At 59.2% G+C, this 115,343-nt stretch carries 97 protein-coding genes (1 of these 97 only partly in view); 39 read left to right on the forward strand and 58 right to left on the reverse strand.

All coding sequences use genetic code 11. From position 1 onward, the window contains the following. Nucleotides 1-7, reverse strand: partial view of a hypothetical protein gene (locus tag M9Q49_RS11205; protein ID WP_254508831.1) — the 5' portion only. It extends 1,310 nt beyond the left edge of the window; 7 of the gene's 1,317 nt are visible here — the first part of the coding sequence; its start codon is at nucleotides 5-7; its stop codon lies beyond the left edge, outside the window. Nucleotides 8-301: 294 nt separating this feature from the next. Between M9Q49_RS11205 and M9Q49_RS11210 the strand changes: the two genes are divergently transcribed. Both M9Q49_RS11210 and M9Q49_RS11215 read left to right on the forward strand, forming a co-directional pair. Further along, the gene (locus M9Q49_RS11210) at nucleotides 302-1,237 is read left to right on the forward strand and encodes a DNA integrity scanning protein DisA nucleotide-binding domain protein (RefSeq protein ID WP_254508832.1); all 936 of its coding nucleotides are present in this window, start codon (nucleotides 302-304) and stop codon (nucleotides 1,235-1,237) included. Then, complete coding sequence (locus tag M9Q49_RS11215; protein WP_254508833.1) at nucleotides 1,237-1,710, forward strand: GNAT family N-acetyltransferase; 474 nt, start codon at nucleotides 1,237-1,239, stop codon at nucleotides 1,708-1,710. Before M9Q49_RS11210 ends, M9Q49_RS11215 begins: the two co-directional genes overlap by 1 nt. 28 nt (nucleotides 1,711-1,738) lie before the next feature. On the opposite strand, the gene M9Q49_RS11220 is transcribed toward M9Q49_RS11215, so the two are convergent. After that, nucleotides 1,739-3,019, reverse strand: a complete 1,281-nt coding sequence (locus M9Q49_RS11220; RefSeq protein ID WP_254508834.1) for a hypothetical protein — start codon at nucleotides 3,017-3,019, stop codon at nucleotides 1,739-1,741. A gap of 294 nt (nucleotides 3,020-3,313) precedes the next feature. Between M9Q49_RS11220 and M9Q49_RS11225 the strand changes: the two genes are divergently transcribed. Beyond that, complete coding sequence (locus M9Q49_RS11225; protein WP_254508835.1) at nucleotides 3,314-3,880, forward strand: hypothetical protein; 567 nt, start codon at nucleotides 3,314-3,316, stop codon at nucleotides 3,878-3,880. 15 nt (nucleotides 3,881-3,895) lie between these two features. Here the strand turns inward: M9Q49_RS11225 and M9Q49_RS11230 are convergent, their stop codons facing one another. The 3 genes from M9Q49_RS11230 to M9Q49_RS11240 form a co-directional block, all read right to left on the reverse strand. After that, the gene (locus M9Q49_RS11230; RefSeq protein ID WP_254508836.1) at nucleotides 3,896-4,144 is read right to left on the reverse strand and encodes a hypothetical protein; all 249 of its coding nucleotides are present in this window, start codon (nucleotides 4,142-4,144) and stop codon (nucleotides 3,896-3,898) included. An 83-nt stretch (nucleotides 4,145-4,227) separates the two neighbouring features. Further along, nucleotides 4,228-5,256 (reverse strand): Gfo/Idh/MocA family protein, encoded by a 1,029-nt coding sequence (locus M9Q49_RS11235; RefSeq protein WP_254508837.1) that lies wholly within the window; start codon nucleotides 5,254-5,256, stop codon nucleotides 4,228-4,230. A 20-nt stretch (nucleotides 5,257-5,276) separates the two neighbouring features. Next, nucleotides 5,277-5,543, reverse strand: a complete 267-nt coding sequence (locus M9Q49_RS11240) for a hypothetical protein (protein ID WP_254508838.1) — start codon at nucleotides 5,541-5,543, stop codon at nucleotides 5,277-5,279. A gap of 161 nt (nucleotides 5,544-5,704) precedes the next feature. On the opposite strand from M9Q49_RS11240, the gene M9Q49_RS11245 reads away from it, so the two are divergent. The 3 genes from M9Q49_RS11245 to M9Q49_RS11255 all read left to right on the forward strand — a co-directional run bounded on the left by M9Q49_RS11245 (nucleotide 5,705) and on the right by M9Q49_RS11255 (nucleotide 9,280). Next, nucleotides 5,705-6,541 carry a sigma-70 family RNA polymerase sigma factor gene (locus M9Q49_RS11245; protein ID WP_254508839.1) on the forward strand — a complete coding sequence of 279 codons (837 nt, stop codon included), beginning with the start codon at nucleotides 5,705-5,707 and terminating at the stop codon, nucleotides 6,539-6,541. A 156-nt stretch (nucleotides 6,542-6,697) separates the two neighbouring features. Further along, complete coding sequence (locus tag M9Q49_RS11250; protein WP_254508840.1) at nucleotides 6,698-8,164, forward strand: Gfo/Idh/MocA family protein; 1,467 nt, start codon at nucleotides 6,698-6,700, stop codon at nucleotides 8,162-8,164. 201 nt (nucleotides 8,165-8,365) lie between these two features. Next, the gene (locus M9Q49_RS11255) at nucleotides 8,366-9,280 is read left to right on the forward strand and encodes an ATP-binding response regulator (protein ID WP_254508841.1); all 915 of its coding nucleotides are present in this window, start codon (nucleotides 8,366-8,368) and stop codon (nucleotides 9,278-9,280) included. Between the two features lie 81 nt (nucleotides 9,281-9,361). On the opposite strand, the gene M9Q49_RS11260 is transcribed toward M9Q49_RS11255, so the two are convergent. Beyond that, on the reverse strand, nucleotides 9,362-15,088 hold the full coding sequence (locus M9Q49_RS11260) for a beta strand repeat-containing protein (protein WP_254508842.1): 5,727 nt from the start codon (nucleotides 15,086-15,088) through the stop codon (nucleotides 9,362-9,364). Nucleotides 15,089-15,445: 357 nt separating this feature from the next. Beyond that, a complete protein-coding gene (gene dgt, locus M9Q49_RS11265; RefSeq protein ID WP_254508843.1) occupies nucleotides 15,446-16,603 on the reverse strand; it encodes a dGTP triphosphohydrolase in 1,158 nt (385 codons plus the stop codon). 175 nt (nucleotides 16,604-16,778) lie between these two features. Here dgt and M9Q49_RS11270 point away from each other — a divergent pair, with 175 nt between their 5' ends. Both M9Q49_RS11270 and M9Q49_RS11275 read left to right on the forward strand, forming a co-directional pair. Continuing rightward, nucleotides 16,779-17,372, forward strand: coding sequence for a DUF4254 domain-containing protein (locus M9Q49_RS11270; protein WP_254508844.1), 594 nt, complete (start codon nucleotides 16,779-16,781; stop codon nucleotides 17,370-17,372). A gap of 339 nt (nucleotides 17,373-17,711) precedes the next feature. Continuing rightward, on the forward strand, nucleotides 17,712-18,752 hold the full coding sequence (locus M9Q49_RS11275) for a hypothetical protein (protein ID WP_254508845.1): 1,041 nt from the start codon (nucleotides 17,712-17,714) through the stop codon (nucleotides 18,750-18,752). A 7-nt stretch (nucleotides 18,753-18,759) separates the two neighbouring features. On the opposite strand, the gene M9Q49_RS11280 is transcribed toward M9Q49_RS11275, so the two are convergent. The 4 genes from M9Q49_RS11280 to M9Q49_RS11295 form a co-directional block, all read right to left on the reverse strand. After that, entirely contained in the window at nucleotides 18,760-21,138 is a 2,379-nt protein-coding gene (locus M9Q49_RS11280; protein WP_254508846.1) for an efflux RND transporter permease subunit, read from the reverse strand. A gap of 23 nt (nucleotides 21,139-21,161) precedes the next feature. Then, nucleotides 21,162-22,958: a S1C family serine protease gene (locus tag M9Q49_RS11285; RefSeq protein WP_254508847.1), complete on the reverse strand. Its 1,797-nt coding sequence runs from the start codon at nucleotides 22,956-22,958 to the stop codon at nucleotides 21,162-21,164. A 186-nt stretch (nucleotides 22,959-23,144) separates the two neighbouring features. Next, the gene (locus tag M9Q49_RS11290) at nucleotides 23,145-24,350 is read right to left on the reverse strand and encodes a glucuronyl esterase domain-containing protein (RefSeq protein ID WP_254508848.1); all 1,206 of its coding nucleotides are present in this window, start codon (nucleotides 24,348-24,350) and stop codon (nucleotides 23,145-23,147) included. Nucleotides 24,351-24,364: 14 nt separating this feature from the next. Beyond that, on the reverse strand, nucleotides 24,365-25,237 hold the full coding sequence (locus tag M9Q49_RS11295) for an MBL fold metallo-hydrolase (RefSeq protein WP_254508849.1): 873 nt from the start codon (nucleotides 25,235-25,237) through the stop codon (nucleotides 24,365-24,367). A 106-nt stretch (nucleotides 25,238-25,343) separates the two neighbouring features. Between M9Q49_RS11295 and M9Q49_RS11300 the strand changes: the two genes are divergently transcribed. The 4 genes from M9Q49_RS11300 (at nucleotide 25,344) to M9Q49_RS11315 (ending at nucleotide 28,151) form a co-directional block, all read left to right on the forward strand. After that, the gene (locus M9Q49_RS11300) at nucleotides 25,344-26,690 is read left to right on the forward strand and encodes an MFS transporter (RefSeq protein WP_254508850.1); all 1,347 of its coding nucleotides are present in this window, start codon (nucleotides 25,344-25,346) and stop codon (nucleotides 26,688-26,690) included. Nucleotides 26,691-26,776: 86 nt separating this feature from the next. Further along, on the forward strand, nucleotides 26,777-27,229 hold the full coding sequence (locus M9Q49_RS11305; protein WP_254508851.1) for a GNAT family N-acetyltransferase: 453 nt from the start codon (nucleotides 26,777-26,779) through the stop codon (nucleotides 27,227-27,229). A gap of 11 nt (nucleotides 27,230-27,240) precedes the next feature. Next, entirely contained in the window at nucleotides 27,241-27,651 is a 411-nt protein-coding gene (locus tag M9Q49_RS11310; protein WP_254508852.1) for a VOC family protein, read from the forward strand. A gap of 83 nt (nucleotides 27,652-27,734) precedes the next feature. Then, nucleotides 27,735-28,151, forward strand: a complete 417-nt coding sequence (locus tag M9Q49_RS11315; protein WP_254508853.1) for an organic hydroperoxide resistance protein — start codon at nucleotides 27,735-27,737, stop codon at nucleotides 28,149-28,151. A 33-nt stretch (nucleotides 28,152-28,184) separates the two neighbouring features. Here M9Q49_RS11315 and M9Q49_RS11320 read toward each other — a convergent pair whose 3' ends face one another. Genes M9Q49_RS11320 through M9Q49_RS11345 form a run of 6 tightly spaced genes read right to left on the reverse strand, consistent with a single transcriptional unit; the run spans nucleotide 28,185 to nucleotide 34,549 of the window. Continuing rightward, nucleotides 28,185-29,774, reverse strand: coding sequence for a sulfatase-like hydrolase/transferase (locus M9Q49_RS11320; protein ID WP_254508854.1), 1,590 nt, complete (start codon nucleotides 29,772-29,774; stop codon nucleotides 28,185-28,187). A 6-nt stretch (nucleotides 29,775-29,780) separates the two neighbouring features. Continuing rightward, nucleotides 29,781-30,617, reverse strand: coding sequence for a phosphoenolpyruvate hydrolase family protein (locus M9Q49_RS11325; RefSeq protein ID WP_254508855.1), 837 nt, complete (start codon nucleotides 30,615-30,617; stop codon nucleotides 29,781-29,783). A gap of 54 nt (nucleotides 30,618-30,671) precedes the next feature. Then, complete coding sequence (locus M9Q49_RS11330; protein WP_254508856.1) at nucleotides 30,672-31,646, reverse strand: hypothetical protein; 975 nt, start codon at nucleotides 31,644-31,646, stop codon at nucleotides 30,672-30,674. 8 nt (nucleotides 31,647-31,654) lie between these two features. Continuing rightward, nucleotides 31,655-33,049 carry an MFS transporter gene (locus tag M9Q49_RS11335; RefSeq protein WP_254508857.1) on the reverse strand — a complete coding sequence of 465 codons (1,395 nt, stop codon included), beginning with the start codon at nucleotides 33,047-33,049 and terminating at the stop codon, nucleotides 31,655-31,657. Between the two features lie 28 nt (nucleotides 33,050-33,077). Beyond that, nucleotides 33,078-33,680, reverse strand: a complete 603-nt coding sequence (locus tag M9Q49_RS11340) for a metallophosphoesterase family protein (RefSeq protein WP_254508858.1) — start codon at nucleotides 33,678-33,680, stop codon at nucleotides 33,078-33,080. Nucleotides 33,681-33,682: 2 nt separating this feature from the next. Next, nucleotides 33,683-34,549 (reverse strand): alpha/beta hydrolase, encoded by an 867-nt coding sequence (locus M9Q49_RS11345; protein WP_254508859.1) that lies wholly within the window; start codon nucleotides 34,547-34,549, stop codon nucleotides 33,683-33,685. A gap of 123 nt (nucleotides 34,550-34,672) precedes the next feature. On the opposite strand from M9Q49_RS11345, the gene M9Q49_RS11350 reads away from it, so the two are divergent. From M9Q49_RS11350 to ggt, 3 genes are all read left to right on the forward strand, one after another. Then, nucleotides 34,673-35,527, forward strand: a complete 855-nt coding sequence (locus M9Q49_RS11350) for a hypothetical protein (RefSeq protein ID WP_254508860.1) — start codon at nucleotides 34,673-34,675, stop codon at nucleotides 35,525-35,527. A 74-nt stretch (nucleotides 35,528-35,601) separates the two neighbouring features. Continuing rightward, nucleotides 35,602-35,919, forward strand: a complete 318-nt coding sequence (locus M9Q49_RS11355; RefSeq protein WP_254508861.1) for a metal-sulfur cluster assembly factor — start codon at nucleotides 35,602-35,604, stop codon at nucleotides 35,917-35,919. A 49-nt stretch (nucleotides 35,920-35,968) separates the two neighbouring features. Next, nucleotides 35,969-37,657: a gamma-glutamyltransferase gene (gene ggt, locus M9Q49_RS11360; protein ID WP_254508862.1), complete on the forward strand. Its 1,689-nt coding sequence runs from the start codon at nucleotides 35,969-35,971 to the stop codon at nucleotides 37,655-37,657. Nucleotides 37,658-37,664: 7 nt separating this feature from the next. Here the strand turns inward: ggt and M9Q49_RS11365 are convergent, their stop codons facing one another. Further along, complete coding sequence (locus tag M9Q49_RS11365; RefSeq protein WP_254508863.1) at nucleotides 37,665-40,523, reverse strand: serine/threonine-protein kinase; 2,859 nt, start codon at nucleotides 40,521-40,523, stop codon at nucleotides 37,665-37,667. 305 nt (nucleotides 40,524-40,828) lie between these two features. Then, a complete protein-coding gene (locus M9Q49_RS11370) occupies nucleotides 40,829-42,835 on the reverse strand; it encodes a caspase family protein (protein ID WP_254508864.1) in 2,007 nt (668 codons plus the stop codon). A 678-nt stretch (nucleotides 42,836-43,513) separates the two neighbouring features. Between M9Q49_RS11370 and M9Q49_RS11375 the strand changes: the two genes are divergently transcribed. The 4 genes from M9Q49_RS11375 (at nucleotide 43,514) to M9Q49_RS11395 (ending at nucleotide 48,997) form a co-directional block, all read left to right on the forward strand. Then, nucleotides 43,514-45,070, forward strand: coding sequence for a DUF4384 domain-containing protein (locus M9Q49_RS11375; RefSeq protein ID WP_254508865.1), 1,557 nt, complete (start codon nucleotides 43,514-43,516; stop codon nucleotides 45,068-45,070). Between the two features lie 69 nt (nucleotides 45,071-45,139). Further along, nucleotides 45,140-46,519, forward strand: coding sequence for a DUF4384 domain-containing protein (locus M9Q49_RS11380; protein ID WP_254508866.1), 1,380 nt, complete (start codon nucleotides 45,140-45,142; stop codon nucleotides 46,517-46,519). A 90-nt stretch (nucleotides 46,520-46,609) separates the two neighbouring features. Continuing rightward, on the forward strand, nucleotides 46,610-47,467 hold the full coding sequence (locus tag M9Q49_RS35425; protein ID WP_261365047.1) for a hypothetical protein: 858 nt from the start codon (nucleotides 46,610-46,612) through the stop codon (nucleotides 47,465-47,467). Between the two features lie 174 nt (nucleotides 47,468-47,641). Further along, nucleotides 47,642-48,997, forward strand: coding sequence for a CHAT domain-containing protein (locus M9Q49_RS11395; protein WP_254508867.1), 1,356 nt, complete (start codon nucleotides 47,642-47,644; stop codon nucleotides 48,995-48,997). Between the two features lie 13 nt (nucleotides 48,998-49,010). On the opposite strand, the gene M9Q49_RS11400 is transcribed toward M9Q49_RS11395, so the two are convergent. The 4 genes from M9Q49_RS11400 to M9Q49_RS11415 all read right to left on the reverse strand — a co-directional run bounded on the left by M9Q49_RS11400 (nucleotide 49,011) and on the right by M9Q49_RS11415 (nucleotide 51,999). Further along, nucleotides 49,011-49,688 (reverse strand): LutC/YkgG family protein, encoded by a 678-nt coding sequence (locus M9Q49_RS11400; protein WP_254508868.1) that lies wholly within the window; start codon nucleotides 49,686-49,688, stop codon nucleotides 49,011-49,013. After that, complete coding sequence (locus M9Q49_RS11405) at nucleotides 49,678-51,141, reverse strand: LutB/LldF family L-lactate oxidation iron-sulfur protein (RefSeq protein ID WP_254508869.1); 1,464 nt, start codon at nucleotides 51,139-51,141, stop codon at nucleotides 49,678-49,680. The genes M9Q49_RS11400 and M9Q49_RS11405 overlap by 11 nt, the downstream gene beginning before the upstream one ends. A 24-nt stretch (nucleotides 51,142-51,165) precedes the next feature. After that, nucleotides 51,166-51,447, reverse strand: a complete 282-nt coding sequence (locus tag M9Q49_RS11410; protein ID WP_254508870.1) for a hypothetical protein — start codon at nucleotides 51,445-51,447, stop codon at nucleotides 51,166-51,168. A gap of 129 nt (nucleotides 51,448-51,576) precedes the next feature. Then, on the reverse strand, nucleotides 51,577-51,999 hold the full coding sequence (locus tag M9Q49_RS11415) for a hypothetical protein (protein ID WP_254508871.1): 423 nt from the start codon (nucleotides 51,997-51,999) through the stop codon (nucleotides 51,577-51,579). 286 nt (nucleotides 52,000-52,285) lie between these two features. Between M9Q49_RS11415 and M9Q49_RS11420 the strand changes: the two genes are divergently transcribed. From M9Q49_RS11420 to M9Q49_RS11435, 4 genes are read left to right on the forward strand one after another with little or no spacing between them, the layout of a single operon-like run. Next, nucleotides 52,286-53,350: a hypothetical protein gene (locus M9Q49_RS11420; protein ID WP_254508872.1), complete on the forward strand. Its 1,065-nt coding sequence runs from the start codon at nucleotides 52,286-52,288 to the stop codon at nucleotides 53,348-53,350. A 37-nt stretch (nucleotides 53,351-53,387) separates the two neighbouring features. Continuing rightward, nucleotides 53,388-54,467 (forward strand): formylglycine-generating enzyme family protein, encoded by a 1,080-nt coding sequence (locus M9Q49_RS11425; protein WP_254508873.1) that lies wholly within the window; start codon nucleotides 53,388-53,390, stop codon nucleotides 54,465-54,467. After that, nucleotides 54,464-55,369 carry a TRAFAC clade GTPase domain-containing protein gene (locus M9Q49_RS11430; protein ID WP_254508874.1) on the forward strand — a complete coding sequence of 302 codons (906 nt, stop codon included), beginning with the start codon at nucleotides 54,464-54,466 and terminating at the stop codon, nucleotides 55,367-55,369. Before M9Q49_RS11425 ends, M9Q49_RS11430 begins: the two co-directional genes overlap by 4 nt. 50 nt (nucleotides 55,370-55,419) lie before the next feature. Beyond that, nucleotides 55,420-56,193, forward strand: coding sequence for a GAP1-N2 domain-containing protein (locus M9Q49_RS11435; protein WP_254508875.1), 774 nt, complete (start codon nucleotides 55,420-55,422; stop codon nucleotides 56,191-56,193). Here M9Q49_RS11435 and M9Q49_RS11440 read toward each other — a convergent pair. Continuing rightward, on the reverse strand, nucleotides 56,190-57,026 hold the full coding sequence (locus M9Q49_RS11440; protein WP_254508876.1) for a hypothetical protein: 837 nt from the start codon (nucleotides 57,024-57,026) through the stop codon (nucleotides 56,190-56,192). The two genes, M9Q49_RS11435 and M9Q49_RS11440, sit on opposite strands and share 4 nt — an antisense overlap. A gap of 206 nt (nucleotides 57,027-57,232) precedes the next feature. Then, nucleotides 57,233-58,579, reverse strand: coding sequence for an HD domain-containing protein (locus M9Q49_RS11445; protein WP_254508877.1), 1,347 nt, complete (start codon nucleotides 58,577-58,579; stop codon nucleotides 57,233-57,235). A gap of 125 nt (nucleotides 58,580-58,704) precedes the next feature. Here M9Q49_RS11445 and M9Q49_RS11450 point away from each other — a divergent pair, with 125 nt between their 5' ends. Continuing rightward, nucleotides 58,705-59,361 carry a hypothetical protein gene (locus M9Q49_RS11450; protein ID WP_254508878.1) on the forward strand — a complete coding sequence of 219 codons (657 nt, stop codon included), beginning with the start codon at nucleotides 58,705-58,707 and terminating at the stop codon, nucleotides 59,359-59,361. 14 nt (nucleotides 59,362-59,375) lie between these two features. Here the strand turns inward: M9Q49_RS11450 and M9Q49_RS35980 are convergent, their stop codons facing one another. The 9 genes from M9Q49_RS35980 to M9Q49_RS11490 all read right to left on the reverse strand — a co-directional run bounded on the left by M9Q49_RS35980 (nucleotide 59,376) and on the right by M9Q49_RS11490 (nucleotide 67,577). Next, nucleotides 59,376-59,573: a DNA gyrase inhibitor YacG gene (locus M9Q49_RS35980; protein WP_390843828.1), complete on the reverse strand. Its 198-nt coding sequence runs from the start codon at nucleotides 59,571-59,573 to the stop codon at nucleotides 59,376-59,378. Nucleotides 59,574-59,584: 11 nt separating this feature from the next. Continuing rightward, nucleotides 59,585-59,929 carry an FmdB family zinc ribbon protein gene (locus M9Q49_RS11455; RefSeq protein ID WP_254508879.1) on the reverse strand — a complete coding sequence of 115 codons (345 nt, stop codon included), beginning with the start codon at nucleotides 59,927-59,929 and terminating at the stop codon, nucleotides 59,585-59,587. A gap of 72 nt (nucleotides 59,930-60,001) precedes the next feature. Then, nucleotides 60,002-60,538: a nucleotide exchange factor GrpE gene (grpE, locus tag M9Q49_RS11460; RefSeq protein ID WP_254508880.1), complete on the reverse strand. Its 537-nt coding sequence runs from the start codon at nucleotides 60,536-60,538 to the stop codon at nucleotides 60,002-60,004. Nucleotides 60,539-60,540: 2 nt separating this feature from the next. Then, nucleotides 60,541-61,716 carry a molecular chaperone DnaJ gene (gene dnaJ / locus M9Q49_RS11465; protein ID WP_254508881.1) on the reverse strand — a complete coding sequence of 392 codons (1,176 nt, stop codon included), beginning with the start codon at nucleotides 61,714-61,716 and terminating at the stop codon, nucleotides 60,541-60,543. Nucleotides 61,717-61,912: 196 nt separating this feature from the next. Beyond that, complete coding sequence (gene groL, locus M9Q49_RS11470) at nucleotides 61,913-63,532, reverse strand: chaperonin GroEL (RefSeq protein ID WP_254508882.1); 1,620 nt, start codon at nucleotides 63,530-63,532, stop codon at nucleotides 61,913-61,915. Nucleotides 63,533-63,626: 94 nt separating this feature from the next. Continuing rightward, entirely contained in the window at nucleotides 63,627-63,929 is a 303-nt protein-coding gene (locus M9Q49_RS11475) for a co-chaperone GroES (protein WP_254508883.1), read from the reverse strand. A 112-nt stretch (nucleotides 63,930-64,041) separates the two neighbouring features. Then, the gene (groL, locus tag M9Q49_RS11480; RefSeq protein WP_315861169.1) at nucleotides 64,042-65,739 is read right to left on the reverse strand and encodes a chaperonin GroEL; all 1,698 of its coding nucleotides are present in this window, start codon (nucleotides 65,737-65,739) and stop codon (nucleotides 64,042-64,044) included. Between the two features lie 398 nt (nucleotides 65,740-66,137). Continuing rightward, nucleotides 66,138-66,587: a hypothetical protein gene (locus M9Q49_RS11485; RefSeq protein WP_254508884.1), complete on the reverse strand. Its 450-nt coding sequence runs from the start codon at nucleotides 66,585-66,587 to the stop codon at nucleotides 66,138-66,140. Between the two features lie 21 nt (nucleotides 66,588-66,608). Next, entirely contained in the window at nucleotides 66,609-67,577 is a 969-nt protein-coding gene (locus M9Q49_RS11490; RefSeq protein ID WP_254508885.1) for a UDP-glucuronic acid decarboxylase family protein, read from the reverse strand. Nucleotides 67,578-67,774: 197 nt separating this feature from the next. Here M9Q49_RS11490 and M9Q49_RS11495 point away from each other — a divergent pair, with 197 nt between their 5' ends. Continuing rightward, nucleotides 67,775-69,025 (forward strand): amidohydrolase family protein, encoded by a 1,251-nt coding sequence (locus M9Q49_RS11495; RefSeq protein WP_254508886.1) that lies wholly within the window; start codon nucleotides 67,775-67,777, stop codon nucleotides 69,023-69,025. On the opposite strand, the gene M9Q49_RS11500 is transcribed toward M9Q49_RS11495, so the two are convergent. Further along, complete coding sequence (locus tag M9Q49_RS11500) at nucleotides 68,962-69,336, reverse strand: FHA domain-containing protein (RefSeq protein WP_254508887.1); 375 nt, start codon at nucleotides 69,334-69,336, stop codon at nucleotides 68,962-68,964. The genes M9Q49_RS11495 and M9Q49_RS11500 overlap by 64 nt on opposite strands. A gap of 360 nt (nucleotides 69,337-69,696) precedes the next feature. On the opposite strand from M9Q49_RS11500, the gene M9Q49_RS11505 reads away from it, so the two are divergent. Then, complete coding sequence (locus M9Q49_RS11505; RefSeq protein WP_254508888.1) at nucleotides 69,697-70,848, forward strand: DUF1559 domain-containing protein; 1,152 nt, start codon at nucleotides 69,697-69,699, stop codon at nucleotides 70,846-70,848. A 46-nt stretch (nucleotides 70,849-70,894) separates the two neighbouring features. Here the strand turns inward: M9Q49_RS11505 and M9Q49_RS11510 are convergent, their stop codons facing one another. After that, nucleotides 70,895-72,046: a vWA domain-containing protein gene (locus tag M9Q49_RS11510; protein ID WP_254508889.1), complete on the reverse strand. Its 1,152-nt coding sequence runs from the start codon at nucleotides 72,044-72,046 to the stop codon at nucleotides 70,895-70,897. A 211-nt stretch (nucleotides 72,047-72,257) separates the two neighbouring features. Here M9Q49_RS11510 and M9Q49_RS11515 point away from each other — a divergent pair, with 211 nt between their 5' ends. Next, complete coding sequence (locus M9Q49_RS11515; protein ID WP_254508890.1) at nucleotides 72,258-73,118, forward strand: hypothetical protein; 861 nt, start codon at nucleotides 72,258-72,260, stop codon at nucleotides 73,116-73,118. 159 nt (nucleotides 73,119-73,277) lie between these two features. On the opposite strand, the gene eno is transcribed toward M9Q49_RS11515, so the two are convergent. Continuing rightward, complete coding sequence (eno, locus tag M9Q49_RS11520) at nucleotides 73,278-74,555, reverse strand: phosphopyruvate hydratase (RefSeq protein WP_254508891.1); 1,278 nt, start codon at nucleotides 74,553-74,555, stop codon at nucleotides 73,278-73,280. 1,003 nt (nucleotides 74,556-75,558) lie between these two features. Further along, entirely contained in the window at nucleotides 75,559-79,143 is a 3,585-nt protein-coding gene (locus tag M9Q49_RS11525; RefSeq protein WP_254508892.1) for an efflux RND transporter permease subunit, read from the reverse strand. A gap of 433 nt (nucleotides 79,144-79,576) precedes the next feature. On the opposite strand from M9Q49_RS11525, the gene M9Q49_RS11530 reads away from it, so the two are divergent. From M9Q49_RS11530 to pstB, 5 genes are all read left to right on the forward strand, one after another. Next, a complete protein-coding gene (locus M9Q49_RS11530; protein WP_254508893.1) occupies nucleotides 79,577-79,885 on the forward strand; it encodes a hypothetical protein in 309 nt (102 codons plus the stop codon). Nucleotides 79,886-80,143: 258 nt separating this feature from the next. After that, complete coding sequence (locus tag M9Q49_RS11535; RefSeq protein WP_254508894.1) at nucleotides 80,144-81,244, forward strand: PstS family phosphate ABC transporter substrate-binding protein; 1,101 nt, start codon at nucleotides 80,144-80,146, stop codon at nucleotides 81,242-81,244. A 30-nt stretch (nucleotides 81,245-81,274) separates the two neighbouring features. Further along, nucleotides 81,275-82,234, forward strand: coding sequence for a phosphate ABC transporter permease subunit PstC (pstC, locus tag M9Q49_RS11540; protein WP_254508895.1), 960 nt, complete (start codon nucleotides 81,275-81,277; stop codon nucleotides 82,232-82,234). Between the two features lie 2 nt (nucleotides 82,235-82,236). Continuing rightward, nucleotides 82,237-83,130: a phosphate ABC transporter permease PstA gene (pstA, locus tag M9Q49_RS11545; RefSeq protein ID WP_254508896.1), complete on the forward strand. Its 894-nt coding sequence runs from the start codon at nucleotides 82,237-82,239 to the stop codon at nucleotides 83,128-83,130. Between the two features lies 1 nt (nucleotide 83,131). Beyond that, on the forward strand, nucleotides 83,132-83,929 hold the full coding sequence (gene pstB / locus M9Q49_RS11550) for a phosphate ABC transporter ATP-binding protein PstB (RefSeq protein ID WP_254508897.1): 798 nt from the start codon (nucleotides 83,132-83,134) through the stop codon (nucleotides 83,927-83,929). Nucleotides 83,930-84,018: 89 nt separating this feature from the next. On the opposite strand, the gene M9Q49_RS11555 is transcribed toward pstB, so the two are convergent. Continuing rightward, a complete protein-coding gene (locus M9Q49_RS11555) occupies nucleotides 84,019-85,398 on the reverse strand; it encodes a glycerate kinase type-2 family protein (RefSeq protein WP_254508898.1) in 1,380 nt (459 codons plus the stop codon). 150 nt (nucleotides 85,399-85,548) lie between these two features. Here M9Q49_RS11555 and aroC point away from each other — a divergent pair, with 150 nt between their 5' ends. After that, nucleotides 85,549-86,691: a chorismate synthase gene (gene aroC, locus M9Q49_RS11560; protein ID WP_254508899.1), complete on the forward strand. Its 1,143-nt coding sequence runs from the start codon at nucleotides 85,549-85,551 to the stop codon at nucleotides 86,689-86,691. A 37-nt stretch (nucleotides 86,692-86,728) separates the two neighbouring features. Further along, entirely contained in the window at nucleotides 86,729-88,069 is a 1,341-nt protein-coding gene (locus M9Q49_RS11565; RefSeq protein ID WP_254508900.1) for a hypothetical protein, read from the forward strand. A gap of 9 nt (nucleotides 88,070-88,078) precedes the next feature. Here the strand turns inward: M9Q49_RS11565 and M9Q49_RS11570 are convergent, their stop codons facing one another. Together M9Q49_RS11570 and M9Q49_RS11575 are read right to left on the reverse strand one after the other, a co-directional pair. After that, nucleotides 88,079-88,336 (reverse strand): hypothetical protein, encoded by a 258-nt coding sequence (locus tag M9Q49_RS11570; protein ID WP_254508901.1) that lies wholly within the window; start codon nucleotides 88,334-88,336, stop codon nucleotides 88,079-88,081. Further along, complete coding sequence (locus M9Q49_RS11575) at nucleotides 88,333-89,085, reverse strand: tetratricopeptide repeat protein (protein ID WP_254508902.1); 753 nt, start codon at nucleotides 89,083-89,085, stop codon at nucleotides 88,333-88,335. The genes M9Q49_RS11570 and M9Q49_RS11575 overlap by 4 nt, the downstream gene beginning before the upstream one ends. A 201-nt stretch (nucleotides 89,086-89,286) precedes the next feature. On the opposite strand from M9Q49_RS11575, the gene M9Q49_RS11580 reads away from it, so the two are divergent. Further along, nucleotides 89,287-90,183 (forward strand): sugar phosphate isomerase/epimerase family protein, encoded by an 897-nt coding sequence (locus M9Q49_RS11580; RefSeq protein ID WP_254508903.1) that lies wholly within the window; start codon nucleotides 89,287-89,289, stop codon nucleotides 90,181-90,183. A gap of 23 nt (nucleotides 90,184-90,206) precedes the next feature. Next, on the forward strand, nucleotides 90,207-90,794 hold the full coding sequence (locus M9Q49_RS11585) for a hypothetical protein (protein ID WP_254508904.1): 588 nt from the start codon (nucleotides 90,207-90,209) through the stop codon (nucleotides 90,792-90,794). Here M9Q49_RS11585 and M9Q49_RS11590 read toward each other — a convergent pair. The 10 genes from M9Q49_RS11590 to M9Q49_RS11635 all read right to left on the reverse strand — a co-directional run bounded on the left by M9Q49_RS11590 (nucleotide 90,791) and on the right by M9Q49_RS11635 (nucleotide 98,946). Further along, nucleotides 90,791-91,822 (reverse strand): NINE protein, encoded by a 1,032-nt coding sequence (locus M9Q49_RS11590; RefSeq protein ID WP_254508905.1) that lies wholly within the window; start codon nucleotides 91,820-91,822, stop codon nucleotides 90,791-90,793. The two genes, M9Q49_RS11585 and M9Q49_RS11590, sit on opposite strands and share 4 nt — an antisense overlap. A gap of 110 nt (nucleotides 91,823-91,932) precedes the next feature. Beyond that, entirely contained in the window at nucleotides 91,933-92,439 is a 507-nt protein-coding gene (locus tag M9Q49_RS11595; protein WP_254508906.1) for a tetratricopeptide repeat protein, read from the reverse strand. A gap of 32 nt (nucleotides 92,440-92,471) precedes the next feature. Next, complete coding sequence (locus tag M9Q49_RS11600) at nucleotides 92,472-94,628, reverse strand: type II secretion system protein GspD (protein ID WP_254508907.1); 2,157 nt, start codon at nucleotides 94,626-94,628, stop codon at nucleotides 92,472-92,474. A gap of 27 nt (nucleotides 94,629-94,655) precedes the next feature. Beyond that, nucleotides 94,656-95,336 carry a hypothetical protein gene (locus M9Q49_RS11605; protein ID WP_254508908.1) on the reverse strand — a complete coding sequence of 227 codons (681 nt, stop codon included), beginning with the start codon at nucleotides 95,334-95,336 and terminating at the stop codon, nucleotides 94,656-94,658. 67 nt (nucleotides 95,337-95,403) lie between these two features. Beyond that, nucleotides 95,404-95,982 (reverse strand): type IV pilus inner membrane component PilO, encoded by a 579-nt coding sequence (gene pilO / locus M9Q49_RS11610; RefSeq protein WP_254508909.1) that lies wholly within the window; start codon nucleotides 95,980-95,982, stop codon nucleotides 95,404-95,406. Continuing rightward, a complete protein-coding gene (locus M9Q49_RS11615) occupies nucleotides 95,975-96,226 on the reverse strand; it encodes a hypothetical protein (protein ID WP_254508910.1) in 252 nt (83 codons plus the stop codon). Before M9Q49_RS11615 ends, pilO begins: the two co-directional genes overlap by 8 nt. Beyond that, on the reverse strand, nucleotides 96,223-96,984 hold the full coding sequence (locus M9Q49_RS11620) for a PilN domain-containing protein (protein WP_254508911.1): 762 nt from the start codon (nucleotides 96,982-96,984) through the stop codon (nucleotides 96,223-96,225). The genes M9Q49_RS11615 and M9Q49_RS11620 overlap by 4 nt, the downstream gene beginning before the upstream one ends. Nucleotides 96,985-97,017: 33 nt before the next feature. Continuing rightward, nucleotides 97,018-98,076: a pilus assembly protein PilM gene (gene pilM / locus M9Q49_RS11625; RefSeq protein WP_254508912.1), complete on the reverse strand. Its 1,059-nt coding sequence runs from the start codon at nucleotides 98,074-98,076 to the stop codon at nucleotides 97,018-97,020. 8 nt (nucleotides 98,077-98,084) lie between these two features. Then, nucleotides 98,085-98,726 (reverse strand): pilus assembly FimT family protein, encoded by a 642-nt coding sequence (locus tag M9Q49_RS11630; RefSeq protein ID WP_254508913.1) that lies wholly within the window; start codon nucleotides 98,724-98,726, stop codon nucleotides 98,085-98,087. Then, nucleotides 98,701-98,946: a hypothetical protein gene (locus M9Q49_RS11635; RefSeq protein ID WP_254508914.1), complete on the reverse strand. Its 246-nt coding sequence runs from the start codon at nucleotides 98,944-98,946 to the stop codon at nucleotides 98,701-98,703. Before M9Q49_RS11635 ends, M9Q49_RS11630 begins: the two co-directional genes overlap by 26 nt. Nucleotides 98,947-99,193: 247 nt before the next feature. Between M9Q49_RS11635 and M9Q49_RS11640 the strand changes: the two genes are divergently transcribed. From M9Q49_RS11640 to M9Q49_RS11650, 3 genes are read left to right on the forward strand one after another with little or no spacing between them, the layout of a single operon-like run. Then, nucleotides 99,194-100,792 carry an NAD(P)/FAD-dependent oxidoreductase gene (locus M9Q49_RS11640; protein ID WP_254508915.1) on the forward strand — a complete coding sequence of 533 codons (1,599 nt, stop codon included), beginning with the start codon at nucleotides 99,194-99,196 and terminating at the stop codon, nucleotides 100,790-100,792. Nucleotides 100,793-100,823: 31 nt separating this feature from the next. Further along, nucleotides 100,824-104,729 carry a PAS domain S-box protein gene (locus tag M9Q49_RS11645; protein WP_254508916.1) on the forward strand — a complete coding sequence of 1,302 codons (3,906 nt, stop codon included), beginning with the start codon at nucleotides 100,824-100,826 and terminating at the stop codon, nucleotides 104,727-104,729. Between the two features lie 4 nt (nucleotides 104,730-104,733). After that, on the forward strand, nucleotides 104,734-105,360 hold the full coding sequence (locus tag M9Q49_RS11650) for a response regulator transcription factor (RefSeq protein ID WP_254508917.1): 627 nt from the start codon (nucleotides 104,734-104,736) through the stop codon (nucleotides 105,358-105,360). A gap of 16 nt (nucleotides 105,361-105,376) precedes the next feature. On the opposite strand, the gene M9Q49_RS11655 is transcribed toward M9Q49_RS11650, so the two are convergent. The 7 genes from M9Q49_RS11655 to M9Q49_RS11685 all read right to left on the reverse strand — a co-directional run bounded on the left by M9Q49_RS11655 (nucleotide 105,377) and on the right by M9Q49_RS11685 (nucleotide 115,191). After that, entirely contained in the window at nucleotides 105,377-108,376 is a 3,000-nt protein-coding gene (locus tag M9Q49_RS11655; RefSeq protein WP_254508918.1) for a CHAT domain-containing protein, read from the reverse strand. A 220-nt stretch (nucleotides 108,377-108,596) separates the two neighbouring features. Next, a complete protein-coding gene (locus M9Q49_RS11660; protein WP_254508919.1) occupies nucleotides 108,597-109,091 on the reverse strand; it encodes a hypothetical protein in 495 nt (164 codons plus the stop codon). 44 nt (nucleotides 109,092-109,135) lie between these two features. Then, entirely contained in the window at nucleotides 109,136-112,270 is a 3,135-nt protein-coding gene (locus M9Q49_RS11665; protein WP_254508920.1) for an efflux RND transporter permease subunit, read from the reverse strand. Nucleotides 112,271-112,276: 6 nt separating this feature from the next. Further along, on the reverse strand, nucleotides 112,277-112,705 hold the full coding sequence (locus M9Q49_RS11670; RefSeq protein WP_254508921.1) for a hypothetical protein: 429 nt from the start codon (nucleotides 112,703-112,705) through the stop codon (nucleotides 112,277-112,279). A 44-nt stretch (nucleotides 112,706-112,749) separates the two neighbouring features. Further along, nucleotides 112,750-114,165, reverse strand: a complete 1,416-nt coding sequence (locus tag M9Q49_RS11675) for an efflux RND transporter periplasmic adaptor subunit (protein ID WP_254508922.1) — start codon at nucleotides 114,163-114,165, stop codon at nucleotides 112,750-112,752. Between the two features lie 113 nt (nucleotides 114,166-114,278). Continuing rightward, nucleotides 114,279-114,704 (reverse strand): hypothetical protein, encoded by a 426-nt coding sequence (locus tag M9Q49_RS11680; protein ID WP_254508923.1) that lies wholly within the window; start codon nucleotides 114,702-114,704, stop codon nucleotides 114,279-114,281. Between the two features lie 100 nt (nucleotides 114,705-114,804). Further along, nucleotides 114,805-115,191, reverse strand: a complete 387-nt coding sequence (locus M9Q49_RS11685) for a hypothetical protein (RefSeq protein WP_254508924.1) — start codon at nucleotides 115,189-115,191, stop codon at nucleotides 114,805-114,807. Between the last annotated feature and the right edge of the window lie 152 nt (nucleotides 115,192-115,343).

Genomic DNA, 115,343 nt, shown 5'->3' on the forward strand with positions numbered 1-115,343 from the left:
TAGGCATGGGTAGAACTCCAAGCGATCGTAGGCCGGCAACAAGCTGTACTCAGTGCAGTTCCGGCAGGGGCCGCTGTTGGATGATAGTGATTCGGTACTCTCGCTTCCACGCCGTGCCGGAACGCAGAGTAGCTTGTTCTGGCCCACACTCGTCGCCGACACGACAAATCACTGACAAAATCCCGCGAAACAGCGTCGCCGCGGTTGCTCTTTCCCGCAGGGTTGCTTAACATTCCGCCGTCCCTCCGACGTTTTGTCGCAAACCGCCGCTGCCAACCGCTCAAGATCACAATTTGCCTGCATGAAGCCCGTCAAATTCGACGATCAACTGGCCCACTTCCTGAAACTGGCGGCCCGACTCTGCCAGGAGCAGGAAGCCGTAGCCGTGCTGCTCCTCTTGCCAGGACCGACCGACTGGGACGCAGTCAAGCACGAGCTCGACGGGTTGAAGATCGTGATCACGGCGGACAAGGAAGAAGAAGTCGCCGGAGCCAAGGAAGCCGGCCTGGAGACCATCCTGCTCAACATGGAAGAGGCTCCGACCTTCGAGCGCCTCACGCAGGCGCTCCTCTCGGGCGTCGCTCGCGAAATCCTGGCGCCGGGGGCTGGTGTCGTCGTTGCTTACTCGGGCTTCGATGCCGAATCGATCGATTCGCTCAGCTTCATTCGCCTCGACGAACACCTGGGCAAGCTCACCGCCCGCGATCTTCGCCAGCTCGAAACCAGTGTGCCGCTTGATACGCTGAAGGTCGTCGTCGACCTCGCCGTCGAAATCGGCCGCGAAGGGCGCGAAGGAAAAGCAGTCGGCACGATGTTCGTCGTCGGCGACACTCGCAAGGTCCTCGCTCACAGTCAGCCGGCCGGTTTCGATCCGGTCCGGGGTTATCCCCGGGCTGAGCGCGACCTGCACGATGCCCGCGTCCGCGAAGCCATCAAAGAAGTCGCCGTGCTCGACGGCGCGTTCATCGTCAGCCCCGAAGGGCTCGTCGAAAAAGCGGCCCAGCTCGTCGATGCTCCTTACGCCGACCTCACCGTCTCGAAGGGCCTCGGTGCTCGTCACTGGGCCGGCGCGGCCATTAGCAAAGCGACCCACTCAATTGCCATCGTCGTCAGCCAGTCGAGCGGCACGGTCCGCATCTTCCAAGCCGGCGAGGTCGTCCTCCGCATCGAGCCCTTCCGCCAGGCCATGAAGTGGAAAGAGTTCGAATACGAACGGCCGCTTGATGGAGACGACTAATGGCCGTCCGCCTCGCCGACTTGCACGACGCCCAGGATGCTCGCTGGGTCGTCGATCTCCTCGATATGTACTGCCGCGACGAATTCGGCGACGGTGCGCCATTGTCCGCGAAGGCTCGTGAGAATCTCATTCCCGGCTTGATCAAACACGGCGGCGCGCGAGTCTATCTCGCCTTCGACGATGCCGGCGAAAACAAAGAGCCGCTCGGCGTCTCGATCTGCATGCTCGGCTTCTCGTCCTTCAAAGGCGCACCGCTCCTTAACATTCACGACATCGCCGTCTCGCCGCAGGCTCGCGGCAAAGGGATCGGCGCTGCTCTGCTCACGTTCCTCGAAGCCGATGCCAAGGCGCTCGGCTGTTGCAAGATCACGATGGAAGTCCGTAGCGACAACGCGCGAGCGCAGGCTCTCTATCAGCGGATTGGTTATCGCGGCAGCGAGCCAGAGTCGTGGTTCTGGTCGAAGGGGCTGTAGCCACGATCAGGTGTCGGCCCGCCGGACTTTATCGTCCAAACGTCTCAAACTCATACCACGAAATTCGTCCATCCTTGTTGGCATCCATGTCAGCAAACGTGATGAGTTCAAAAATCCCGGGCAGCCAATACGTCGCATAAAACGACCGACTTTGCGGCAGAATCTGCTTGCCGCTTTGGCCATCACGATATTCCTGCTCGACCGCATCCCATTCTGCGAGTGAGATGAAGTTGTCGCACTGCAGAAGATCGATCGCACCGAAGGCAACGCCGCGGCCAGTCGCGCTGCGGTATTCCTTCCACGTCACCCGCTGATCCTGATTGCGGTCGAGTCGGGCGAAGTGAGTTCGTTCCCGTTCGCTGCTTTTTTCACTCGTCGTCCAAATCGTGCCGGCAAAGTCTGCGAGTATCAGTTTGCCATCTTCATCTTTGTCGGTCCCAACGAATCCTCGCGCCAGATTTTCGCCGGTCTGGATGAATTCCAAAAACGACAGCGATTGGTTCCCATCGAGATCGCGCAGGCGAAAGACATTCTCTTCCATCGTGAGATAATTTTTGTCGAACCGCTGCGGATCGCGGGCATGCGCGAGAAACTCTTCGCGGGAAACGGCTCCGTCGAAATTCGCATCCACATTCAAAAACGCACCCAGCGCATTCATTCCTTCGTAAGTGAGCGGTGGCAGCATCTTTTCGAAGGCGACCTGCTCACTCCAAGTCAGCCGCTCGTCGCTGTTTTGATCGCGCAAGACAAACTCCAGCGCCAGTCGCCGGCGTTTGCGTTCTTCGGCTACAGGATCCACTGGCTCGGGGCGGGTGAAAGGATCTTGTTCGTATTCCGGCTTTTCCGGCGGCGCTGTCACAAACTCTTGCTGTGTGACCTGGCCATCGCCGTTTTGATCCCAGCCGCCAAAACGCGCAAACTCGTGCGACGAAAACCCCAGATACTCGTGATGGAACGAGATCAGACCATCGCCGTTGGTGTCGACCTGTGCGAACTCAGGAAATTTAGTCCGCGCGCGTTCATCCCACGCCAGCAGCTTTGAAACTGACGACGGCTGATAGCTGTGGGCTTTGATCAAACGCTCGGCTTCGTCGATCGCTGCTGGAATATTCTGTTCGAACTCGAGGCGCGAAATCTTGCCATCTCCGTTCGCGTCCAGCCGCGCGAATTCCGCTCGCAAATACTTCGCCGCTTCGCCATTTCTAGGCGCTGGACGTGGCGCGCTACAACAAGCCAACAGTTGCCCCGCGAGCCAGGGCAGAACGAGTGAAACAACCAATGCCGATCGGCGGATTAATTGCGCAGGCATCGTTTAGAGCTCCAGTCTGGCCGCGAGGGTCTACAGATTGAGACGATGCTGAGCGTCAAAGCGTTTTGTGTTGCCAGCGATGGCCCAGCGTTTTGGCGACAAGCAAGCCGAAGGCTAGCGGGCGTTTTTCGCGCGCGGATACAATGGTACGCATGATTCGCGAACCCGTCGTGCCACTCACGATCCAATCAAAAGCCAGCCAAGGTTTTGTGCCTCCAGCGCGAAGTGTTTGCTTTGAGACAGCACTTCGGCAGCAGGCTCTCGATCTGGGCAGTCCACGAACGATCGCAATCCGTGAGCTCTTTTTCACCCGTTTTCCCCGCGGGTCACCAGAAACAGGTTCGTGGAATTTTCGCGAAGGTGGTCTCAGTTTGTGAAGCTGTCTGGTGCCGCGAAGCGAAAGCGGAAGACCCGGTTCGGATGTATGTCGCCGTTCGTCTCGCGTCGGGCGAGTTACTGGAGTTAATCGAGTTGGCGACCGAACCAGGCGTCTGTCAGTTCTTCGATCGGGGCAGACGATTCGGTACAGCAATCAAACTCTCCTCGCCCACTAAAAAAGGTCTATGGTGGCAAGAGATCTTCACGCTGCAAGAACGACATACGTGGCTTGTTTCCCTGCACAATCAGTTGTACGGAGAGATTGGATTCAAGTATCCGGTAAGCAACCACTCGCGGCTCTGGATCGAATGGGATAAACATTCGCCGCTCCCCGTCAACCTAGGCAATGTTTTGTGCGATGACTGGCACAATCTCGTCGTTCCCCACGACTCGCCTGTCGTATGTGAGCCCGACCTGCTGCGTATGCACTTTCTCCTGAGTGTTTTCTTTCGCATGATGTTTAGTTTTGATTTTCGAAGTTGAGCCCGCGTCTCCAAATCATTCCCACGCGCCCGGCCTCAACTTTCGGTCGATCTTCTCGAGAGGCCAGTACACCCTGCTCAGAAGCGGATTTGCAAAGCGATAGTTAGTGTCATAGAAGCCTGGCGACGGAGTGAGAGAAACCGCATACGATCTGAAGTCGTCAGGGCCGGGTTTCACTAACGCCAAATAGCTCCCCAAGTACAGCACTGGCAAGAGCAGCAGAACGATGGCGACAATCAGCGGTACTCTGGATTCGCGTTTCATGGAGTTTCTCGTTGAGACAGTTCCCAAGTCACGTGTAAAACGACACGGCAATCATCATTGCGGTTCGTCGCACCGTCTGCCATCTACTTCACATCCGCAAGCTTGATTGCCTTCCCGCCGGCCGCTTTGCTTTCTTCCGCTGCTTTCAGCAGCGTGAAAATCTCCAGCGTTTCAGCCGCAGCCACTGGCGTGGGACCACCTTTGTAGAACTTCGCCATTTCGATCGCGATGCCTTTGTAGCCCATGTACTCATCGTTCGTCGGCACGACTCCCTTCACCGGCAAGCCGTGGCCGTAGACGCCCGCGGTCGAAACGCCTTTGTCGCCGAAGACCACCGCGCTGTACTTCACGGCTCCCTCTTTGATCCCGCGGTATGTGCCGATGCGGCCGTCGCTCCACACGCAGGTGAACTGCTCCGCCGTCGGTGACGATGTGCACGTGACGCTCACCACGCCGGAGCCCATGATCGCGTAGAGCGTTTCGATACTATGGAGCGAGCTCCAAATAAAGCCGGGCGTTTCGTCGCTCGGTTTGCCGCCGCCGTAGACATCGCAGCCGATGACTTTGCCCACTTCCGGAAAATTCTTCATGCCGCTGAAGCCCGGACTGAAGCGATGCTGCGAGCTCGACCAGCAGGGCGTCTTCGTTTCTTCGGCCAATTTGAAAATCGCTCGCGCATCCTCGAGCGAACCCGCCAATGGCCGCCCGATGTAGACGGGTTTCTTCGCCCGCAGCACCGGATCGACCTGCTTCAGGTGATCGCGGCCGTCGAGGCTCATAACCATCACGGCATCGCAGCGCTTCAGCAACTCATCGACCGAATCGACCAACTCCACGCCATACTTGGCGATCTGCTCTTTCCACTTTGGCAGGCTAGTCCGACTCTCGGCTAGCAACTCGGTGCCGATCGGCACTGCAGCGACCACTCGTACGCCGAGCAAATCGCCGGTCGCCTTGGGATCGTTGAACAGCTGGGCGTAAGCCACGGCCTGATAGTTATCGAGACCAAGCACGCCGATTTTCACGGGCGGTTTTTCGGTCTCCTGAGCCAATGTCAGGCCGCAACAAAAAAGCATCACGAGCGAGCCGAGCGGGAGAGACCAACGTCGCATGAGAATTCGCCTGATTGAAGTTACTTCGATATTTCCTGAGACACGAGATTCGACCATTCCCGCAGCCAGCCGACCACTGCCTCGGTGTTGATTTCGGTGCCGGCTTCGAGGCCGTTCGCCAGTTGAGCCCAGACGTATTGCGCCTCTTTCACCCGACCGTAGCCGATCCCTTCGAGCGCATCGACATAGCTCAGCAGTGAATCGCGAACTGCGGCGAGGTCCGCCTCACCGGCATCCAACTGATCGGCCAGCGTGCGGATTCGTTCGATAACGCTGGTGTTTGACATGGGTGCTTTGCGGCAGTTGGAGCGAGTGATCTTACGGCGAAGCCAGTTGCAGTTCAAACAATTGTTGAACGTGTGAGACGGTAGGGCAACGTAGTCTTTCTTTGCGTGTGAAACTCGACAAAAATTGACGCATACCTTTCACACCGCAGCGAGTGCAATCCATGGCAGGTTCGCAAGCAGACGGAAAACGCCCGAATGAGCAGCGCGCTGGTACAACGCCGGCAAACGACACGGCCTGCCGTTTGTCGGATGACTCGCTGGCGCAAATCGCTACGCAGTGGAGCCTGCTGCGACTCGCGCACGACTTGCAAACCACCAGCGCCGATGCTGCCAGGCAGGCGCTGCTGTTGCGCTATGGCCGTGCGGTGCGCCGGTTCGTCGGCGTGGTGGTGAAAGATCCCATCGCAGCCGACGACGTGGCGCAAGATGTGATGGTCCGCTTGATGCGCGGCGACTTTGCCGGGGCCGATGCAAATCGCGGCCGGTTTCGCGATTTGCTGAAACATGCGATTCGGAACATGGTGCGCAACTACTGGTCGCGCGAGAATCGCCGGACCGGTGTCGAGTTTGACGAACAGCAGTTCGGCCCGGTCGACGATACCCAATCGGATGCTTGGGAGCAGCAATGGACTAGCACGTTGCTCGAAAACACCTGGCGCTCGCTCGAAGAATTTCAACGCAAGACGCCGGGTAGCCTCGCGTATTCCGTGTTGCGAATGCGGACCGATGAACCTGATGCAGACTCTGAACAACTCGCGGCGCTAGTGAGTCGCGCTGTGAATAAGAAGCTCAACGCGGCAGCGTGTCGTCAGCAACTGCGGCGCGCTCGATTGCGTTTCGCGCAATTGATGGTGGAGGAAGTCGCGCGCGGCCTGCCCGATCCTGCGCCGGATGCGGTCGAGGAAGAACTCATCTCGCTGGGCGTGATGGAATATGTACGCGATTTTCTCCCCGACGATTGGCGCACGGTCGGGCAGTTGCGAGCGGAAGAAGAGTAAGAAGTGTTCCCGGCCGAGTCGTCGGATTCGCTGCTTTCCCCGCTATTTTCCTTCCGTTACACTGTTCTTCCGCCTGCGAAGTATTCCTGCCGATTTCGTTCTGACCATTTCTCTCCGCCCAAATTTTGGGGTCGTTCCTTCTGGAGTTTCACCGTCATGTCGAAGTACACGCGTCGCCAGTTTCTTGAAGATTCGATGTTCGCCGCCGCAGCCGCGGTCGCGGCTGGTTCCACCATGCCGGTGTTTGCCCAGGAAGAAAAGGGGAGTGCCAATGACGAGCTGAAGGTGTGCGTCGTCGGCGCCGGTGGCCGGGGTGGTTCGCACATTGGTGCGTGGACCGGGAAGCAAGGTCGCACGACGAAGATCACGCACATTTGCGATGTCGACAGCAAGCGCGCCGGCAGCAACGCCGAATCGATCGGCAAGAACCAAGGGGGCCTCGTGCCGAAGGTGATCGACGACGTCCGCCGCGTACTCGACGACAAGACGATCAACATCATCAGCATCGCCACGCCCAACCATCAGCACTCGATTCAAGCCATTTGGGCGATGCTCGCCGGTAAGGATGTGTACGTCGAAAAGCCGGTCAGCCATAACGTGAGCGAAGGCCGCCGCGCAGTGCAAGTCGCGCGCAAGCACAAGAAGATCTGCCAGACCGGCACGCAAAGCCGCAGCAATCCCGGCATGCGGGATGCCATCGCCTTCATTCACGCCGGCAAAATCGGCGATGTGAAGCTCGCTCGCGGTTTGTGCTACAAGCCGCGGGCGTCGATCGGCGCCAAGGGAACGTACGAAGTGCCGAAGGAAGTGAATTACGACCTGTGGTGCGGCCCCACGCAAATGCTGCCACTGACACGGCCGAAGTTCCACTACGACTGGCACTGGCAGTGGGAATGGGGCAACGGCGACCTCGGCAACCAAGGCATTCACCAAATGGACATCAGCCGTTGGGGGCTGGGTGTGAATCAGCTGAGCGACAAAGTCGTCAGCTACGGCGGCCGCGTCGGTTATGAAGATGCCGGCGAAACGGCCAACACGCAAGTCATCGTGCACGAGTTCGGCGACAAAACGCTGACCTTTGAAGTGCGCGGCTTAAAGACCGGCGACTACAAGGGAGCCAAGGTCGGCGTGATCTTTGAGGGATCCGAGGGTTATGTCGTGTTGCCGAGCTACAACGGCGGCGCAGCGTTCGACAAGGCGGGGAAGATGATTGCCGAGTTCAAGGGTGGCGACGACAGCCATCACTTCCAGAACTTCCTCAAAGCCGTTCGTTCGCGCGATCCGAAGGATCTCAACGCCGACATCGAAGAAGGTCACCTCTCCAGCGCGCTGTGCCACACCGGCAACATTTCGTACCGCCTGGGTGAAACGGCGACTCTCGCTGCGATGACGAGCAAGCTGGCCGACGTCAAGACGAACGACAACATGAAGGAAACCCTCGAGCGGACCGTCACGCACCTCAAGGAGAACGGCGTGGATCTGGAAAAGACGCCGCTGACCATCGGACCATTGCTGACGATGGATCCCAAGACCGAAACGTTCCCCGGCAACGACGCCGCCAACAAATGGCTGAGCCGCCAGGACCGCAAGCCCTACGTGATTCCCGCCGAAGCGGATATCTAATTGCAAATTTGCTAACGACTCCCCCGCCGCTGTAATTGATCATACAGGGCGGGGGACATCGGCTTTTGCACGACTCAGCGGCGGCACGCATCCGCCAGCTTCTCAATCGATAACCGCTGGCAGCGCCAGGTCCGCTAGCGGTATCGTATTCCCTGCCCAGCGATCGCTGGGTTTGCGCATTTCGCTGCGAAAGGGACAACGATGCCCACGGTGCTCGTGGTAGACGATTCTGCCGTCGATCGAAAGTTAGCCGGCGGGTTGCTTGCGCGCGGCAGTGACTGGAACGTCGTCTACGCCACCGATGGTCCAACGGCGCTCGCGCAGATCGCCGCCAGTCAGCCCGACATTGTCGTGACCGATCTGGTCATGCCGGGCATGAACGGGCTCGAACTGGTCGCAGCGATCGTGCAGCAATATCCGCAGCTCCCCGTGGTGCTGATGACTGGCAAGGGAACCGAAGAAACTTCGCTGCAAGCCCTGCAAGCCGGCGCGGCCAGCTACGTGCCGAAAGCAGCGCTCAATCATCTGCTCGCACAAACCGTGCGCGATGTGTTCGCGCTTCGCCTCGCCCAGCTCAACCAGCAAAAACTGATGGGCTGTATGCAGCAGGGGCAATTGCATTTTAGCCTGGGCAACGACGCCGATTTCATTCCGCCGTTTATCAACTACGTGCAGAATCTGCTCTGCAGCGTCGGCCTGTGTGACGAGTCGAGCGTCATCCGCGTGTGCATTGCGTTCGAGGAAGCGCTTCGCAACGCCCTTTTTCATGGTAACCTCGAGCTCACCAGCCAGCAGCGCGACGGCGATAGCGCTGTCTATCAGCAGTTAGTGAGTGAGCGCCGCACATCACCGCCTTACAGCCAGCGGCAACTGCATGTGAGCATCGAGGTGACGCCGCGCAGCGGCACGTTTGTCGTGCGCGACGAAGGGCCTGGTTTCGATCCGCATACGCTGCCTGATCCAACCGATCCCGAGAACATCGAACGCGTGAGTGGCCGCGGGCTGTTGCTGATGAAGACCTTCATGGACGAAGTTCGCTACAACGTGAGTGGCAACGAAGTGACGATGATCAAGCGCGCGCCAGCCGAGCAGCAGAGCCAGGAAATTCCCGCCTGAGCACCACGCGCTTCGACTGGCAACCCTCATGTAGGTCAGGCACTTCAGTGCCTGACCCACGCAGAGCAGAATAAGCTCGAGTTACGCAGTAAACAGCCGGTCCGTTCCCATATACGGCAGATTGAAGTCACTCAGCGCGTCGCCCGTATTGGCATAGAAGTCATCGTCGCCGGTGTAGCCCAGCAGGCTGTCGGCAGCGCCATCGTTGCCGGTCGTCAGCGACGAGGCCAGGCCGCTAGGATGGCTCGTCGTCCAACTGAGCAACATGCTGATCAGCGCCAGATCATTAGCATCGCCGGCAGTCGAGCTTGCGCTGTTGGTGGTATTTCCAGCAAACAGCAAGTCGCGACCGTCGTCGCCGTTGATGGTGTCGCCACCAGTGCCGCCGATCAGAATGTCGTCGCCGGTGCGGCCCACGAGTGTGTCAGCGCCAGCGCCGCCGCTGATAACGTCGTCGCCCTCGTCGCCGTACAACCCGTCGTTGCCGCCGTTGCCGAAGACCCGGTCGTTGCCAGCGCCCGCGCTGACCGTGTCGTCGCCCATGCCAGCATTGATGTAATCGTCGCCAGCGCCACTGAAGATCTGATCGTTCGCGCCGCCGCCATAGATAATGTCGTTACCGCCGAGGCTGCTGAGCACATCGGCGCCACCGGTTGGCAGGTCTTGTTCGCCCAGCGTATCGCCCCAGATGACATTGTTGCCGCCGCTGGCGTTGATTTTGTCGTTGCCAGCGCCGCCGATGATCAGATCATCTTGCATGCCGCTCGAGGCGTAGTCGTCCCCTTCGGCCAGATCGATGGTGGTCGGCACGAGCACGCCCGTGGCGATGACGTAATCGTTCCCTTCGCCCGAGTTGACGATCAACCGACCGGTGACCGGGTACAAGCCGCTGCCCGCGTCGGTGCGCACGAGCACGACGCCCGCCGACGCATAGCTGATGATGATCATGTCGGGATTTGGCGTGCCGATCACCAGCAAGTCGCCATTGCTGGGCGTGACGACGGGCTGCGCCCCTTGAATCGCGATGCGGACGATGCCGGTGTCACTCAGTTCGCCGTCGCTGACGCTGAACGTGAACAGATCAAGCCCGGTCGCGCCGGGGAGCGGAGTGTAAGTGAAGGCCCCGGTCGCCGCGTTGAACGACGTGATCGTGCCGAGGTTGGGATTCATCGAAATGCCGTAGATCAGCGTCGGGCTATCCGGATCGCTGGCCGTCAGGACGCCGCTAACCGGCGTATTCAACACTGCCGGCAACGTTTGATCGTTGGCTACTGGCGGATCGTTGACGGCGACGACAGTGACCGTAAACGGTTCCGTCGTGGTCTTGTCGTCGGCAGTATTCAAAATGCCGTCGAAGCCGGCGTCGCGAACGGTGATGGTGATCGTGGCGGAACCTGTCTGCCCCGGAGTCGACGAATAAACCAGCGTGCCGGTTGACGACGGCGAGGTGTACGAGATCGAGGGATTGGCAATCAGCGCCGGATTGCTGCTGACAGCGGTCACGCTGATGGCTTGGATTTCGCCGCCGGCGGTGATGCCAGTGAGGCTGACCATTTGCGGCCCGGCGTTTTCATTCACACTCACGTCGTTGACCGGATTGATCGTCGGCGGGTTGTCGTTCTGCACCGTAATGGTGAATGTCTGCGGAATGCTCAGCTCGACGCCGCCGTTCGCCGTGCCGCCGTTGTCTTGTGCGACGATGGTGATGGTGGAAGTGCCCGACGCGCCTGGCGCTGGCGTGAACGTCAGCGTGCCGTTGGCGGCGATGCTCGGCGCAACCGAGAAGATCGCCGGATTCGAATTGCCCGTAACGCTCAGCGTCACGGCCTGGCCCGCTTCATTGGCCGGACCAGCCACAATCGTGGTGGCTTGGCCAGCGAAGGTTTGCGGACCCGCAGTATTCGGCACGGTGCGGTTCGGGCCGATGGCGAATGTCGGCGCGTCGTTGACAGGCGCGACAGTAATGGTGAACGTCTGCGCCGCGCTCGTATCGACACCGCCGTTTGCCAAACCACCGTTATCTTGCACAACGACGGTGATGGTCGCACTGCCGAAGGCATTTGGTGCTGCGGTGTACGTCAGCGTGCCGGTCGGCGAAATTGCGGGTGCCACGGCAAACAGCGACGGGTTGCTGTTGGTGAGCACGTTGAAGGTCAGCGTTTGTGCGGATTCATTCGCAGGCCCGGTCGACAAGTTGGTCGCGAAACCGGCGGCAGTCTGGGCGCCGGCGTCTTCGTTGCTGGTGTGCGTCGACGTGATCGTGAACGACGGAACATCGTTGACGGCATTGACGGTCACCACGAACGTGGTCGTCACGCTGCTGTCGTCGCTGTTGCCCGGAATCAGATCGAGGCCGGAGTCGCGCACAACCACGCTGATGGTGGCGGTGCCGTTGGCATTGGCGACCGGCGTGAAGGTCAAGCTGCCGCTCGCTGCGCCGGTGGTGTAGTTGACGGTTGGGTTCGGAATGACAGCGGTGTTGTCACTGGTCGCCGTGACCGTCACGTTCTGCGCGGGGACATCGGCTCCACCGCTCACACCGCTGAACGACACGGTTTGCAACGTGGCGTCTTCGTTGATGGTGAGCGGGTTGACTGGATTGATGGTCGGCGGCAAATTGGGCGACGGCGGGCTAACGGTGATCGTGAACGAAACGAGATCGCTCGTATCGAAGCCGCCATTGTTCACGCCGCCGTTATCGCGGCCCGATATCATGATGGTGGCCGTCCCTTGCTGTCCGGTAGCCGGCGTGTAAGTCAATCGGCCCGTCGCGTCGATGCTGGGCGGTACCGAAAACAAGCCGAAGTTGCTGTTGCTGTTGACGATGTAATTCAGAATTGCCTGGCCGGCTTCGTCGGGCGGACCAAACGAAACAACACTGGCGAAACCAGCCACCGATTGAGCGCCGGAATTGAACGCAACGGTTTGATTCCCCAGCGTGGTGATGGTCGGCCTGTCGTTGACCGGCGTGACATTGATCGTTTGCGTCGTCGACGTGGTGGCGTCGTCGGCAGTATTCAACACGCCGTCGAAACCGGCATCGCGAACCGTAACCGTGATGATTGCCGTGCCAGAAAGGTTCGGCGCGAGCGTAACGGCGACACCGGCCGTCGTGGAGGGTGAGGTGTAGGTCACTACGGGGCTGGCCAGCGTGGGATTGCTGCTCGTCGCCGTCACCTGCAGCGTTTGCGTTTCGCCCGGGCCTGCTGTGATGCCGGTAAACGTGAACGAGAGCGGCGGATCGTCTTCGATGGCGGGAAAAGGATTGACGTTGCCGTTGGTAATCGTCGGCGCGTCATTCACCGGGTTGACGGTCACCAGGAAACTCGTCGTCGTGGTCAAATCGTCGGGCGTACCGGGAATCAGGTCGATACCGGAGTCGACGAGCGTCACCGTGATCGTCGCCGTACCACTGGCATTGGCAACGGGCGTGAAGCTCAAGCTTCCCGTTGCAGCCGGCGAAGTGTAAGTCACCGTGGGATTCGGAATGAGCCCCGGATTGTTGCTGATGGCCGAAATGCTGATGGCCTGCTGCGCGCCATCGGCGCCATCCGTGACTCCGCTGAAATTGACCGTGGTCAAACCGGCGTCTTCGTTGATCGTGACGGGAGTGATCGCGTTGATCGTCGGCGCATTGCCAGCCGTGTTGATCGTGATCGTAAACGTGATCGGCGCGGTCTGATCAATGCCACCATTCGCCGTGCCGCCGTTGTCTTGCAGCACGACGGTCACTGTTGCGACGCCCGGAACGCCCGTCGGTGTGAAGGTCAGCACGCCAGTGCTCGAAATGGCGGGCTGCGTCGAAAAGATTGCGTTGTTGTTGTTGCTGACGTTGAAGGTCAACGTTTGCGTTTCGCCGCCGCCGGCTGAAATCGCGGTGGCCCACGGGTTCACCGATTGCGCGGTGTTTGTGCCAAACGGCCGCACCTGATTGGCGCCGGGCGTAAAGCTCGGCGCATCATTGACCGGATTGATCGTGAACGAAACGGTCCCCGTGCCCGATAAGGCATTCACAATTGCCGCGTTCGTGCCGTTGTCGGTGATCGTGTAACTGAACGACGCCGGGCCGTTGTAATTGGGCGTGGGAGTGAACTCCACATTGGAGCCCACCTGTTGCACCGAGCCACCGACAACGCCCGTGGTGATCAACGTAAACGTGAGCGTTTGGTTGACTTCATTCGCAGCTCCCTTGCTGTCGTTGGCCAGCAGGTTCGCGACGGGAATGACCACGACCGGCGAATCTTCATTAATGGCCGGGAGATTATCGGCGACGGCAACCGGCGGATCGTTGATTTCCAGAATATTGATGTTGAAGGTATCGGTGTCGGTAGCGATGCCATCGGTCGTCGAAACCGTCACGACAACCGGCGTAGCCGGTGGATCGATACTATTGCGATCGAGCGCCGGGGTGAACACCAGCGTCGCGAGTGCCGTATTCACTTGCGCCGGCGCACCGACGAACTGCGCGGTCCGCCCGCCGTTCAAAATCGTAACGACAGCAGTTCCCGCACCAGCATTTGCAGTGAAAGTACCATCGGCCGTCGCGCTGGGAACGGAGACCGTAGTCGTTACAACGGCCCCGACATCGGGATCGGCTACCGAGATCGGCGAGGGCATGTTGATGGCCAGCGGAGTGTCTTCGGTGGCGATCCGCGGCCCCGTCGCAGTGTTGACCGGCGCGGTGTTGGCGACGGCTGAAACCGGCGCGAGGGCGATGCCGCGAAACGCCGTGTTCGTCGGCGCCGACGCTAGTGTCGTGAAGGCGCCAGTCAAGGTCCCGTTATAGCCGCTGCTATCCACCAGCGAAGAAAAAGCTGCAGGGGTGGTCTGCATACTCGTGGGAATACGCGTCGCAAACAAAGTAACTGTGCTACCGCTGACGATGCCGGTAATTCCATAGAAATTCAGGGTGCCTGTAATGCCTCCGCTGAACGTCCAGTTGCCGTTGGAACCAAGAGTGTACTTCGAGACCCCGCTCAACGTTTCTTCGGCATAATACAACGTGTCTGGTCCGGGTATACTCGGATCCAAGTCGGCCATAAAAAACTGGTTGATTGCACCCGTCGCGGGCACGTTTGGCAGGGTCGTCGTCGTTTGACCAGAAGTCGTGGGTAATCCGACGCCGACGTTGCCAATTTTAAAAGCGCTACCGCTTCCGGTTGTGGCCATCAGTTGGCCATTGACTATTTGCACCGTACGTATGTTGTTCTGCGGCGAAACACTTACTACGGTTGAAGTCGTGGAGCCTAGCGTCGTGTACTGGACGCCGGTGTTGCTTCCACCAGTCCATATGTCGATTCCATTCGTGCTGGTTACAGAACGAATGTTATTCGTAATCGTTGTCAGTCCCGTGCTGGTGTCCATGACGCCAGCCGAATCGATGCGCCCCACGACGCGCTGCGTGACAGTCGGAAGTGACGCAGCCACCCCCCCCGTTCCCGCGACACTGTTGTACCCAGGAAACATGATGTACTGGCCGTCGGCCGATCGCGAGATCATGCCATCGTTCGTCGAACTCCCGCTGGCTAATGCAGCCAGTTGCGTGCCATTCGGCGCCGTCGGCAGAGCAATGGACTGAACCAGTGTGCCTGTCGGTGTGTACTCGTCTAAAAAAGCGGCCACGGCAGCGTTACTCAACGCGGCCACGCCATCGCCCGCACGGTAGATAACCAAATTCCCCGCCGTGAACGCCGCCATCAGGCTGCGGTCTTCCAGCTGTTCCAAACTTGCCCGAAAATGCCGCCGGCGCGATTGCCGGGTCAGGCTGCGGGATTGCGAACGGGCACGCTGGGGCTGGCGAAGTTTCATGAGCCAGAGACTCCAAAGCAAGGTGAGCTATCGACGGGGTGGAACGGCTGACGCAAGCGCTGGGGCAGGTCGCAGGCGCAGCGGGAACCGGCCAACTTGCGGTTGCAAATCAGCGATTCAGCCGGGCGAGAGGTATTTGGAGAGGATTAGGAAAAGGCGTTTGCGGACCAATTGCCGAGCTGCGAGCGGGGTCGTTCATCCGTAAAAATCGTCAAAATCCTAATAGCCACGAGCATACTGTCAGAAACCCATCCTTCAAGGTGGAAATTTAAGATTCCGCCTTTTTTCCTGAACATTGCGTGTAATGTTCTGAACTTTGCCTTAACCGAAGCTTAACAAGCGGACGGCCGCCCTTGCTTACGACCCGGCCGCGAAGTGCTGCTCAAACGTGGCCTCGAAGAAACGGTCGGTCATGCCCGCCAAGTAATCGCCCACTGCCCGCGGCAGACCGACGCGCGCGACCCGCCGAAAGTGATGCGCCGGCAGCAACTCAGGCCGATCGAGATAACCCTGAAAGGCCTGTTGCAATCGCGATTGCGCCTCGGTGCGCATGGCCACGAGCTTCGGATGGCGATACACGCGGGTGTAAAGAAACCGCTCTAGCTCGCGCTTGAGCTCGGCGAGTTCTGGCCCGACACCGACACGAAAATCAAGTCGCCGCGCCTCATCGCTCGTCAGGCCGCGGCACTCGGCCAGGCGTTCGCCGGAAACGCGGAGCACTTCGCTCACCTGCCGCTCGATCAAATGATGGACCACGGCTTTGCGGAGCAAATCGCCCGTGCAGTTGGCATAGCGCTGCTTCGACGCCGCCACGGCTTCGCGAACGAGCGTGTTCTGCTCCAGTTCAGCCATCGTCACCAGCCCCAGCTTCACGGCATCGTCGGAGTCATGCGCGTCATACGTCATGCTGTCGGCGGCTTCGACGACTTGCACTTCCAAGAGCGGCCCGGCACCACCCGTCGCGGCAAAGAGGGCTGCCTTCTCGGCGCGAGTCTGTTGTCCTTCGAGCAATTCGTAAGTCAGATTCAAACCCGAAAACTCGGCATACCGCTGCTCCAGATCCTCGGCAATCGTGAGGGCAAAGCGGTTGTGCGAAAAACCACCATAATCTTGCAGCACTTCGTTCAGCGCGTCTTCGCCCGCATGCCCAAACGGCGGATGGCCGATGTCGTGAAACAGCGCGAGGGCTTCGACGAGATCCTCATTCAAGCGCAGGCAACGACCAAGCGTGCGCGCCAGGCAAGAGACTTCATGCGTGTGCGTCAACCGCGTGCGATGATAATCGCCAAAGTCGCCGGTAAAGACCTGCATCTTTCCCGACAGCCGCCGAAATGCCGCCGAGTGAATGATCCGATCGCGATCGCGCTGAAACGGCCCTCGATAAGGATGCTCTGGCTGCGGATGCTTCCGCCCGCGCGACTGCCGGCTAAACATGGCGTAGCTGGCAAACAGCGCCTGCTCGCGCTCATCGACGGTGCTGATATTGGCAAATGATTCGTTCACTGCTGGTTTCATCGACTTATGGTAGGTTTTTCGGCTCCGCATGCAAAGTCCGCTCGCAGCTAGCACGCTACCGCGACGGCGAAAACTTTCGCGTTGTTTAGAAACCGCAGCTGGCATAAAATCCCCATCATAGCCAGCAAGATGTTGGCTCCCTCCCGCACGCGTACAAGACTTAGACGAGGCACGGATGCATCGCATTGCTGAAATCACCGAACTGCACGCCCATTTGATCGCTCGCTGGCATCAGCAACCCATCGAGAACCACTACACGGGCTTTCTGAACCTGGTGTGCCAGCAGCTGACCTTCAACTATCAGTTGTGGCACGAAGAAGACTTGGCCCGCAGCAAGGATGTGCCGGATTCGACGATCGCCCAGGTCAAACGGGCCATCGACCGCTTTAATCAACAGCGCAACGATTACATCGAGAAGCTCGACGATTGGCTGACGGAAGAACTCGCTCATCGTCAGATCACGCCGCAGCCCGCTGCCACGCAAAACACCGAAACCGTCGGCAGCTCGATCGATCGCCTCGCCATTCTCGCCCTGCGGATTTATCACCTGCAAGAACAAGTCGATCGCCGCGACGCCACGCACGAGCATCGCGCCGGCGTTGCTCGCAAGCTGGAAGTCGCTCACGCTCAGCATCACGACTTGTCGCAATCGGCGCAGGAGCTTCTCAGCGATATCTTTGCCGGCCGAAAGAAGCATAAGACTTACCGCCAGATGAAGATGTACAACGACCCGACGCTGAACCCTCATCTCTATCGCGCCGCTGGCTAGCAATTTCGGCTTTCACTGCGATGAAAGCACGCGCCCGTAGGACGGACCATTGGTCCGTCCTACGAACGAGCGAAGAATCGCCACAGCCAATTTATTTTTACTCGACTGGACAAATTTGACCCGGCGTACGTAATCCCTAGTATTGTGACGTTGCCCAGCAACTCTGCGGCGGAATTCGACCGTGATCTGGCGACGGCTTGTCTTCTCATTTGCCTGTCTGCTCCAGGAGGGAGCCCCGGCGCTCGTGGCTGCTGCGTGCGAATTTCACGCGCTGCCCCGACCGCGGATCGTTAGCCTAAGATCGGCCCAGGCACAGTCCTCCCGTAGGAGTGTGCAGCCATGGTTCGTGTGCAGCGGTCTCTTCTCTTCAGTGTCGCGTTCGTATTCGCGACTTCGGCCGCATCTGCCCTGCAGGCCCAAACCCCCAACGGCCCGCGCGTGCAGTTCGACGCGCCCTATCAAATTGCGATGCGCGAAATCATCGCGCCGGTGCAAACGCAGCCGGGCGAAAAAATCGTCGAAGCTCGCTTCGATATTTCTTCGATCGTCGTCGCCGGCAACGAGCGCGATGTTACGCAGTTCGTGTTTCAACTGCAAAGCCTGCAGCGAACGATGCAAGTTTACGACTATCAGCCGCGCTCGGCTCGCGATACCAGCATCACTGGCAATGTCGCCGTGAGCGAAGGACGCGAAAGCTCGAACACGTCGGGCTTCGATCTGACGGGCCGTTATCAGGAATGGACCAGCGCCAACCTGAACTTCGGCGAGTCGAACAAAGAAAACGGCAACCGCAAGTTCGATCGCCTGCCGCCACTCGAAACGGTCGTTGCCAGCGGCACGGTCTTTCGCGGCACGGGCGTTTATTTCAAGCTCCACACTACCGACCGCCAACTGCTGGAAGGTTCGACGACCGTTTGCGTTCTCTGGCGTGTGCCGAGCAACTGGCGGGCTGACTATGTTCACCTGCGCTGTGTCGCTGAGGGGCGCCTGCGCGGCCAAAACCAGCAACGGGCTGGCCAACGGGATTTTCTGATTCCGGTTTCGCTCGCCGGTGATACTGCTGCTCAACAAGCGGCCGCTCGGTTCGCTCGCTCCGAAGCCAACGTGCGAATGGTCGCTCGCCAGAGCGCGGAAGAAATCAACAATCGCCCGCCGAATCCTTTCCAGCGAGTCTTCGTCGGCAACAACGATCAAGACGTGCCGCACGATTGGCTCGAACGGTTGCTCTATCTCCCTGCCAATCCCAGCATCCCTTCGCGACTCCCGAGCAGCGTGCGAAATGCCGCCGGTGATTTTGTCGCCGCCCGCGAAGAACTCGGACTGCTGAACGGATATCAACCGGCCACGAACGCCCAAGCCGTGAATGTTTCGCAGCCCTAAAGCAGACCTAATCGCGTACGAACCAACCAAGCAACAGCGGCAGAATAATGAGATTACCGGCCAAACCGCCGATCATGGCGAGGCTGACGAGGGCGCCGAAATATACGGTTGGAATGAACTCGCTGGTGCAGAGCACGAGAAACCCGAGGTCAAGCGTGAGCGTGGTAAAGAGCATCGCGCGGCCGACGCTACTTTGCACTTCGGCAAGCGCGTCGGCGACGCTCTTCTTGCCGTGGCGACGAGCGTGCAAGAATGTGTCGAGATAGTGGATCGAACTATCGACCGACAAGCCCATCGAAACGGCAGCGATCATCGCAGCGCCCATGTTGATCCGCAGGCCGATCCAGCCGACCAGGCCCATCACCAGAAAAATCGGCACGACGTTCGGAACGATGCCGATCACGGCCAACTTAAAGCTGCGAAACAGCACGAGAATGATGAAGCCCATCGCGGCCGTCGCGACAGCAAACGTCATCCACTGATCGCGAAGCATGCTTTCGATCAAGCTCGTCAGGAGCACAAAGAAGCCAGTCACTTCGGCGCCGGCCCGCGGATCTTCAGAGCCTTTCGGCAGCGGAAATTCCTCGAGCGCGATCGTCCGGACTTGCTCAATCAGCCAGCGCTTCTGTTCCGCCGATTGCCGTTCGCGAGCACGGAGCATGATCCGCAGCCGGCTTGGTTCCTGCGGATCTTTCGGAACCGAGCGAAGAGCCGCCGTAAAGATCGGCAGCTCTTCCATCATTTTCTGAATCTTCATCTCCGTCGTGATCGGCACGAGCGACAGCAGGCCGTCGACTTTGATCACGTCAAGGGCATCGACCAGGCTGATGACTTTCGTCAGGCCGGGCCGTGCGGCATCTTTATCCGTTTTCGGAAACTCAATCGCCCGCAGCCGCTTCTCTAAACTGCGAACCTTGTCGAGGTAAGCATCGTCGAGCTTTCGCGGGGCGGGAATCATCACATCCCACACGCCAGCGCCACCGAGTTGCGTTTCGACAAACTCGTACGATTTCACAACCTGGCTGTCGGAGCGAAAGTTGCGCGTGAAGTCGGTTTCGACATCGAGTCGCAACGCGCCAAAGGCGATGAAAATAGCCACGAGCGAAATGACGATGCCCGCCGTGACCTGCCGAGCGCGGAGAAAGTTCAAGAGGCCGGTTAGTCCAGAGTGCAACTGATCATCGATCCACGAAGTATGAACCGCCGTCGGTTTGATTTCTTCTTTCGTTTCGCTCGTCGGTTTCTTCACGCCGAGCAGCGAGATGGCCGGCAGCAGCAACGAGATCGCGGGCACCACGACCAGCGAGCCGATGAACATCATCGTGCCGAAGTCTTGCACGGGGCCGACCTTGGCCGACCAGAGCGAACCAAAGCCGCCGACGTCGGTCGCGATCGCGCCGCCGATGGGAATTGCTAGCGCGAGAATCGACGTGCGAAACGCCGTGTATTGCGGAATGCCTTCGGCTTCGAGTTCTCGGCAGCGAACGATTAGATGCACAACGCTCGCGACGCCGACCACCGTGATGATCGCCGAGAGCATCGAGCTGACCATGGTCAACTCGAGTTGCAACCAAACGAGCGTCGCCTGCGTGAGGAGCAGCGCCCAGTTCACAACCGCGAGCGGTGCGATCAACCAGCGCACGCTGAAGAAGCACACGATCACCGTCAGCGCGAGCATGATCGTCGACCAGAGCCACAATCGTTTGCCGTCCTTATCGAGCATGTCGAAGCCTTCGACGACCATCACTGGTTCGCCAGCAAGGACGCCGCCTTTTAAACCATCGGGCAGATCCTGCACGATGGCCCGCAGCCCGGCGATTGTGTTGTTTCGCTGCTTGGCATCGAGCAGTTTTCCTGCCGGCGGCGGCTCGAGCATGCAGGCGAATGCAGCTACCTTGCGATCGGGGCCGTGCGTGTAGCCTTCAAAGAGCGCGAGAAAATTCTGCGCGGTCTGATTCTTCGCGTCGACCAGCGGCGGCCCTTTCCCCTTCGGCTTGGTGAGGTTGAAGGCTTCGATCTTTTCGACGAGACCATTGATCTCGGCCAGGCTGAGAACATCCTGCACGCCGGCGATCTTTTCCAACCGATCGCGAATCTTCGCCACGCGGGCCAGGCCGCTGCCGTCGGCGTTCAGCAGATTTTCGTCGCGATACACGGCGAGAACGACTTCGTTGCCGCCGAACTCGGCTTTCAGGCGGTTCCAAGGTGCGAGCAGCGGATCATCGGAGGCGAACATCCGCTCAACACTGCGATCGAACTTCACGCGCTGCGCCGCGGGCCAGGCGATGAAGGCGATGACGATGGCGATTCCCAGCCAGATCCACCGCCCCTGCAGGTATAGATCGACGAGTCGGCTGGAGAGGCTCGGGGCCGGAGGTAGGGTCATGCGTCCGTTATACCGGCCAGCGACTAAGGTGCCATCGGGGCGGGAACAGGGTTCGCTGGTTGTTTATCCTTCTGCTCCGATGCGGGCATCGGCTTTTCAGCAGGAGCTTTTTGCGGGGTCTTTCGTTCGTTTCGTTTCGCCTGCTGCACCAGCTTCGGTACGATTTTCTGCAGCTCTTCGGCAGGAATCGCGTACGTCGTGACACGTCCAGCGCGGGCGATGTTTACCCCCACGATTTTGCCGTCGAGATCGAGCACCGGACTGCCGCAGGCTTGCGGGATGATCGCGGTATCGTGGGCGAAAACGGCGGGAAAGCCTGCACGGCGTTCACTGAGGTGGCCGGAGTATTCTTCATCTTCGTCGACGAACAGAACCAGCTGCAACTTGACGTCGAGCTCCTTGTCGGCCCGCTTCACTTTCACGCCCACTTCCTGGCCGGGCTTGGTCTTCTCCATTTGTTTGAACAGGGCTTCGGCGTCGGCGAGCTTCTTGCCGTCGAATTCGATCAACGTATCGTCGACGCGAATGCCTGCCTTCGACGCTGGGCCGCCGAAGATCACGCGTTTGATATGCACGCCGCCATCGTCAGCATCGGCGACTTCGACCTTCATCGCGCCACGCGGCGGCGAGGTCGGTTCTACCTTGGTCACGGCATTGCTCACGATGCCCAGCGACAGCGGCGAGGCATCGATATCGGGAGTGACTAACCAGGCCCCCGGTTGCGGCGCCTTATCGGCAAAAGTCACCGGCTTCAAGCGCGGCGCGTCTTCAATCTGCAGCAGGGCCAGGTCGTGCGCTTCATTTTTGGCAACGATCTTGGCCGTCAATGGTTCATCGTCGACCAGGCAGTGCAGTTCGCCTTTCAACACGCTTAATTTCGTCAACACCTGGCCGCGACGACTCACCGCCAGTCCGACGGCAACCGCCTTTTCATCGGCCAGCACATCGACAATCGAGCGCTCCAGCGGCGTGGTGAGCGATTCGACACTCGCCAATGTTTCGGCGCTGTCTTTCGCCAGGCCGTAGTAATCCGGAGCATCGATAAACCAACTGGCGATCACGTCGTACAAGCCGTAGATCGAATCGGGAATGAGATCGAGCAAGCTCGACCATTCAAACGCATCGGGATCGTAGGGCTCGCCGAATTCTTTGCTGGCGACGAAGTCATCCCACTTCTTTTGATAGATCTCGACCGGCACGTGCTGGTTTTCGAGCACATCGAGTCCGATGTTCGAATGAATGCCGATTACTTCGCCTTTGAGATTGAAGAGCGGCCCGCCGGAATCGCCGGGATAGACGGTGGCGTCGGTTTGCAGCCCGGCGAGTGGATCGGTGCCGTCGCCGACGACAAGTATGCGGCCGAGTCGCAGCGGCGGTTTGCGATCTTTGAAAATGCCGCCAGGATGGCCCGTGGCGAGGCACCACTCACCGGCTTTCGGTTTCTCCTTCGACATTTTCACATGAGGCCATTTGTCGTCGACCTGAATCTTTGCCAGACCGGCATCCCACTCATGATCCATGCCGAGCGATTTGGCTTTCACGCGACGACCATCGCTCAGTTCGACATCGAAAATATCACCGGGAATCATGATGACGTGAGCCGCGGTCAGAATGTAACCATCTTCGCTCACGATTACGCCGCTGCCGGAAGAATCTTCCAAGTGAATGCCGACCGTCGCGGCAATCATTTTGTCGAGATGCTCGCGAGTTTGCTCCTGCGCCTTTTTCAGTTCGGCCAGTGTGGGACTTTCGGCCACGACCGGCGCGACCAAGATTAATACCAACAGCAGAGAGCAACTGTGAAAAATGCCGCGCTTCATAGTGACCAACTCTCCCGGGAATGCAGGCTTCCCTGAGGAAATGAGCTGCCTCCGATTCGTAGCTCCAAAACTCGCTCCGCCTCTGGCGTGGGAGAGCGGCGAGGGCTTGTGCGAAACAAACCCGCCAACACCAGTGAGTCCATTGTGATCGCCGACCGCAAATCTGCCAAGAAGGGCGATGATTACCTATTCCTTACTCTTCCGGTCAAAAACGCGATCGGCAAAGTCCCAATAATGCTTCCAATCTTCCAGAATCAGGTTGTGCTTGCCCGGCCGCAGATGATAGTGAGCCTGGTCGCCGTGAATCGCGTTGCCGATCGCTGGCAGGTCGGCTTTGCCGAGAGCCTTATGTCCAAATAGTTCGTACACGGACGCTGCGTGGATGACGCTGAGGTACTCGCCGCGCGGGTCGGCCCAGCGATCTTCGCTCGAGCTACCAACGGCGACAGCTCGCGGCGCGATGAGCGCGATTAACTCATGTTGATCGATCGGTAGCTCATCTTCGCGATCGGTGTAACTTTTGAAATTCGAGCAGAACCAATGCGGAAAGGCCGTGGTGATCCGTGCGACTTGTTCGCGCCCCGTGAATCGCCTCCGGCTGATTGCAGCACCGCCGCAGCCCGAGTCATTCGAAACCGCCAGGGCAAACCGCTGATCCTCGGCCGCTGCCCAGAGCGCCGTCTTGCCGCCGCGCGAATGGCCGATAACAGCAACTTTTTTCGCATCGATTTGCGGCACGGTTTGCAAATAATCGAGCACGCGGCTCGCTCCCCAAGCCCAGGCCGCGATCGTGCCCCAAGAATCGGCCTGACGCTCACCTTCGTCAAGCAAGCCATGCGCGCCATCTTTAAAACCGTCGTCCTTATCCGGATCGACATCTGCGTTCAGAAACGCAGCCATCGCATAGCTGCGGGCGATTCCTTCCTCGACGGGCCAGAATTCACTTTTCTTTTCGCGGGTGGGATCGATGTTCTCAGCGCCACGATTGCAGATCAATACGAACGCCGGTACTGGAGCATCCGATTTGTTGGGAAAAAATAGATTGACGCGAATCGTCAGCGACTTGCTTTCCCGCGCAATGCGGATCTCGACCTGCCTCAGCGTCGCCTTGCCGCCGAGCGTCTCTTTATCTTCATGCGTCACATGAAACGACTGCTCGTAGCGAGTCACCGGCATGCGGCCATAGACGTGCGTGCGAAAAAGTTCCAGCACTTCGCCGCGCCGAGTTTTCTGCCACTCCTCGGGCGTCGTCACGGATTTGCCCGACTGCAGCTTCAGCACTTCCGGCAATTGATACGCAGGCATCGCCGGATCCGGTGGATACGCTTCCTCTGCATAGCAAGCGAAGCCAGTCGCGAGCGCGATCACAACACAGAACGAATGTAGATGCATTCGGCAGTTCAGCATCACTGGGTTCTCTCTTTCATAGCTGCAATCAGTCGCGTCAGTTGCGCTCGCATCTCCGCCGCAGGGAGCAGCACCTTCTGACCATGCCCCGGCAGGATCCACTCGAAATCGTACTCGAGAAGTCGCTGCATCGACAGAATCTGTTCGCCCCAAGAGTGCCAGCAGTAATCGTGCGAAGCCGAGAGTTGCTGCCCGTCGCGATCCCAATCGAGATGATCGCCGGTGAAAAGAAAGCGTTGCTGAAACAGCAGCACACAATGTCCCTCAGTATGGCCGGGCGTGGCGATGGCGGTCAGATCGGGAGACAAATCCCACGGCCCATCGCCATCGAGAATCATTTCCGCGCCAGGTTGCGACGACAACTCCTCGCGATGAATGATCCGCTGACTGCCAAAGTGCGCGGCAAAACGCTCGGCATCGGCGACATCATCCGAATGTGTCAAAAAGATATGACTCACGCCGCCGAGATTTTCCAAGCGCTTCACCAGCGGCGCGATGAACTTCGGCGAGTCGACCAGCCAGTTCCCCGCCGCGCGGCGAATGAAGTAGCTATTTCCGCCGTATGATTTTGGGGAGTTGTAGCCGCAATAGTAGACAGGCTCTTCGATGAGGAGCGGAAAGTCATTCATTACGGACTTTACATCATCGTCGCCGAGACAACCGATGGAGCCGGTGGGGCAAGAGACGAGTGCGTGCAAAGCGCGGAGGCGATCCGAGTTGTTTTGTGGCTGATTCTTCACGTAAGAAGTCTGCGCCGCTTCGCCGAAGACGGCGGGAGCGATTTGCCGACAGGCATCGCAATCGATGCAGGTCGAATCGACGAAAAAGTCGCCGGGGAAATTTTCTGCCACACGTTTGCGTTGATCGGCCACGACTCACTCTCCACTTGTCTTACAATCATCGTAGCAAATGATTTTTCTCGGGCCGGCGCGCGGTTCGCAGCATTGCTCGAGGAAAATCAGCGACTGAGGAGCTTTCGTGGCAGACACTTCGCCGCCGAATGGTGGTTTTTCGCGACTTTCGGGGCTCGGCCGGGCCCTGAGCAATCGAAATTATCGGTTGTTCTTTGCCGGGCAAGGAACGTCGCTCATCGGCACCTGGATGTCTCGGCTGGCGACCAGCTGGCTCGTTTATCGCTGGAGCGGCGACAACGCCGCGTGGATGCTTGGCGTGGTGAGCTTCATCGGCCTGGCGCCGATTTTTGTGCTGAGCCCGATCGCAGGGGTGTTTGTCGATCGCTGGGACCGCTATCGCGTGCTGCTTGTCACGCAGATTCTGTCGCTACTTCAATCGGCGGGCCTAGCTGCCGTGGCGTTCTGCGCCGATCCGAGTTGGGGCGTGTGGGCCGTTTGCGGACTGAGCTTTTTGCAAGGGCTGATCAATTCGTTCGATATGCCGGCGCGACAGTCCTTGCTGGTATCGCTCATCGCCAAGCGCGAGGACTTGCCGAATGCGATCGCGCTTAACTCTTCGCTGGTCAACGGCTCGCGGTTGATCGGACCGATGATCGCGGGATTTGTTATTGCGCTGACGAACGAAGCCTGGTGTTTTGTCTTCGACGCCATCAGCTACGTCGCCGTAGTGCTGGCTCTTCTCGCGATGCAAGTTCCTCGCGCTGCGAACAAGCCGGTGGCCGCGTCGATCGCGACGCATCTGCGCGAGGGCGTGCAGTACGCTTGGGGCTTTCCACCGATTCGAATTCTATTGCTGCTACTCGGCGTTGTGAGCTTTGCTTCGATGACGCAATCGGTGCTCATGCCGGTTTTTGCTGCGGAATTGCTGAAAGGCGGGCCGTATACGCTGGGGCTCCTCTCGGCGGCTTCGGGACTGGGTGCGCTCGGCGGCGCCCTTTATCTCGCTTCGCGACCGAGCGTGCTCGGCCTCGGCAGAGTGATTATCGTAGCGACGACGTTGCTGGGCGTGTCGCTCGCAGCGTTCTCGTGGTCGCACATTCCCTGGCTGTCGGCGTGTTGCCTGGTGGGAGTTGGCGCCGGCATGATGATCGAGATGGCCGCCTGCAACACGCTGATTCAAACGATGGTCGACGAAGACAAGCGCGGCCGCGTCATGGGCTTTTACAGCATGGCATTTCAAGGGACCGCACCGTTCGGCAGTTTGCTGACGGGGCTCCTCTCGCAGTGGATCGGCGTGCGCGAAGTGGTCTTCGGCTCGGCAGTGGTGATACTCATCGCGGCGATCACGTTCGCGTCGCAACTCCGCCGGCTGCGACAGAGTGCTCGTCCCATCTACGAGCGCCTCGGCATCTTGCCAGCCACGGCCCAGGGACTTAATACTGCGGCGGAAACGATGCCGGGACCGCAATAGCGCGAACCTGTCGCACGTCTGCCGTGTCGTCCCTGCGTTCTATCCGCTCGTGTTCTATTCCCACCATCGAAGAAATTAATTGCGCTATGGAATTGAAACTCCGCGCTGCCACGGCTGATGATTATCAACAACTGGGCGAGATGAATCGTCAATTGTCCGATGACGAACAAAGTCGCAACCCTATGAACGCCGCGCAGATGGCCGACCGGATGGAGAAATGGCTGCACGAAGGTTGGCAGGGAATTCTCTTTGAACTGAACTCAGCAATCGTCGGCTATTCGATTTTCAAGATAGGCAGCGATTACTACGATCCGTCGATACCCGAAGTTCACCTGCGGCAGTTTCTCATCGTGCGCGAACAACGTGGCCAAGGTCTCGGCCGGCAAGCGATGCGGTCGCTGGTGGAGACGGTATTTCCGCGCGGCGCGGTGATTCATCTCGACGTGCTGGCCACGAATCCGCGCGGTTTGCGGTTCTGGCAATCCGTCGGCTTTCAGCATTATTCGACGGCGATGAAATTCACCACGCCATCGACCTGAGGAACTCTCCGATGAAACAATCGCTCGGACTCGTTTCGCTCGTCGTGCGCGACTACGACGAAGCCATTGCCTGGTTCGTCGACAAGTTGGGCTTTGTCTTGATCGAGGACACATTCGTTCCGGAACAAGCGAAACGTTGGGTGGTTATCTCTCCGCCAGGCGCCAGCGAGTCTCGGCTGCTGCTGGCACAAGCATCGACACCAGAGCAGGAGTCGCGCATCGGCAATCAAACGGGCGGCCGCGTGTTCTTGTTTCTGTACACCGACGATTTTTGGCGCGACTACGAGCGTTACCGGCAGAACGGCGTGGAGTTTGTGCGGCCGCCGGTACCGCATCCGTATGGGACCGTGGCGGTCTTTCGCGATTTGTACGGCAATTCGTGGGATTTGCTGCAGCCGACAGAGCAGAATTTGTCGCAGTGAGCGTCGGCTGTAAGATCTGGCCCGACCGCCGGTAATCCTTCGCAGATGACAGTTTCAATCAAGTTTGCGAAAAGGAGCCTACCATGTCTCACATCGATAAAGTCCTGTATACGGCCAAGACCCACACCACTGGCGGCCGTGATGGCGCATCGCGCAGTTCCGATGGACGCCTCGAAGCTCAACTCTCGTCGCCCGGCACCGCGGGAACCGGCACGAATCCTGAACAACTCTTCGCAGCCGGTTGGTCGGCTTGCTTTCTCGGCGCGATGGGCGTGGCCGCGAGCAAAGCAAAAGTCACGTTGCCAGCCGATCGGGCTGTCGATGCTGAAGTCGATCTCGGTTTGGCCGAAGGGGGTTACCTGCTGCGAGCGCGGCTGAATGTCAGCTTGCCAGGGCTCGATCGCGCGGTAGCTCAATCGATCGTTGACGCCGCACATCAGATTTGCCCGTACTCGAAGGCAACGCGCGGCAATATCGACGTCGAAATCAATCTGGTCTGAGAAGCGATCCCTCCCAGCGGTGGCCTCGTCCGGTTAGGGACTACCTTCGACAATCTCACTGTCGCGGTAGCCCAGCCGGCAGGCTTTTGTTTTCAACTTGGCTCCGGTAGGGACCTCGATCGCGCCGGTGTAAAGCTTCCAGAGTGGTTTGCCCATCTGTTTGAGTTCGCCGTGCGTATACGCGATCGAAGCGCCAACGGTTTCGCAGGCGATGGTCGCTTTGTTACCAGCAAACCCGATCCTCGGCGCTGCCGTAACCGACCATTTGCCGCCAGGGCGGCGCTCTTCATTGAGAACCGCTTCTGGAATCAAGCCGAGATCGCCGGTTTCTTTCCGCCATTTTTCGTGAGCGGCGCGAAGGCGAATGAGTTCGGCCGCAAACTCTGGCTTATCCGCAAGGTTATTCACTTCGTGCGGATCTTTGTCGGTGTCGTAGAGTTCTTCGATGGGCTTCGTCGGCTGAAAGAAAATCGTCTGCGGAAAGACGAGCTTATCCGCAGCGGCCAGGCGTCGCCATTCTTGCATCGTCGGCATTTCATTCATGTAGGCGATGTCCTGCGCATACGGCAGGTCGGGACGATAGTTGCGGATGTATTTGAATCGCTTATCGCGCACCGAGCGAATGATATCGAGCGTTTCGTCCATTCGGTCGCGAGCCGCGAATACATACTCGCGCTCTTTGGCTTTCTCAGGGCCGAGAAAAACCTGCCCCTGCAAATGCTGCGGCCGTTCGATGCCGGCAAGTGCGAGGAGCGTCGGCGCGAAATCGAGGAAGCAGACGAGGTCTTCGCGTACACTCGCCGGTTCGATCTTCCCCGGCCAACGAATGACGAGCGGCACGCGAATGCCGCTGTCGTAAACCCAGCGTTTGCCGCGCGGCAAACCCCGACCGTGATCACCCCAAAAAAAGACGACTGTCTTATCCGCCAGGCCGTCTTCGTCGAGTTGTTTCAGAATCTCGCCGACTCGTTTGTCGGTGAACGTGAGGTTGTCGTAGTAATTAGCCAGGTCGCGGCGAACGATCGGCGTATCGGGATAGTACGGCGGCAGGACCATTTTCGCCGGATCATGACGTTCGCTCTCGGCGAGTTTCTCGCGACGGGCCGCCTGTTGTTTTTCGCCGAGGCGAATCTGACTCTCGTGCGTTGAGACAAGATTGATGACGCTGAAGAACGGCTGATCTTTGTCGGGCCGATTCCGCCAATGAGCGCCGGCGCGATTGTCATCCCAGGCCGTCAGCGGAGCATCGAAGTTGTAATCGGTTTTGTTATCGTTGGTGCAGTAGTAACCCGCGCCTCGCAGATACTCAGTGAAGCATTTCACATGCGCCGGCGGCACGCCCTTGCAGCGCATGTAATGCGTGCCGATGGTCGTCGGATGCATGCCAGTGATCAGACCGGAGCGACTCGGCGCGCACACACCCGCGTGGGTGAAGGCTCGCGTGAAGCGCGCCCCTTGTTTCGCCAGCCCATCAATGTTCGGCGTGAGCGCTTGCTCGTCGCCGTAGCAGCCGAGATCGGGGCTGATGTCCTCCAGGCTGATCCAGAGAATATTCGGCCGCGACTCGGCGGCGAGCGCGGTTGAGAAAACACCAAATACGATGAGCAAGAAGTACCGCAGCATGGCCATTTACTTTTTGAACTTGAGTTGAGTGAACTCGGCCACGCGATCGCGAATCGCTGGCTCGACCGGCAGCCGTTCCATGCTACTCGCGCCATAGAAACCACTCACGCCGCTGGTGTGATCGAGAATGTACTGAGCATCGGCCGGCTCGGCGATTGGCCCGCCGTGGCAAAGGACGATCACGTCGCTGCGCACTCGCTTGGCTGCATCATGAATCGCTTGCACGCGGCGAGCAGAATCTTCGAGCGTCACCGCCGACGTCGCGCCGATGGTTCCCTTCGTCGTCAGGCCCATGTGGGCAATGATGATGTCGGCTCCCGCTTCGGCCATCGCCGTCGATTCTTCGGCATTAAAGCAGTAGGGAGTGGTCAGCAGGTTCATCTCGCGCGCCTGTCGAATGAGATCGACCTCGAGGCCATAGCCCATCCCGGTTTCTTCGAGTCCTTGCCGGAACGTACCGTCGAAGAGGCCGACCGTGGGAAAGTTTTGCACGCCGCTGAAGCCAGCTTCGATCACTTGCTTCAAAAAGAGCTTCATGATGCGAAATGGATCGGTGCCGCAGACGCCCGCCAGCACCGGCGTCTTGCTCACCACGGGCAACACCTCACGGGCCATTTCCATGACGATCGCATTGGCATCGCCGTAGGGCATCATTCCCGAGAGCGAACCGCGCCCTGCCATGCGAAAGCGGCCGCTGTTGTAGATCACCAGCAGATCGACGCCGCCGGCTTCCGACATTTTGGCGCTAATGCCGGTCCCCGCGCCACCGCCGATAATCGGCAGACCTTTCGCAAGTTTGGCGCGCAGACGGGAAAGAATTTCATCACGGGAGAAGAGGGACATTGGGTTTCCGTTTTCGAGGGCTGTTGATCGTGAGCAAAGTGTAGCAGCCTCGCTTCACTCCGGTTTGCGGGCAGCTTCCGCTTCGGCTTTGATACGCGGCGAATGATTGAAATCAAACGCCGGATACGACGCGCGGTTCATGTTTGCCAGGTGCGCGGTGTCGGCGGCGGCTGTCCGTTTTTCGGTTTTCACATACCGCCAAGGGGTGTCACCATAGACTTCGGTGAGCAATGCCGCCAGCGGCTCGTCCTTGGCCTTCAACTCATTCCGGTTGCTTGCGCCACCGCTGTTGCGCGGGTTGGCACAATCGAACCAGCACTGCGCTCCTTCGGCCCAATATTCCTGCGCGTTGGTGCTGGCGTAGCTCCGGCCGTAGCTTCCCTTTTCCTTCGCCTGTTCGTAGGCCGCTTCCAGTTTGTCCCACCACGCGCGGTCGGCACGGCGAAGGCTGCTTGCCAGTGTGTGAGCGAACTCGTGGATGGTGATGTTCTCGCGTGTGTAAGGATCACCGCGCAGATTCAGCAAATTCTCTTCGGCACAGGTCGCCATCGGCAGGCCGCCGAGGCCGCGCGAACGCCGATCGTGATAGGCTCCCTTCGCCGTCATCGACGGTCGCTGGTTCTCGGGTATGTCCATCGTGTACTGCTGCACGCCGATGATCCCCATGCGAACCTTCGCACTGACGAGGGCTTTCAGCGCTTTCTCGCGACCATGCAACATGTGGTCGAGAGTCCAGGCACATTCGAGGAAGGCGTAATCGGTCACCTCGTCTGATCCGATGACAGGAATGCCGCGGATCACCAGATGCTTCTGGTAGAACTTGTGAATCTTATATTCGTCGCGCAGCGCAGCTGGAATCGGCGCGACCCGAATCGGCGGCGAGGCCACTGGCGAGTCGTCTGCCGCATTCAACGTCGGCAGCGGCGTGTAAGACGGCTGAGCGTCCGGTTTCTGCTCCGCTTGTCCGTAACCACGACTTGAAAGAAATCCGCAGAGCAATAAAACGCACAACCAAATGAAACGGCGCATGGGTAGCCTCACTTAGCGGAGTCGAGCGTGCGCGTGGGATTCACCAGCAACCAACTAAGCGACATCAAAATGAGCGCCGCGGCCGAGATGGTGAACACCAACTGCCAATTATCTTGATCGGCCAGCCGGCCGTAGTACCAGCCGCAAACGGCAGCGCCGAGATTGCCCCACATATTCGCAAAGCCGAGCACCGACCCGACATGTTTGCCACCGATGTCTTGATACGTAGCCCACAGCGAACCGAGGCCGAAGTCGATCGTATACGCAGTTAGCACCATGAGCAGCATGAACAGACGAATGTCGGCCACAAAGTGACACGCGATATAAGCAATCGCCGAAATGCCCCCCGCCAGCAGACCGGGAATGCGCCGGCCCCAGATCGGTCCGAACTGCCGGCGAAATAGGTCCGCACAAATGCCGCCACTCACGCCGCCAGCAATTGCCGCGCAAGCGGTGACCGCGGTCAGCACGCCAGCCAGCACATCTTTGAATCCCGCCGAGGCAGCGGCCCGCGGAAACATTTCTTTCAGCTGGTCGGAAAAATTCTCGACGAGATACGTCGTCAGCCAGGCCGTTAGAAAAATCCAACCGACGTTGGTCAAGAATCCGGAGACGCTGAGAATCCAGACATTCGGATTCGACAGCACAGCGATCACTGGCAACGGCTCGACTGCTCTTGTCACTGGTTCGTTGCCAATTACTGCCAGTTCGGCTGCGTTGCAGCCGCGATGTTCGCTCGGCCGATCGCGAAAGTACCACCAGAAGATGGCCGTCCAAATCAATCCCACGCTGCCGAACACTCCCAGCGCACCGCGCCAACCCTGCCCGAATCCCAACTGCTGCTGAAACTGCTGACCGACCCAGGCAGTCGTCAGAAAGGCGAGGAGCGCGCCGACGCGACCGCCGGCTGCCACCAGGCTGTTGGCCTTCGCTCGCGCGGTGAGGCTTGCCCAGCGTTTGAGATAGCCGCCGGCTGCTGGGTAGGCGCCGGCTTGCATCGCGCCCATCACAATTCGCAGCAGAATCAAGCCGACCCAGCCGTAGACGAAACCGAGCGCGATCGTCGCCAGCGACCAGGCAACAACATAGAGCGCCAACATTCGCCGCGCACCAAAACGATCGGCGAGCGCGCCGGCAGGAACTTGCAGCAAGGCATACGACAGGAAGAAGGCGAAATTTCCCCAGCCGAAGGTCTCTTTCGAGATATTGAGATCACTGCAGATCGTCGTGGTGATCGGCGCGAGAGCGAAGCGATCGAGATAGAGGACGAGTGACATCCCCATCGAAAGGGCGACGATGCGGTATCGCACGCTGGTCGGATTGCCCAGCGGAACAGCTTCTGCGGCGACGATGCCTTCGTTCGTTTGCGGCGAGGCGTAGGCGTGATCGACCAGGCGTGACATCGGCGGGCTCCTAAGTTGCCAGCCGAAACTATACACGCAGCGGCGTGAGTTCGCTCGTTTCCGTGTCGAATGTCGCAAAATAGCCGTCGCACACGGCAGCGATCACGCAAAAGAATCGGCCAGGCGCGAGCTGGATCGGCCGCTCGCCGTGCCAATCGACAATTTGCTCCGGCGTGGCCAGCAGCCATTTGTGAAAGTGCCCGGCAAACATCACGCGGTGCGGCGCGGCGTTGAAGATGCGCCAGAGCTTGCCATGCTCATCGGGGGGGCCATCGTAGTACCACAGGTCGAACAAGCTCTCGGGATTCAGCCAGGGCTCGACGTGCGAAAAATGAAAGCCGTCGATATCGAGCGACGGCCGCAACTTGCCGAAGTACTCGAACACTTCGCGCGGATGTTTTTGCTGTAGCTCTGGCGAGGGATCGACACACAGTCCGTAATCGTGATTGCCCCACACGCCCACCGCATGAGCCTCGGTCAGCAAGCGGCAGGTCTCTGTCAGATGCTCGCCGAGCAAGGCCACATCGCCGATCATCACGATCTTATCGACGCGCTCGGCCTTCAGCCGCGCGAGCGCAGCCCGCAGGTTGTCGACTTCTTCGTGAATGTCGGTAATCAGCCCGAGTTTCATGATTACTTGTCGCCCGCCGGTTTGCTTTCCGTTGACGTTGCTGGCGGCAAATAACCGAGCGACACCAAAAACGCATCGACGCGAGCGGTGGTCGCTTGCAGATGTGGCGGGCGATTGAAAAAGCCGTGGCCGACGCCCTCGACTGTCATCAGCTCGCAGCGGCAGACGAGTTTTTTCGCCGCTTGCTCATACTCTTCGCCTTGCGCGAGCAGCTTGTCATCCTTGCCATACATCAGCAGTGTCGGCTGCGAGTTCGCCGCCAGGTGTTGCGTCGGCGAAATGGCTTTTGCCAGCTGCTCATCGCCGCCGATGCGATCGGTGAGGTTGGCGACATTGAAATTCAGGACAGGGTTGTAGAGTACCAGCACGTTCGGCTTTGAAGAGATGTCTTGATTCTCTTCGGTCAAATCCAAACCCGGGCACAGCGCCGTGCAGGCAGCCAGATGTCCTCCAGCGGAACCACCCGCGCCGACGATGCGTTGTGGATCAATTCCCAGCTTGGCGGCATTCTGCCGAACCCAGCGGATCGCCGATTTGGCGTCTTGCACGCAGGCATCCGGCTTCACGCCATGGCGACTCTTGACGCGGTAATCGGCACAGATGGCCACCATGCCGCGGCTGGCCAGGTGTTTGCTCTGCGATTCGAATTGCTCGATCTTGCCGCCAGTCCAACCACCTCCAAAGAAGAAGACAATCGCTGGCAACTTCTTATCGGCCGACCATTCCGGCGGTTGATAGACATTGAGCGACAAATCGACGTCGTTCACCTTTTTATAGACGAACTTCTTCGGCGCGGTTTCCTGCGCACTCGCCAACCGACCGATGAGCAGGAGCGACAGGAACGCCAAGGAGAGGTAGGACTTCAGCATGCATAACTCTCGGAATGGTGCGGAATCGAGGTATGACCGAGGTTATTCTATCGACCGGCCATGCCGGCAGATAGAATCGCGGCTGAAGATGTCAAGTTTGGAACTTTGCCCCGTGAGAGCGTCATGAACTCCTGCCGCAACTTGCTACTCATCGGCCTCTTCGTCGTTGCTCTCGCGCCGCGCACGTTTGCTGACGAACCGGCGAAGAAGTCGCTCCCGATCTATCGCGTTGACGCCAGCGACTTCGAAGCCAGTGAAGCCGACATTCGCGCGGTGTGCGATTCCGCGGCCAAGCAACTGTGGCGACACTTTCCGGAGTACGATCTCGAGCCGTTCGTGGTCACGCGAGGCAAGAGTGGGCCGATCGTACTGTATCAGCGCAACGACATGCGCGAGATCGTACTGAAGCTCGACACCAGCAACACGTTCTGGTCGCAGTACGCCTATCAGTTCGGTCATGAGTTCTGCCACATTCTCTGCCGCTATCGGCCAAGCGACGGCAAGAATCTGTGGTTCGAAGAAACCCTTTGCGAAACGGCGTCGTTGTATGTACTGCGCAGTATGGCCCGCGATTGGAAGAAATCGCCGCCCTACCGCAACTGGACCGACTATCGCGATAGCCTGCGCGACTATGCCGACGATCAGATTCGCAAACGGGAGCACGTCCGCGAGATCCACGCGAGCGGCCTCGCCGCGTTTTACCGGTCGCACGCCGAGGAGCTGCGGAAGAACGCCACCAACCGCGAACTAAACGGCGCGATGGCCGTCGTGCTCCTCGCGCGACTCGAAGAGAAGCCCGAACATTGGGAAGCGGTTCGTTGGCTGAATGAAACCGCAGCGCCGAAGGATGAGGCGCTCACGGCCTATCTCGCGCGCTGGTATGCAGCCGCGCCGGAGAAGCATCAGCCGTTCATTCGCGACGTGGCCGAGCTGTTTGGGCACCCGATTGCAGTCGCCAAGCCTGCCGGTAACGAGTAAGTAGTCATTCCCAGCCCGCAGGGCTCGCGCTACAATGCCAGGGAGAAGTTCATTTCCCCATTGCAGGTAATCCGATGCCCATCAGCGAAGAAATCATTCGCGAAGAATTGAAAAAAGTAATCGACCCCGAGTTGTTCGTGAACATCATCGACCTCGGGCTCGTGTACGACGTGACGGCGAGCGAAACTCCCGAGGGGAAGTCGAACATCGCCATCCAAATGACGATGACCAGCCCCATGTGCCCGGCCGGCCCGCAGATGATCGCCAACAGCAAGCAAGTGCTCGGCGCTGTCGAAGGTGTCGGCGAAGTCGAGGTGCGCATTGTGCTCGATCCACCATGGTCGCCTGATCGCATGACGGAAGAAGCCCGCGATCAGTTGGGGATTTTCTAAGCTTGAGGCCGCGATGTTGCGAGTTCCTGCCCTGCTTCTGGTGCTCCTAATGGCCGCTGATTCCGCTTCTGATTGCTGGGCCCAACCGCAAGCCGGTTACGAACGGTCGGGCGATATGCGCAATCAAAGTCGCAGCGTCGTGATGGCGAAGCACGGCATGGTAGCGACGAGTCATCCGCTTGCAGCGCAAGCGGGGCTCGACGTGCTGAAGGCCGGCGGTTCGGCGGCCGATGCGGCGATCGCGGCCAATGCGATGCTGGGTGTCGTCGAGCCGATGAGCTGCGGCATTGGCGGCGATTTGTTTGTCATCTATTGGGACAGCAAGACCAAAAAACTCTACGGCCTGAACGGCAGCGGCCGCAGTCCGTACAACATCTCGCGGCAAAAGTTGCTCGATAAAGGACTGACCGAGATTCCCTTCGATGGTCCTCTCTCTTGGTCGGTGCCAGGCTGCGTCGATGGTTGGGAAACGCTGCGAGCGAAGTTTGGCCGTAAGTCACTTGCGGAAGATATTTCCGCCGCGATTGAAACGGCCGAGGAAGGCTTTCCGGTCTCGGAAGTAATCGGTACGGCCTGGCGGAGCAGCGCGAAGCATTTGCAGGAATCGCCCGACTCGGCGGCGACCTACTTAATCGATGGCCAGCGAGCTCCTGCAATTGGAGAGGTCTTTCGCAATCCGCGGCTGGCTAATTCATATCGCAAGATTGCCAAGGATGGTCCCGCTGCTTTTTACAAAGGAGACATCGCTGCCGAGATCGTGTCGTTTAGTGAAAAGAACGGCGGCTACTTTTCGTTGAAGGATTTTGCCGATCACACGACGACTTGGATCGAGCCGGTTTCGACGAACTATCGCGGCTACGACGTGTGGGAACTGCCGCCGAACGGCCAAGGGATTGCCGCGCTGCAGATTCTCAATCAGCTGGAACCGTTTGATTTGAAGAAGCTTGGCCATAACTCGGCGGAAATGCTGCATCTGTTTTTGGAAGCGAAGAAGTTGGCCTTTGCCGACCGGGCGAAGTTTTATGCCGATCCCGATTTCGGCAAACTGCCGACGGCGGAACTGATTTCGAAGGACTACGCTCGCAAGCGAGCGCCGCTGATCAACGCCAATCGCGCTGCGAGTGATGTTCCGGCCGGTGATCCGAAATTGGAAACCTGCGACACGGTTTATCTGACCGTCGTCGACAAGGATCGCAACTGCTGCTCGTTCATTCAGAGTATTTACAACGGCTTTGGCTCACAGGTGGTCGCGGGGAACACCGGCTTCGCGCTGCAGAACCGCGGCTGTCTGTTCGCGCTCGACGACAAGCACCTCAATCGCCTCGAGCCGCACAAACGGCCGTTCCACACGATCATTCCGGCAATGGTTACCAAAGACGACAAGCCGTGGTTTTGCTACGGCGTGATGGGTGGCGACATGCAGGCTCAAGGCCACGTGCAAATCCTGCTGAACATGATCGACTTCGGCATGAACCCGCAAGCGGCAGGCGACGCGGCCCGCGTGATGCACACCGGCAGTGCCGATCCGACGGGAACGCCCGCCGATGGCAGCGGCACGGTGCATGTCGAAGCGGGCGTGAGCGATGCCGCCGTAGCTGGCCTGAAGGCCAAGGGTCACAAAGTATTCCGCAGCCGCGGTGGTTATGGCGGCTATCAAGGAATTCTTATCGACTGGCAAAACGGCGTGCTGCACGGCGCGACCGAACCTCGCAAGGACGGCGCGGCGGTGGGTTACTAATCTTGCGTTACTTACGCAACTGCTGGAACTCCGCCTCATCGCGCAGCGGCGTTGATTCCAGCAATTCATTCACGCCCTTTTGATCTTTAGCCGCCGCGGCTTGCAGCAGTTGCAGGCAGTGCTCGCGGCAGTAGGCCGCCGGATCTTGGCCGTTGATTTTGTCCTGGCCTTTCACCGTGGCAGCGAGTGGAATGCACTGCGCGAGAAACCGCGCGGCCTGCAGTTGCTGATCGGCGTCTTCAGGATCGAGCGCGGCGAGTTGCACGCTGATGGGGGCTGCAGCCGAGGGTTCGCCTTGAGCGATCAGCCAGGTGGCAAAGGTTTCGAGATGATCACATAGCCGGGCGCGATAGGCGACGGCGGCCTCGTTGGCCTTGAGGGCCCGCTGTTGCGATTCGATCGCTTGTTCCCAGTACCGGCGGGCGTCGCTATTGGCGGCGCGCTTGGCGAGCAGTTGCGCGGCCGATTGCTGGAACAACCCCAGTTGGCTCCAGACGTCGGCGCGCTCGGGAAATTGCTCGGCGAGGCGTTGCTGCATTTTCAGTGCGTCGCGCAACGTCAGCTCCGCGGTGGCTTGCTCATCGGCCTGGGCTTGTTCGTGAGCGAGTTGCGAGAGCGCCTTCGTCAGCCCCTGGCGGAAGTCGGGCGAGTCGGGCTGTTCGGCGGCGAGCAGTTCGAAGGTCTGCCGGGCTGTCTCGATCAGCGAATTGGCTTCGTCTTCGCGTTTGTTGTCGGAAAGCAAGAGAGCGAGATTCAGCTGCGACGTGGCGAGCTGTTCGCGGTACGCCAGATCGGCGGGAAAGTCGCGGACGAGCTGCGCGAGCAAACCTTGAGCCCGCGCAAACGCCGTTTCGGCGAGTGCGATCTCTTCGCTGGCCGAGAGCGCCGCGGCGCGGTTGTTTTCGATCACGGCGAGTACGGCCGAGAGCTCGCTGTTGTCGTGATGAGTTTTCAGAAGCTCGACCAGTTGTCCTTGCGCGTGGTCGAACAACTTTTGAGCGCCGGCGAAATCACCGCGGGCCATGAGCAGGTTGCCGAAGTTGACGCGGCAGGAATTGAGGGCGAGCTGCAGCGACGGCTCGTCGGGTTTTTCGCTCGTGATTTTTGTATACAGTTCGAGCGCGTGCTGAAACGCTTTGTCGGCTTCATCAAATTGACCGAGCTGCATCAGCAATCGGCCGAGGTTGTTCTGCGTGGCGGCCTGCGACAGAGTCAGATCGGCGCTTTCGGCGCGGCGCTGAGCCTGGTCCTTCCACTGCTCCTCGACTTCGCGAAACAGCCGTTCCGCTGCGGCGGTTTGTCCCTGTTGTTCGGCGAGCAGGCCGGCGTTGTTGAGCGCGGCGGCCAGTTCACGATGGGCAAGAGCGTTGCTCGCATCATGCGCCGAGATCCACGTCAGCTTGCGGATGGCGTCGCTGTAATTGGCTGCGGCGGCAGGGAATTTTCCGAGCAGTCGTTCGATGTCTGCCATCTGCCGCTGAGCTCTCGCCGATTGCAGGTGGAGCCGCGTGTCGTTGGGATTCTCGTTCTGCAATTGGCGGCAGAGAGCATACGCCCAGTCGAGCAGTTGCCGGCGATGTGGCGACGACCGCGGCAAGTTGGCGAGATGGCCGGTGCTCAACTCGGTAAGAAGCTCATCGATCGCTTGTTGCGATCCGAGCAGATTCGCTTCGGCGCGGTTGCGCTGCTCGGTCGTGTTGGCCAGCTCGCGCGACATCTGGCCGTTATGCCAGATCAGGCCGGCGACGATGAGGAGCGGAATGAGAATCGCCACGCCAATCGCGAGGGCCGCGGCGGGATGACGGCGGCTCCATTTGTATGATTTTTCCCAGGGCGTCGTGGGACGGGTGATGATCGTTTCGCCGCGGAGATAGCGTTCGAGTTCATCGGCCAACTCGGCAGCCGAGGCGTATCGCTGCCGCGGTGATTTCTCCAGGCACTTGAGGCAAATCGTTTCGAGATCGCGCGGAATCTCGGGACGCAGTTGCCGCGGCGGAGTGGCATCGGCGGTCATCACCAGCCGTAGCGTGTCCATCACGTCGACACCGCGATACGGCGGCAGGCCGGTGAGCATTTCGTACAAGATGACACCCAGCGCATGAACATCGCAGGCCGGGCTGATGTTGCGGGTGACGCCGGTGGCTTGCTCCGGCGCCATGTAGGCCGGGGTGCCGAGGATGTCGCCGGTGCGGGTTTGGTTGTCTTGATCTTGCCGCCGAGCCAGGCCGAAGTCGGTGACGCGCGGTTGCGAAGACGCGCCTTGCAGCAGAATGTTGCCCGGCTTCAGGTCGCGATGGATGATGCCCAGCTGATGCGCAAAGTGCATCGCCCGCGCGATCGTCGCGACAGTCTCTGCCGTCCAGCGCGGGTTCTGCGGCTGACCGTTGATTCGCTGCGCGAGCGTGCCGCCGTCGATGAATTCGAGCGCGAGATAACTCATCCGCGGCGCGTCGCCCACTTCATACATGCGGACGATGTGCGGATGCTCGAGGCGAGCAACCGCTTCGGCTTCGCTGCGAAAGCGGGCGATCCACGATTCGTCGCCGATGGCTGGGTGATGCAGAATCTTCAAAGCAACGATGCGCTGCGGCTTTAACTGCCGGGCTTTGTAGACCACGGCCATCCCGCCGCGGCCGAGTTCTTCGAGAAGTTCGTAACCGGGGATTTCGGGGAGCGGTTGTTCGTTTTGTTGCAAATCGATTTGTGCTGCAGCGCCGGGTTCGCCGCACACCGGACACCAGGTGGAGTGGCCGCCACCCGCGACCGTGTCTTCCGTCGCCGCGACGGTGTTCGCCGCGACAGAAACTTGCCAGCGATGCCCGTGCGGGCACTTGAGCTGGACGTCGGTTTCATCAAGGGTTGGCATGGGGATGTCTTAGTCGTTCTAACTTCTTGGACCCCACCGAGCTTGCTCGGTGGTGAAGTGATTTTGCACTAGCCTCGTTCGAAAACCATCTTCCGTCCCCGCCGACCTTGGTGGGTGGAGCGAATGATTCACCGTTGCGTTGCAATCATATGCTCCACCGAGCAAGCTCGGCGGGGGCAAAGCGATTCAATCCTCGGTACTAGTGCAGAATCAGGGCTCCACTGAGCAAGCTCAGTGGGGGCCAATCAAACACTGGCGACCTCGTGGTGTCTTCTGAATTCTGGCGAATTCAGCTACATGGAAACTTACTTCGCTTTGTTGAACTCTTCCGCGTCCATGTAGCGGATATTCACTACGCCGATCAGGTCGCCGGCTTCGACGTCGTTCCGTTCCTTCAGCTCTTCTTTCGTTTCCCAGGGTTGAACCGTGGTGCCCGAGCGAGCGGCTGTGGCGGTGTAGAACGCGGCCGTAATCAGGCCCATGCTCTCGGTGAATTCCTTTTGAGCGGCAAGCGATTTGGCGGCGTCGGTGATGACGAATTTTTTCAGACTGCCGGCAGAGCCGGTCTCGGTGACAAAGCCGCGGAAGGCCCACAGCCGCTGCGGATTCTTCGCGGAATCCAGAATCCATTCGCGAGCTTCATCGAGCTTGACGATTGGCGCGATCTCGACTGTTTGCACACCCTTTTCGCCCTTCAGCGTTTGTGGCAGCGTATTCAAACCGTCGATGAGCAACTTGACGCAGACGTTCTCTTGGTTGAGCAGCTTCACCTGCACTTCGTATACTTCGCCGTTGCGAACCGGGATGACGTAGTCATTGCCGCGGAAGACACCTTTGCGTTCCTGGCCGTTGATGACGACCGAGATGCGATAAGGAAAGCGTGGGTCCTTCATCGGATGGGCCTGGCCCGCTTTTTCATCGAGCTTGGGGATGAGCTCGCTCTCTTGATTCGACAAGCCAGGGACCGGCGGCGGACGATCTTCGGGCTTGATGGCCACGCTGTGACCGAGCATCGCCCATTCCTGTTCGCTGAGCAGAGCCGAGCCGCCGGCAGCACCGGCGAGCGATTCGGTTTCGATGTTCTGCAGCTTGCATTGCAGCGTAATCGTTTTGTTTTGCCGATGACGGAGCGTACCGCAGACAATGGCAGGCATGCCGCCCAGATCCTTCGAGAGTTTTTGCATGGCTTCGGGCGAGCCGAGCTGATCGACGGTGAACTTGTTCTTTTTCAGTGCGGCGATGAGCCGACTGCTGTCGATCACTTCGCAAGTGCCCGATTCGAGCAACGTCTTTTCCAGTTCCGCAGTGCACCAGCGGCCAAGCGAACCAAAGCCGGTGTTCAGAGCTTCGCCGAACGGCGTGTCGGCGGTGAATTGCAGCACGCCGACCTTTTTGATGCCCCGTTCTTGCATCGACCAAGACATTTGCTTGGCCATGTCTTGAATCAAGTGCTTGAGCTTGGTCGGCACGAGTTCGAGCACCACCGGCGAACCGCTGCCGCCGCGAATGATGCGGACCGGCGTTTGTGGCCGATGGAGCTGCGTCTTGGCGGTGTGGGTCACGTTTTTGAAGACGTATTTGTTGAGCTCGTCGATATCGATCTCGGCGTCGCCATTTTCATCGGCGTGGCCGGCCAGGCCTTGATTGAGCCAATAGGTGAAGAGCGATTGCTTCTTCTCGGCCCAGATCTGGCTCTTTTCGTCACCGGTCGAGCTGGCGAGCGTGACCACTCCTTCGATATCGCGGAAGGGTTCGCCGAGATCTTTTGCGCTGGCGCCCTTGATCGACTCTTCTCCTTTTTCCGTACCGGCATGGCAGGAATCGAGCACGAGGAGCTTGAATTGCGCGGGGCAAGCGGCGAGTTGCTCGCGTAGCCAGGCGACAGACACGCCCGTCGCGGCGGGATTGGCGGGATCGCAATCGAGGGGCGCGAGATAAAGGCTGCCGTCCTGCGAACGGAAACCGTGACCGCTGAAGTAAACGATCAGCCGATCGTTTTTGGTCGGCTTGCGAAGATACTTCGGCAGCATCTCGAGCAGGCTGGAACGCATCGGCTTGAAGTTGGCATCGGGCGAGCTCTCGATGAACTGAATCACCCGTTCGCCCGGAATGCCACCGCGTTCGCGGAGGATTTTGGCGAGTTGGTCGACGTCGTTCATCGTGTAGGTGAGCGGCGTGGCCTTTTGATAATTCTCGCAGCCGATGAGCACAGCCCATTGGCGCGAATTGCTTTCCGCCCGAACACTTCCGCTGGCAAGTGCGATGAGGCAGAGCAAGGCAAAGGAAAGGAGCGGCGACAGGCGAATTGACATCGGGTGGACTCCGGAAAATCGGCGAGATTTCTCGTAACTGCCCAATATACAAACGCCTGTTCGGCTTGTGACAGCAAAAAGCCAAGAGGGAATTGGTCAGCTTACGGAAACGATAGATGGCAGCCGCGAAATGAATTGAATGCGGCAGAGTGATGGCGTATTTTGAGTTCCGCTTGCGGATCGGATTGTCGGGAGCCTCGCCCTCCCGGTGAAAAATTCGGCGAAACTTGTCTTGCAGCCACCTAAGTCATATAATGCACGTTTGTCCACATTTTCGTCGGTGAGAGATTGCCGAGCGGCCGTTCGCGGTGCGCGCGGATCGAGAGGCAGTCGAAACGGTCGCCGCGGCGATTTTGGGAAGTTAAATCGAGGTTATCGAGGGTTATGGCGCTGTTATAAAAACACCTCCTGCAAGGGAGGAAAGGGTTATAGTTATTACCCCTTATAACACCCAATAATCGGCGCAAAGCAGGTCCCATCAAAGGGTTGCAGATTCGCGAAAAATTTGATTCCCGGTTATATAACACCGCTCCAAGAACGCACCGGAAAACCAACTGATCGGCCAGTGATGTGGGAAAGGCAGAGGCAGCAACGGGCGGCTGCTGTCACAAATGTCCAACCTGAGTGTACGGACTGGAAACATCCCCTGGCTTTTGCAAATTCAACGCCGGAGTTCCCATGAAACGCTTCCTTACTCGTTGGTTCACTTCACTCGCGGCGGTCGCCCTCGCTGGCCCGTTGCTGGCCAATTCGCTGTTTGCGGCTGACCCAGTGCAGGCGAACGCCGCGCCGCCGGCGATCGCCGATCGCATCTTTAATGACAAGCCTTCGTTCCTGGTGGCGGCTTCGCTCAATCGCCCGACGCGCGACTATCGCGAAGGGGACTCGCTGTCGGTCAGCGTCAACGCCGAGGAAGACGCCTACGTCTACGTCCTCTATCAACAGGCCGATGGGCAGGTCTTTCAGATCTTTCCGAACAAGATTCAGAAGAACAATCTGGTGAAGGCCCGCGAGGCCGTCCGCGTGCCGGCCGAGAGCGATCTCTTTCGCTGGGTGGTCGGCAAGCCGTTTGGCAAAGAGTGCGTGAAGGTGATCGCGACCAAAGAACCGGTCGATGTGCTCTCGCAGCCGGAGTTGCTCAAGGGCCGGTTTAATCCGGTGAGCAAGCAAGCGCTGAAGGGCATCGAAGTCGAACTCGGTAAGGACAAGCCGATTCGCTGGGCCGAGACCGATGTCGAGCTGAACACCTACGCCAATACGCAAACGCCTGAAGCCCGCGCAGCGAAGCGCGTGGGAGTGTTCTTCGGCGTGTCGGAGCACAAGTACGACAAGTACCTCGTTGCCGCCAACGGCGATAAGGCTTCGAAGAATTTGCACGCGTCGCATCGCGATGCACTTAAGTTTTCCGAAGCCATGCGAGTTTCTGGCCGGCTCGACGCCATCAAGGTCTTTACCAACGAGCAAGCGACCAAATCCAACATGCAAGAAGCGATCACGCAGTGGCTGCCGTCGGTCTCGCGGCCTGGCGACACGGTGGTCATCTATTTCTCGGGCCACACCGGCCAAATGCCCGATACCAGCGGCGACGAAGCCGACGGCTTGGATGAATTTATCGTGCCGCACGACATGCTCGGCGTGTCGCAATTCAACGCGTTGGCGCAGCTCTACAAAGAGAAGAAGCTATCGGAACGAGAAGCACAACAATTTGAACAACTGCTAAGTGAAGTGGAACAACTCGGGCCGAACCCGGAGTTGAAGATGGTCGAGGCGACCACCGTGAGCGACGACTTGATGGCCCGTTGGGTGCAACGGCTCGACGGTCGACAGGTGATCTTCATCAGCGACAGTTGCCACAGCGGCGGCTTCGTGGCGAACGAAACCAACTTCAAAGGTTCCTCGCCAGAAACGAAATTCGACTTCCTGCAAGGCGAAGCCACTCGCTTGAAGAATCTCGGCCAAGGCGAGCAGGCAGTCCTCTGTGCCGCGCACGCCAACGAAGTGGCCCACGAACGCCGCGAGGCCGACATGAGCGTGCTCACCTACTGCCTCGTAAAGTTCCTCGAACAACCGACCGGCGCCCAAAAGCTGGAAGACGGTTTTGCGTTCTGCGATGCCGAGATGAAAAACTACTTCGAGAAACTGAACAAAGACCTTGAATCCACAGGAAAACGCGTCCCGCCGAGTCATCCCTTCATGCTCAACAACTGTGCGAAGCCGGTGTTTTTGAAACCGTAAGAGCCACGCACTCAGTAAGTGGAATGCACGTCGTTTCTCGCAAGCTCACAACCAAATTGGAATATTCCCATGAACAAGTTCATCCCTTTCGCCCTGTGCGGATTATTAATCAGTGCGACGAGTTTGATGGCTCAAGAACCAACTCCTCCGCAACCACCGACGACGACTACAACTCCGGCATCCACGGCATCGCCTCCTGCAACAACTCCCGCCGTCGAACCCACACCCGGCAGCAACCTGATTCCCGCCAAACCCGCGTTTCTCATGAATGTCGCCGTCAATCGTAAAGACGCGACGTACAGCCAAGGCGAACGCTTGACGGTGCGGTTCAAAGCGGAAGTCGATTGCCACGTGTATCTGCTCTACCACCAGGCCGATGGGAGCACCGTGCTTATTTTTCCAAACAAGGCCCAGCCCGATAACAGCGTGAAGGCCAACACCGAGGTCTCGCTGCCGAAGGCCGGCGATGAATTTCGCTTTCGCGTCTCGGCCCCCTTCGGCAAAGAGGCGCTGCAAGTTGTCGCCGGCAAACAGCCGATCGCCGTGCTCGACAAGCTCGATGCTTCGGCTGGCCGTGCGGTCCCCGTGACGAAGGAAACGCAGGACGAATTGGCCAAGCAGATCAAAGCCTCGGCCGATGAATTTGCCGAGCATCGTGTGGTGATCAAAACGCACGAAGGTGGCGGCAAGCTGCCGGAACCGCGCGAAGCGAAGCGAGCCGGGCTGTTTGTCGGCGTGAACAAACTGAAGGCTACCAAGCACGGCAATGAAGTTCCGCAAGCCAGCAAATCGGCCGAGATCATGCACGAGGCACTGACGACGATGGGCGGGATTGCGCCCGAGAATGCGAAGGTCCTGACCGATGTGAATGCAACGACCGCGGCCTTTGAAGATGCGATGACGAAATGGCTGCCGTCGATCACGCAGCCTGGTGACACCGTGTTCCTCTTTTATTGCGGTCACGGCGGGCCAGAACCGACGAAGGACCCTTCGGAACTCGACGGCAACGATGAAGTGATCACTACGTTTGACAGCTATGTGGTCGACGATCAGCTTGGCCGCTGGCTGCAGGAGCTACCCGGTCGCCAAATCGTGTTGATGATGGAAACCTGTCACGGCGGCGGTCTGGTCGATGCCCGCGCAATGGCTGGCTCCATCAGCGAAGTCGGCCGCCGCGTGCACGACATTTCGGACCTCAACACCATGGTGATCTGTGCCTGCCTGCCGAATGAAACGTCGTCGTTTTCCACCAAGCGAGAGGCCGCATACATGCCCGAGTTTCTGATCAAAGCGATGAGAACTGAAATGGCCCCGCTGACGATGACCACCGCTTTTCAGAAATACCGTGAACGACTGTTCGAACGGGTCGGGACGGATCAAGAGCCCGTTTTTCAGGACAACATCGGCCTGCCGGTGTACTTGGTTCCGCCGCCGGCGAAAAAACCGTAAGCGGCTGTCACAACCGGCAAGTTCGCTGGTACTGGAATTGAATCGGCCTCAATCCGAGGCCGAAACAATCCAGAAACCAGGAACCCGCCGATGACCACTGCATCCAACCAAACCCGCCCGCTGCAATTCGAACGCTTGACTGCCCGCGAGCTGATGGCCGCCGATGTGATCTGGGAAAACAACGACGCCCCCGCCGGTTTTTCGGTGAAGATCGAAGCAGGCCGAGTGGTGATGACCGGCAGCGAAACGGCCGACAGCGTGCTGGTGGTCGACATCGTCGCCAAGAAGAACCAGAAGCAGCTCGTCACCGGCGCGAAGTACATCGAGATCGACCACTCCGATGCCAAGAACCGCCTGCGAAAGGCCTGGATCAAGCAAGACGATTCGCTGAATCTGACGTTCTTCGGCAAGGGTGGCAACGACAAGTTTCAATACATCGACACGACGGCCGATCCTGCCGAGCGTCGCCCGCGGAAGATCATTGCCGACGGTGGAGCGGGCGATGATCAACTGCACGGCTATTCGCAAAACGATCAGCTCTTCGGCGGCGATGGCAACGACCAACTCTGGGGCGAACTCGGCAGCGACTTGCTGATCGGCGGCGCTGGCAACGATCGCCTTTGGGGCGATGGCGTGACCAGCACGAATCGTAGCCAGACGACCGATGCCGATTATCTGGAAGGTGGCGACGGCGTCGACATTCTCTACGGCTGGCAGGGCGGCGACATTCTCAACGGCGGCAACTACTGGCAGGTAAGCGACGGCGCTGTCGACGAAATCTACGGCGGCTCGGAAGGAGATTTCTTCTACGTCGAAACCTTCACCGATCCGCGCAAGAAGGAAGCCAAGGATCTCTCGACCGCCCAAGGCGACCAACAACCCAACTTGGTCAACCCACTGACCCTGCCGCCAACCCGCGAAGCCTGGTTGCGTTCGATCGGCGCTTGATCGAACCGCAAAACCGCCCCCGCCCTCGCGGCGGGGGCACCGGCTTGTGCACTACTCGCCAGTCTCAACGGCGAACCAAATGACTCATCTGGCTGTCACAATTTTGGCAGCTGCCGGCACTGCTCGCAGTTATAAATACATTCACCTCAAAGTCACTCACGGCTGGAGTTTCTCATGCGTCGTACCTTCTCACTCAGCATCTTCTTCTTGCTGCTCGCTAGTGGTCTGGCCGGTGCTCAAACGCAGGAAGACTGGGATGAACGAGCGCTGTTGTCGCGGCAGTACATTCAGCTGTCGCGCTCGGGCCGCATTGACGACTCGCTAACGATTGCCAATCGCCATGCCGAGTTGGTTGAAAGTCGTTTTGCGAAACGCGATCACTTTCTCGCCTCGATGTATGTCGGCGAAGCGCTGATCAACTCGGGCAAATACAAAGAATCGATGGTGAAGTGGCAGCAGACGATTGAACGGCTCAAAGATTTCACGCCGCGGACGGAACAGGAACGCTATCAACTGCTGCTCACCCACGGCGATGCCTTGCGGAGCATCGGTCTCTGTTACGCGAATTTGGGAGACGCCGCCGAAGCCCTGAAGTACTACGAAGCCACGGCCGACTGGTGGGCGAAGGCCAAGCACGCCGATGTCACGCGGCTCGTCGTCATTCCCGATGGTCCGCTCGCGCTCCTCCCCTTCGAAACTCTTGTGGTGAAGAACGAAGGTGAGCCGGAATACCTGCTCGATGCGGGCCCCGCGATTGCCTACGCCCCTTCGGCGACGATTCTGCTGAACCCGGCCGAACGAAAGGCTTCGACCGCAACGGAGCAAAAGCTTTTTGCGCTCGGCGATCCGAATTATGCAGCGGCGACTGGAGCGGATGCCCTCGATCGCACGCTGGGAATTAGCCGGACCGTCGACCGTTTCCGCTCGGGACTTTCGAAGTTGCCTTCCACGGGCCTCGAAGCCAATTGGATCCAGCAGAACCTCGAAAAGATCGGCTTCACGACCACGAAGGTCCTCGGCGCCGAAGCCACCGAAGCTGCCATCCGTCGCCATGCACCCGGCAAACAGATTATTCACATGGCCTGCCACGGCATGGCCGATCAGAGCTATGGCAACTTCTTTGGATCACTCGCGGTTGCTCCGGGCCGCGCTGGCGACTCGCGAGATGATGGCTTCCTGTCGATGTCGGAAATTTATGAACTAAATCTCGACGGTTGCGAATTGGCAATCCTCAGCGCCTGCGAAACGAACTACGGGCCGCAACAGCAGGGCGAAGGCGTGTGGGCTTTGTCGCGTGGCTTCCTCGTCGCCGGCAGCCGTCGTGTGGTGGCCAGCAACTGGGTTGTCGATGACCTCGCCGGTGCGACGCTCATCTGCTATTTCAGCAACTACCTGGCTCAAGCCGGCAAGGAGCCTATCGATCGCGACTACGCTACCGCTCTGCTGAAAGCTAAGAGGCAAATTCGCAAAGATGCCAACTGGAAGCATCCGTTTTACTGGAGCAGCCTGGTGCTCGTCGGGCCGAAGTAATAAGTGGCCGCGACTAGCGAATGATGATGACTCGCCACTTGCCTGGGCCGTGCACGCCGGTGGTGAGTTGCAGCTCGATATCACCGGTCTTGCTGGGACCGGTGATCAGCGTGATGTTGCTCGTCAGGTTGCTCAGACCGCGTTCGTGCAGCATGTTGAACGCATCGATCAAATCGGGAATGACCTGGCTCCGTTCGACAATCGCCACATGCATCGGCGGCAACAGCGAAGCGACTCGTTCCTGTCCAGGCCGAGCACAAACCAGCAGTGTGCCGGTTTCGGCGATTGCGAAATCAACACTGGTGATGCCGATGTCACAAGCGAGTTGTGTCAATCGGCGAGTAGGCTGATCGACAGCTACAGTTTGTTCGTAGTCTACTTGCGCTATGTTTCGCTCTCGCAGGAACGTCGCCAGCCCGAGGCGATCGAGCAACAGATGTTGCCAGCAGAGTGCCGATTTCGCCTGCATTTCAGCGAGGTACGCGCCGAGCACGTCGCGGGCCTGATCGAGAGAATCAACAAGTGTGGCAACGCCGCCGACCGCATTGATTTCACTGGCCAGGTGTTCGCACAAATCTCCAGCGACGCCGACGTAGCCGATCTCGGGCGCGAGCGTTTGATGTTCGATGCGATAAGCCCGGCCTTGTTCCGTGGCTTGCTTCACGCGGGCGAGGAACGAATCACGACTCATGGCGTCCCTCCTTGTCCCACCAATCGCGAAAACGCTGCGGCGCTGGCGCCGGAAAATCCCGCTTCTGCGTCCAACCATGCAACTTGCCAGGCAGCTTCTTCAGCCAGGGATTCTTGCGATACCACCGGCCGATCGTGCGTGTCGCCAGCCAGGTAGAGAGTCGATACAGCCAGGGCTTTTTCAGCGTCTTGGCCCACATCCCGTACGCAAAGTTCTCCCAGCGGCTCTTCAGCGCCGGTTCGTGATGCAGTTGCTCGCGCAGTTGCACCAGCATTTCCGGAATCTGAATCTTCACCGGACAAGCGGCCTGGCAAGCGCCGCACAAGCTAGAAGCATGCGGCAGGTGCTGATTGGCCACGAGACCGTCGTAGAGCGGAGTCAACACCGCGCCGATCGGGCCTGAGTAAGTGCCGCCGTACGCATGGCCGCCGACACTGCGATAAATCGGACAAGCATTCAAACAAGCGCCGCAGCGAATGCAGAACAGGCTCTCGCGTAGCGGACTGCCGAGGATGCGTGACCGGCCGTTGTCGAGCACGACCAGATGAAACTCTTCCGGGCCGTCAGTCTCACCTTCGCGGCGTGCACCGGTGATGAACGATGTGTAGCACGAGAGCTTTTGCCCGGTCGCGGCCCGTGCGAGAACTTTCAAGAAGTACGGCAGATCGGCGAACCTGGGAATGACTTTTTCCATCCCCATGATGGCGATGTGCATCTTCGGCAGCGCGGTCGTGAGGCGGGCGTTTCCTTCGTTCGAAACCAGCACGATGGTTCCCGTCTCTGCCACAGCGAAGTTCGCGCCGCTAATGCCCACTTCGGCTGCAGCGAACTTCTGCCGCAACTCGGTGCGGGCGAAACCGGCGAGCGTTTCGCGCTCGACAGGCAGTTGCCTGCCGGCGGGAACGCTGAGGATCTCGGCGACTTCTTTCGCCGAAAGATGGAGCGCGGGACCAACAATATGCGACGGACGATGGCCAGCCAGTTGAATGATGTACTCACCGAGGTCGGTCTCGACTGTTTCGATACCAGCCGTTTCGAGTGCGGGATTGAGATGAATTTCTTCGGTGGTCATCGACTTCGATTTCACCACGCGCGTCGCGCCGCGCTGGCGGATCAGATCGATGACGATTTTGCAGGCTGCGTCGCCGTCGTCAGCCCAGTGAACTTGGCCGCCGCGAGCCTCAATGCTCTTCTCCAGCGTGGCCAGATGCTCGTGCAGGTTGGCGAGCGTTTCATCCTTGATTTGTCGCGCTCGCTGCCGGACGAGATCGGAGTTCGGCAGCATCCGCCAGGCCTGCCGGTTTCGTTCACCGAGCGTATCGCCCAGTTGTCCGAGGATGATCTGCAAGCTGGGAGTACGGAGCGCTTTGTCCGACGCGGCGAGAAACTCGTGATGCTTGCTGCGGAGATAATCCGTTTCAGTTTCGCTGGCCGAACTGCTGGTCGTGTTCAAGGTTCATTCCTTGAGAGAGTTCCGTCACCCGTTGAGGGCGAGCAGCAGCATTGTAGCGAGCGGCATGGCGCTAACGAACACCGCTGTCACCGTGATGGCCAGCGGTGGGCGGTCGCGCCGAATACGATGCACCGCAACGGTGAGCGCCAGGCAAAGGAGTCCAGTAACTGCCGAAGTGAGCATCATCGTGCCGGCGAAGAACGACAACAGCCGTGCCGATTGCGGCGCGAGTTGCTCACCGTCTTTCAGCCAATAGAAGACAACCGATAGCAACAGCGCACCCGCCGTTACCAAGATCGTGAGCATCCAACTCACAGTAACGGCAATCGAGGCGCGCGGCTCTTGCTCTCCGAACGATCGCGAGGAAAGGAGCGGCTGGCGCTCGACCATTTTCTTCCGCCGCTGCCCCACGATCGCCAATCCTTTTGAACGGCCTTAGCCGTAATAGTGCACTACGATGTCGCCACAGCGGTCGAAGACCACCTTCAAGCAAAAGCCGCAGGGCCAACTGTACTCGACGACCTGATGGCGAAGAAAGCCCTTGTGGCAGCAAACCGTGGGAGCGCCGGTGCAGCAGGCCGGAATGCAAACGGGCACTTCCACCACGCAGCACGCGCAGGGATCCTTGACCTGCAGGATCATTTCCATCCGCTTGCAGGGATCAAAGCAGCCACAGCCCCGGTGATTTCGGTAGCAAATGTTCCGCGGGCAGCATTTCACTGGTTCGCAAGTCGCCACTTTTACCGCAGGTGCGGCGGGCGCTGCAGCAGGAGCCGGCTGAACTGCAGTTGCGGCTTCGGCTGAAACAATTGCCGACAAAACCAAAAGGGCCGGCATCATCATTCGCATCAGACTCATGTTGAAACTCCTGGTCACTACAAACAGCACAATCTGCACAAACTTTGCCGCCTCAACTGACCTAACGATAGTTCGCAGAGTGCCCATCGGCTAGGGGGAGTGTGAGCAGAGCGGAGCCTGGAAACAGCAGCATAGGCGCTGTCACGACGTCTCTTCCCCAGCCCCTAGCTCCTAGTTCCTCGTCCCCGATTTGCCTCCTCCCGTTTCTCGACCTAGGTTTCAGGTGCGGCACACACCGCTCTTATCTGTTTGATCTATTCCAAATCCCGACCAGCATAGGCCTCACGTGGCGAATATCCATTCTCTGCCCGTTGCCAGCGAACCGCTTCGCGCGGTGGCTTCCCAGCTGCGGGAGGAGTTCACTTCGTTCGACCGCCTGATGAACGACGTCTTCGCTGACGTCGAGCAACTCCGCGATCAACTGCAGTTGAAGATCGCCGAGGTCGACGATGCTCGGCAGCGGCTCGCCGAGCGAGGCCGGCAACTCGCCGATCAACGCAAGGAAAGTGGCCGGCTATCGCATCAGCTCGAACATCAGGAAGCTCGCCTCGACGCTGCCGTCGAAGAACTCCGCCAGTTGCGACAACAAAGCGAACAAGAACGGCTTACGGCGAAAGATCGCGAAGACCGGCTGCAGGCCCTGTGCAACGAGCAGCTCGTCAATCTGAACGGCGAACGCGATCGCTTGATTGCTCGCCTGAATGAATTGGAAAGCCGGCCCGTCGTTCAGCAGTTCGAGGCAGGGCCGCCGCAGAGTGTATCACTGTCGGATGATTCACTCCTGACGGTTCTCTCGCAAATCGAAGCCGTCCGGCAGGACGTACTTTCAACGCGCACCGAAATCACCGATGCCGTCGGCCGCGTCTCGGTTCCCGTCGAAGCCGTCGCCTCGCCCGCTTCCACTGCCCAGTTGACAGATGTGCTCGCGCAACTCGAACTGCTCCGCCAGGAGCAGCGGACGCTGGAAAAGTCGCACAGCGAAGTTCTTCGCGAACGCGATCGGCTGGAAGGCGAGCTAGAACTCGTCCGCACTCGTGCTTGCGAACTGCAGGAAGTTGTCGCCGAACAACAAGATCAACTCGCGCAGCAGCACGACGATGTCTCCGACGAACTCCGTCAGCTGAAGAGCGTGATCGAGAGTCAGCTCTCTTCGATCCAGCGTAAGAGTCAACCCTTCGAACGTTTTGCGGCGGCGCCTCAGCAACAGCCGCAACCCACGGCTGCGGCGAACGTGACCCAACCGAATGTCGAACCAGCGGAAGCCCCTCCTGCCGATCCTGTCGTGAATTCTGTGATGGCCCAGTTCGCTCGGCTGCAAAAGGATGTCGCCAGCCGGCGGAAGAAGAAGTAGTCCCTGGTATTTCTGGTGCGTAGGCGCGGAGTTGCCAATGAATTCGGTGATGAACACAACCTGGCTGACGAGTTTTCCGACGTGGGCGTGGGACCAAGTCTCGCGCTTCCGCGCGAAAGATCCGCCGGCGCAACAGCCGTTGTCGATCGAGAGCATCATTGCCTCGGCTGAACAATCGGGTGAGCCAGAGACGGATCTCGTGCTGCAGATGATTTCGCAGGGTCGCTATTCGCTGCTGCTGCGGCCACAAATTGCCACGAACTTGCGGACCGATCAATTGCACTCGGCCGAGGAAGCACTCGACGCGACCATGTCTTGCGTTCCCGCCGGTCCCGTCATCATGCGGCCACGGCGGTTTGAGGATCTGGATGAACTCGAGCTCGCGCGGAGCGAACGAATCGTCGACGTCGACGGCTACTTTCTCGATCGCTATCCCGTGACGAACGAGCAGTACTTGAAGTTTGTGCAGGATGGCGGCTACGAACAGATGAATTTGTGGGACGCCACCATCTGGCCCGCCGTACTGGGGTTTACCGACAGCTCTGGTTTATCTGGCCCCCGCTATTGGAAGCATGGCAGACCGACTGATCCAAAGCTGCCGCATCCGGTGGTCGGCATCTGTTGGTATGAAGCAGCCGCATACGCACGCTGGGCCGGCAAACGCCTGGCATCCGATCCCGAATGGGTGAAGGCTGGGGCTTGGCCAATCGTCGCCGACAATGCGTCTCCGCAGCAACGGCGCTATCCCTGGGGCGATGCTCTCGATCGCAAGCTGGCTCACGTGTGGGGCAGCGGCGCTGACGATACGACTAGCACGCGCGCTCATGCGGGTGGCGCGAGTGTTGGCGGTGTGAACGATCTGTGTGGCAACGTCTGGGAATGGACGAGCACCAGCTTCGGCGTGTGGGATCTCGCCAATCTCAAGATCGAAACGGCGACACCGATGCGGAGTATTCGCGGCGGCGCTTTCGACACCTACTTTGATTCGCAATGTCACCTTCACTTTCAGAGCGGTGAAAGCCCGCTCGCCCGCAAGCACAACATTGGCTTTCGCTGCGCCGTCGGCTTCTGCGACGTCGCCAGCTATCAGACGCCCGAACAGGAGGCCGCCGCATGAGAGCGACCGGACAACTCGAACTCGATTCCTACCGCCTGGCCCAATACACCGTTTCGTGCCCCTGCTACATCTGCGGCGGTGGCAACAACTTCGACGCCGATCTCTGCCGCCATTGCTACGCGCCGATGGCGCTTGTGCATCAGGCCAACTCGCAGAAGATCCATCCGCGCATGGTTGCCGCCATCGGTTCGTCGGGCGCAGGCAAAACGGTGTATCTTGGCATGCTCGCCGACATGCTTTCCAAAGGCCGCGATGATCTGCAGCTGCTCGCCCGCGGTGCATTCTCGATCGGCTTGCAAGAGCGGACGATGGCTGCGCTCGCGCGCTGCGAGTTCCCCGCGAAAACTCCTACCGAACCCGATCGCTGGAATTGGGTCCATTGCCAGATCCTCCGCAAAAAGTTGAAGCCGGTCGAACTCATCCTGCCGGATCTCGCCGGCGAAGCGCTGCTGGAAGAAATCGATCACCCGAACACTTTCCCAGTGATTCGCGCCTTCCTCGGCAAGTGCTCGGGCGTGCTCGTGCTCATCGATGCACTCCGCTGTCAGGCCGGCGAAGCCGATGAAGATTTTCGCGCGATGAAGCTGCTGAGTTATCTGTGCGAGCTACAGGCAGACAAGAAGACCGGCTGGGCGAGCAAAGCTGTGGCGCTCGTCTTCACCAAAGCCGATCAATGCGACAACTGCTTTGACGACCCCGCGCAGTTTGCGCGGCGGCACACGCCTGGCCTCTACCTGCAATGCCGCGAACGGCTGAAGAAGCATGCTTTCTTTGCCGCCGGCGTGGCCGGGGCGTGCGGCTATCGCCTGGAAGGGCGTGGCCGCATTCATGTGCCGCTGCGCATCGAACCGCGCGGCGTCGTCGAGCCGTTTCATTGGTTGCTCGACGAAGTGGTGAAATGAAAGTCGGCTTTCACCCCGTGAAAGCGCGCGTCTTCTGACGGAATGAACTCATGCCAAACCGAGTCGAACAAGCAATCTTCACCAGCATCCGCGGCAAGCGGATGGCCGGCTATCAACTGACCTCGCGCAGCGGCGGCATTGATGACGATGTTGCCCAACAGCTCAGCAACTGGGGCCCGGCCCACGACAGCCTGGAATCTCGTCTCGGCCGAAACAGTGTGAACGTCTTTCCCATCGACGAGCAGCAGCTCTGCATCAGCTATACGCAACTCGCCGGTGCGGAATACAGCGGCCGCGCGGGAGGGCGAGTTTACACGCACTGCTTCGTCATCGATCGCGATGCCCTGGCGCCGTTTCAGTTCAATCCGTTTCCAGTGCTCCGCGCCTTTCGCAGCGCCGGCCGAACGCAGCCGCGGCGCGATCCACCGCCGACGCTCGACTCGTTTGAACTCGTCGGCCGCTCGTCGAACGGTGCCTCAAACACGCGCGTTGCTGTCCACACGCTGCTGGCCGAAGACATCTGCGAGAAACTGATGTGGGCTCTCGCGGCTGGTCAGCCGGTTTATTTGGCCGGCGACGCCGCACTCGATACGGCCGTGGAAGCAGTATTGCAATTGCTCGACGACGATCGGGCCGAAGTTTCGTTCACGACCGGACTACGGATTTCGCCGCGGCGATCGTTTCAATTGCAAGCCGTTCCCAACGACGCGGTGCTTTTGCGACAACTCCAGCGCAACGAGCATGCGGTGGTCGTGCAGCTTCCCGTTCAGACCAGCTCGCCGACGCGCGATACCAACACGATCAGCGGAACCAGACTCTTTTAGTGCGTCTTCGCCGTCTCGCGGCTTGTTGCGTGCTCCGCATCCGTCGGAACAGTCTTGCGTACGACCAGTTTCTCCGCGAACAAGACTTTCTCACCCTCGAGGCCCGTGTAAAGTAGCCCCTCGGCATGCGCCACGTCACCGGGAGCGACCAGATCGAGAGTCTTACCTTGTACGGAAACGCGCGCCTGCTCGGGGAGCAAGAATGTCAACTGGCGCATCTTGCCGGTTCCGACGTTGACGACAAATTGCAGGTGCTGATGCCGGATGACTTTGCCGAGAATCGTTTGATCGCGCTCAGGTTCGACGGCGATCGGCTCGAGGTCGGGAGTCAGAGAAATGATTTCGAGCGATTCGATGGGCTTGGCCCCCTTCGCTGATTCGTCGACCGCGCCTTGAAAGCGTGCGATCATCCCAGGGACGACTTGCTGCACGAGCATTTCGCCTAAGACCTCAACTTGGGAGACTCCCTTGGGATGAATCACCAGATTGAGCTTGGCTCCCTGAGTGCTCACCGCGCCGAGCGATCCAGGCGCGACTTGCACTATCTGCGAATCAAGCGTCACGCGCGGCAGAGCATTGGTATCGACTTGGTTGGCGGCCAACTTGCCGGTCACTCGTTTGCCAGTGCCCACGCAACTGCCAGCTTGAAAGAAGCCTTGATACTTCTGCTCCATCTTGGCCGAGCGAAAATAGGGCGGCCAATTGATCTTGCCATCTTTGCCGATGGGTGGATCTTCCTGCACGGGTGCATAAGGATTGTATGGGGCCGTTTGTGCCTGCAAGACTTGAGTGAATGCGTGCAGACAGAACACGATTAGCAAAGTGCGCAACATGGCGTGGCTCACGAGGCAGGTCGTTGGCGCTGCGATGGTTTTGGTGGGAATGAACCGAGCGTCAGTGGGAGACGCGTCACCATCAATCAGCGAATCTGGAATACGCTGAAATAAAATATGCTTAGCTGTTCGCGAATTTTCCAGTGGGAAAATAGCGCAGAGTGCGTATCTAAATAAGATGTAATTTGCTGCTAGATAACGGAAACTTAAGCCATCCGCCGCAGCGTCTCATCAAGGGCTTCATCGAGCGTGGTTAGATTCTTCAGGTCCTCGATCAAGCGAGGATGCACAAAGATCCGCACCCGCTTCACATAGTCGTCGAACTGACTCTGAGCGAGCGTCTTCACGACTGGCGAAACTTCACCGAGCGTGCGATAGGTCTTCTCTTTCGCAAAATGGATTTCTACGTTGAATTCGACTTCGCGTTTGACCGGCGGCGCGTCAAAGAGAATCTCGTGCGGCGCGATTCGCCGGGAAATGTGCGTACTCAAAATCTCGGCCAACTGGTCGCTGCACGCCGCCAGCCAAATGTATGGCCGTCGCGCAAACTGCTCATAGTATGGCCGCTTTTGAAAGAAGCTGAACTCCGCAATCCGCTTATAAAGTCGCCGTGTCTGGCCGAACAAACCGCCGAACAAATCGGCTGCTGGATGCCGTTCCGATGCCGTCAGCACATGCTGAATCCAAGCCTGTTCCGACAGGCGAAATAGCGAGTCGAGATCGAGCTCACCATGCAGCAGATAAAAACCACGCTGTAACATCGCCGTCGCCGCGCGCACCGCGTGATGCCAATAGACCTCGCTGAACATCACGTACCGCGCGAAGACCATCATCTCGGCGGCGGTCTTCCCTTTGTCGGTGAGCGCGAGACCGTCGCCAGCCTGATTCAGACACAAGCTGCCGATCAATCGCTGCGAATCGAAGTTGCGGCCGTAAGGAACGCCGGCGTGCAAACTATCGCGCGGCAGGTAATCCATCTTGTCGATGTCGATCGGTCCCGACATCAGGCTCTTCAAAATCCGTTGTCGCGTATCGCGAGGTTTTTCCGAAAGGATCGCCGTTACATCACGCGGCTGAATGTGCCAGTCGTCGCGCAAGCAATCGGCGATTTCCCCTTCCAACAAAAAGCTATTCGCAAACATCTCGTGCGACGGCACGCTCGGCAGCCGCATGTCTTCGATCGGATGACAGAAGGGCCAATGCCCGAGATCATGCAACAGCGCGGCAACGATCAGCAGCTCACCATCCTCGGCTTTGATCGCGCCGCGAAACCGATCGTCGCCGGAGAGCTGCCGCAGATACAGCAGAGAATTGCGATACACCCCCAGCGAATGCTCGAACCGCGTGTGATGGGCGGCCGGATAAACGAGCGACACCAAACCCAACTGACTGATCTTCGTCAGACGATGAAATTCCGCCGTATCGATCAGCTGCCGCACGCGCGGCGTGATCGGCACATCCATCTCATGCGGAATGCGAATGAGGCCGGCGCCTTTTACGCCGCTGCGGGAATCGAGGCCGCGAATCTCTGGGATGTCTTCGAGGCTCTGCATGTCGTCGATCCGGTGAGGCGTGGAAAGTTGATTGGCGGAATAAAAATAGATCGGCTACGATTTGCGATCCAGCATAGCACGGCATCCCCTCCCTATAGAACGACGAGTTATCGTAAGAGCCCCTCATGAGATTGGACGATGTGCGTTTCCGACAGACTTGGCTAGACTTCCTTCGCCACCCAGCCTCGCAAGAAGTACGCAATGAACTCGGCTTGTCGTTTGGAATGCGCTGCCTGACGTGGATTGTATTGATGATTGCCGCGCCGTTCCTGATCATCACAATTCGCGGAGCTCGCGAGGGTTTCCGAGCGTTATGGTCGGTCATTTCATTCGAGCCATTTCGAGACAACAGCGACAGCATCGAGCACAATCCTGACGCGTTTCAGCCTGTCATCGCGCACGGAATTATTATCGGGCCCGATCGAAAGCATGGTTTGGCGCTCAGCACTATGAAACCGTCGAGCGAGTATTCGCTAGATCGAGTTGCGCTGATTGCCACACAATTGGGAAAGCTCTATTCACAGGGGAGCAATGACCCGCGTGATGCGGAGATCTACGCACTTCTCCGTGACGATAACTACCGGCCTTACCGTCGTCGCAAGATTCCCGCTTCTCATGATGCAGGCATGGAGTTGCTGCTGCTCGATGTTGAAATCGATCTCGCACAATGTCGCCAATCGTTGCTCGGCACGATGCTGTTTGCGATGGCGTTAAAGAAAGGTGACGGCGGAGCGACAATGCAGCTGCCGTGGGCAGTTGCTGAGTCGGCCGTCACGTTGTGAGCGAAGTAAGTGGCTTAATCCTCGCCGTCGCTTGAATGCCGCGATGGTCCTTCGTCCTCATCCTCTTCCGAGCGTTCCGCTGGCACGCTGTAGCGTTCGCCGAGCCAGCGACCGAGGTCCACTTGTTTACAACGCTTCGAACAGAACGGCATCGCGTCGGATGTCGCTGGATCAAAGTACCGCTCACAAATGGAACAACGCAGTGTGCTCATGCCGCCGGCAACTAGTCTTTCTTCTTGGCTGGCTTGCTGGAACTCGATTCTGACTTGGCGGGAGCAGCGGGCTTCGATTCGCTCTTCGTTTCACTCTTGCTGGCCGAGCTATCGCTGGAAGAACTCGCCGACTCGCTCGACTTATCGGCCGACGCAGCCTTGTTGTAAGAGTCGCCGCGATAATCGGTAGTGTAAAAGCCCGAGCCTTTGAAGATGACCGCAGCGCCGGCGCCGAAGAGCCGGCGGAACTTCTTCTTTTTGCACTTCGGGCATTTTTCCAGAACCGGCTCGCTGATGTTCTGGAAAATTTCCTGCTTATGGCCGCAGGCGTCGCATTCGTAATCGTAAGTGGGCATGGCTTGTAGGATAGGCTTCTAGCCTGTCCTTCTCTTTTCAAATTTCAATTCGCACAGGCTGTGCAGCCAATGCTACGGGGAACCTGTCGAGACAAAAACTTGCGAAGGCCGCACGACGCGGTCATACAACTTGTAACCCACCTGCGCCTCGCGGCTGACAACGCCGGCCGCATGCTCGGTGCTGGCCTCTTGAGCGATGGCCTGGTGGAAATTGGGATCGAACTGGCTACCGACACCCGGAATGCGAACGCAGTTGTGCTGCGCGAGAACCGTTTGCAGTTGAGCAGAAACCAGCTTCACGCCGTCGCGAAGCGAGTTGACATCGCCAGCGGCCGAAGCTTCGATGGCGCGTTCCAGGTTATCGACAACCGCGAGCAAGTCGCGCGCGAACGGCTGGATCGCGTAGCGGCGTTCTTCTTCCATTTCGCGCTGCTTGCGCTTACGGAAATTTTCGAACTCCGCCGTTTGCCGCAGCGATTCGTCCTGGGCCTTCTTCAACTCGGCTTCGAGTTGATCGATCTTCGCCTCCGGCGCAGACGTGAAGAGAGGATTCGTGGCGTTTTCTGCCGCGGATTGTTCAGCCGGATTTTTTTCAGCTTCTGCCGTCATGGTCATTCCTCAGTCTTTTTGCCCGAAGCTTTGCCGGGAGTACCCGGGGCATCCGAGGGACTGAAATACTCCTTGATCGTTTCGAAAAATGTCTTGCGATGAGGCGTTACGTTAGCGTGTTCGAGTTCAGCGAGTTCGCTCAGCAGTTCGCGCTGCTTGGGCGTGAGTTTCTTCGGCACTTCGATAAAAGTCTGCACGTGCAAGTCGCCCTTGCCGCCGCGACCGTGTGGATCGGCCAGGCCTTTGCCGCGGAGGCGGAAGACTTCGCCCGATTCCGTGCCGTGCGGAATCTTTAGTTCATGCGGACCATCGAGCGTGGGCACTTCAAGCGTGCAACCCAGTGCTGCCTGGCTGTAAGTGATCGGCATGCGGAGGATCAAATGTTGGCCGTCGCGCTGGAACAGGCGATGGTTGCGGACGCTGACGAAGCAATACAAATCGCCGGGCGGGCCGCCATCGGGACTCGGTTCTCCTTCGCCGGCGATGCGCACTCGCATGCCATCGTCGATGCCAGCAGGAATCGCGACCGGCTTCGAGACTTTCTCTTGCACAACACCATTGCCGCGGCAGTCGGAGCAGGGATCGGTGATCGTGGCGCCAGCGCCGCGACATTGTGGACACGTCGTCTGCACGCGGACAAAACCGGCCGATTGCACGACCTGGCCATGTCCCGCGCAGTAGCGGCACATCGTCTTCGAGGAGCCCGGCTTCGCGCCGCTTCCGGCGCACGTCGCGCACTTTTTATTGCGAGGGAACTCGACCGTCTTGGTGACGCCTCGGGCTGCTTCTTCGAGTTCGAGCTTCAAGTCGGCGCGAACGTCCTGTCCCTTGCGAACGCGTCGGCCGCCACCACGACGGCCACCGCCGCCGCCGAAGAGATCGCCGAACATGCTGCCGAATGCTTCCATGATGTCGTCAGCATCTTGGAACTGCGAGCCGTAGCTCTCGCCGGCATTGTGGCCGAAGCGATCGTAGCGGGCCCGCTTCTCGGCATCGGCGAGCACTTCGTACGCTTCAGCCGCTTCCTTGAATTTCTCCATCGCCGATTCATCATCGGGATTGGTGTCGGGGTGATACTTGAGCGCGAGTTTGCGATAAGCGGTCGCGACTTCCTTCTCGCTCGCTTCGCGTTTGATGCTCAAGACTTCGTAATAACAGCGTTTGGCCATCGTCGCCATGGCTTGTTACCAAACCAGTTCAGTTTGCCGGTGAAATGAGACGCACTAGCAATTGTACGTCTCAGTCGTCCGCGGACATTTCTTATCGTTCCAAAAAACGGGCCACCTCTTATCGAAGTGGCCCGCCGTAATTTTAACCCAACGTTTTAAGACGCGTCCTTTCACGGAGTGAAAGGCGACTGTCTTAGGCGACACTTTAGCGAATGGCGCCTTCGACGCTACGCTTGGCCTTGTCGTCCTTGTCGAGCGTGGTGACCAGGGCTTCGGTGGTGAGCAGCAGCGCGGCGATGCTGGCAGCATTGCCGAGAGCGGTGCGAACCACCTTCACTGGATCGATCACGCCAGCCTTGTACATGTCGACATACTCGCCGGTGAGGGCGTTGTAGCCGGTGTTGGCTGGCTTCTCGAGGACTTCGTCGCAAACCACCGAGCCGTCGCGACCGCCGTTGTCGACGATCGTCTTCATCGGGTACGACAGAGCGTTCAGCACGATGGTCGCGCCAACCTTCTCGTCACCCTTGAGCGAATCGGCGAGCTTCTCGACGACGTCGCTGCAGCGGAGCAGAGCCACGCCACCGCCAGGAAGAATGCCTTCTTCGAGAGCCGCACGCGTGGCGTGCAGGGCGTCTTCGACACGGGCCTTCTTTTGCTTCATGTCGGCTTCGGTTTCGGCGCCGACGCTGATCACGGCCACACCACCGGCGAGCTTTGCGAGACGTTCTTGGAACTTCTCCTTGTCGTAGTCGCTTTCGGTTTGGTTCATCTGATTCTTGATCTGCTGAACCCGCTTGTCGATGTCGTTCCGCTTGCCGGCACCTTCGACGATCGTGGTGTTGTTCTTGTCCACCGAGACCTTCTTGGCACGACCGAGGTGCTCGAGCGACAGAGCGTCGAGCTGCAAACCAAGGTCTTCGCTGATCAACGTACCGCCGGTGAGAACCGCGATATCGCCGAGCATGGCCTTGCGACGATCGCCGAAGCCAGGAGCCTTGACCGCGCACACGTTGAGCACACCGCGGAGCTTGTTGACGACGAGCAGCGTGAGCGCTTCGGCGTCGACATCTTCAGCGATGATGAGCAGCGGCTTGGCCGTTTGGCTGACCTTTTCGAGAATCGGCACGAGGTCGCGCAGATTGCTGATCTTCTTTTCGTGGATCAGGATCAGGGCGTCTTCGAGGAAGCAGTCCATCGTCGCATGACGATTGATGAAGTAGGGCGAAACAAAGCCCTTGTCGAACTGCATGCCGTCGACATATTCGACCTTGGTGTCGGTCGTCTTGCCTTCTTCGACCGTGATCACGCCGTCCTTGCCGACGCGATGGAGGGCTTCAGCGAGCAGATCGCCGATGGCCTGATCGTTGTTGGCCGAGATGGCGCCGACGCTGGCGACTTCTTCCTTGCTGGTAACACGCTTGGCGAGCGAGACCAACTTTTCGGTCGCAGCTTCGACGGCTTTGTCGATGCCACGGCGAATGGCGGTGGGATTGCTACCGGCGACCACGCTGCGGAGACCTTCCTTGAAGATCGCGCGGGCGAGCACGGTGGCCGTGGTGGTGCCGTCGCCAGCGAGGTCCGAAGTCTTTTGCGCGACTTCGACCACCAGCTTGGCGCCCATGTTCTCGAAGCGATCTTCGAGTTCAATTTCCTTGGCAACCGTGACACCGTCCTTGGTGACCGTCGGGCCGCCAAAGGACTTGTCGATGATGACGTTCTTGCCGGTCGGACCCATGGTCACGGCGACGGCGTTGGCGAGCTTGTCGACGCCCGCCAGCATCCGGGCGCGAGCGAGATCGTCGAAGAGAAGTTGTTTTGCCACGACTAATTGGCCTTTTGAATTTTGTTGAGTTGGTAAGTGAGCGGCACTCGAACGACGCGCCACTGACAAAGCCAGTGGCGCATCTCAGAAAAAATTACTCGACAACCTTCGCGAGGATGTCGCTTTCGCGGAGAACCTTCACGTCGTCATCGCCGATGGCGATGTCGGTGCCGCCGTACTTGCCGTAGATCACCTGGTCGCCGACCTGGACCGACAGTTCGCCACGCTTGCCGCTCTCGAGCAACTTGCCCGGGCCAACAGCGACCACGGTGCCGCGTTGGGGCTTTTCCTTGGCCGAGTCCGGCAGAACGATGCCGCCAGCCGTCTTGGTTTCGGCTTCGAGCGGTTGAACGACGACTCTGTCATCGAGGGGACGAATCTTGAGACCTTTAGCCATTGTGTGAGTTCCTTCTTGTATTGAGTCTTATTTGATTTGTATTGGAAAAGGGAGGCGGTTGTTGCTGCACTCCCTCGCTTACGCTGCGGGATACCTGACTGCTGACGCAGTCTTACATCATGCCGCCCATACCACCCATGTCCATGCCGCCCATGCCACCCATACCTCCCATGCCCCCGCCCATTCCACCGTGGTCGTGGTGGTCATGGTGATCGTCATCGCCGCCGACCTTCGGCAGTTCGGTGACGAGAGCTTCGGTGGTGAGGAGGAGCGAAGCCACGCTGGCTGCGTTCTTCAGAGCAGTGGCGACAACCTTGGCCGGGTCGATAACGCCGAACTTGAGCATGTCGCCGTATTGGTTGGTGTCGGCGTTGTAGCCTTCGGTCTTACCCTTCAACTGACGAACGCGATTGACCACCACCGCGCCATCGAGGCCGGCGTTCTGAGCGATGGCTCGCAGCGGCTGATCGAGAATGTTGCGGATGATTTGTCCGCCTTGCTTTTCGTCGCCTTCGAGCTTCAGCTTTTCGACGGCCTTTTCAGCGCGGATCAGAGCCACGCCGCCGCCAGGAACGATACCGCTTTGCAGAGCAGCTTGAACGGCATTCTTGCCGTCTTCGAGCAGCCACTTCCGTTCCTTCATTTCGGTTTCGGTCGCAGCACCGCAGCTAATCTGAGCCACACCACCGGCGAGCTTGGCCAGGCGTTCTTGCAGCTTTTCGCGATCGTATTCGCTGTCGGTCACGGTGATTTCGCGGCGGATCTGGTCGGCGCGACCTTCGATCTGCTGCTTCGTTCCCTTGCCACCAACGAACACGGTATTTTCCGAGGTGATCTTCACCTTCTTGGCCACACCCAGGTCGGTCAGCTTGACGCTTTCCAGTTCGATGCCCAGATCCTTGAAGATCGGGGTGCCGGCGGTCAACACGCCGATATCGCCGAGGATCGCCTTGCGACGATCGCCGTAACCGGGAGCCTTGACTGCACAAACTTGCAGAATGCCGCGAAGCTTGTTGACGACCAGAGTCGCCAAGGCTTCGCCTTCGACGTCTTCGGCAACGATCAGCAGCGGCTTGTTAGCCTTGCTGACGGCTTCGAGTAGCGGGATGAGCTTCTTGTTGTTCGATATCTTTTCTTCGTACAACAGGATGTAGCAGTTATCGAGTTCGACCGAGACTTCGTCTTGATTGGTGACGAAGTGGGGCGAGAGGAAACCGCGATCGAACTGCATGCCTTCGACGACTTCAACGGTCGTTTCGGCGCCGCGGCCTTCTTCGATCGTGATCACGCCGTCTTTGCCGACCTTGAGGAAGGCGTCGGCGAGAACTGCACCAATCGTCGGATCGTTGTTGCCAGCGATCGTGGCGATCTGCTGCAATTCCTTCTTGTTCTTTTCGCTGATCGGCGTGGCGATCGAATAGATCTCTTCGCAGATCGCTTCGGCACCCTTGAGAATGCCGCGCGAGAGAGCCATCGGGTCGTAACCCGCGGCAATCATCTTCAGGCCTTCGCGGAAGATGGCTTCCGACAGCACGGTGGCCGTCGTGGTGCCGTCACCGGCGACTTCGTTGGTCTTGCTGGCGGCTTCCTTGACGAGCTGAGCGCCGAGGTTTTCGTAGGGGTCGTCGAGCTCGATGTCTTCAGCGACGGTCACGCCGTCCTTGGTCACCTTGGGGCTGCCCCAACCCTTGTCGAGCACCGCGTTCCGTCCGCGGGGGCCCAGCGTGCTGCGGACCGCCCGAGCCAGCTTCGACACACCCGCCAAGAGAGGCTGACGAGCGTCGTCATCGAAGACCATTTGCTTTGCCACGTTCGAATTCTCCTAATTGCCGTTTCGAAAGACTTTGTTTCAGAAATCCGGGAGGCGACCTGACCGACTCGACCGCGAAGGAAAAACCAAGCGGGAAAGAAAGAGTTTGGCAGCGACCCGTTTATTGTGAGATTGTTCTGAAGGGGGAGTTGCGGTGGGATTGCCAAAACCGGCAGGCGAGATGTCGCTGGGGGCACCCAGTAAAAACAACCTCAGCCCGATTTGGCAGTTCCGCCGCAGTTGCCCCGCATTAATGCAAGGACTGTGCCAAGGGCTGCTGGCTTACGGTAAGGTGCTATCAATGAAAGACTTGCGCCGCACTGATGATCGAGAGGCGCGATCTGGCAGTCACGCGGCAGGGCACCGATTGTCAAATTGGCAGCGGAGCGCGAGGCACCTTACGTGTCATATTCGCCCGAGTCCCAGGGCTCAAAGAAAGCCATATAGTTGCCCGGCTGCATTTCCACTGCCCAGACGTCGTCCTCATCTTCCCGCTCGCGGATGATCAAGCCGAACTCTGTCCCGAATCGCTTGACCGAGAACGGCGCGACTTCGACGCGCTCGTAGCTGACGTCGCCCAGCTCAGCCAACCATTGATCGCGCAGTTTCAGCCGGCGAGCTTCGTCCATGGTCGACCGGGGACCGAGGTTCTCGATTTTGGCTTCCAGCAATTGGCCCTCGGCATCGAACAAGTAGAGGGCTAGAAACTCGGCACCAGGCTGTTTCTTTGTCACCGGCTCGAACGGCGTCGTGAGAATAAACTGCCGACCATCCGGCGTGCGGCCGATGTATCGAGCGTCATACTCATCGTGATCGATCGCGATCAATTCCGGGACGCCGTCGTCCATGCAAGCAACTCCAATCGCAAATCAATAATTGGGCGTCGGCGGCCGGTAATGATTCAGATCGATCGAGCGGAACCAGGCGATGGTCCGTTCCAGGCCCTGACGCAGCGCAATCGACGGCTGCCAATTCAACTTCTCTTTGGCGAGCGAGATATCGGGACGGCGGCGGGTTGGATCATCGACCGGCAGCGGTTCGAGAATGATCTTCGACGATGAACCTGTCAGTTCGAGCACCAGTTCGGCCAGTTGCTTCACCGTGAACTCGTCGGGATTGCCGAGATTCACCGGGCCGATGAACTCTTCGGGGTTTTCCATCATCCGGATCATCCCTTCGACCAGATCGTCGCGGTAGCAGAACGAGCGGGTCTGCAAGCCGTCGCCGAAGAGCGTAATGTCTTCGCCTTGCAGGGCCTGGCGGATGAAATTCGACACGACGCGGCCGTCGAATGGGTGCATCCGCGGGCCGTAAGTGTTGAAGATCCGCACGATGCGAATGTTGATGCGGTTGACGCGGTGATAATCCATGAAGAGGGCTTCGGCGGCGCGCTTCCCTTCGTCGTAGCAAGCCCGCGGGCCGATCGGATTCACGTTGCCGCGATAATCTTCTCGCTGCGGATGTACTTCCGGATCGCCGTATACTTCGCTGGTCGAGGCTTGCAGGACCTTCGCGCGACAACGGCGGGCCATGCCCAGCACATTGATCGCGCCCATCACCGAGGTCTTCAGCGTCTTGATGGGATTGAACTGATAATGCCCCGGCGCGGCAGGACAGGCGAGGTTGTAGATCTCGTCGACCTCGAGCCAGCAAGGCAACGTCACGTCGTGGCGCACGAGTTCGAAGTTGGTGCGGCCGAGCAAGTGCGCGATGTTCGTCTTCTGGCTCGTGAAGAAGTTGTCGAGGCAAATGACGTCGTGGCCGAGCTCGACGAGGCGTTCGCACAAGTGCGAGCCGAGAAACCCCGCGCCGCCGGTGACGAGAATGCGTTTGATCATTGTTACTGCTGCGAGGGATTTTTGGGCACGTTTCACTAGTATAGGACATCGGCGTTCGTAGGCCGGACCATTGGTCCGGCTAGGGAGTGGGTACTGCGCCAAATCAGTCGCACTTACACTTCTGGACGGACCAATGGTCCGTCCTACGCGGAAGCGTCCTTTCGCAGAGGGATAGGCGGCGGTAGGTTCTAACGAATATGCCGAATAATTCAGTTGCACCTGTTGCCTATCGCGCGCGATGGATTTTTCCCATCGATGGCCCGCCCATCCCGCGCGGCGTGGTCTCGATTGCAAGAGGCCGGATCGTCGCGGTTGGTTCGCGGCCGGACGAAGCCAATCTGATCGATCTGGGAAACGTCGCGCTCTTGCCGGCGCTGATCAATGCGCACACGCATTTGGAATTCAGTCTCTTTCAACAACCGATCGGCCAGCCAGGTCAATCGTTTGCAGCCTGGCTGAAGCAAGTCGTCGCCTGGCGCCGAGAACAGCCCGCCGTGCAAGGTCAGGAGCAACTGGCCCTCGCGCAGGGCCTGCAGGAATGCGACGAAGCGGGAACTGCTGTAGCGGGCGAAATCACCACGCCGATGTTTGCCGAAGTTTGGTATCGGCAAGGAGCATTGCTGCCGCATGTGCGGTTTTTGGAATTGCTCAGCTTGAATCCTGAACGTGTGCCGGCCCTCACTGCTGTAGCCGAAGGATTTCTAAACCAAAAATCAGCGAGCCAGCGCGGCTTGAGTCCGCATGCGCCGTATACCGTGCATCCGGAGTTGCTCGCGCGGGCTGTGCGATTATCGGCAGAGCATCGAGTTCCGCTGACAATGCATCTGGCCGAGTCGCGCGAAGAACTCGCACTACTCTCGTCGCATTCCGGCGAACTCGTCGAGCTGCTGAAAATGCTCACGGCCTGGTATCCGAGTGCGCTGCCGACAGGTTTGCGGCCGCTGGATTATCTGCGCACGCTTTCGCTATCGCATCACGCGATTGTCGCGCACGGCAACTACCTTTCAGCCGAAGAAATCGAGTTCACCGCGCAGCAGCGCGAGAAACTGAGCGTGGCATATTGCCCGCGCACGCAGGCATACTTCGATCACGATCCGTATCCGTTGGCCGCGATGTTGCGGGCTGGTGTGCGAGTCGCGGTCGGCACCGATTCGCGGGCCAGCAATCCAGATCTCTCGATCTGGCGCGAGCTGCAGTTCGTGCGGCAGCGTTATCCGCAGATCGATCCCACCGATGTTTTGCGAATGGGAACAATCGCCGGCGCTGAAGCACTGGGCGTCGCGCAGGACTACGGCAGCATTTCGCCAGGAAAAATCGCCGAGTTCGCAGTGATTGAATTGCCGGCTGAAAGCAACTCACCTTGGGAATCGCTCTTCGCCAATAATCAAGCCAGCGCGAAACTTCTGCGAGGCGCGCCAACGGCGACATCGAGCTCGCCCGATTCGTGAACAACGCCGCTGAACGAGTCCGGGATCAATTGCACGATGAAGTGCGACAGCCCGAGGCAAAGTTCATTGCCGGGCTGCAGCAGCGATGATTCGATCGCGCGGCCGTTCACATAAGTTCCATGGCGCGAACCGAGATCGTGTACCACGATTTCGCCGGCGACTAATTCCAACCGGCAATGGCGGCGGCTAATCCAGCGGTCGTCAATGCGCAACGCCACGTCGACCCCACGGCCAATCTCGGCCGGGAATTGATCCAGAACGATTTCACGCGGACAGGCCAGGGGATCCTGGCTGATGAGGCGAAGTTTCACGGCTTGTGGTGGCTGCGAAGCAGCGGAGGCGGGCGAGAGCGGGGCAGCAATCAAGTAATTCGATCGCCGGTGGTTCGTTTGAGGCGGGAGGGGTCGAACCAACACTTGCTTATGCTAAGTGCTGTAACAGCAATGTCAATAGTTTGCTGGCTGTAGACGTAAAACTGCCAGATAGCGTCACTTGCGGCGGCGTGGCGAAAGTTCGCCACCGAAATTCATCGATTCTTCGCGGTTTATGCGTCCTCCCTTCATCTAACGAAGGCGTAATGTCCGCACCGCAACGTTGCGGCAAACTGCTCGCGCAGAAACGACTCGGCGCGAGCCCTCGCCTGTCCTGCTCACCGTTCGAAAGGAAGATTCATGTTCTGTTCGGCAATCAAGTTTCAGAAAGGTCGAAACGTCAAGCCCCACGGCTTCACGCTGGTGGAATTGCTCGTGGTCATCGCCATTATCGGCGTCTTGGTGGCGCTGTTGCTGCCAGCCGTGCAGGCCGCGCGCGAAGCTTCGCGGCGGTCGAGCTGCAGCAACAACTTGAAGCAGATCGCGCTCGGCGTGCACAACTTCGAATCGTCGCACATGCGGCTGCCAGACTCGGGCCAGTGCGATTCGACCGGCTCGGCATCGACGACCTACATGATCCATTCGACGGCGACGCAGATTCTGCCGTACATCGAACAGCAAGCCATTTACGACAAGTTCGACCACGAGTCTTCGCCCGCTTCGTTCGGCGCCACATACAACGCCACGACGCAAACCTGGACCAGCAACGGCGCGACGCTGCACATGAATGCTAAGGGCCGCCCGTACAACGACCCGGCTAATGCCAAATGGCAAGAAGCGGCCAAGGCTTACATCGCCGCGTTTGTTTGCCCCACCACGCCAGCCGTGAAGAAAGGCCGCGATCCTGATGGCTATGGTCCTTGGGATTACATGTTCATTGCCTTGACCGACGTGGATGAAGTTGCCTCTTCGGCGACCTTTAAGCAACGCACCATGCCGACCGGTTCGGCTGCCTGGCAAGCCCAAGTGACTTCCGGCATGCTCAACTGCGAAGGCTCGCGGATGTCGGCGGTCACCGACGGCACGAGCAATACCTTCCTGTGCATCGAGGATGCAGGCCGGTCGCATCCCAACGTCGCCAAGTTCGGTGCTGCCTCGAGCCGCCCCAGCCCGGTCTCGGGTGAACCCAATGCGATGCCGATGGGCCTGCGGCGCGTCTTTGCCTGGGCCGATGCCGATGCTGTGACGAATGGCTTTTCTGGCCCGCACAACTCCACGGGCTCGAAGGTCGCCAAGGTAAACAACCACAAGACACCGTTGGGCGGCCCGCCGGAATGCCTCTGGCAAACCAACAATTGCGGCCCCAATGACGAGCCATTCGCCTTTCATCCCGCTGGCGTGAATGCAGCCCTCGGCGACGGCTCGGTGCGGTTCGTTACCGAATCGGCCGACGCCTTGGTGCTAAAGGCCTGGTCGGGCGCCAACGACGGCAAGATCTTGCAGCTCGACTAAATCGCAGGCCGGAACGATCGGTACTCCGCGCTGTTCCGGCCTACGGCTACTTCGCAAATTCGAACTCCTTCGTCCGCGCTTGTGCTCGAACCGCTTCGATGATCGCCCGATCGAGCGTGTTGCCTTCACCAGCGCGGAGCTTTTTCAGCTCGGCATTTACGTGCTCCTCGCGGGCCTGGCTGAGCGTCTTGATCTTCTCTTGCACGTCCTTGCGTTCGGCGGCTTTCTTTTCGACGTACGCTTGCCGCTCTTCCGGCTTGAGCTTCTTCAGCTCTTCCGGCAGGTCCTCTTCCTTCACATCTTCCAATTTCTTGACCACGCCTTCCTTGAGGCCATCGACGAGATCCCATTCGGCGTTGCGATACAGGCCTGAAGCTTTCACGCTCGCGCGAAGTTGAGCAGCACCTGGAGCAGACCGCGACGCGTTGGCATCTTGCGCCGCTTGATTGACGGCCAACTCACGGCGTTTATCGGCGCGACCGTAGGGAATGTAAGTCTTGTTCAAATCGGCGCTCAACTGCTCGAGCTCTTTGTCTTGCGGAGAGGCCACGAGCGGCAGCACTTCGTTCTGATTGATGCTCACATAAGTGCCGTCGGCCAGCTTGGCGCCTTCCGCCCAACCGCTGCGCAGCCCTTCGCTATTGTCGCCGCAGTGAATCGTGCTGACGGTGATCCCTTTATCCGCAGCCGCTTTGCACGACTTGCGAAAATCCTTTGGGCCTTGCGAAAACGGCTCGTTGCCGGCGATGAAGATGCACTTCAGGTCCTTGGCGTGGTCGCTCCACTTCAGATCGGCGACCGCTTTCTCGATCACCCAGCCACAATACTCTTCGCCGCCGTTGGTGGTGAGGGCGAAGAGTTCTTTCGACACGTTATCGAGATCGGTAGTGAACGGTGTAACCTGCCGAATGAAACCACCTTCGGCCGGCAGCGAGCTCTTGCCGTATTCATACAGCGCGACATGCAACTCGGGCGATTGGCCGCCGCGCTTGGCCGAAGCGAATTCGTTCACGACTTTCCACAGGTGCGTTCGAGCCTGATTGATCAGCCCATCCATGCTGTTACTGGTATCGAGCAAGATGGCGATCTGAATCTGGGGCTTCGCCGCAGGCTTATCCTGGGCACTCGCTCGCAGAGGCAGCCAGGTGATTAGCCCGGCAAGAAGAAGGCACGACCAGATTTGTCCGAAACGCGACATCGAAAAGCTCCCTAAAGAGAGAAGGCTGCCCTGGCAGTCATTATTGACGTGATTCCAGCGCCTGTATGTAACTAGACGGTAACGGGCGACTGATCGATTCGAGCAGCCTTCTTCAGCGGGCAAAATTCCGTGCATCGACAACTGCTGAGTGATATGCTGCCGCCATCCGCCAGTATTTCCTTCCATACGTTCCACTCTCCAGGAACCTGCCATGCGTTTCTTTGCTTGCTGGTTTGGTCTATTGCTGATTGGCCTGGTCGCGTTCGATGTTCAGGCCCAGACGGCCGATGACATCACGAAGCTGATCGGGCAACTCGTCGAACTCGATTCGATCGATGTGGCGAAAGACATCAAGTTTCGCGCCGGGCTCGAACCGCCGCTGCATCAACTCGATGCGGACGAGTCGGGCATGCAGGTGCTGAAGAATCCGTACGAAGTGCAAGGCCGAAACCAGCCCGCCGCTGCCGGTTGGTATCGCGTCAGTTTCACGGTGCCGGAGCAGATCGGCAAATTTCCGATGCCGGTGCAGGGCTTCAATCTGGGCGTCGAAAGCAACTGCCTTGGCACTTGGGAGATCTACACCTACAGCAACGGCAAATCGGTCGGCTCGTCGATGGCCAACGGCGCATCGGGCACCTGGCAGCAAGGAACGGTGATCGGCAATTCGCGCGTCCACTCCAGTTATTGGATGAGCAACGCGCCGATTCCGTCGAAGCCCGGCGACAAAATCACGGTCGCCATTCTTGCCCATGCCAACCCACTCGGCCGCGGCGGACCAGAAGGCTTTGGCCTGCGCCATCTGCGGCTGCGGTTTGCGCTGGCACACACGTTTGCCCGCCAGCCCTTCTTCGGTCTCGTCACCGCGCCTGGAACTGGAACGGGCCTGCAAGGTGCACGAGAGATGTTGAGCACGCTAAAGGGAGATGAGCTGAGCGCGCTTCAAGGGAAGCTGAAGATGCCGCTGGAGAATATGAGTGCGGTGTTTGCCGCCGCGGATACGGGGAAGCTCGATGAGCTGACCAAAGCGATGCGGACTTCGACGGCAGAGATGGCCGCGGCGCTGAAGAAGTAAAAGTTGGCCGGAACAAGCGATATTTCGCGCGGCCCTCCTGCCTAGAGCAGCGCGTGCGCAAAAGAATGGCCGGATCGATTGCACGTCCGGCCCCTCACCCCGGCCCTCTCCCCTGAGTACAGGGGCGAGGGAGTAGGGAAATTCTAAGATCAACTAGCTTTACAGCTTCGGGAAGAGCGGGCCGCCGTAGATGGCGCCTTCGCCGAGTTCTTCTTCGATGCGGAGCAGCTGGTTGTACTTCGCCATGCGGTCGGTGCGCGAAGCCGAGCCCGTCTTGATCTGGCCGGTGCCGAGGGCGACGGCCAGGTCGGCGATGAAGGAGTCTTCGGTTTCGCCGCTGCGATGGCTGCTGATCGACGAGTAACCGTTGCGGTGAGCCAGTTGAATGGCAGCGATGGTTTCGCTCAGCGTGCCGATCTGGTTCACCTTGATCAGAATGCTGTTGGCGATCCCTTCCTTGATGCCGCGGGCGAGGCGGTCGGTGTTGGTGACGAACAGGTCATCGCCGACGAGTTGCACCTTCTTACCGAGCTTTTCGGTGAGGAGCTTCCAACCTTCCCAATCGTCTTCGCTGCAGCCGTCTTCGATCGAGCAGATCGGGTACTTCGAAACCCAGTTGGCGAGGAAGTCGACCATCTTCTCGCTCGACAGATCCTTGCCGTCGACGTTGTAGGTCTTCTTCTTTTCGTCGTAGTATTCGGTCGCGGCGCAGTCGAGGGCGATCTTGACTTGCTCACCCGGCTTGTAGCCAGCTTTTTCGATGGCCGAGATGATCAGTTCGAGGCCTTCTTCGTTGCTCTTCAGATCAGGAGCAAAGCCACCTTCGTCGCCGACGTTGGTCGAGAGCTTCTTGTCGTGGAGAACTTTCTTCAGCGTGTGGAAGACTTCGCAGCCGCAGCGCAGAGCATCGCTGAACTTTTCGAAACCGAGCGGGAAGATCATGAACTCTTGCATGTCGACGGCGTTGTCGGCATGCGCGCCGCCGTTGATGACGTTCATCATCGGGGCGGGCAACAGGCGAGCGCCACAGCCGCCGAGGTAACGATACAACGGCTGTTGCGTGTGAGCAGCAGCGGCCTTGGCCACGGCGAGCGAAACACCGAGGATGGCATTCGCACCGAGGTTCTTCTTGGTCGGCGTGCCGTCGAGTTCGATCAGCCGGCGATCGACGCCCATTTGGTCGAGAGCATCGAAGCCGATCAGGTCTTCGCCGATTGCGTCGTTGACCGCAGCCACGGCCTTCAGCACACCCTTGCCGCCGAAGTGAGTCTTGTCACCGTCGCGGAGTTCCCAAGCTTCGTGGGCGCCGGTGCTGGCACCGCTCGGCACGGCAGCGCGGCCGAACGAACCGTCGGTCAGCTGAACTTCGACTTCGACCGTGGGATTGCCACGGCTATCCATAATCTGGCGTCCGTGGACGCTGGCAATAATGCTCATTTTCAATCTCGTGATTCGGGGACGCAAATTGGATGGTGAAGCGACCATTGTGACGCTGCAAGCCAACATTGGCTAGGACCGGTTCGGCGACGTTTGAACAGGTTGCGCAACCACTATTTCGCGTCGCTGTTCAGGCCCGGCCATTGCGACACAAGTCGTTTCTTTGCAATGTGTTGAGCCTGTTCTTCGGTCGCTGATTGTGGACGCCGAACGGACTGTTCAGCAGAAAAAGTGAACAGTACCTAATCGGCGGGCGGCCAGCGTTTCGTGCCCTCTATTCTGGACCGCGAGCTCCTACTCTTCGCCACCGTAGCAGTCTCGAGTCTGCACGATGGAATATATAACGTGTTATCAAATTTCATGCGATTCCGGCAATGTCCTGGTAATTAACGACTTGCGGCAAAATCGCACGGTTATATCGGGCCCGGGCTATAACCTTTTTATAACCAGCGCTGATACTTCGCACACGAATCGATCGCTTCCACAGCAGTAGTCCATTCAGCATCGGTCGGCTACTTCAGCGCGCACCGGTAGCGCCGCGACGAATGTCGTTTTCAAAACATCAACCTAAGTGAGAAAGATCACACACCCATTAAACGCGCATGTGGTGACAACTTAGGTCAGAGATTTGCTCATAATGCAGCCATTCACGCCAGCGACGCCGTCGCGGGCCTTTTCTCTCTCCCCTCGCCCCGTTTCGGGGAGAGGGGTCGGGGGTGAGGGGATAATGCGTGAGTTTGACTCAATTTTCTGGCGAACTGGTCGGCAATCCATAGTGCGTGGTCATTAGCAGACTCTCGCTTCGGTTCACCCCTCACCCCCAGCCCCTCTCCCCGAAGCGGGGCGAGGGGAGCAGGACAGGATGCTGCCTGCCGAGCGCTCACGATGCATGCATTGCCAGCGTGAACGGTTACCTCATAACGCAGCATCCCTCGTTTGAAGCCATGCTTCGAACGAGGGATGCACGATGTGTCGTTTGATTGACCGCCATCCGACGGGGATTTTAGTGCTTCCGCCCGTGCGAAACATCTTGCCGCAGGTGGTTGAGCAGCGCGGCCTTGCCGGCGGGGGCCGGAACGGCGCGCTCTTCGGCGGGTTGCGTGATCACGGTGATCGAGCTCGTGCTCACTGGCGGATGTTCTTCGGCCGGCGCGTCGGCGGCCAGGTTACGCGGCTTGAAGACCACGCCCAAAGGACCCGCGAGCAACGCCGGGAAGAAGATCAGTTCCGCGACCACACCGGCCCACAAAATCGCCAGCATCAGGTAGCCGAAGCGTTGCGTCGGCGTGAAGGTGCTGAGGGCGAACAGCGACAGACCCAGACCGCTGATGAGGGCGGCTTGGAAGGTAGGAGTCGCACAGTGTTTATAGGCGCCGAGGATCGCTAGTTTTCGATCTTTCACACGATCGAGTTCCTCGCGGTACCAGTTCAGGTAGTGGATCGTATCATCGACGGCTACGCCTAGCGCGATGCTCGCGGTCATCATCGAACCGACGTCGACGTCGACACCGAGCCAACCCATCATGCCGAAGATGACGAGCACCGGCAGCACGTTTGGCAGCATCGCGACGAGACCACCCCAGAAGCTGCGGCTGACGAACATCAGCAAGGGCGTGATGGTCACGAACGACCACCAAGTGCTGCTGATCAAGCTCTCGAGCAAGCTCCGCTGAGCCTTATACACGATTGGGACCACACCGGTGTAAACCGCGTGGGCGATGTTCTTGTCGGTCTTGGCCAGCTTCGACGAGGACAACAGTTTGTTCGCGTCGCTATAGACGTGATTGCGAGCATCTTCGAGCAGCTTGGTCGTGCGCCGCAGATCGACATTGGCGAACGCCGCGTGATCTTTCACCAGCACGACGCAGTCGAAACCGGCCAGGTATTCATTCCAGTTGGCCGGCGTTTCGTCGACACCCGGAACAAAGGTTTTGACCTTCATTCGCTTGATGGTGAGCATATCGATCAAGCTTTCGCTGAAGATGCGCGTTTGATCGATGGGCTTTTCAGCCTGCGGTGCCGTAGCGACCACTTTCTCTTCGGATTCGACGGCAACTGCGTTCTTGGCGGCCCGCTGCGAAATATCGGCAGGGACGCCGAGGAGCAGGACCTTGCTGTTGGCAGGATACTTGTGACCGTTGCTGCGCGTGATGAGCGAATGGAGGATGTCGTCACGTTTGCGTTGTGCCGTGAGAATCGGCTCCACGACGTCCTTTAGCTCGTTGATCAGCACGCCATAGTCGACACCCTTGGTCGCGCCCACTCGCAGGCTGACGCGCCACAGTTCGGCTTCGGTTTCTTTGTCAATTCGCAGGTAATCGCTGTGGAGGAAGTCTTCGCGGTGAGCTTCAAGCCGTTTGCTCGTTGTGCCGCGCTTCAGCTGGCTGCTGTTGTCCCCCTTGGGTTCCGGCAGATCGCGGACGAAGGTGGCAGCGCTCATGGCACGACCCACTTTGTCGCGGCCTTGCAGACCAAATTCCTTTTCCACGACTCGCTGCAGGCGAGCGGCGAGTTCCATCCGCTCGAGAAACGGCATTTGCAGCTGCCGTTCGAGTTGTTGACGCTCGAGCTTGCCCAGTTCGGTGGCGATCCCTTGCTTTTGCTCTTCGTTGGCATTTTCGAGCGCGGCCGACAGTTGCTCGATCTGAGCATACTCGGCTTGCAGCTGATCACCGGCCGGCAGCATCTTTGTCTTCGGAACGCTGACGACCACTTCCATGGGCACGAGTTCGCCGAGGTTCTTCTCAAGCCATTCGTAGTCTTGAATGATCTTCGACTTGGCGCTGAACATCCGGAGCATGTTCACCGAGGTCTTCGTATACAGCACGCCGTAGCCAGTAACGGCGATGACCAGGATGCAGCCGAGCGACACCAAGGCGTGATGGCCGACGATGAACGTAGCTAGGTTGCTCCAGAAGTTGGCCAGGTACTTGTCGAGCCAGGGCTGCTCGTCGGTGCTGAGGTTGCGAGCAGCACGTTCCTGGGCAATTTTCTGCTTGCGGAGCTGCGGCCAGATTTGCAGCGCGGCCGGCAAGTAAGTGAATTCGATGAGCGTTGCCGAGAGGACGCCGAGGCCGGCATAGAAGCCGAACTTTTGAATCGGGATGAGTTCGCTCGTGACGAGCGAGAACATGCCGATCGACGTGGTGATATTGCACATCAGGTTGGGCTTCCAACCCATGAGCACGGCCCGTTCGGGCGCCCCATGCACGCCGCCGTGATCGACGGCTTCGTAGTAGTAGTTAATGAGATGCGTCGCGCCCGATAGCCCGAGCACGTACACCAGCGCGGGAAGCGACATGGCGATCGCATCGACCGTGCTGCCAAACCACCACATGCAGGCCAGGGTGAAGACGGCGCAAATACCGCCGCAGAAAAAGACCATGATCGTGGCCGAGATCGTACGGAAGCAGGCGTACGACAAGCCAAGGCCGAGGACCGCCGTCATGCCGATGAGGCGGACCAGCGTGATTGAGCCTTCTTCGTCGATCGCGACGTTGTCGACGCTCGGGCCGCCAACGCGCAGTTGATTTTCATCAATGTTCGATTCGGCAGCGAGCTCAAACAACCGGCCGCGCGGCTTGCCGAGAATGCCGCGGCCCAACACCAAGTGCAGGTTGTGCTTGGCCGCTTCGCTGAGCGTGACGACGATGGCCGTTTGCTTGCCATCGGGGCCAAAGAGCATGCCGGAGAGGCGGCGCTTGGCTTCTGCTTTGTGATCGGCAAGTTCGCCACCTTCGCCCGTCATGCTGGCGTAAACATCGGGGCCGGTCGTGACTGTTTTGAACATCTGCGCCCGCAAGCGGCGCATGTCGGCGAAGTACCAAGGACCGTCGATTTCACCGAACGAATGGACGAGTTCGCCGGTCGTTGGTTTCTTGACGAACGAACCGTAGACATGGCGGTAGAGCGAGGCCAGCGGCGCGTCGACACCATCCCAGCGATACAGGTCGCCTTCGGGGGTGAGGTAGTACCAGCATTCCTCGACACTTTCGCTGTCGGGGTCTTTGCGCCCCTTCAACCATTTCTCGCCGCGATGGCCCCAGTCTTCGTAAGTGAGGAACTCTTTCTTGCCATCGAGCGGCATGTACAAGCCGAGGCGATCGCCGATGAAGTTCTCGCGATGAACGTGTCGCGTTGGCGACGACGGAACCGGAGCCGCATCGGCAGCCACAGCATCGGCTGCGGGCGCGTCGGAAACCGGCACTTCGTTGGCAGTGGCGTCGGCGTCGGGGCTCTCAGACTCTTCGGTCGCGACGACCGGTTTTTTGGGCGCTTTGGCAGCGGCCAAGACCGACGGCGGCGTTTCGGGTTGCAGCTTCGCAAGGAACAGTTTGTAGCGTTCGTCGGTTTCGTCACCGACGCAACCCTGCCAACTGAGCACAACGAACTGCTCGCCCAAGAAATGCTGCCGGAACCAGGCGAGTTCCTTGGTTTCCTCAAAGTCCTTGGGCAACCAGTCGCGGACATCATTCTTCATCCCTTGAATGCCCAACCGCGCACCGCGCAGGAAGAAGGGAACAAGGAAGAAGACAACCATCAGCACGATGATCGCACGGCGGCTGAAGAATGTTGGTTTTTCTGTCATCGCTGCGTGAAACTGGCGGGGTGAGGGGCATCCATGTCCGGGGACTCCCGGCAATAAACCTGGCTTGCGTCGCTATGCCAGCACAACTTGCGTAATGCTGCTGCGCGGCGCAAACCCGGTTATTCTCACCTTCGGCATTGGCGGAAGGCTGGCTCCAAACAACCGTTCGAAAGCCTCCCTATTTGTCATCCCCTGCGGATTGCCGTGAGCAACCGTCACAAACTGACCGGCGGGGAGCCGCCGTTTGTCGACCGGGTCATCCTATCGGTCAAGTTTCTGGGCAACAAGTTGCAAAGACCGCTGCTTTCGGCCGGAACGATAGCAATCCGCGGGTTTCGAGCTAGAGTTGTCCGAAAGCGTCAAGTTTACGGCCCTCGGTGCCGCAGCTACCGCCCGGCCTACGTTCAGTTACTACTTTGGAGTCCACTATATGATGTCTGCCTGGCTCGTTTCGTTGGCCATGTCGAGCACGATGGTCCCTCCGGGCTATCCCGTCGAAAATCACGCGAGCGTCGGTCACTACACTCAGCCGACCGTGCAACTCTTCGAACGGAAGAGCGTCGACCGTTCGCGCCGCAACGCGTGGAACACCTACAACGCCCAACTCGATCAACTGTGGGCCGACTTCCGCGCCGCCGGCTCGACCCCGGCTGCCTTTGCCGACTACAAGTTCAAGGTCAACGCGGCCAAGACCCGCTACTTGTACAACGATCCCTACTTGCTGCCGATTATCGACGAATAATCTGCCCGCACATGCCATGCAGCCGAGCGAACAGGGCCCGTGAAAACGGGCCCTGTTTTTTTATGCGCCCATAGAGAGAACCGAGCCAATCTACGGCGATCCGGAAAATCCTACCTGCTCCTTGCGATTGGCACGCCGGAGCGACAATGTGGCAAAAGCCGCCGACGGTCACCAATTCTTCGCACAATCTTAATAATCGACTGGTAGCGTGCGGGGGATGAAACAGCCATATTACGGAACTTCCGTGGAGAGCTACCGATGAGTAAGTTTGGATTCTCGTTTGCCGGTGTTGCCATGTTGGCAACGAGTTGCGTCATTTTTGGTTGCAGCTGCAACGGTCCGTCCGCGCCCGCACCAGCCGGTGGTGGCACCGCCGTGGAAGGGCCCAAGGAAGGCGCGAACACCGACGCTCTCGTGGCTAGCTTCAAAGATTCGCAGCTCTCCGGCAAAGTCGAAGTCGACGGCTCGAGCACTGTGTTTCCGGTGACGGAAGCTGTCGCCGAAGAGTTCAAGCGCGCGATTCCGAACGTTAACGTCAAAGTGGGCATCTCGGGCACGGGTGGCGGTTTCAAGAAATTCGTCCGCGGCGATACCGACATCTCCAACGCCAGCCGGCCGATCCTAAAGGCCGAAGCCGATCAAGCCGCTGCGGCGGGGATCGAGTTCATCGAACTGCCGATTTGCTACGACGCCCTGACGGTCGCCGTTCATCCTTCGTGCAACTGGATTGCCGACGACACGATCACCATCGAACAGCTGAAGAAGATTTGGGAACCGGCCGCCGAAGGGAAGATCAAGAAGTGGAACCAGGTTGAACCCAGCTGGCCCGATGCCGAAATCAAGCTCTTCGGCCCTGGCGCCGACTCGGGGACGTTCGATTACTTCACCGAAGTCGTGAACGGCAAAGCCAAGCAAAGCCGCGGCGACTTCACGGCCAGCGAAGACGACAACACGCTGGTGCAAGGCATTCAGGGTGACAAGCACGCGCTGGGCTACCTGCCTTACGCCTACTACGAACCGAACAAAGCCAAGATGAAGGCTTTGAAGATCAAGAAGGGTGAAGTGACCGTCGGCCCGAGCATCGCGAGCGTGAAAGATGGCTCGTACGCCCTGTCGCGGCCGTTGTTCTTCTACGTCAGCGTGAAGTCGCTCGAAAAGCCGGAAGTGAAGAAGTTTGCCGAGTTCTATGTCGCCAGCGTCTCGATTCTGGCCACCGAAGTGAAGTACATCCCCTTCGAAGACTCGCTCTACACCTTGGTGAAGGCCCGCCTCGACCAGAAGACCACCGGCTCGATGTTTGGTGGTGGCGCCGAAACGCACCAAAAGCTGGACGAAGCGTTGAAAGGTGCCGCGAAGTAACTGTTTGGCCCGCAGTTGGGAGCCGCAACCTTGAGCGCTTCACCTCCTCCGAAGATCCAGCGTTTGCGCAAACGGACCGCCGCCACACAGCGGCAGCGGTCGCTGCGCAACATGCGCGAAGGGGGAATCACGGTGCTGCTCTTCAGCGCTGCCGCCCTCTCGGTGCTGGTGACCATCGGCATCGTGTTTGTTCTGCTGTACGAGTCGTCGCAATTCTTTCGCCACGTCTCGATTGTCGAGTTTCTTACCGGTACTGCTTGGACACCGTCGTTCGAGAACAAAAAGTTCGGCATCCTGCCGCTCGTCTGCGGCACGATGCTCACCACGGGGGTCGCGCTGGCGGTGGCTTTGCCGATTGGCACCGTGGTCGCCATTTATCTCAGCGAGTTTGCTCCTTTCACCGTCCGCGAAATTCTTAAGCCGTTGCTCGAGTTGCTTAGCGCGGTGCCGACGGTGGTTTACGGATATTTCGCGATCGGTTTTGTCGCTCCGTGGTTGCAGTGGGGCTTTCGGCAGGTGGGCTACGATCTGCCGACCTTCAGCGTGCTCAGCGCGGGAATCGTCATGGGCATCATGATCATTCCGTACGTCAGTTCGCTGAGCGAAGACGCGATGCGCAGCGTTCCCATGTTGCTCCGCGAAGGCTCGTATGCGCTCGGCGCAAATAAAATTCGCACGGCGATTGCCGTGGTGGTTCCCAGCGCGCTATCCGGCATCGGCGCTGCTTATATCCTGGGAATCTCCCGGGCCATCGGCGAGACGATGATCGTCGCCATTGCGGCTGGTATGCAGCCGAAGGTTTCGGTCAATCCGGCAGAGCCCGCTCAGACCATGACTGCTTTTATCGTGCAAGTCAGCCTCGGCGATGCCGCCCACGGCAGCATCGAGTATCAATCGATTTTTGCGGTCGGCTTGATGCTGTTTTTGATGACGCTGACGTTCAACATCCTGGGATATGTCCTTCGTCGCCGTTATCACCAGGCGTACTAACCATGCTCGACACAGCCAAACTGATTCGTCGCGGCAAACGCCAAGACGCGATCTTCAACATCGTCGGCATTGTGTTCACGCTTATCGGCATCGTGACGCTGGCGGTCCTCGTCGGCGATTTGCTCGTCGATGGCTTGCCCCGGTTGAGCACGCAATTCATGACATCGTTTCCCTCGCGCAGTCCAGCGCGAGCGGGGATTCTTTCGGCCTGGGTGGGAACGCTCATGGTCATCGCCGTGACCATTTGCACTGCCGTTCCGATTGGTGTGGCGGCTGCCGTATATCTGGAAGAGTACGCTCCCAAGAATTGGGTCACGACGTTGATTGAGATCAACATCTCGAATCTCGCCGGCGTTCCCTCGATCATCTACGGGCTCATGGCGCTCGGCTTGCTCGTTTATCAATTTCACTTGGGCCGCAGTGTGCTGGTGGGCGGCTTGACGTTGTCGCTGCTGGTCTTGCCCATCGTGATTGTCTCGACGCGAGAAGCCATTCGCGCGATCCCTTCCACGATTCGCGAAGCAGCGTACGCCGCCGGCGCGACCAAATGGCAAGTCATTCGTTATCACCTCATTCCATATTCGATGGGTGGTATCGCCACGGGCACGATCATCGCCATGTCGCGAGCCATCGGCGAGACAGCGCCGCTGGTGACCATCGGCGCACTTTCCTATGTCGCGTTCATTCCACCTTGGCAGGATTTCGCGACCGGCCGCTGGTTGAACAGCGGCTTCTCGGTGCTGCCGATTCAGATGTTCAATTGGGTTTCGCGGCCGCAGCCCGCGTTCCATCAAAACGCAGCCGCGACCGGTCTGGTGCTGATCGCCTTCACGCTGGCGATCAATGCCGTGGCCATGTACTTGCGCTATCGAATCCGGAAAAACCTGAAGTGGTAGCATGAGCACGACGGTCCCCATTCAGACAAACCAATCGCTGCAGTTGAAAGCCGAAGTTCGCAACGTGAACTTCTACTACGGCCAGCGACATGCGCTGAAGAACATCTCGCTGCCCGTGCCGCTGCGCACAGTCACCGCGCTGATCGGTCCTTCGGGTTGCGGCAAAAGCACGTTGCTCCGTTGCTTCAACCGCATGCACGATCTGTATCGCGGCAATCGCTACGAAGGCGAGATCCTACTTCAGCCGAGCGGCGTCAACCTGCTCAGCCCCGAAGTCGATCCCATGGAAATGCGGCTCAAGACCGGCATGGTCTTTCAAAAGCCGAATCCGTTTCCCAAGTCGATCTTCGAAAACGTCGCTTACGGCCTGCGTTTGCGGCTCATTAACGATCGTCAGGTGATCCAACAAAAAGTCGAAGAGTCGCTGCAGCGAGCCGCTTTGTGGGACGAAGTGAAGGATCGCCTGAACCATCCCGCCACAAAACTCTCCGGCGGTCAACAACAACGACTCTGCGTGGCCCGCGCGCTCGCCACAGAACCTGAATTGATGTTGCTCGACGAACCAACGTCAGCGCTCGATCCGATCGCCACGAGCAAGATCGAGGACATGGTTTTCGCTCTCAAGGAAAACGTGACAATCCTGATGGTCACGCACAACATGGAGCAAGCCGCCCGCGTCGCTGACTTCACGGCCTTCATGTACCTCGGTGAATTGATCGAGTACGGGCCGACCGCGCAGATTTTTCAGAATCCGAAAAATCCGCTGACGGAAAAGTATCTGACGGGCACCTTCGGCTAGAAACTGTAGCTGAATTCGCCAGAATTCAGATGGTCACCTGCAATCGCCGCCTCTGAATTCTGGCGAATTCAGCTACTCTGATCACTCGCCTACGGTTGTGGCTGCACGCGATCAACGACAACGACTCGCACATCACAAACGTTGGTGTGCGTCGGGCCGGTTTGAATCAAGCCGCCGACTTGTTGGAAGAACGTGTAAGCGTCGTTGCGGCGCAAATAATCTTGCGGATCGAGATTCAGTTCGCGCAGTTTGTCGACCGTCTCTGCAGAGATGAAAGCGCCGGCGGCGTCGGTCGGCCCGTCTTCTCCATCAGTGCCGCCCGAGAGAATGCACATGCCGGCCAGCGGATTGGTATTCGCATCGCAGTTGCTGAGGGCATTGCATAGCGACGCCAACACTAGCTGCTGATTGCGACCACCTTTGCCGCGAACTTCCGCGGCAGCGAGTTGCACGGTGGGTTCGCCGCCGGTGATCAGGCAATCGGGCCCGGGCAGCGTCCGCATCTGACCAGCCATGTGAATCAAATGCACGCCGATGTCTTCGGCGGCCCCTTCCAGCTCGCGCGAGGCAAACATCGCGTGCGAATAGCGGCGGTGTTCAGCTTCGATGCCGGCCGCATCTACGGCGACAGCGTTGTTGCCGATGATTAGATTGGTGACGTGTGCTGCAAACGAACCGCGCGGAGGCTCTTCGAGTCGCGATTGCAAATAGGCTGTCGCCGCGGGCGCGATTTCCAATGCGTTGAACTTTTTCAGCACAGCCAGCGCATCGTGCGGAGTCGAATGATCGGCAACGGTCGGCCCCGAAGCAATGATCTGCAGCGGATCGCCGAGCACATCGGAAATGACGAGTGCGACCAGCCGACCTGCGGTGCAAGCGCGGGCCAGTCCGCCACCTTTGATGCGGCTCAGTTGTTTCCGCACGGTGTTGAGTTGTTCGATATTCGCGCCGGCTGCACTCAAGTGCCGAGTGAGGGCCTGCTTATCCGTGAGTGAAACGCCCGGTGCCGGCGCGGGCAATAACGCGGAGCCTCCTCCAGAGATCAAACAAAGGCAGAGATCGTTCGCGCCCAACGAGCCGGCGATCTCCAGAATCTTTTCAGCGCCCTGTACGCCTTCTGCCGTTGGTTCATTCTTGCCCGCCGGTCGCGCGGCATGCAGGTGAATTGGTTCCAAGGGATGAACGCAATCGGCGGGGACATTGATCCAGCCGGTCACTTTTTTCTCGCGCAGCAACCGTTCGCCGAGAGCTTCTTGCAGACCAACTGCCATTCCCGCGCCGGCTTTTCCCGCGCCGACCACGGCGATGCGGTCGATCGCGCGGAGCGAGAGGGTCTCCTCGCCGATGCGCAGTTCATCGCCATCGACCACAACTTGGTCGCGCACCAGGCGGTCGCTGCGCACGGCTTCGACGCCGGCTTGCCAGATGGCGCGGGCATCATCGAGAAGTTGCTGGGGAGAGCGAGTCATGGCTCCTATGGTAACCGCTCGGCCGCTAGCAAAAACCGCCCTATCCCCCTTTGCCTGGGGCAACTAAAATTCGAGCAAGGGATGGTCCGTTCGGCCGTCCGGTTATTTCGTTTCTTGATCGCGGCCGCGTGTCGCAACCGATTGCCTTTCATGACCTTACGTTACTGGACTGCCGGCGAATCTCACGGCAAGGCGTTGCTCGCCCTCGTTGATGGTTTTCCCGCCGGCATGAAGCTCGATACCGCACTCATCGATCAGGAACTTCGTCGCCGTCAGGGCGGCTACGGCCGCGGCGGTCGCATGCGGATCGAAACCGACACCGTTGATGTCCTCTCCGGCATTTGGAAAGGCGAGACGCTCGGCAGTCCTATCGCCCTGCAAGTCATCAATAAAGACTACAAGCTCGAACGCCTCGGCGACCTGCAACGCCCCCGTCCGGGCCACGGCGATCTGACCGGTTCGATCAAATATCTCGGCTCGATCCGCGGCATTCTCGAGCGGGCGAGTGCTCGCGAGACAACCGTTCGCGTTGCCGCCGGCGCTCTCGCGCGGCAGTTGCTGTCGGCGTTCCATATCGATGTCATCGGTTACGTCGTCGAGCTCGGCGGCATCAAGCTCGATCCGGTCGATCTGCCGTTCGCCGAACGACTGCAACGGCGCGAGGCGAGCGAAGTTTATTCGCTCGTGCCAGAGCGCGACGACGAAGTGAAACAACTGATCGACGAAACGGGCAAAGCCGGCGACACGCTCGGCGGCATCGTCGAGGTTCGCATCGAAGGGCTGCCGTTTGGACTGGGAACGCACGCTCAGTGGGATCTGAAGCTCGATGGCCGGATTGCTCAAGCGGTGATGGCCGTGCAGGCGATCAAAGGTGTAGAGATCGGCCTCGGCTTCGAAGCCGCTCGCCGCAAGGGCTCGCAGGTGCATGATCCGATTTCGTTCGACCCCGCCGAGCGCGACTCGACCTCGCTGGGCTTTAGCCGGCCGACGAACAACGCGGGCGGGCTCGAAGCGGGCATGACCAACGGTCAGCCGCTGGTGGTGCGGGCCGCGATGAAACCAATCAGCACGTTGGCCAAACCGCTCGGTAGTGTGAACCTGGAGACGAAGGAACCGGAAGCCGCGCAGTACGAGCGAAGCGACGTGTGCGCGGTTTCGGCCGCGAGCGTGATTGTCGAGAACGTTGTGGCCTTTGAAGTGGCCCGTTCGTTCGTCGAAAAGTTTGGCAACGACAGCTTGGCCGAGATGCAGGCTCGCTTGGAATTGTTTAACAAGATGGCCCGCGAGCGATAGTCGATCGTTTACTGTCAGTCGAACAAGGATGTTCGTCATGAATAGACCAGCTCATTTCATCTGCCGCGTCGGCTTTTTGCTGCTGTGCGTCTTGCCGACGGCAGTGGTCGGCGGCTGGATCGTGCAGCGGTCGCAGCCGGGCTTTCTCCTTTCGGCCCGGCAAGAGTGGGAACAAGAGCTATCGCGGCAACTCGGCCTGCGCGTCACTTGCACGACCGTCGAATATCCACGTCCGAACACGGCGGAACTCTCGAACGTTGTCATCACCGATTCGGAAACCGGCGCCGCGGTCGCGAGCGCGCGATCGCTGGAACTGATTTACACTTCGGAGCGTTGGAAGCTCGCCGGTGCGCAGATCGTCATTGAAACCGCGCAATTGCCGTTGCTGCGGACGCAACTTGAACAGCGCATGCTGCGGCGCGAAACTTCGACGAAGTTGCCGAACTCCTGCGAAATCTGGCTGCGCGAAATCACGCTACGAAGTGAAGAGCGTGGACTCACGCTGATCGACGTCGCCGGCGAATGGAAGATGAATGAGAACGGCCCATCGTGCGCGCTGAGCTTTCGCTTGCCCGAGAGCGACTCGCAGCAACCATCGGGCCAATGGATGGTGCAGCGGAATCGGCAGACAACGCCGCCATCGACGCTGTGGCAGTTGAAAACGGGCAACACGCCCCTGCCGTGCAGCGTCGCAGCCGCGGCCTGGCCGGCGGTTCGGCAACTCGGGCCGGGAGCACAATTCGCCGGTGAACTCGAAGTGGTTCAAGCGGCCAATGAGTTCTCTGGTCAACTGCGAGGCACGTTGTTCGATGTCGATCTAGATTCGCTCGTCAGCGAACAACTGCCGCATCGCTTGAGCGGCCTCGCCATTTGCAAAATCGCAGAAGCACGCATCGAACGAAATCAACTCACGCTGGTCCGCGGCACCTGCCAGGCGAAAGATGGCAGTATCAGCGCGTCATTACTCGCGTCAGCTGCAGAGCACTTGCAACTCGCTGGTCCACCCACCGAATCGCTCGCCACCAACAGCGTCGTGCCATTTCGACAGCTCTCACTCGGCTTCGATCTGCGTGCCGCCGGTTTGCAGCTGACCGGCAGCGCCGATCCACTTCGCAAAGGCGTCTTGCTTGCCACGGCGACTGGTTCGTTGCTCGGAGCGCCGCCGCAACATCATGCTCAAGCAACCGGCTTACTCAACGCGCTCGTTCCCACCAGCGAACGCATGACTCGCCAGGGGCAATACCTGGCCGGGCTGTTGCCGGTTGCCGAAGGGCAAACGCCGCACGCGGTCGCTCGCCAACCGCAGCATTTTCCGCTGCGAATGCACCCGAGTCGCGACTCGCAAAGCCCTGCACTTCGTCAGCCGCAAATGCGCTAGCGACAACGCTTACGTTACCGATCGCACCACAGTGGCAATCGTGGGAGCCGGTGAGCGCGGCGCGGATTTCGCATCCATCTTCGCGGCCGCGCGCTTGCGGAAATCCGTTTCGACAACCCGTTTCACATATCGCCGCTGAACTCGACTTCTCACGTTCAAGGCCAGATCCTCCCATCCATTGCGGAGCAGCATGATCACGACGCCGACGCCCAAGCCGCCGCCGAGAAATGCCACGTGCCACGCCAACACGAGCCAAAAGTGATTCATAAACAGCATCCTGGGTCGGCCGAGTGCGAATCGCCGGCCAATTCTTCCAAGCGTTCGACGCAGGCCTGGCAGCGGCCAAAAGCATTCGCCGACCAGAAAATCTTGATGAGCCGTCGCAGACAACATTCGCAGGTGAGTTGCTGCAACTGACTCGGACTGAGCTGTGCGGCTTCGCAGCAGGCTCCATCGAAATCGCCGCGCTGCCAGAGGAGCGACGCCAGGCCGACGCGATAGTTGGCGACATCGGGAGCGATCGCGATGGCTTGCCGCGCTGCAGCTTCGATTTCCTCCAGCGGCCGGCCGAGTCGTCCCAGATAGAAGCCGCGATCGTAGTGCGCCGGATGAAACTGCGGCAGACGCTCGTTTACCCGTTCGCAAAGCTTCACGCTCAGGTCGGGCCGCTGGGCACTGTCGCAAACCTGGGCCAAATAAACCAGCAGCGAGCAATCGACCGATTTGAGCGTCATCACGTGTTCGGCGATGCACAGCGCCACCTGCGGCCGCCCGAGTCGCGTAAGGCAATCGGCCAGTGTTACCTGCCCGCTGTGCGACAACGGCCGCAGAAGCGTCGCGTGTTCGAGCGAGTCGCAGGCCAACGAAATATTTCCCTGAGCCCGCAGCACTAGCCCCCGCAACTCCCACAGCCGGCCGCAGTCAGGCTCGGCCGTCATATTGCTTTCGAGGACGAGCAGGGCTTCGTCATACAATCCGCCGCGAAACAGATTCACAGCTGACTCAAGAGCACGCATAAGGCGAATCCACAAGAGCGATAGAAACCGAGCGGCCAGAGACGACTGCCGTGCTGATGTTTCTAACGATATTGAGACTCGATTTCAACTATGCGATGCAGATTTTTGCTGTTTTATCCTAAACTGTTGCTGGAAAATGAATTGCAGCTGCTGCTAAGATGCCCTCTCCTGGCTGGCCACTTCAATCACTGGGGAAAAATCATGCGTCCGAACCGTCGGGAGTTCCTAACTGCTGCCGCTCAAGCCACCGCTCTGGCCGTGACCGCCGGAGCCGCGACTGCCATCGAGCCGATCCCGCGCAACGGCACGCCGAAGTTCAAATTCAGCCTGGCCGCCTACAGTTACCGGTCGCTGCTCGCCGGCAAAGAGCCGACGGCGACGCTGACCGATTTCATCAACGACTGTGCCAAATTCGGCTGCGAGGGGACCGAGCTCACATCGTATTACTTCCCCAAAGCCGTGACGCACGACTATCTCCGCTCGCTCCGCCGGCAGTGCTTCCGGCTGGGCCTCGATGTCTCGGGCACCGCCGTCGGCAACGACTTTGGCCATCCGCCGGGCGAGGAACGGTCGAAGCAGATCGCACTCGTCAAACAATGGATCGACTTTTCGGAGATCCTCGGCGCACCCGTCATCCGCATTTTTGCTGGCCATGAAAAGCCAGGCACCACGCCCGCGCAGGCTCATTCGCTGATGGTCTCCGGCATCGAAGAGTGCTGCGAATACGCTGGCCAGCACGGTGTGCATCTGGCCCTCGAAAATCACGGCGGCCCCACCGCCACGGCCGAAGGCTTGCTTCAATTTGTGCGCGATGTAAACAGCCCGTGGTTCGGCGTGAACCTCGACAGCGGCAATTTCCACAGCGACGATCCCTACAAGGAACTCGCTCAGATCGCGCCGTACGCCCTCAATGCTCAGATCAAAGTTGTGATGAGCGGCCCCGACAAAAAGAAAATCCCCGCCGACTACAAACGACTCGCCAAGATCCTGCGCGACTCGCACTACCGCGGCTACATCGTGCTCGAATACGAAGAAGCCGGCGATGTGCGCGAGGAATGTGCGAAGCATCTTGGCGACGTCCGCGCGGCGTTTGCTTAAGGCGGAGCGCGGAGAACTCGACGATGACCCTCGTGGTTGCCAATGCAACGTTTGCCGGCCCCGCGCCGTCGCTGGCAGAGATCTGCGCGGAGATCGAAAAGATCTGCGGACAGCCAGTCATTGCCAAAGACCACGGCGAACATGAGCTGCGCGAGTGGAGTGCGGATATCGCGTTTGCCTGCACACCCAATAACACCATTGAGATCTATGTTTTTTCTCCAGAGAAGCTGGCCGCGTTCAATGCTGACTTTTTCGGCGAGCTTATGGCAGCCGCGCGGCTGAAAAAGTTGAATGACAACGGCCCAAGCCGGACCGTGAATCTGCGGGGCTATCTTGGCCAAGAACTAACGCTGCTGGGCATGGCCGAGTTGGCGCTCGAAAACCTTTCGGGAAAGCTGCAATTCCCTTTTTCCAGTGAGAGGCGAGCGGAACTCAATCAGCCGATCACCGCGAAGGAACTCGTGAGTCGTCGTCGCAGGGCCGGTCGGCAATCGAGTATGACGAATCTCGTTCTCGCTTTCGCCTTGCCGATCGTGGTGATCTGGTCCATTGCCGTTGCGCTGATCAGATTGCCGTTCAATCTCTGGAGAGCATGGCGGATGCTAAGTTAGTCGCGCAACTTCAGGCCTTCGCTGTCGGTGACGTGACCAAAGAGGATCCGCAGCGAATCGGTGATACTCCAGCAGAGGAGGCCGCCGAAGGTGAAGAACATGGCGAGGCCGAGGCCGACATAGCCGAGATAAAAGCGGTGAATGCCGAACATGCCGAGAGTCAGGCCGAGGAGGACCGCGATCGGTTTGCTATGGGGGCTGAGTTGCTCTTCGGCTTCTTCTTCGTCCTCGTCATCCGCAGGCGCGACGGTTTTGATCTTCGACTTTGAACGGCGCACCACCGAACTCGCAGTTGCGGCGGGCGGCTCGGTGTGAATCGATGATTCAGCGGCTCGACTCACGATTGGCGCAGCGGGCGCGGGTGGCTCGGGGGCCGGCTCTTCGAGATCAGGATAGATTTCGCTGGCCCACTGCCATTGCTCGGTTCCTTCGAGCAGCAGTTGCGAGTCGGCCGTCATTCGCCCTTCGTCATGCCAAGCGTCGAGCGTGGCGCGATCGACGGGGCCGAACGTTTCCTCGTCCTCCCCTTTGAGAAACCACATGTCCACCGCAGGCGCGGGAGGCGGAGCGACCGGCGGGAGCTCGGGCAGTTTCGGTTTCGTGATGGGCGCTGGCGGCGGAACCGGAACAGGTGGGGGTGAAGGTTTCTTCGCCACCGGCGTCGGCGGCAACCAGTCCTTGCTGGACGGCTGCGGCTTGGGACTTTCTTTCGGCGGTTCTTTGCGCGGCGATTCTTTCGGCAGTGGCGGCGCCTCGAACGATGGCGGCGCGGGCTCTTGCGATGCAGTTCGCCAGGTCGAGCGCAGATTTTCTGCAGGTGCCGGCGGCGGAGTTGTTACCACTGCGGGTGGCGCCGATGGAGCCGGCGGCGCTGGACGAGCGGCAACCACCGGGGCTGGCGGATCGGCCGTGAGTGGCGGCACCTTGAGGGGGCCTTTGCACTTGGGGCAACGGATTTTCTTTCCCGCCGCGGCATCGGGCAGGCGAAACTTTCCTTCGCAACTGGGGCAAACGGCTTCTACGGGCATGAGAGGTGGGCTGGTGCAAACTGGCGGCGGTTCGGCAACGAATACTTATCCTGCGCACCGGCGAGGCGGTTTGCTAGAGGCAGCCGAAGTTTTCAACCGGTCGAGGCCGGCTACTTGGCGTTGGCCACGTAGAGTTCGTTCTGCGGATCGAGTTCGGCGGCGCGACGCAGGTGCTGCTGAGCTTCGTGTTCGCGGCCAGGGAACTCACTGATGAGCATGCCGAGGACATGATGGATTTCGGCCGACTCGGGCGCGTGAACGAGGCATTCGCGCAGTTGTTTTTCGGCGGCGAGAAAGTCTTCTTGCGAAGTGAGCACCTCGGCGAGACGCAGCCGAGCGTTCACATCGCTGGGCGAGCGGTCGATGATCGCGGTGAGCATGGCCACGCTCTTTTGCGAATCGCCGCGCTGCCAATGATTGATAGCCGCCTGCACTTGCGCGGCGTCGCGTTGCTTTTCGAAGGCCTTCAGCGCGTCTTGCTTGCGTCCCGCGTAGGTTTGCTTGGTCTCGGCGGGCTTCGCGCGACGCATGGGGTTGGCCTGCGGCAGCGAAGCGCAACCGGGAAGCATCGTCAGAGCGATCAGCGCGAGCAGGGTGACGGTGGTGGAGATTTTCATGACGGCCTCGGTGTTGAAAATCCAACGGTGTCTTACGGCAGGCGTGTGGCTTGTTCGAGCGGATCGGCAATCATCACGCCAGGTGGCAGACGCTCGATGGTGCTCGACCGTCCCGGTTGGCCCGGATCAGGCACGGCTTGCATTTCGGGATCGCCAAAGCCTTCGGGGTTCTGCCACGGCGAGCCTTGCCGCGAGTAATCGCGATAGCGACGTTCCCACGGACGCAGGCCGAACTTGAGGTAGTCGTGAATGCTCTCGTCCTGGAAGCCGCCGGCGGCGACCACTTCGTTGCGGAGGTTGATGGCTTCGCGGCTGAGCGGATCGAAATGCACGGCGAGATTGACCTGCCGCAGTGCTACGTCGTAGTCCTGGGCATTGTAGGCGGCGCGGGCTTTTCGCAGCCAATGGTTGCCGTAGTTGCGGCGGGCGATCGGGCTCATCTTGTCGAAGTAGATGCTTTGCCGCTGCGTAAATTCGTTGCCGAGCTTCTGACCTTCCTGGCTCATCATCGGATCGGCAATGATCTTCGGCGTGATGAGGACGATGATTTCGGTCCGGCTGATGTCTTCATTCTTCTGACGGAAGGCGGTGCCGACGTATGGCAAGCTGCCGAGCAGCGGAATCTGGTTGGTTGTGGTCGCCAGGTCTTCACGAATCAGACCGCCAATGACCACCGTGCAGCCATCGTTGCACATCACGTTGGTGGTGACCTGCGTCAGCGCTTTGTTGGGCAACGTCAGGCCTTGTTGCACGGTCACACTGCCGGTCGAGAGTTCCGGGTGAACCTCCATGCGGATCAGGCCGTCGTGACTGATGAACGGCCTGATGCGGAGGAGCGTGCCGACGTCGAGGAAGTTGACGGTTTGCGTCGAGGCGTTTTCGGTGACCGTGGTGCTGACGTAACCGAGTTGTTCGCCGATTTGAATTTCGGCTCGTTGCTTGTTGAGGCACATCAGCCGTGGCGAAGCGATGACGTTGGTATCGCCGATCGTTTCGAGGGCGTTGACGAACAGCGAGAGGTTTTGATCGAGATAGCCGAACTTCAGGCCACCTTGCGTGACGTCGATGGCTGCGAGCGTGGCGAGTGGGCTGCCGCTGATCAGGGCGACGTTGTCGTTCCCCTTGAGGGCGGCGAAGTTCACGCCCATTTTGTACTTGTCCGAAAGCTTGACGCTGAGGATCATCGCCTCGATCGAAACTTGCGTCGGCTTGCAATCGACATCAATAAAGATCTGATCGAGTTGCTTGAGAACGGCTTCGAAGTCGCGAACGATCACGACGTCGGTGGACGCCAGATTGTTGCCGCCGGTTTTGACGTGATCGGCAGGAATGTCGACTTCGGCCGGCGCAGAAACCGTGACCTTGCCGATCGCCGGCGTGAGCAGCGAAGTGAACAAGGCTTGCAGATCGGCGGCTTTGACGTAGTTCGGGCGATAGACGCGCGTCATCACGCGGTCTTCGGTTTGGTCCATGGCTTCGAAATCGGCCGGCGTGCCGATGTAGACGATTTCCCCTTCGCGACGAGCGATAAAGCCCGTCGACTTGAGAATCGCTGCGAGCATTGTTTCCAGACTCACGCCGCTCAGCGATGCGGTGACCGTGCCGGTGACGCTCTTGCTGGCGATGATGTTCAAGCCGCCCTGTTCGCTCAGCATCTGCAGCACCAGACGAATGTCTTCATCCTTGGCGTTCATCGAGAGCTTGGTGCCGTTGCCGGTGATCTGGGCCGGTGGCGACGGCAGCGGTTCGGGTGGTGGAGCCGCGGGAGCTTGTGCTTGTGGTGGCTGCGGCTGCGGTGGTTGATAAGCGATCGGTTGCGGCGGTGGATTAAGGCGCTGCTCTTCTTGCTGTTCCACCTTGGCTAGGATGTTGCTGAGGAAGCGATGATTCTTTTGCGCGTTCCGATCGAGCAGCGCGATGCTGTCTTGCAGGTCTTCGATTTGACCGGTGACTGCGCGGCGATACGCGGCAATTTCCGGCGCATGAGTTGGCACTTGCTCAAACGCTGGCGCTGGGGGCGGCTGCGGAATGACCGGCGCAGGTGCAACGGCAATGACAGCTGCTGCGGGATTCTCCGGCGTGTCGGGCACCGCCTTCGGCGCGGGCTGTGTGAGCGCGAGCGCAATGGCCACGCCCAGTCCAACAGCGGCACAGGCCCCGAGAATCAAGATTCGTAATGCGTTCGGCATGGTCGTCCCTGACCTGGTTGAACGTTCTTATTCGTTAGTTGGCTGCAGCTCGCCGCTAGCCAGCGTGGGCTTGGTTCGCTCGATGCGAAACGGTTGCCCTTCAAATTTCAAATCGACACCCTGCTCGTCGATGGCAGTGATGCGGAACTCCACCTTCGGGGCGCCGTTGTCGCCGCCGAACAGGAGCACATCGCCGACGCGAAAGAGCTTGCCGCGAATGACCGCCGAAGGGCCCTTCTTGCCAATCAGCACGCTCGACAGCGTTACGCCGCTGAGCAGTTGCTCGGCCAATTCGTTTTCCACGGCAGGTGGTTTGGCTGACAGTTGAGTTTCGGGCTTCGCTTCGATCGGTTTGATTTTTGTGTCCGTCGCAGCCGCATGAGCCAAGGGCTGAAAGGGATTTCGCCAATCGGCGTTATGCACGGCAGCTTGCATCAGGCGATCTTGCGCGAGTGTATCGCGGATGCGATCCCAGTGGGCCGTATTCGTCGCGGGATGAGCGGCAGCTTTCACCAGCACGGGGTCATCGCCGCGGATCACTTTCGCGGCAGGTCCGCTGCCGGGCTTGCCCTTCCCCTTGATGCTCTTCATGACGAGCGGGGCCCAAAAGTAGAGCGCAACGAGCAGCATCAAGCCGAGCGCGCCCGCTTTTTGCGGGCTGGCGGCTGCATCCTTCTTTAGTCGTTTGATTAGTTTATCTAGCTTCACAGTCTTACCTCAGTCGCGCCGAGTCCCGGCAATTTCTGCCGAACGCAGCGCATAGTCTGTTCATCGGTCAGGTCGACTTTGCCTGTGCGGAATTTTCGTCAAGCTCGATGAAAATCGTCAAAGTCATTTCGACTCGCAAGGTTTGTGTATTTTCGCCAGCCGGTGATAGCGTCAGGTGCGAGACCCAAACGCGATGTGGCAGCGTCTCGACTCGCTGCAAAAATTGAAATACTTGCTCGAAATCTCCCTCGAGCGCGACAGCAATCGGTTGCTGCGCGATGGTTTGCAAGCGGACCTGCGGTTCGGGATCGAACCGTTGCAAGGTCACGCCGGCCTGACGGGCTTGCTGCGTGATGCTGGAGAGCGCGCGACCGGTTTCGCTCACATCCGGGGCGTTCTCGCGCCAGGCTAGGCTGACTTGTTCGACCTGCGACTGCCGCTGGCGAGCTTGGGTGATTTTTTCGTTCGTCTTCGATCGATTGGCCACGTATTGCATCAGTTCGTATTTCTTCGACTTCAGCGCAGCCGTTTTGTGCTGCGTGGGAAGAAAGACGAACAGCGTGTAAAGCACGGCCAGGGTCGCGACCACGCCGGTCACGAGCCAGGAAGGCAAGCTGCGATTTTGGGCGGCCTTGGATTTAGTCATGGCTGGGCGTGGGGAGTGGCGTTTCGGCTGGGAGTTTTTTGGCAGCGCTGGCGTTTGTGAAGTGATCGAACTGAATGCGGGCCTGATCGGCAAACAAGCGGTAGCGAGCACTCGCGAACAGCAACACAAACGGAATCACAAAGGCCGCGAACATCGCGATGCCGAACGACCATTGCGAGACGGCCGATTCCGGCTGCGGTTCAAATGGCTCCATCGGGCAGTATTTGATTCTGTCGCGGCTCATCGCAAGTTCTCCTCATCCCGGCTGGCCGTTTCCGGCTGCGGATTGCCAGCGGTAAGCTCGGGCGCGATCGGCCCTGCCGGGCCATCGCTCAAGCCGTGGGCCGACTTGATGGTGATGTGCAGTTCAAACACAACGAGGGAATGCGTTTCCAGCTTGCGCGTTTCCATGCCGCTGAGGCGAGCTTCGGCGATGAGCGGCTGGCGGGCGAGCGATTCCAAATAAGCATGCAGCGTTTCGGCTTCTTTCACCGAGCCGGCGACATGCACGACGATGCGTTGCGCTTCGTGTGCATCGTGCAACTGCTGCAAATCGGCGACAGCGGCTGGCGGCGTGGGCTTGTTGGCTTCGACACTGGCTTCGGGTGTCGCGCCGACTGCGGGCTTTTTAGCGACGAGCGTTTCGGCGATGCGAATGCTGGTGAGCTGCACTTCTTCTGGCAGCGGCGAGACCACGGCAGCCAGGATTTGCGTGCGCGGCCAAGGGTGTTTCAAAAATGTATACAGGTTGGCGCTGTGGCTGAGGCTGGCGACCTTGGTTTCCAAGGCCAGCAGCTCTTGATCGAGCTGGCGATGCGTTTTGCATTGCAGCTCGAGCTGCGCGAGTTCGCGTTTCACACGCTGCACGCTCAACCATTGCAGGCTGGCCGTGGCGACGACGATGCCGCCGAACAAGCAGACAATCAATGCCCACCACCAGCGCACGCGGCGCTGCTTGCGCCGCTCGCGATAGTGTTCCGGCAGAAAGTCGATCGTTTGCATGTTCATGGCTGGTGGTGCTGATTTCAGTTCCGCTTACTTCATTTCCCGCAGGGCGAGACCGGCTGCGACATCCCATTGCCCTTTGCGGCCCACGTTGGGCGCGGAGGCGAAGGCGCGGAAGGGATCGCTCAATTCGCATTTCAAATCGAGATGCCGGCCGAGTGCTTCGAGCAACTGCGGTGTGGCTTCGCCGCCGCCGAGGACCAGGCGTTGCAAGGCTTGGCCGCGGAAGGTGACGCTGTGATAGCGAACGCACATGGCGAGTTCGCCGCCGAGGCGTTCGATGACGGGACGAGTCGCTTCGGCAACGCTGCGGGCCACTTCGGGGTCCTGCATGTCGCTGCGGCGATCACCGTTGTGTTTGCGGAGCAGCACGGCTTCGGCGGCATCCATTTTCAAATGGCGGGCAATCGAAGCATCGAGGTGCGCGCCGCCGATGTCGATGTATTTCACGAAGAGCATCTCGGCTCCTTGCGCAATGACCGCAGCCGTGCGCGAATAGCCGAAGTGAACGATCAGCGAGCGCTCGTTCTTGTCGTCTTCGCGGCGGAACTGCGCGGCATAACAACGGGCGAGCGCGGCCGGTTCGACGTCGACGGCCACCGGATGGAGCTGCGCACTTTCGACGAGCTGCAATGTTTGCTGCAGCACGGCGCGCTGGCAGGCGAAAACGATGACTTCGCGCACCGTGGAATCACCTTGCCGCACGTCGGCTGCTTCGACGAATCGCATTTCGGCTTCATCGACGCCGAATGGCAAACGGCCGGCCGCTTCTTGAGCCACGAGGCGATGCATTTGCGCGCCCATTTCGCGCGGCACGCGCACATTGTGCAAAAAGAGCTGCCGATCACCGAGGCAGACAACCACATCGCGGCCGCGGAAGGCGCGGCCTTCGAGGGCACGGTTCAAACCATCGGACCAGCGCTCGACATGTTGCTCGAACGTGGTGTTCGGCAAGAGCGGCGGCAGATCCCAGCGGCAAGCATCGATCAACCGCGTGAGATCGCCCGAAAACTGCACGAGCTTCAGCGAGCGCGCACCGAGATCGACTCCGATAGGTCCGCAGCGATGATTTCCCAGCCAGCTGATCATTGTTCTGCTTAACGAAGTGAGGAAAGGGCTGCGAGACCTGTCGGCGCTGTCGCGGTCATAGCTTCGACGGTTGCCAGGCCAGTGACTGCCGAGACGCGGACGGCTTGATATCGCCGGGAAGTGCCGAGGCCGGAAGTCAGCCAGATCAACGTGTCGTCGCTCGAAGACGTATTGCCGAGCGGCGTGAACGTGACCGTCGTGTGTTCGGCACTAGGAGTGCCGCGCAGCACGCCGACGAGTTTCAATTCGCCAGCGCCGAGCGGCAGGGTATCGAACCGCGTGGTTTGGGTCGTTGCGGTATCGGTTTGCAATTTAAAAGGAGAAGTCGGCAGCGTATTCAGCAGCGTGTTCGTGCCGGTGTGCGTCAGCTGATAGCGATTGGTCGTCGGCGTGAAGGTGATTCGATAGTTCGAACCATTGGCAATCGCTAGGCCGCGGGCATAGTCGACGTCGGCGACCACAATGGTGACGCCGGCTTGCAGTTGATCGACCGAGGTCGTTTCGAAATAAGGAATGACCAGCGCGGCGAGAATGCTGAGGATGGTGAGGACCACCATCATCTCGACGAGTGAGAAACCCCGCGCAACGCGAGAACTCGTCCGCAAATTGCGGAGCGGAGTTTGATCAGCGTTTGGGAGTTCCTGTTGCATCGGTTTTGGTCGTGCCGCGGAGCATGGCGTTTTGCTCCTTCAGCAATTCCTTGATCTCGCGCAGCTCGCGAACCATATCGCCACGCTGCTCGACGGAGTTCTGGAACGGCAACTGGCCACCCTGTGGCGCAGCGCCAGTCGTGCTGTAAAACCCTAGCACGCACAATCCGACGCCATTGAGAAGGACTAAAACAGACCAGGCCGGAAGGTGAATTTTCATGACAAAACCCCGCTAAACCGTGGGCAACGAAAAGGACGCAGAATCCCTACAAACGACACACACATCGTAAGCCGATGTGGTCTCGCCCGCGCAGCGCGCAATCAGGCAATTCTAGGTCGCGGCGGACTTTCGGCGTTTTGGCAAAATTGTGCAAGGGCAATGTTGGCCGCGGCCGTTTTGGCGAAATCTTGCTGTCGCAGGAAGCAGACCCTTCCGTGCAGGCCGCAGCAGAGAGTAAAACCCTCTTATGCCCCTCCGCCTGACCCAAATTGCCCTTCCCATCGAGCAACCCGAAGAAGAACTGGCCGCGGAAATCACCCGCCGGTTGGGAATTGCCGCGGGCGATCTGCAGCGCTGGCGAATTCTGCGGAAGAGCCTCGATGCCCGCTCGCGCGACTCGCTGAAGTTCGTTTACACCGTGATGGCCGAGCCGCGCGACGAAGAGGCGCGGCGGGATCGCTGGCAGCGGTTGCCGGGAGTCGAACGCTTCGAGCCGACGACCTTTCAAGACATGCCGGTCGGCAGTGAGCCGTTGCCGAACAGGCCCGTAGTGGTTGGATCCGGCCCGGGTGGTTTGCTCGCCGCGTACTATCTGGCTCAGCGCGGTTATCGGCCGCTGGTGATCGAGCGGGGCGACGCCGTGAAGGAGCGAGTGCCGGCGATTCGTTCGTTCGATGAAGGCGGCGCCTTCGACTCCGAAAACAACTATCTATTCGGCGAAGGTGGCGCCGGCACGTTTAGCGACGGCAAGCTGACCTGCCGTATGAGCGGGCCCGATGTCGATTGGGTGATGGAGCAACTGATTGTCTGCGGCGGCAAGACCTCGATCCGTTATGAGAATCGGCCGCATCTCGGCAGCAACCGCCTGCCGCTGATCGTGCGTAACCTGCGCCGGCAAATCGAAGCCTGGGGCGGCGAGTATCGTTTTCGTTGCTGCCTCGAAGGGCTGGAGTTCGTCAACGGACAACTCACCGCCGTGCAAACGTCGAGCGGCCGAATTGCCACAAATATCGCCGTGCTCGCCATCGGCCATAGCGCGCGCGATACATACGCGATGTTGCATGGCCTCGGCGTGCCGATGCAGGCCAAGGCTTTTCAGCTGGGTTTGCGAATCGAGCAGCCGCAGGAACAGGTCAATCGTCACAAATATGGCCGCGAGAGTTATCTGCAACAGCTGGGCGCAGCTGACTACACACTGGTCGCGCGCGGTCAACGCGACGTCTTTACGTTTTGCATGTGCGCCGGCGGACATATTATTCCGAGCATTTCGGAGCCGGAAATGTTCTGCACCAACGGCATGAGCAATTCGCGCCGCGACACGCCGTTTGCCAACAGCGGTTTGATGGTGACGCTCGAGCCGAGCGAGTTCGGCAGCGATCATCCGCTGGCCGGCGTCGAGATCCAGCGGAAGTGGGAAGCGGCTGCGTACCAGCTCGGGCGTGGCACTTACCATTCGCCCATTCAACGGGCCGACGATTTTGTGCGCGGCAGCTCTCCCAAAGCGGGCGACTCGCTGCGGTGCTCTTACGCCCGCGGCGTGATTCCGGCATCACTCGATGCGGTTTTGCCCCCCGTCGTGGCGACCGCGATTCGCAAAGGGTTGCCGCTGATGGATCGCCAATGGCGAGGCGACTTTCTGCGGAATGCGATTCTGGTTGGCCCCGAAATGCGCGGCAGTTCGCCGCTGCGAATCGCCCGCGATCAGGCCAGCCGGCAAACTCCTGGATTCCAGGGACTTTTCCCCGTGGGCGAGGGGGCCGGTTATGCTGGAGGGATTATCAGCGCTGCCGTCGACGGTTTGCGCAGCGCGATGGCAATCGTAGGCAGGTTCGCGCCGCTCGGTTGAATAGCGGCAGCAGCCGCGTGAGGAACGATCGATGTATCAGCAAAATCAACCTGATCCTGACGTCCTGCGGCAACGAGCAAAAGAACGCTGGGACCAAACGACCGAGGGGGCCGACTTTGCCTCACTAAAACTCAATGACGCAGCCGCTGCGTACGTTCGGCAGTTGCTGCAGAAGCAAGTCGAACTCGAATGGCAAGTCGCCGAAGAGAAACGCGTCACCGAGTTACTCTCGGCAGCGCTCAACGGCGTGCCGGACACGGTGTTCGTCAAGAACCTAGACGGCGTGTATTTGCTGTTCAACGAAGCCGCCGCCAAAGTGGCCGGCCGGTCTTGCGATGAGATCATTGGGCGCGACGATCGTCATCTCTTTGGCGTCGTAGAGTCGGAACAAATCATCGCCGAAGATCGCGCAATCTTAAAAACGTTCGAGCCGTTCATCGCCGAGCAAGAACTGGGTATCGGGGGTGAAGCTCGAACGTTTTCCACCGTGAAGTCGATCCTGCGCGATAAAGACGGCACGGTACAAGGAATCGTCGGCATTGCTCGCGACATCACCGCGATCAGACAGGCTCAAAATGAACTGAGTGAAAGCGAAAAACGTTTTCGCACACTGGCCGATAATCTTCCTGACAATCTATATCTGCTCGATCCCGATGATTGCGATATTCCGCTGAAGATTCTCTACGCCAACAAAGCTGCGGCCGAAAATGATGGCTACGTTGTCGAGCAACTCATCGGTCGCTCGCCACTCACTCAACTCGATACGCCGGAAACAGCGGCTCAAGCGATCGATCGCGTGCAGCGAGCGCTGCAGGGAGAAGTCGTCGAGTTTCAAGCCGAGCACGTGCATCGCTTGGGCTACCGCATTCCGTACGAGGTGCGGGCAGTGCGCATTCCCTGGCAAAGTCGCACGCTCGTACTCGGCATTTGTCGCAATATCACCGCGCGGCTCAAAGCCGAAGAGGCTCAGCGTGAACACGAAGCACGCCTGGCCGAAGCGCAAGAGATTGGTGGCTTGGGATCGTTCGAAATCGATCTCCCGGCGTGGCGTGGACATTGTTCGCCAGCGCTCTGCAAAATCTTCGGCTTCGAAAACGATCAAGAATTTCATGACTACAACGCGTTCATCAAAAAATACCGCCATCCCGACGATCACGAGCCCGATCAGTTAATGGCTTGTGCCACAACCGGCGACATCGAGCAACGGTTTTTGCATCCCAGCGGCGAGACTCGCACCCTGCACGTCCGGCGCAAAGTCATTCGCAACGCCATCGGCATTCCCACCAAGCTCATTGGCACCGTGCAAGACGTCACCGATCGTCGCAAGGCTGAGGACAAACTGCGGGCCAGCGAAGCGCGGTATCGAACGTTTGTCGATCACGTTTCCGACGCCATGTTTCTGCACCATGCCGATGCAACGGTGCTCGATGTCAATCAGCAGGCCTGCGATAGCCTGGGGCTCTCGCGCGAGGAATTGATCGGCAAGACTCCGATCGAATTCGATCCGGCAGTGACCGTGGAGCAGCTGGCCGCATTGCGGGCTACCTTGGATGCCGGTGAGTCGCTAGTGCTCGAGACGCAACACCGCCGCAAGGATGGCTCGACGTTTCCCGTCGAGATTCGTGGGCGTCCGTTCTGGGTCGATGGCGAACGTTTTAGCATCTCGTTGGCGCACGACATTACCGCGCGAAAAAAAGCCGAGCAAGCTTTGCGGGCCAGTGAACAGCGATTTCGCGAGTTGGCCGATGCAATTCCGCAGATCGTCTTCACGGCAGGACCCGATGGCGGTCTCACGCATACCAATGCTCGCGCCACGCAATATGCGGGAGTCAAGTTCGACGAGCTCACAGGCTGGTCCTGGGCCGACGTCATTCACCCCGACGATTTGCCCTCGACACTTGCCGGTTGGAAGGAAATTCTGACCACCGGCGTTGCCCGGCAACTGGAGTTTCGCATTCGCCGCGCCGACGGCGAATATCGCTGGCACATCGCGCGACAGATTGCCGGTCGCGATGCCGAGGGAAATATCACGCAGTGGTATGGTACGTGTACGGACATCGAGGACATGAAGCAGGCTGAACATGCGCTGCGGTCGAGTGAAGAGCGCTATCGCAAATTGTTCGACAGCATTCCGGATCCCATGTTCGTTTACGATCCGCGCACGCTCCGCTGCCTCACCGTCAACGATGCTGCCGTGGAAAAGTATGGCTACGCGCGCTTCGAGTTTGCGCATCTGACGATCAACGACATTCGGTTAGTGATCGACGAAAAGGCAGATCAGGCGCGGCATCGCAAGAAAAATGGCGATGCGATGGATGTCGAAATAACGGCGCATGAATTGGAACTGGACGGCCGGCCGGTGATGATCGCGCTGGTGCGCGATGTCACCGATCGCCTGCAAGCAGAGGCCGATCTGCGACGGACCACCGAACTGCTGCGCGTTGTCGCCGAAGGAACTCCCGACGCCGTGTTCGTCAAAGATCTCGTCGGCAGGTATCTGCTGTTCAATCCGGCCGCGGCGCGGTTCGTCGGCAAGCCGGCGGCAGAAGTGCTGGGAAACGACGATTTTGCTCTCTTCGATCGCGAGGGCGCAACAATTGTGCGGGAGGGGGACCTCCAGGTGATCGAATCACAGCGAGTGGTGACCACCGAAGAAACACTCACGGCCGCTGGCGTGACGCGCACCTATCTGGCCATGAAGGCGCCTTATCGTGACGGCAACGGCCAAGTTGTGGGAACGATTGGAATTTCGCGCGACATCACCGAGCGAAAACGAGCGGAAGAAGCGTATCGCAAGATCAGCGCACTCCATCAAACGATCATTCACACGGCGACAGAAGGGATCTGCCTCTGCACGCCGCGGATCGATGAGCAGGAATTGGAGTTTTCGGTTTGGAACGAGCAGATGACGGCCATCACGGGCTATACGCGCGATGACATCAATCGCGCCGGCTGGTTCCAAGTGATGTTTCACAATGCCGAACAGCGCCAGGCGGCGCAGGATCGCACGGCCAAACTGCTGCTCGGCCAGACACTGCGGAACGAAGAGTGGGAAATCGTGCGCAAGGATGGCGATCGGCGGGTCATTTCGTTTTCCACGTCGGTGGTCGGCAACGATGAAAACGGACAACCGCTGATCGTCGCGCTCGCGCAGGATATTACCGATCGGCGTCGCGATGCCGAAGAACTGGCGCGGCGGCAAGCGGAACTCCGGCATGCATCGCGACTCAACACCGTGGGGCAGATGGTCGCGGCGCTGACACACGAAGTGGCACAGCCCTTGGCGGCGATTTCGAACTTCGCGGCTTCGAGCAGCGCGCTCTTGAGGCCGGAACCAAGCAAAAAATCTGAGAATCTTGAACAGGTGCGCCGGCACATCGAGCATATTGATCAACAGAGTCGTCGCGCGGCTGACATTATCCATCGGCTCCGCGATTACAGTCGCAAATCCGCCACGCGGCGCGTGCCGTGCGACCTCAATGCGCTGCTGCGGACCTCTGTAGAAATGGTGTCGCTGGAACTTAGAGGGGCTGAAGTCAACCTTAGCTGGGATCTGGCGGCAGATTTACCCTTCATCGCGGGCGACCCGATTCAACTGCAGCAGGTCATCATCAATCTCCTTCTGAATGCCCGTGATTCCCTACTCGAAAGTGGTGCGATTTCGCGCAAAATAGCCCTGCGCTCGCGAGCAGACCTGGGCGCGGTGATCATTGAAGTCGAAGATAACGGCTCAGGCATGTCAGACGAAATTGCCGGACGCCTGTACGAGCCGTTTGTTACGACGAAGCCGCAGGGTATGGGAATAGGTCTGAATATTTGCCGTTCGATTTTGCAGGACCACCGGGGAGTAATCGATTACCATCAAGTAGCCACTGGTGGAGTACTGTTCCGGATCAGCCTGCCTCTGACCGAAACGATTCCTGCCGAAGCCAAGTGAAGCCATGATTTACGTTGTCGATGATGATGCTGCAGTGCTCAGCTCACTGCAGGCCCTGTTCAGTGCTCACAACTATCAGGTGCAGTGCTATCCTTCCGCAGAACAGTTCTTGCGGGAGATCTCGATCAATCGCCGCGGCTGCGTCGTTACCGACGTCGCCATGCCTGGCATGAGCGGCGTGGAACTGGTGCGCCGCCTGTACGAAGGTAAGAGCCCGCTCTCGATTGTCGTGGTTACCGGCGTGGCGACCGTGCCGATGGCGGTGGGCCTGATGGAGTACGGCGCGTTCACATTGCTCGAGAAGCCTTACGACTCGCAGAAGTTGCTGCAGGCCGTCGATCGTGGTTTGAAGATCAGCGACGAGCAGTGCGAACAGTCGCAGCGCGAACAAGACATTCAACGGCGACTGAGCCAGTTGACCGAAGAAGAACGCAACGTGATGGATCGCTTGTTGGCCGATAAGCCGAACAAATCCATTTCATCTGAGTTGCACTTGAGCTTGCGCACCGTCGACCGCCGCCGGCAGTCGGTTTTGGAAAAGCTCGGCGTGGGTTCGGTGCCGGAAATGGCGCTGCTGCTCGGACCGCTGCGAAGCGTTGAAGTGAGCCGGCAGCGAACGCCCGCGCAGTAGTACCAGCGCAGGAACGCTATTCGGCCTTGGCCTTTTCGCGCGGCTGATAGGCGCTGCTGTCGACCAGCATGTAGCCGCCCCAGAAAAACGGATGCTCGGGCTTGAATTCATCGAGCGTCGCTGGAGCGCGCAGACGAACTTCTTCCCGCGGATCGAGCGAAGTTCCGCGGAGCAGCGTAATGCTGCGGCGCTGCGCAGCCGAAGGCTGCAGGTGCGGCAACTCCTGGGCATATTCGCGCACAAAGTCGCCGGTCGTTCGGCCACCTACGCGCCAACGCGACAGTAATATCGAGCGCCCGCCCGAAGCCATCAGGCCGCAAATCGACATGAACATTTCCTCGCCAGTGCCGCCCTTCTTCAGGCCATACTCCGTCGCCGTGTGAAACGTCGGCAGCACGAGCTGCTCGGGGCAACCCCACGGCAGCATCATCCAATCGCTGAGCGAGCCACCGGGCTTTCCCTTGTCGAGCTGCAACGGCGACCAGCCGAAGGGAAGCTTATCGCCGTCTTCCATGTCGGTCAGCATCACCAGCCGATCGAATTGCGTGCCGAGCAATCCGCCCGGCGCGGGCATCGTTTCCTGCAGTACTGTGGAGCCGGGGAGCGCGCCGGCTAGCTGATCGGCAACTCCCTTGGCGAGGCCTTCGTCATCGCGGGGTAGCATTTTTCCGGCGATGATCGCCGTCCGTGACAGTGGCTTGGCGGGGCGTTTGTCGCCACCGACCAGCGACATCGTCGGCGCATAGCGAATGTTCAATTGCGTGATGAGCGGGGCACCATCGGCACTGCCTGGCATCGGCAACGCTTCGAAGGGGACATACCACAAGAAGCTGTCGGGAACGATGATCAGCTCTTTGTACTTGGCCCAGTCTTCGGGCCGCGCATTGTTGCTGAGCTTCTTCAGAATCGACGCAGCGGGCGTTTTCCAAGCTTCCGACTGCAGGTCTTCGATCGACACCGGCTGGTTACGGTCATGCAAGCCGAGCTTTTTGAGCATGTCGACCAGTTCCACTCGCAGCTTGGGTGCATCGAGCGTGAAGTACACATACTGCGAACTTGTGAAAGCAAAGGCGTGCAGATTGCGCGACGTTTGAAAAAACGCCAGCACCAGACTCCCTTCTTTGATGCCGCTTTGCATTTCCTTCACCGTCCGCAGCGGCGGAAAGGGCTGATCGGCGGCGACTCGCGCGAGCGCAATTTGGTTCAGCAACGCTTCTTGCCCACTGCTAGTGGTCCCCAGCTTTTGATAGAGCTCGGCGACTTGTTTTTTTCCCGCATCATCCGGAGGCACCAACGGCAGTTGTTCCAATGCCGCCCGCGCCGCTGCCGCCTGCGTGTTCAAGTCGGCGTAAGGGCCGAAGCGGTTCAGCAAGTCCTGCTTTTGCAGCACGGCTGCGTCATCGAGTAGTTCTTTGGGCGCTTGCAACACCCACCGCAGCGCGAGTAACCGGCCACCGAGGGGCAACGTGGCGTGAAACCGATGCCGACGAATACGATCGGCAATTTCCAACGCTTTTTCGGGCTCTTTGCGGGCGAGCGCCAATTCGAACCAATGCTCCATCGGCAGTGGATGGGGCACCGATTGGATCGCCATGACTTCGAGCGGATCGAGCTTCCAATCGCGCGGTCGCGGTTCGCGCAGCACCGTGGCATACAACGCATCGGCTAGGCGCTCGGTCACGTTGCCATTGAGAAACATGTTGTCGGCCAGAGCGATTTGAAACAAACCGTGCGAGGCCTTCTTCTGATAATTGAGGGCTGCGATCAACGATTCGCCGCCGCCCCGCCCGTTCCCTTGAGCAAGAGCAATCCGAGCGGCTTGGTAGTTCACCCGGCTGCCGAGCGTGCCGTTCGCCGCTTCAGCCCGGCCGAGCGCGCTTTTGGCCAAGCCCAGCGTGTTCGCAGCGCCGCTGAGATCGCCCGTGGCGGCCAGATTTTCGGCGAGCCCGGTGAAGAGCGTGACCTGCATCGTGCGCAGGCGTTTTTGTTTTGCCCACGCTGCGGCAGGAACGGCTGGCGCGAAAACTCCTTGTTGACCAGAGATCAAAAACGTCTGCTGGGCGCCGCGGAAAGCTTCCTCCATGAAGTCGAAGCGATCGAACCAGGCCGCGGAATATGTCGCCTCGAGGAACGAGGCATACGCGACGTCGTACTTCTCCGCATCAAAGGCAATCTTGCCGAGCTCAATCAGGGCCAGGGCAGAGAGGGGATGATCGTACACACCGCCGGCCAGCAATCCGCGCTGCAGTGCCGGAATCGCTTGCATCGGCTTATTGGCCGCGTTGAGCGCGAGTCCATATTGAATTTCAACAAAGCACTGCGACCAGTGATTCGGCGCAGCGGGCAAGCGCGAGAGTTCTGTGACCAGTTGCGAAGTGAGCGGATCGAGCTCGCAAGTCGGTCCCATGATTTCGCCACGACGGCGAATGCTAAGCGCGATGCAACGGCAGATCTCAATCACATTCACCGGCCGCAACGACGGCGGCGCAACCACGCCGCCCTGCGAAGCCACGGCGGCGTTGTCGAGCCGGCCTTGCAGCACTTGATATCGTTCCTGGAACTTGCCGATCTTCATGCCGCGCGTCGAAGCAGCGCCCCAGGTGATGGTGACGCGCGGATTGTTTTCGGGATCGACACCCGGCGGAAACTCGGCTCGTAGCATCCAATCGCGATTGGCGAGAAACAACTTGCAAGCAATGTTATGTTGCTCGAGAGCGCCGGCGAGATCACCCATTTGATACAGCGACTCGCCGACCATGGTGTGATAACAGCAGGAGTCGACCCACCGCCCGTCGACGCTGGCGAGTGCGCCACGACCCGATTCCCGAAAGGCTCGCACGCTCGACTGATAGTCGCCGTCGTAGTAGCCGCCGAACATCATGAAGAACGAATCGTTCGGAATCGTGCGCGTGCCCATCCCTTGGGCCAGCGTGGTCCGGCCGGCCAGCAGCGCCGCAGTGAACACGAGCGCGCAGGCCAGAATGCAACTCAACCGCCGATAGCTGCAGCATTTCATCGCAAGATTCTCTGTTCGGACAGGGCCTATGGGAGGAGGCCAGTCGAAATGTTCCGTCTTTGATTGTACGTCAGCGGGCAAGCCCGCGACCATTACCAAACGGAATGTGCGAAAAATGCGGGTTGCAAGGATGACACAACCGTGGCGCAGCGACGATTTGTCCGGTCTCCACTTACAACCCCTACGAAACTACGTTTCGGCAACGCTTAGTGCCCGTGTCCTAGTGATCATGGCCATGCGCCCCGAGTGCGACCTTGCCGCTGTAGCGTTGGCCGGCGATGTTCACATTGAGATTGCCGGTGGTTTTCGGGTTTTCCAGGGCTTCCAAGATCTTTTCATCGACGAGCGTGAAGCGCGAAGACTCTCCTTCTTTCTCTCCATCCTGCGGCGCGGCCGTGAGCTTGGCTTGCGTCGGCGTGCCGTCGATCACCAGATTGAGATCGATCTCTTTGTCGGCGCTCATCACTGGCGTCTTGGCGTCTTTGCCGAGCAAATAAACGGTGACGGTCTTCGAGGCATCGTCGTGCGTCAGTTCGCCGTGGTATTCCTCATTGACGCCTAACTCGATCAAGTGCCCCTTGTGCGGCCCTTCGCTGGCATGCTCATGCGCATGCTCTTCGACCTTGGCCGGAGCCTTCGCGGGCTCCGAGCCACAGCCGACGGTGAGCAGTGCAAATGCAACCAGAGACAACAGACCAATCCAATTGCGAACCATTTTCATTTCCTTCTAAAAACAAAACTTTCAACGCGTAAAGCGAACTAGACATGTTCGAGTTCGTCGACATGCTCGTCGCGCAAGTGCTGTTCCGCCTCCGTCCGGCCGAAGCACCAGAAGAGCGCGGGGTGCACGAAAAAGTCGAGCAATGTCGAACTAATCAACCCGCCGAAGATCACAGTCGCGACGGGATACAAAATTTCTTTACCGGGTTCACCGGCGGCCAGCACGAGCGGAATGAGCGCGATGCCCGCCGTCAGCGCGGTCATCAGCATCGGCGCTAGTCGCTCCTTGCCGGCGCGCTCGATCATCTCGGGCGTGAATTGCTCCCCTTCGTGCTTCACCAAGTGCAAGTAATGCGCAATGAGCAAAATGCCGTTGCGCGAGGCAATGCCCGAGAGCGAAATGAAACCGACCATGCTGGCCACGGTGAGCGATTGACGCGTGAGCACCAGCGCCGCGACCGCGCCGATGGCTGCCATCGGCAAGGCCGAGAGAACCTGCAACGCGAGATTCGTCGAGCCGAACAGCGTGTAGAGCGCGAGGAACATCGCGGCGAGCGAAATGAGCCCCAGCAGGCCGATGATTCGAGTCGCGTTTTGTTGGCTCTCGAACTGTCCGCCGTATTCGACGACATAGCCGAGCGGCAATCGGGCTTGAATTGGTGCGAGCCGTTTTTGAATGTCGGTCACCACGCTGTTCAAGTCGCGGCCAGCCGTGTTGCATTGAATGATGATCCGCCGCCGGACGTTTTCGCGATTGATCGTGTTCGGGCCGCTGCTCTTGCGAATGAACGCAACCTGGTCCAACTGAATCCGACCTCCCGCCGGCAGATTGAGCGACAGTCGCTCGATTTGATTGATGTCTTGCCGATGTTTTTCATCCAGCCGGACGACGAGGTCAAACTTCCGCTCGCCTAAAAGAATCTCCGAAACCGTCCGGCCATTCAGCGCGGTCTCGATAAACTCGTTGACATAGCCCGAGGTCAGGCCGTAGTGCGCAAGTCGATCGCGGCGCAGTTGGATTTGCAGCTGAGGAATCTCCACCTGCTGCTCGACCATCAGATCTTTTACGCCCTCGATGCCGTTCATGGCGGCTTCCATTTCCTTGGCAGTGCGGCGGAGAACTTCGAGGTCTTCGCCATACAGCTTGATGCCGACTTGCGCCTTCACGCCCGAGAGCATGTGCGAAATCAAGTGCTGCAGCGGTTGCTCGACGGCGACAACCACGCCGGGAACCTGTGTAAGCTCCTCGCGCAGTTCGGCGAGGACTTCTTCGCGATCGCGATGAATATTCGGATCGAAACTGACAATGATTTCCGATTGATTCACCCCTTCGGCATGTTCGTCGAGTTCCGCGCGGCCCGTGCGCCGACCCCAACTTTTTACCCCTTTCACCGCACCGATCCGTTGATCGACCATGTGGGCGATGCGGTTCGATTCGGTGAGCGACGTGCCGGGCGGCAGGATCACATTGACCTGCACGCTCCCCTCGTTGAACGGCGGCAAAAAGTCGCGGCCGAGTTGCGTGACCGTGACCAGGCTGATGCCCACTGCAATCGCCACGACGGTGAGAATCGGCCAGGGGTGCCGCACGCTGACACGAATCGCCGCGCCGGCGATCTCCTTCAAAAACTTCAGCAGGAAGCCGTCCTCCTCGTGCTCCATAAACTTCGCTTGCGGCAGCAACCAGTACGACAGCACCGGCGTGACCGTCAGCGAAACAAACAGCGAAGCGATGATCGACACGATGTAAGCCACGCCGAGCGGCGTGAAGAGGCGGCCTTCCATGCCGCCGAGCGCAAACAGCGGCACGAAGACGAGCACGACCAGGATCGTGCTGAAAACGATCGAGTTGCGCACTTCGCTGCTCGCTTCGTAAACAACCACGAGCGCCGATTTCGGGTTCGCCGCGTGTTTGTTTTCGCGCAGGCGGCGGAAGATGTTTTCGACGTCGACGATTGCGTCATCGACCAATTCTCCAATCGCCACGGCCAGGCCGCCGAGAGTCATGGTGTTGATCGACAGACCAAACCACTTGAAGATCAGTGCAGTGACGACAATCGAGAGGGGAATTGCTGTGAGGGTGATGAACGTGGTGCGGAAATTAAGCAGAAAAAGAAAGAGAACGATCACCACCAAGCCACCGCCGAGCACGAGGGCTTCGACGACGTTGTAAATGCTCAGATCGATGAATTTTTTCTGCGAATAGACATCGGCGTTGATGCGAAAGTCCTGCGGCAGCGACGGCTTTAAATCGGCAATCGCTTTGAGCACGTTGTCGGTGAGTTTGCGAGTGTCTGCGCCGGGCTGTTTGGCCACGATGATCATCACGGCCGGCTTGGCATCGACGGCGGCTTCACCCCGCTTGGCTTGGGCTGCTTCTCGAATCGTCGCCACCTGACCGAGCAGCACCGAGCGATCGTTCGAGGTTTTCACCACGACCTGTTCCAGCTCGCGCGTGTCGCGCAAACGGCCCATCGAGCGGACGAGGAGTTCGGAACCACTTTGCTCCAGATAGCCGCCCGTCGCGTTGTCGTTGCTACCGGAAACTGCTTGCTCGATGTCGTGCAACGATATGTCGTACTTCAGCATCGCATCGGGATCGGCGAGCACTTGAAATTGCTTGCGGCCGCCACCCATCGTCACGACTTGGGCCACGCCCGGCACCGTCAACAGTCGTTGGCGAATGACCCAATCGGTGATCGTGCGAACTTCGATTGGATTCGTCGCGTTCCCCTCGCTCGTGACGCCGATCACCAGCACTTGCCCCATGATCGATGAAATGGGAGTGAGCTGCGGCGACACGCCTCCCGGCAAGCGATCGCTAGCGACCGCAATTTTCTCGGCGACAATTTGCCGATCGATAAAAATATCGGTGCCCCAGGCAAACTCGACGTGAATGATCGACAAGCCGACGCCTGACGAGCTGCGCACCGCCTGCACGCCGGTCGCGCCGTTGAGCGACGATTCGAGCGGCACGGTCACTAGCGACTCGACCTCCTCCGGCGCGAGACCGGGGCATTCGGTCATCACCGTCACGCGCGGACGATTGAGATCGGGAAAGACATCGATCGGCAACAGAAACAGTTCGTACCCGCCGTAAACCGTCACCACCAGCGCGAGCGCGATGGTGATGGTTCGATAGCGGAGAGCGAGTTTGATGATGGAGTTAAGCATGGAGGGCTATTTCGCCGCGGCCTTCTTTTCGAGGAGCAGATCGGCCTGGGCTCGCAGTTTCATGGCTTGGGCACTACGTAAATCGGCAGTCGAAATCAGACCGGCGTCGTGGCGAGTTTTCGCGCTGAGCTCCAGTGTTTCGGCATGCTTCAGCAAGGTTTCGCGGGCTTGGATTCGCTCTGCGGGAGTGCTGGCCAGTTCCAACTCGGCTTCGACCACTTGGCGATTGGCATGAATCAATCGCTCCAGGGTTCCACGGCCGGTGTCGTAGAGCTCTTTCTCGGCATTCGCGCAGTAGCGCAAATGCTCGAGTCGTTCGCGGAGAAGTTTTGCCACGTCGGCAGGCAAACTCGACGCGGGAGCGGCGGGGGACTGCAGCGCGCCGAAGGAAAAAACAGCGGCGAGCAGAAAAACAATCAGACAGGCACGGAACATGTCGAACTCCTACGGAGAGAGGGACGAACCGAACACGTTGTTGGCTAATGGCTGTGCCCGGCGTGCGGATCGGGCGCACCGCCGGATTTGTTTTTAATCGCCACTTGCAACTGCTGAGCTGCCGTCAGAGCAACACGATCGCCAGGAAAGAGCGCGCCATCGTTGGCAATCACGGCGTGCCGTTGGTCACGATATTCCACGTGTACGCTGCGGCGTTCCCATTGCTTGCCGTTGGGTGTGAAGACATAGGTCTCGGTGGCATCTTGCGCGACGGCATCGATGGGAAGCACAATGCGATTCGGCAGCGTTTCGACGGGAATTTCCAGTTGCACACGCTGACCCGGGCGATACTTCCAGGCGAAGAAGCGTTTGCCGTTTTCCAAGTGCTGATCCCGCTGCGCAACGTTCGGCAGCGTGACATAAAAATCGAGCGTCCGCTTCGCTGGATCGACCTTTGTCGCGAGATACAAAATGTGCAGATCCTTCACGACTTCGCTGCGGGCGCTTTCGTTCTCGAGAATTGCGGTCACGGGTTCTCGTTTATCAACGACGCGGCTGATATCGGCGACATCGCGCTCAAAGGCTTCCCCTTCGATGTAGAGCTCGGCGTGATCGGCGAGAATCGCCAGCGTAGCGCCGGCTTCGACCTGCTGCCCTTGCGCGATCTTGATGCTCTGCACCTGAAAGACGGCGTCGTCGGGAGTCTTGCTGCCGTCCTCGGTGACGTCGGGAACGGTCACGGTGAGATCCTTGAAGAGCTCCCGTTTGGTGAGGATGGCGAGGACTTGCTCTTCGTTCAAACCGTGCAACAGCAACGCTTGCCGTTTGGAACGGACGACTCCTTCCTTCTTTTCACGCTCATATTTTTGTTCGAGCAATCGCTTGCCCGCGATCGCCCCTTCGGAAGCCAGTTTTTCCAGCCGGGCAATTTCCTTGTCGATGATTTCGAGTTCGCCGGCCGCCGAGAGAAGATCGGCCTGCGATTGCACGAGCTCTTCGTGGGTCAGGCGGAGATCGAACAATCGTTTGCCCGCGGCGAGCGCTTCGCCTTCGATGGGATAGATTCGCGTGATAATGCCCGTCAGCGGCGACGTCACTTCGACAATCGACCGGCCAGGCCGTTCGACCACCATGCCGGGAATGGTGATGGTGCGCGTGAACGACTGCAACTTGATCGGCTGAATCAGGTCGTCGGTCAGGCCGATGTTTCTGCGCGCCTGCGGACTCAGCTCGATGGAGTTGGGATTGCCGTGCGCTGCATGGCTGGCCTCGTCGTGGCCGGCTGCTCCCTTGGGCTCGGCGGCAGCCGTGCCGCGGACGCGCGCAAGCCATTGCTGCGCTGTCGGCAGCCAAGCCGATTGAAAGACGAAGGCGCCGATGCCGACGGCGACAACGAGAATGATCGCGGCCCAACGAAACGGGGAATTTGTGGACGGATTGAGAGCGGGTGGCTGCGCCATGACGACGCCTTTGCAGCGTGAAGTACGGATCAAGAATGAACGAAGCAAGCGCGCAGTGCGTTGCGTTCGAGAAGAAAAAATCGCAGCCAGAAGGGCTGCTTAGAGACTGAAAATCAGTTCAAAAGTCGGCTCAGCGCAAGATGCCGCCGCAGATGCGGGGAAATCCTCTCTTGCTCGGCCAGATCATGCACAAAAGCGATCACCAGAGTTTCGGCTGGCTGCTGATCGACAATCGCCAACGGCAGCGCGATGTCATGCGCGGCAGGAACCTGAGCCTGGCCGCTCACCACATAAACACACTGCGGATCGGAGCAGGGAATGCTCGGCGCCGAATCCGAATCAGCCGGGGCTTCGTCGTCGTGATCGGCAGCCTGCGAGTGGCTGTGACCACAACAACCAGGCAGATGCACATGATGCCCGGCGCTCTCGTGCTGATGCGAGGTCAATTCTTCCGCGCCATGCGCATGATGCCAGCAACATCCCAGCAACAAGTGCAGGGCGAGGGCAAAAATCGCGATGAGGGTGGTGAAGATGCGCATCTCGGAGTTATTCCTACGCTCGATTGTTGGTCAGAAGCGGCTCTTCGTCAATGTCAGTCGCGGGAGGTATACGCGTTTAAACGGATGAGAAACCAGTATCTCAACCTCCAACCTGCACCGGGCGGATATTAGCCGTCACGGTGTCGCCTTTGCGAAATTTGCTGCGCTGCGACCCGTTGGCGATTTGTCCAACGGCTCGATCCGGGCTCGTGGTGCGAACGATGATTTCTCCGAGCAGCTGATTGCCTCTCGACACCTCCATTCGCTGCGATGCTTTTAAGCCATCGTCTGAGCCGATCGTTATTTCAACCAGATCACCATCGTTCATGGCGATAATCAGGCCCGAGACGCGCACTGCAAGAACGGTTGACTGCGCCGACTCGTACGCCAACAGTCGGTCCGCCAGTTTCGAGCGGTCGATCCACCACCGCGTGGCCACCGCGGCAACGAAGATGAGCCAGAAAAGATCTCGCAGGTTGAATCTCATCACCGCACGATCTCCTAGCGTGCTTCACTGAAAAAAGCCGCAATAGGGTTCGCATCATCAAGTTGGCTTTATAGCATTGGGCTGGAGTAAAACGCTTGACAGCCGGCAGTAGAATGTGTACAAATGAACATTATTTAATCCAGTTAGCCACC

Origin of the sequence: Anatilimnocola floriformis (assembly GCF_024256385.1) — a bacterium.
Lineage (GTDB): Bacteria > Planctomycetota > Planctomycetia > Pirellulales > Pirellulaceae > Anatilimnocola > Anatilimnocola floriformis.

Coding starts and splice junctions, on each gene's coding strand:
- M9Q49_RS11210 (WP_254508832.1), top strand. CDS start 302: ATGAAGCCCGTCAAATTCGACGATCAACTGGCCCACTTCCTGAAACTG.
- M9Q49_RS11215 (WP_254508833.1), top strand. CDS start 1,237: ATGGCCGTCCGCCTCGCCGACTTGCACGACGCCCAGGATGCTCGCTGG.
- M9Q49_RS11220 (WP_254508834.1), bottom strand. CDS start 3,019: ATGCCTGCGCAATTAATCCGCCGATCGGCATTGGTTGTTTCACTCGTT.
- M9Q49_RS11230 (WP_254508836.1), bottom strand. CDS start 4,144: ATGAAACGCGAATCCAGAGTACCGCTGATTGTCGCCATCGTTCTGCTG.
- M9Q49_RS11235 (WP_254508837.1), bottom strand. CDS start 5,256: ATGCGACGTTGGTCTCTCCCGCTCGGCTCGCTCGTGATGCTTTTTTGT.
- M9Q49_RS11240 (WP_254508838.1), bottom strand. CDS start 5,543: ATGTCAAACACCAGCGTTATCGAACGAATCCGCACGCTGGCCGATCAG.
- M9Q49_RS11245 (WP_254508839.1), top strand. CDS start 5,705: ATGGCAGGTTCGCAAGCAGACGGAAAACGCCCGAATGAGCAGCGCGCT.
- M9Q49_RS11250 (WP_254508840.1), top strand. CDS start 6,698: ATGTCGAAGTACACGCGTCGCCAGTTTCTTGAAGATTCGATGTTCGCC.
- M9Q49_RS11255 (WP_254508841.1), top strand. CDS start 8,366: ATGCCCACGGTGCTCGTGGTAGACGATTCTGCCGTCGATCGAAAGTTA.
- M9Q49_RS11260 (WP_254508842.1), bottom strand. CDS start 15,088: ATGAAACTTCGCCAGCCCCAGCGTGCCCGTTCGCAATCCCGCAGCCTG.
- dgt (WP_254508843.1), bottom strand. CDS start 16,603: ATGAAACCAGCAGTGAACGAATCATTTGCCAATATCAGCACCGTCGAT.
- M9Q49_RS11270 (WP_254508844.1), top strand. CDS start 16,779: ATGCATCGCATTGCTGAAATCACCGAACTGCACGCCCATTTGATCGCT.
- M9Q49_RS11275 (WP_254508845.1), top strand. CDS start 17,712: ATGGTTCGTGTGCAGCGGTCTCTTCTCTTCAGTGTCGCGTTCGTATTC.
- M9Q49_RS11280 (WP_254508846.1), bottom strand. CDS start 21,138: ATGACCCTACCTCCGGCCCCGAGCCTCTCCAGCCGACTCGTCGATCTA.
- M9Q49_RS11285 (WP_254508847.1), bottom strand. CDS start 22,958: ATGAAGCGCGGCATTTTTCACAGTTGCTCTCTGCTGTTGGTATTAATC.
- M9Q49_RS11290 (WP_254508848.1), bottom strand. CDS start 24,350: ATGCATCTACATTCGTTCTGTGTTGTGATCGCGCTCGCGACTGGCTTC.
- M9Q49_RS11305 (WP_254508851.1), top strand. CDS start 26,777: ATGGAATTGAAACTCCGCGCTGCCACGGCTGATGATTATCAACAACTG.
- M9Q49_RS11310 (WP_254508852.1), top strand. CDS start 27,241: ATGAAACAATCGCTCGGACTCGTTTCGCTCGTCGTGCGCGACTACGAC.
- M9Q49_RS11315 (WP_254508853.1), top strand. CDS start 27,735: ATGTCTCACATCGATAAAGTCCTGTATACGGCCAAGACCCACACCACT.
- M9Q49_RS11320 (WP_254508854.1), bottom strand. CDS start 29,774: ATGCTGCGGTACTTCTTGCTCATCGTATTTGGTGTTTTCTCAACCGCG.
- M9Q49_RS11325 (WP_254508855.1), bottom strand. CDS start 30,617: ATGTCCCTCTTCTCCCGTGATGAAATTCTTTCCCGTCTGCGCGCCAAA.
- M9Q49_RS11330 (WP_254508856.1), bottom strand. CDS start 31,646: ATGCGCCGTTTCATTTGGTTGTGCGTTTTATTGCTCTGCGGATTTCTT.
- M9Q49_RS11335 (WP_254508857.1), bottom strand. CDS start 33,049: ATGTCACGCCTGGTCGATCACGCCTACGCCTCGCCGCAAACGAACGAA.
- M9Q49_RS11340 (WP_254508858.1), bottom strand. CDS start 33,680: ATGAAACTCGGGCTGATTACCGACATTCACGAAGAAGTCGACAACCTG.
- M9Q49_RS11345 (WP_254508859.1), bottom strand. CDS start 34,549: ATGCTGAAGTCCTACCTCTCCTTGGCGTTCCTGTCGCTCCTGCTCATC.
- M9Q49_RS11350 (WP_254508860.1), top strand. CDS start 34,673: ATGAACTCCTGCCGCAACTTGCTACTCATCGGCCTCTTCGTCGTTGCT.
- M9Q49_RS11355 (WP_254508861.1), top strand. CDS start 35,602: ATGCCCATCAGCGAAGAAATCATTCGCGAAGAATTGAAAAAAGTAATC.
- ggt (WP_254508862.1), top strand. CDS start 35,969: ATGGCCGCTGATTCCGCTTCTGATTGCTGGGCCCAACCGCAAGCCGGT.
- M9Q49_RS11365 (WP_254508863.1), bottom strand. CDS start 40,523: ATGCCAACCCTTGATGAAACCGACGTCCAGCTCAAGTGCCCGCACGGG.
- M9Q49_RS11370 (WP_254508864.1), bottom strand. CDS start 42,835: ATGTCAATTCGCCTGTCGCCGCTCCTTTCCTTTGCCTTGCTCTGCCTC.
- M9Q49_RS11375 (WP_254508865.1), top strand. CDS start 43,514: ATGAAACGCTTCCTTACTCGTTGGTTCACTTCACTCGCGGCGGTCGCC.
- M9Q49_RS11380 (WP_254508866.1), top strand. CDS start 45,140: ATGAACAAGTTCATCCCTTTCGCCCTGTGCGGATTATTAATCAGTGCG.
- M9Q49_RS35425 (WP_261365047.1), top strand. CDS start 46,610: ATGACCACTGCATCCAACCAAACCCGCCCGCTGCAATTCGAACGCTTG.
- M9Q49_RS11395 (WP_254508867.1), top strand. CDS start 47,642: ATGCGTCGTACCTTCTCACTCAGCATCTTCTTCTTGCTGCTCGCTAGT.
- M9Q49_RS11400 (WP_254508868.1), bottom strand. CDS start 49,688: ATGAGTCGTGATTCGTTCCTCGCCCGCGTGAAGCAAGCCACGGAACAA.
- M9Q49_RS11410 (WP_254508870.1), bottom strand. CDS start 51,447: ATGCTCACGATCTTGGTAACGGCGGGTGCGCTGTTGCTATCGGTTGTC.
- M9Q49_RS11415 (WP_254508871.1), bottom strand. CDS start 51,999: ATGAGTCTGATGCGAATGATGATGCCGGCCCTTTTGGTTTTGTCGGCA.
- M9Q49_RS11425 (WP_254508873.1), top strand. CDS start 53,388: ATGAATTCGGTGATGAACACAACCTGGCTGACGAGTTTTCCGACGTGG.
- M9Q49_RS11430 (WP_254508874.1), top strand. CDS start 54,464: ATGAGAGCGACCGGACAACTCGAACTCGATTCCTACCGCCTGGCCCAA.
- M9Q49_RS11435 (WP_254508875.1), top strand. CDS start 55,420: ATGCCAAACCGAGTCGAACAAGCAATCTTCACCAGCATCCGCGGCAAG.
- M9Q49_RS11440 (WP_254508876.1), bottom strand. CDS start 57,026: ATGTTGCGCACTTTGCTAATCGTGTTCTGTCTGCACGCATTCACTCAA.
- M9Q49_RS11445 (WP_254508877.1), bottom strand. CDS start 58,579: ATGCAGAGCCTCGAAGACATCCCAGAGATTCGCGGCCTCGATTCCCGC.
- M9Q49_RS11450 (WP_254508878.1), top strand. CDS start 58,705: ATGAGATTGGACGATGTGCGTTTCCGACAGACTTGGCTAGACTTCCTT.
- M9Q49_RS35980 (WP_390843828.1), bottom strand. CDS start 59,573: ATGAGCACACTGCGTTGTTCCATTTGTGAGCGGTACTTTGATCCAGCG.
- M9Q49_RS11455 (WP_254508879.1), bottom strand. CDS start 59,929: ATGCCCACTTACGATTACGAATGCGACGCCTGCGGCCATAAGCAGGAA.
- grpE (WP_254508880.1), bottom strand. CDS start 60,538: ATGACGGCAGAAGCTGAAAAAAATCCGGCTGAACAATCCGCGGCAGAA.
- dnaJ (WP_254508881.1), bottom strand. CDS start 61,716: ATGGCGACGATGGCCAAACGCTGTTATTACGAAGTCTTGAGCATCAAA.
- M9Q49_RS11475 (WP_254508883.1), bottom strand. CDS start 63,929: ATGGCTAAAGGTCTCAAGATTCGTCCCCTCGATGACAGAGTCGTCGTT.
- M9Q49_RS11485 (WP_254508884.1), bottom strand. CDS start 66,587: ATGGACGACGGCGTCCCGGAATTGATCGCGATCGATCACGATGAGTAT.
- M9Q49_RS11490 (WP_254508885.1), bottom strand. CDS start 67,577: ATGATCAAACGCATTCTCGTCACCGGCGGCGCGGGGTTTCTCGGCTCG.
- M9Q49_RS11495 (WP_254508886.1), top strand. CDS start 67,775: ATGCCGAATAATTCAGTTGCACCTGTTGCCTATCGCGCGCGATGGATT.
- M9Q49_RS11505 (WP_254508888.1), top strand. CDS start 69,697: ATGTTCTGTTCGGCAATCAAGTTTCAGAAAGGTCGAAACGTCAAGCCC.
- M9Q49_RS11510 (WP_254508889.1), bottom strand. CDS start 72,046: ATGTCGCGTTTCGGACAAATCTGGTCGTGCCTTCTTCTTGCCGGGCTA.
- M9Q49_RS11515 (WP_254508890.1), top strand. CDS start 72,258: ATGCGTTTCTTTGCTTGCTGGTTTGGTCTATTGCTGATTGGCCTGGTC.
- eno (WP_254508891.1), bottom strand. CDS start 74,555: ATGAGCATTATTGCCAGCGTCCACGGACGCCAGATTATGGATAGCCGT.
- M9Q49_RS11525 (WP_254508892.1), bottom strand. CDS start 79,143: ATGACAGAAAAACCAACATTCTTCAGCCGCCGTGCGATCATCGTGCTG.
- M9Q49_RS11530 (WP_254508893.1), top strand. CDS start 79,577: ATGTCTGCCTGGCTCGTTTCGTTGGCCATGTCGAGCACGATGGTCCCT.
- M9Q49_RS11535 (WP_254508894.1), top strand. CDS start 80,144: ATGAGTAAGTTTGGATTCTCGTTTGCCGGTGTTGCCATGTTGGCAACG.
- pstA (WP_254508896.1), top strand. CDS start 82,237: ATGCTCGACACAGCCAAACTGATTCGTCGCGGCAAACGCCAAGACGCG.
- pstB (WP_254508897.1), top strand. CDS start 83,132: ATGAGCACGACGGTCCCCATTCAGACAAACCAATCGCTGCAGTTGAAA.
- M9Q49_RS11555 (WP_254508898.1), bottom strand. CDS start 85,398: ATGACTCGCTCTCCCCAGCAACTTCTCGATGATGCCCGCGCCATCTGG.
- aroC (WP_254508899.1), top strand. CDS start 85,549: ATGACCTTACGTTACTGGACTGCCGGCGAATCTCACGGCAAGGCGTTG.
- M9Q49_RS11565 (WP_254508900.1), top strand. CDS start 86,729: ATGAATAGACCAGCTCATTTCATCTGCCGCGTCGGCTTTTTGCTGCTG.
- M9Q49_RS11570 (WP_254508901.1), bottom strand. CDS start 88,336: ATGAATCACTTTTGGCTCGTGTTGGCGTGGCACGTGGCATTTCTCGGC.
- M9Q49_RS11575 (WP_254508902.1), bottom strand. CDS start 89,085: ATGCGTGCTCTTGAGTCAGCTGTGAATCTGTTTCGCGGCGGATTGTAT.
- M9Q49_RS11580 (WP_254508903.1), top strand. CDS start 89,287: ATGCGTCCGAACCGTCGGGAGTTCCTAACTGCTGCCGCTCAAGCCACC.
- M9Q49_RS11585 (WP_254508904.1), top strand. CDS start 90,207: ATGACCCTCGTGGTTGCCAATGCAACGTTTGCCGGCCCCGCGCCGTCG.
- M9Q49_RS11590 (WP_254508905.1), bottom strand. CDS start 91,822: ATGCCCGTAGAAGCCGTTTGCCCCAGTTGCGAAGGAAAGTTTCGCCTG.
- M9Q49_RS11595 (WP_254508906.1), bottom strand. CDS start 92,439: ATGAAAATCTCCACCACCGTCACCCTGCTCGCGCTGATCGCTCTGACG.
- M9Q49_RS11600 (WP_254508907.1), bottom strand. CDS start 94,628: ATGCCGAACGCATTACGAATCTTGATTCTCGGGGCCTGTGCCGCTGTT.
- pilO (WP_254508909.1), bottom strand. CDS start 95,982: ATGACTAAATCCAAGGCCGCCCAAAATCGCAGCTTGCCTTCCTGGCTC.
- M9Q49_RS11615 (WP_254508910.1), bottom strand. CDS start 96,226: ATGAGCCGCGACAGAATCAAATACTGCCCGATGGAGCCATTTGAACCG.
- M9Q49_RS11620 (WP_254508911.1), bottom strand. CDS start 96,984: ATGCAAACGATCGACTTTCTGCCGGAACACTATCGCGAGCGGCGCAAG.
- pilM (WP_254508912.1), bottom strand. CDS start 98,076: ATGATCAGCTGGCTGGGAAATCATCGCTGCGGACCTATCGGAGTCGAT.
- M9Q49_RS11630 (WP_254508913.1), bottom strand. CDS start 98,726: ATGCAACAGGAACTCCCAAACGCTGATCAAACTCCGCTCCGCAATTTG.
- M9Q49_RS11635 (WP_254508914.1), bottom strand. CDS start 98,946: ATGAAAATTCACCTTCCGGCCTGGTCTGTTTTAGTCCTTCTCAATGGC.
- M9Q49_RS11640 (WP_254508915.1), top strand. CDS start 99,194: ATGCCCCTCCGCCTGACCCAAATTGCCCTTCCCATCGAGCAACCCGAA.
- M9Q49_RS11645 (WP_254508916.1), top strand. CDS start 100,824: ATGTATCAGCAAAATCAACCTGATCCTGACGTCCTGCGGCAACGAGCA.
- M9Q49_RS11650 (WP_254508917.1), top strand. CDS start 104,734: ATGATTTACGTTGTCGATGATGATGCTGCAGTGCTCAGCTCACTGCAG.
- M9Q49_RS11655 (WP_254508918.1), bottom strand. CDS start 108,376: ATGAAATGCTGCAGCTATCGGCGGTTGAGTTGCATTCTGGCCTGCGCG.
- M9Q49_RS11660 (WP_254508919.1), bottom strand. CDS start 109,091: ATGGTTCGCAATTGGATTGGTCTGTTGTCTCTGGTTGCATTTGCACTG.
- M9Q49_RS11665 (WP_254508920.1), bottom strand. CDS start 112,270: ATGCTTAACTCCATCATCAAACTCGCTCTCCGCTATCGAACCATCACC.
- M9Q49_RS11670 (WP_254508921.1), bottom strand. CDS start 112,705: ATGTTCCGTGCCTGTCTGATTGTTTTTCTGCTCGCCGCTGTTTTTTCC.
- M9Q49_RS11675 (WP_254508922.1), bottom strand. CDS start 114,165: ATGGCGCAGCCACCCGCTCTCAATCCGTCCACAAATTCCCCGTTTCGT.
- M9Q49_RS11680 (WP_254508923.1), bottom strand. CDS start 114,704: ATGCGCATCTTCACCACCCTCATCGCGATTTTTGCCCTCGCCCTGCAC.
- M9Q49_RS11685 (WP_254508924.1), bottom strand. CDS start 115,191: ATGAGATTCAACCTGCGAGATCTTTTCTGGCTCATCTTCGTTGCCGCG.